The following is a 115,343-nucleotide window of genomic DNA, read 5'->3' as shown; positions in this document are numbered from 1 at the left end:
CCTTGAACATTCTACCAGATGGCAAGCCGTACACCGTTAGGTTACCACTATATCCACCAGACATAAATGCGTAGAACTCATCCTGCTCACCAGGTGCAACATACATTTTTTCGGCTGCACTTGCGTTTAGTGCTCCATTAGAAGAATTTTGACCATTGTTGTTGCCGCAACTAGTGAGAAGCGTAAATGCTCCAATAATCGATAGTATATGAATTTTATATTTTTTCATCTGTTCTATATTTAAGGTTACTTGTTTTTTATTAATTGGCTGTTGGTAAAATCACTTTATCTACTACGTGCACGATACCATTTCCAGCTTTAACTGTGGCTATGATTTTGGCACCACCTACATACACATCGTCGCCTTTTACCTCCACGGTTGCGTTAGTGTCATCTGCTTGACCCAATTTTTTGAAATTCTTCAAAAAATCCTTGTCATAGTTTCCAGCAGTTACGTGGTGCTTTAGGATAGTAGCCAGTTTTTGCCTGTTCTCTGGTTTCAGAAGGTCTTCAACTGTGCCAGCCGGCAATGCTTCAAAGGCTTCGTTAGTAGGTGCAAATACCATAAGCGGTCCTGCATTGACCAACGCATTTTCAAGGTCTGCGGCTTGAACGGCTGCCACAAGTGTGGTGTGGTCTGGCGAGTTCATTGCTATTTGCAGTACGTTGGGTTTTGACACATCTCCTTCGATAAATGCCTGCCCTTGTTCTTTTGAGGTTGCGGTTGACCTAGCTTCAGTATCTGAAACTTTGGTATCACTTGATTCATTCTTACAACTAAATAGTGTTAGTGTAAGGGCAAACAATCCTATTAAAAATTTTAAATTGCTTGGTTTCATAGTTTACTTATTTTAAGGTTCTGAAATATTCTAAGATGTCACGAGCTTGCTCTTTGGTCATATTTTGGTTTGCCATAGCAGCACCGTTAAATTCAACTAAAAGGTCTTTTGCACATCTATCTTCAGCCACCATTAGTTGAGGGTCTAAAATCATATTCATAATCCACTCTGGACTTCTTCTTTCCATAATACCTGATGGTGATGGGCCAATAAAACGCTTTCCTATTTTATGGCAAGCTGTACAATTGGTTTTAAACAAAGCGGCACCTCTTTCTACCATTGCATTGTCGATGGTGGCAGGTAACTCTAGGTTTTTAATTTCCCCCACACCCTTATTGTCCAAGGTAATTCTCTTGGAAGCTGGTACTTCATCAGATGTTGGTTCCTCAACTTTAATAGATTCCACTTTAGGCTTTTGCCCTATTTGGATTCTTTCTTCTTTTTTTTCTTCTTTCCCTCCACAGCTTATGAGGATACCAACTGTGAAAAGGAATGCGAATTTGCCTATTGTTCTCATTTTTTTGGGTTTAATTGTTTAAATCAGTTGACATTATTTTTAGTAATGGCCAGAAGGTCTTTCCTTTTGACACTACAAATTTAAATGAGATACTAAGGGTAAAAGATGACTTTTGTCATATTTCGGACAATTTTATCTTTTTTATATTTGCAGTATAAAATTTGATGTATGTTTTCAAAAGCTTGTGAATATGGTATCCGTTCTTTAATATTTATTGCAATGAAATCGAACGAGGGGAAACGGGTCAATATTTCTGCTATTTCAAAACAGATAGATGGGCCAGAAGCTTTTACGGCAAAAGTGTTGCAACAACTTGTGAAGGGCAATATTATAAATTCGATTAAAGGGCCTTATGGCGGGTTTGAAATATCCCAAAAAAGTATAGCAGAAACAACGCTTGCAGATGTCGTAGCCATTATAGACGGAACCAAAATTTATAGTGGTTGTGGGTTGGGACTTAATGAATGCAATGAAGAAAAGCCCTGCCCGCTACATTTTCAATTTGCAGAAGTAAGAGACGGTCTTAAAGAAATGCTGGAAAATACTACGCTCAAAACTTTGGCTTTTGATCTTGAAGCTGGGACATCATTCTTAAAACATTAAAAATTCAAATTATAATTTAATAAATAACAATAGTATGGAAACACTTAAAAAGAAAGAGATAGGGCAATTTGTAGCCGAAGATTTTAGAACAGCTGCAGTTTTTTCTGAATACGGAATCGATTTTTGCTGTCGTGGAAACAGACCTCTGGACGAAGTTTGTGAAAAAAATAATATTGCTTTGGAAGATATTCTGGAAAAACTGGAAATCTCATCCACACAAGTACAAAATAATACGCAGGCATTTAATACGTGGCCATTGGACTTACTGGCAACCTATATTGAAAAGACCCATCATAAATATGTAGAAAGCAAGATACCAGTACTATTGCAATTTTTAACCAAACTTTGCAAGGTTCACGGCGAAAGCCATCCAGAGCTTATTGAAATTAACCGCTTATTTGAAGCCGTTGCGGGCGAGTTGGCACAACATATGAAAAAAGAAGAATTGGTGCTTTTTCCACGTATTAAAAAGATGGTTGAAAGTATTGACAAAAATAAACCATTGGAACCTGCTCATTTTGGTACTGTACAAAACCCAATTTCAATGATGGAACACGAGCACGACAATGCCGGGCAGATTTTTAGGGACATTTCAAAACTGAGCGATGGATACACACCACCAAAAGATGCTTGTAATACCTACAAAGTTGCATTTTCTATGCTTGATGAGTTTGAAAAAGACCTTCATCTACATATTCACCTTGAAAACAATATTTTGTTTCCAAAAGCATTAAAAATGGAACAAAAGCTGATGTCAAGTAATCAAAGTTGTGCCCTCTAAGAGGTTTAAAACATCATACATATTCTATAAAAGCAGATGGTAAAAACGATTGAAAACAGGGAAGATATTTCGTTGCTGGTGCATAGTTTTTATGCGAAGGTGCGGAAGGATTCCCTGTTAGGTCCAATTTTTAACAGCCATATACCTGAAGACAATTGGCCTGAACACCTTGAAAAGTTAACCGACTTTTGGGAAACCAATCTTTTTGGTATTGCAAAATTTAAGGGAAGTCCTACCCAAAAACACGTGAATGTGGATCGTAACCTAAACCATACCGTAGACCAAAACCATTTTGGGCAATGGCTCAATTTGTGGTTTGAGACTATAGACATTCTTTTTGAAGGGCAACTGGCACAAAATGCGAAAGAAGCTGCCAGAAGGATGGCGCACGGGCAGTATATGGCTATCTGGAACCACCGATAATACATTTAAAATTTATAATTTATGATGAAAACAGCAGCTATTTATGACAATCTAGAATTCAATGAAAAGAGACCGCTTGTACAGGTATTGTTTGAAACCACTTTTACCAAGGAAATACGTATTGCAATGTATAAAGGGAATGAGATGAAAGAGCACAAAACATCGTTCCCCATAGTAGTTGAAATTGTGGACGGTAGCGTCAACTTTGGAGTGGAAGGAAAGGTATTAAATTTAAACAAAGGGCAACTCATCGCATTGAACGGTGGTGTACCTCACAGCCTAAAAGCACTCGAAGAGAGTATTGTACGCTTAACACTTACAAAAAGTGATGAAGCTAATAGGGTAGCGGATGTTGCGGAAAAATAATATAGTTAAGAATAATCTATAACATTTTAAAAGCCCTATCGCAAATTTGCGATAGGGCTTTGTTTTTATAACAAAGCTCTAAATGCTAAAAATTAAAATCAAATTAATTCTGTTTCTGAATCGTTGGCTTCATTAACTTCAATAGGAAATCCTTTAATGGGGTGTCCTATTTCAGCAAGACTCATTTCGAGCGATATCAAAGCATTGTGCGAAATGCAGTCCAAAATCAAATAGCCGTTAGGGACATCCAAGTGAGCGTTGGAAATTCCTTCTATGCTCGCCGCTTTCTTCATTACGGCATCGGCACAATCTTTACATTTTAAAATATGAGATTTAAATTCAATTTTCAAAATCTTTAATCTTTAGGGCAAAATTAGAAGGTTTTTATCCTATGAATTATGACATAAGTCAGTTTGGTCTTTTTTAAATATGGCGTTTGCACAACCTTCGTATTTTAAACTTCGTCAAACGAATGTTGTGTTCATAGCAGACTTAAAATTTTCTGATTCTTCCAGTTATCTCATCCATAGTAATGGTAAATACAATTGGTATTTCGTCATTCTCTATTTTACTTGAGAATTCACTTAAAAAATTCAAATCCCTTAGTTCCTTACGTATAATTAATTCTTTTACCCCTAAAGAGAATTGATGAAGTAAGGCTTTTGCTGTACTTCCCGAGCTTTCCTCATACGTGCCTTTAATAAGGACTGATTTCCACTCATTAACAGATTCAATATCTGTGACAGAAAGAGAAACCGAATGGTTTTTACGCATAGCATTAATCTTGTGCCCGATAGCTGAATAACAGATGATTTTCTTCTGCTCTGCATTATAGAAATAAGTAATTGGTACTACAATAGGTGTGTTTTGATGAATATATCCCAATGAACCAATGAAATTATTACTGAGTAGTAGCAAATTTTCGGTTTTGTCTAATGTCCTTGTCATATCATTGAATTTAATTCAACATAAAATTAAACCAGCTGTCATCAAAATTTTATGACTTATGTCAGCAAATCGATATTTCCTGATAAAATTTTAGCGTCTTAGCAGATGGACCATCCTATCAAATTCTCGTGATAACTAAATGTTGTGAAAATTAAAAATGAAAAGTATTTAGATGAAAGAAAAGATTCAAGATTTTTAAAAAAGAGAAGTGATGGCATCAAAATAATTTAGACTGACTTAAATCATCTTTTTTACGCAATGGGTCTCATAATTTTGTAACAACATTTAAAACCAGATACTATGAAAACAATTTTAATTCCCATAGATTTTAGCAGCACCAGTAGTAAAGCTTTAGAAATAGGTGCAAGCATAGCAAAAAAAATTTCTGCCAAGATTGTGCTTACACATATGGCGGGAATAGAAGAAGGTGTTTTAACAAGGACGACCAACTTTGAGGAAACATTATACCATACCAAGCTCGCAGAAAAACAATATATTGAGTTATTGAAGCAACCTTATTTAAAAGGTATACTTGTAGAACCAGTACTGCAAAAAACATTAAATTTTTCAAGTATCAATAATTTTGCAAAGGATATAGATGCATCTCTTATTGTGATGGGGTCTCACGGCAGTAGTGGCCTAAATGAAATTTTTAAAGGAAGTAATGCAGAAAAGGTGGTGCGAAGTTCAGAAATCCCTTTGCTCGTAGTAAAAGAAAATGAACTTGCTTTTGCGCCCGAAAGATTAATTTTTGCGAGCAATTTTGACGAAGAGGCCTGTTATGCCTATTCTAAAATCGTCGAGATAGCTGGACTATTATCTGTTCAAATAGAATTGTTATACGTTAACTTACCTGGAAAAGAGTTTATTAGCACTATAGAAATGGACGAAAAACTACTACGTTTCTTTAACAAGGTAAACCATCCAGACCCAGTGAATGCTATTAAAACAGTAAATCGTGTTGCAGATTACAGCGTAGAGGAAGGTGTTTTCAATTTTGCATCATTATCAGGTGCAGATATCATCGCCATTCCCACACACGGTCGTAAAGGATTGTCCCATTTATTGAACGGTAGTATAGGTGAAGACATTGCGAACCACTCAATGCTTCCGGTTCTTACTGTAAAGATTTAAAAAATGATAGATCATAACCCTTTGCAGGAATTTCATAAGCTGTTCTGCAAAGCCAATGACCATAGCAACGGTTCCGAAGTAAATGCAATGCTTCTTACCACAATAGGACAAGATCGTTTCCCCCATTCTCGGATGGTATTACTTAAGAAATACGATTGGGACGGGTTAACATTTTTTACAAATTACGACAGTAAAAAAGGACGTGACATTGCGTATAATAATCGAGTTCATTTGTTGTTTCAATGGCAGCATATTTCGATTGAAATCCATATCGAAGGACTCGCAGAGAAATTACCAGAAGCTATTTCGCAGAATTATTTTAGTGTACGTCCAAGAGAAAGTAAGCTAGGTGCCCACGCCTCGAAACAGAGTCAAACAATAGCATCAAGAAAATTACTTGATGATGCTTTTGCGAAAGTGGACAAAGCATTTCAAAACAAAGAAGTACCAAAACCTAACAATTGGGGTGGTTATTTGGTAAAACCCTCGAAAATTAGTTTTATAAATATCAGTAATTGTGTGGTTGAAAATCAAACCTACGCATTCAACAAAAATTATAATTGGTCTTTAAAGACCCATTATTTTATAAAAGAAAAATAACTATGAATATGAAGTATGTTACCGCCCAAGAAGCAGTAAAAAAAGTTACATCTGGAAATCGTGTCTTTTTTCAAGGCGCAGCAATGACCCCTAATTTTTTAATTGAAGCACTTTGCGACAGACACCAAGAACTTAAAGATGTAGAAATATGTCAAGTACACACCGAAGGCAATGCACGATACACTCAAGAACCCTATAATAAATCATTTAAAGTAAACAGTTTTTTTGTAGGTAGTAATGTGAGACAGTCCGTGAATAAAGGTAATGGCGACTACGTTCCTATTTTTTTGAGCGAAATCCATCATTTGTTCAGGCAAGAAATCCTACCACTCGATGTGGCTTTTATCCAAGTTTCAGAACCGGATACACACGGGTTTTGTTCTTTGGGAACATCTGTTGATATTACATTGCCAGCGATTGAAACTGCCAAAACAATAATTGCCCAAGTCAATCCAAAGGTACCCAGAACACACGGCGACGGTATTATTCATTCCTCAAAAATTGACATTGCGGTACACTATGACCGACCAATGAAAAACACGGATAGCGAAGCACTTACGGCAATAGAAAAACAGATAGGCGAGAACGTAGCAAATCTCATTGAAGATGGTGCAACCTTGCAAATGGGAATAGGCAATATTCCAAATGCTGTATTAAATAATTTGGGCAACCACAAAGGCTTAGGAATACATACCGAAATGTTTTCTGATGGTATATTACCCTTGGTAGAAAAAGGTATCATTACAGGCGAACACAAGGTTATCAAACAAGGAAAAATTGTGACCTGTTTTGCGGTGGGAAGCCAAAAATTATATGATTTTGTAAATGACAATCCATTGATACATTTCAAGGAAGCCGCCTATACCAATGATACGGCCATCATTAGACAGAACCCTAATGTGACTGCTATAAATAGTGCGATTGAAATAGATTTAACAGGTCAAGTATGCGCAGATACCATTGGCGGAAAGCAGTATAGCGGCGTTGGTGGGCAGATGGATTTTATACGTGGTGCATCACTTTCCAAAAGCGGTAAACCTATTTTTGCTATGACTTCCACAACTGCAAAAGGAATTTCAAAAATAACACCGTTTCTCAATCAAGGTGCTGGTGTAACTACAACAAGAGCGCACGTACATTATGTAATAACAGAATATGGTGTTGCAAACCTCTTTGGAAAAAATCTGAAACAACGCGCCAAAGCATTGATTGAAATTGCTCATCCCGATTTTAGGAAAAACCTTTCAGAAGCAGCATTTGAAAGATTTGGAAGTTTAACCTATTAGAATAATTAAATGCCTTCTACTATATTGTAGAGGGCTTTTTTATCTTCAATTTTTATACGCTTTCCAGTCGTAGAAACGAGACCTTCTTTTTTAAACTTGGTAAGTGTTCGTATCAATAGTTCAGTAGCGGTTCCCACCACGTCGGCAATATCGGCCCTGGTAAGTTGAAGGTACAAATAGCCTTCATTATCAACCCCAAAATTATCTTCAAGATACATCAGTACTTCGGCAAGACGCTGGCGCACGCTTTTTTGTGCCATATTTACAATTACGTCATCTGCAAATTTCAATTCTTGCGCCATATGTTTTAGCACCGCATTTGTAAAAACAGGATTAGTTTGTAGCGGTTCTTCTATATGCGTTTTTGGGATAAAGCAAACTTCCATATCTTCAAGAGCCGTGGCACTTAAATTAGTAGCTTCTGAAGAAATCACAGAACGGTGACCCAAAACCTCGCCTTTAGTGGCAAGTTTTACGATTTGGTCGCGACCATTATCGCTCATTTTAGACAATTTAGAAATTCCATTACGTACACAAAATACACCTCTAAGCCGTTCACCTTCACTAAAGATAACTTCACCTTTTTTGATGACTTTTGTTTCTTTATTGTCAGCCATTTGCTTCAACTCTTCCTTTTTAAGAGCTTTAAAGCTGTTCATCTGCCTAATAATACAATTCTCGCAACGCGAATTTTTGTGGTCATTCATATTGTTGCAAATTTAACAGAAAATAGCCCAAAATAACGATGATTAGTCTATTATCTAATCCTAATGACCACAATCACAATAATGACGAGGAAAACAAGCTGTGTGAAAAGCACATCAACTATCTTTTTAGTAAAACCCTTTTTTAGTTCAAATTAAAAGCTATTTTGTAGGTATTTTTATGTGAAATGAGCAAAATAATTGATTTTTTAAAAATACTTAAACCTGACACCAAGTTCCACGAGGTTCGAGATGGCTATCATAGTTTTTGTAAAAAAATAGAAGATACACCAGTTGACCTATTAGTATCAAAAACTGAAACACTGCACACTTGGGCAAATAAGCAAGGGGCAATCTATCACTTTAACCAAGGATTGGATAGTCTGTGTGAACGCAACATTGTTTATGCAAAGTCATATTTCAATGAATTGTTAAGTCTCAAGGGTACCTCTCACTTAGAGCCACTTGATAGATTACTTTCTGGTATTTTCAAAAAGGATTATAAAAGGGCTTCGAGCGAAATTTTAAGACTTATTAATAGTGATAATGAAGACCATAAATCCAAAGGTATAACCACAGTTGGTTTTCTTGATTTAAGTAGCAAGGAATGTGATGATTTTAAGGCCACGATTGAGACTGAACTATCGAATCTTATTGAAGATAGTACAACAAATAAAATATTGGCCAATGTGTTGTTTGCTTATAGAAACAATCGCAAAGAATTACCAAATGCAGATAAACACATCGAGACTTTAATGCAGATTGATTCGGATGATGTGAGGTATCAGCTTTATCAATTATTGCTTTACGAATTGAAAATAGAAGAAGAGTCTGATTTTTTCAAAAATGTTCTTTTTAAACTTACAAATCTTAATACCGAATATGTAGGACTTTACAATAGCCTTAGTTACCAATTAAGTAGGCTTACAACCAGTCACTACGATACTGTAAAGCAATTTTTAAATATTTGGGTCGAGACCAGTCCTGAAAATGCCTCAAAAATCAAACTTTTCAACAGTGTTTTCAATGAGATTTATGATGCTAAAAAACAACAATTTGATGAGCTAATTACGGAATGGCTGAATAATAATAACATCAATTTTCAAGTAGCCGTTTTTAATGTGCTAAGAGAGCTTAGCTACAGAAACGCCCATCACATACAGCTGAGTTCAAGATTACTTAAAACCTATTCCTACATTGATATTGAATTCATTGTCCATAAAATCATAGGCTTTATATATGAGAAAGATATGTTGACCACATTGCTGTATTCCATTTTGGAGACAAAATATACTGAAAAAGAGGTTGTACAGCTTGTTGGTTCAAGGTTGGTAAATGATGTGATTTTCAATTATTATTCGGCAATAGAATTTTTAAAAGAAAAGAAAAAGGATGCTGTCAAACCGTTAAAGAAGATTATAGATGAGATTGTATTTCACGGCGAAAAATTTTATGAAGCGTATTCAGATTTAGATATCCTAAAAGAATTCCAGCCTTCGGAAATGCGTCTTAATCATATGAATAAGATACAGAGTAAAAAATTCAGAAAGGACTATGAAGAAAACGAAGCGAATGATACTGGCTTTTTAAGTATGTTAACCACTTTGCATTTTAGAAGCGGCAAAACATCCTTTGGGAAGTTTGAAGGCGAATATTCCGGCCATATGGAACCCAAGTTAATTTCACATAGCGCAGAAATGCCCAGAGGCGAGTTTATAGACCCTTTGGGACAAAAATTAATACGCCTTGAAGGTAGAGCATTTGTTAGAAGAAAATGAGATTTATACTTAGTGAATACATAACGTTACTTAAAGAAGATGGGGAACTCGATACCCTCATCACAGACCTTTTGATGGCTATGAAAATCACACCGATTTCAAAACCACAAAAAGGTAGGCAACACGGTGTGGATATAGCTGCTGTGGGCATAGATCCAGAGGATGGTAAAAAAAAGGTGTTTTTGTTTGTTGTAAAACAAAAGAATCTGACCCGAAGTAGTTGGAATAAAGAAGTAAACTCTGTAAGGCCAAGTCTGGATGAAGTAATTGACGTTTACATCCCAACGATGTTAGATAAGCGTTACAAAAAATTACCCATAAAAATAGTAGTAGCCACTAATGGCGAAATGGTTCAAAATGTACAGATTAACTGGAAAAATTATGTAGATAACAACTCTAAGAAAAAACGTAAGTACGCATTTTGGGGAACGGGCACCTTGGTAGATTTGTTAGATACTTATCTCGCCACAGAAAAATTATTTCCTGTAGAATATCAGTCATTACTAAGAAAGACCTTAGCTTTTATTGACCTTCCAGACTATAACTTGTCTCATTATTATGAATTGCTCGAAAAGATTCTTAGCGTTGGCGAAAAGCAACGCCAGAAAATTTTAAAACGACAAAGGCTTGTTAGGTTGTGCTTGGGGATTGTATTTAAGTGGTCTCAGGATATTGATAATTTAAAACCTGCCCTTATTGCAAGTGAAAGAACACTTTTGCTTAGTTGGGATTGGATAGCGCGTAACCATCATTTTGAAAAAAACTATGTTCAGCAAGAATTCTATTTTTTGTATGAATTGAAGCGAAGAATTGGAATAGAATTTTACAACAAAGTGCATAAGCACTATAAGGTAAGACATAGTTTATACCGCTATTCTAAAAATTACATTGAGTACAGTTTAAATTCTTGGGAACAGTTAGGCATATTAGCGAGTATAGGATTGACTGAAATACAGCATTTTAAATTTGCAGCAGCAACCAGTCCGCCAGAAATCACTAATAAGATTTACCGAAGTGCTTTGGCTATAGCTGATTCTTTGGGTTCGTTTGTTTTAAATAATCCACCGCTCAATTATCCGAAGTATGACGAACATAGTATAGAAATCGCAATGGCACTACAATTGCTATGTCAGACTGGAAAAGTGGATATTGCCACGAGATGGATTAGAAATTTAGCCGTGGCATTTCATAACAATTATATGGTAGATAAAGACTTTCCTTTATTCAGAACTAATTTTGATAAGCTGGTAGATATTCATAATGGTGACGATACCGTAGAGATAACATCCTCGACCATTATTACACTTTTAGTAGAGTATGCGATTGTTTTACAATCAGAAGAATTATATCATCAATTGAGGGAACTTGTAAAAGAGCAATTCCCTAAAGTTAATCTGCAAATTTGGTTTGCAACAGAAGACATTGAGGAATTTATTGCTTCTAAATGCTATAGCCAAAATGAAGGTACTTTAAAACATTCAATTGTCATTTATGAAAACATTGAGACCTACAAAAAAGAAGTTTTTGAAGAGATGGATTTATATATAAAAGAGGATAACTTTCAATTCTTTAAAGCTGGTTTCCATATTATAGGACACCTTGCAAGCAGACATTACAGAGCCCAACCGTTCCCAATATTTTGGCGACGCGCCATAAAGCTCACTATGGAAGAAGGAAAGAAAGTGATAAAAACATAAATTTTACCTTCCCAAATCCGGCCTGTCCTCGTAAAAATCCTTAAAGGTTTTATCTGTTTGGTAATCATCAATAAGTACTTTATAAACAGTATATACCAATAATATCTGCCCACCACAAGTGGCATAAAATACCCAGCTAAATGGAAAGTCCATAGCTGTAAAAATCACGACTGTTAAAAGAAGTAAGGTCGTGATACCCAATAATGTCATTGCTGAAATCTTCATAAGATTAAAATACAAAAAATAATAAATGATCCATATTAAGAATATGCTAAAATAAATAACGGCAAACTGACAAAAGTCATCAGCAATCCATTATCAAACCCTTATGTTGCATCCTTAACCATAGTAATTTATTAGTATGAACGACAAGCCAAAACCTATTAAACGTCATAAAGCATTACAGCCATTGAGTAGGCAACATCATTTTGGACTCTTGTTTTCTTGGAAAATAAGAAAAGGTTTTGCTCAAAACACTTCTATAGAACGTATGCAGAACTTTCGGGATTGGTTTTTTAAAACTGAAATTCTTCCACATTTTGAGGCTGAAGAAAAGCACATATTCCCTATTCTTGATAAAAACCACCCTCTGATATTACGGGCCTTAAAAGAGCACCGACGTATTAAACGACTGTTCACAGATACCGAAAATGTAGAGAAAAGTTTATCCTTGCTGGAAGAAGAACTTCAAGCGCACATACGATTTGAAGAGCGCATACTGTTTAATGAAATTCAAGAAATCGCTACTACAAAGCAACTTAAAAAGATTGATGAGTTACATCTTGAAGTTGCCGATAAACCAGAATACCACGACCCTTTTTGGGTTTAAAAATGCAAAACTGACAAAAGTCATCTTTTTCGTGAACCATTCTCACAACCTTTGCCACAGGTATAGAGTAAATTATGGAAAATTGTTATCACTGTGGCGACGCTTGCCGTGATACAACAATTGAGCATCAGGAAAAATTCTTTTGTTGCAACGGTTGTAAGACGGTGTTTGACATTCTCAACGAGAATGATCTTACCTATTATTACGACTTACAAACAACACCAGGAAAAACACCTTTGGTTATTGAAGGCCGCTTCGATTTTCTGGACAATCAACATATTATTCACCAGTTATTGGAATTTGACGAACAGGACACTCAGATTGTTTCGTTCGTTATCCCACACATCCATTGCAGTTCTTGCATCTGGGTGCTTGAAAATCTCAACAAGTTACATTCAGCAGTAAAAAATGCGCAAGTCAATTTTCCGCAGAAGTCAGTTCGAATCACATATAACTCTTCAGAAGTCAATCTGAAAGAATTGGTGCTTCTATTATGTAAAATAGGCTATGAGCCCAATATCTCGCTCGAAGATTTCAACAAGAAAGAAAGGAAAATTGACCGAAGCCTTATTTACAAATTGGGCGTGGCAGGATTCGCCTTCGGTAATATAATGTTCCTGTCCTTTCCAGAATATTTTGAAGTAGATGAGTTTTGGCTTGAACAATTTAAGTATCTTTTTCGCTGGCTGATGTTTGCCTTTGCCGTACCTGTAGTATTCTATTCTGGACGCGATTACTTTGTATCGGCATACAAGGGTCTGCGCTCTCACATTTTAAATATTAATGTTCCCATTGCGATTGGTATTGCAGTGCTTTTTCTACGTTCTACTTTAGATATAGTAATGGATTGGGGAACAGGCTTTTTTGATAGCCTTGCAGGATTGGTGTTCTTTCTGTTACTCGGCAAATTCTTTCAGCAAAAAACGTATGCATTTCTTTCTTTTGAAAGAGATTACAAATCCTATTTTCCTATTGCAATAACACAATTGTCAAAACAGGAAGAAATACAGACGCCCGTTTATGAACTCAAACCTGGCAACCGCATCTTAATCCGAAACAATGAACTCATTCCCACAGATGGTATTTTAATCAAAGGAAGCGCACTTATCGATTATAGTTTTGTAACTGGCGAGGCAGCACCTGTGGCAAAACAATCTGGCGATAAAATCTACGCTGGTGGGCGTCAACAGGCAGGTATCATTGAAGTCGAAGTGACCAAAGAAGTTGAGCAATCTTACTTAACACAGTTGTGGAACAATGAAGTTTTCAGTAAAAACAAAGCCACCACCTTTGAAAACCTGACCGACCAGATAAGCCGAAGGTTTACTCTTTCTATTTTAAGCATTGCTGCAATAGCAACCGGTATTTGGCTATTTATAGATGCGTCAATCGCTTTTAATGTCTTTACCGCCGTACTTATTGTGGCGTGCCCTTGCGCCATAGCACTGGCGGCACCATTTACGTTGGGTAATATGTTGCGCATCTTTGGGAAGCGAAAGTTATATCTAAAAGAAAGTAGCGTCATTGAACAGATGGCAAACATTGATACCGTGGTTTTTGACAAAACAGGAACGCTCACCACGCACAACAAAAACTTAATTACCTACCAAGGCATATCACTTACTGAAGATGAGCAAAAAGTGTTGACCAGCACTTTGCGTGCATCCAATCATCCGTTGAGCAGAGCACTTTATGAATTGTTGCAGATTAACGATATCTGTACGCTGGATGATTTTACGGAAGAAACGGGTAAAGGGATTGAAGGAATTTACGGAAAAACGAGCGTAAAGGTAGGAAGCTTTGCTTTTGTAGGAAATAAAAATCAACAACCTGAAACGACTGACACACAGGTTCACATAAGCACAAACGATGATTACAAAGGTTGTTACGTGTTTAACAATACCTATCGTGAGGGGATGCAAAAACTCTTTTCTGAATTGAGTAAAACGGCAAACTTAATCGTGCTATCTGGCGATAATGATGGCGAGAAGAAATTTCTAAAAACACAGTTGCCGCAATCGGCACAGTTAAAATTCAATCAAAAACCAGATGACAAGCTCAACTTTATTAAAAGGCTGCAACAGCAAGGTAAAAAAGTGATGATGGTAGGCGATGGACTTAATGATGCGGGTGCGCTGGCACAGAGCAATGTGGGTATCGCTGTTTCAGAAGATGTAAATGTATTCTCGCCTGCGTGCGACGGCATTATCGATGCCAGTAAATTAAAAGCTTTATCTGAATTTATGACGCTTTCGCAAAAGTCAGTTCGCATCATTAAATACGCTTTTGTGTTCTCATTATTCTATAATCTCATTGGGCTGGGATTTGCAGTGACAGGAAATCTCGCACCTGTGGTTGCCGCTATTTTAATGCCTTTAAGCTCAATTAGTATTGTGGTGTTTACCACCATTTGTACATATATCATCGGAAGAAATCTGAAAACTAAAATTGAATTAAAATGAAACAGGAAATCAATCAGATAGCACAGTTATTTTTTCAGTTAAAAAAGAAATACGAACTGAGCCAATGTTCAAATTGTCTCGTGATGCAGGATTACTTAATAAGTGAATATAAACGCCTTCAACTAAAATTGCAATCGCTCGAAAGGCTTTGTGCCAACACTGATTTTGATAAAGAGAGTACACTTGCCGAGGCACATAGAACGGCAGGGGTTTTAGGATTGTATTTAATGGTTTGAGAGCTTATGAAAATAATTTTTCTCAACTGACAAAAGTCATCTTTTATGCAAGTTCATCCAAGTAATTTTACACCATAATTCAGGTAGGTATGAGTATTATTTATGTTTTAATCACTGTGAGTGTGATTGTTGCTATCATTTTCTTTATTGCGTTTGTGTATTCGGTAAAGAAAGGGCAGTATGATGATACCTATACGCCATCTGTTAGAATGCTTTTTGAAGATGAATTGGTTAAACCTAAAAAAGAGCAGGAAAAAAGCGATAACAAAGAAATCATTCAAACCAGTAACCAATAAATTATGCAAACAGAACAATTCTACTACGACAATAAAATCGTAAAAAAGTTTGTAAATGCCACCATTTTTTGGGGTATTATCGGGATGAGCGTAGGACTACTGCTCGCCTTTATGTTTTTATTTCCTAACGTAACAGACGGTATTTCGTGGTTAAGCTTTGGTCGTTTGCGACCCTTGCACACCAACGCTGTAATATTTGCCTTTGTGGGCAACGCTATTTTTGCAGGTGTTTATTATTCTACGCAACGATTGCTTAAAGCACGTATGTGGAAAGATTGGTTGAGCAACCTGAATTTTTGGGGCTGGCAAGCCATTATCGTAGGCGCTGCAATCACATTGCCCTTAGGCTACACTACTTCAAAAGAATATGCCGAGCTGGAATGGCCTTTTGATATTGCCATAGCACTTATTTGGGTGGCTTTTGGTGCCAATTTGATAGGTACAATACTCAAGCGAAGACAGCGCCATTTATATGTTGCGATTTGGTTTTATTTAGGAACTTTTGTAACGGTTGCTGTGTTACATATTGTGAATAGTATTGAAATTCCTGTTTCAGCATTAAAAAGTTATTCAGTGTATGCAGGTGTACAGGATGCCTTGGTACAATGGTGGTATGGACATAATGCCGTAGCGTTTTTCTTGACAACACCATTCCTCGGATTGATGTATTATTTTGTACCCAAAGCGGCCAATAGACCGGTGTATTCTTATCGACTGTCCATCGTACACTTTTGGTCGCTTATTTTTATTTATATCTGGGCTGGACCGCACCACTTATTATATTCTTCGTTGCCAGATTGGGCACAGAATTTAGGGGTTGCATTTTCCATAATGCTACTCGCACCTTCTTGGGGCGGAATGATAAACGGACTGTTGACTTTACGTGGCGCGTGGGATAAAGTACGTACAGACCCTGTTCTTAAATTTATGGTCGTGGCGATTACCTGCTACGGTATGGCCACTTTTGAAGGACCTATGCTGTCGCTTAAAAACGTAAACGCCATTGCGCACTTTAGCGATTGGATTATTGCACACGTACACGTTGGTGCATTGGGCTGGAACGGATTTTTGACCTTTGGTATGATTTATTATCTCGTGCCAAAATTGTTCAAAACCAAATTATGGTCAACAAAACTTGCCAACGCCCATTTCTGGGTAGGAACGCTGGGTATTATTATGTATGCGCTGCCTATGTATGTAGCTGGATTTGTACAGGCTTCTATGTGGAAACAGTTCAATCCAGATGGAACGTTGACCTACGGAAATTTCTTGGAAACATTAAACGAAATCATACCTATGTATTGGATGCGTGCCATAGGTGGTAGTTTGTTTATCTTGGGTTCATTCATAATGCTTTATAATGTAATTATGACGGTACGTCAAGGCAGCAAAGTAACAGATGAACTTGCCGAAGCTGCACCGTTACAACGCGTAACCAAAAAACGTACTGCTATGGAAGGCTACCATACTTGGTTAGAAAGACGACCCGTAAAATTAACAATTTTCGCTACGATAGCCATTTTAATAGGTGGTATCGTTCAGATTGTTCCTTCATTGATGGTGGATGAGTACGTTCCAGTAATTTCAACCGTAAAACCATATACACCTTTAGAATTAGAAGGACGTGATATTTACATCCGTGAAGGTTGTGTATCCTGTCATTCACAGATGGTGAGACCCTTCCGAAGTGAAGTGGAACGCTATGGCGAATATTCAAAATCTGGGGAATATGTATATGACCACCCTTTCCTATGGGGAAGTAAACGAACAGGTCCGGATTTAATGCGGGTGGGTCAAAAATATAGTGATAACTGGCACTTAAATCATTTTTATGACCCACAGAGCACAAGTTCCGGTTCAATAATGCCATCGTATAAATGGCTTATTAATAACGAACTTGATAAATCACAGACTGAAGATAAAATGGAAGCAATGGTTTCTTTGGGTGTGCCTTACACAATGGAAGAGATAGAACGGGCACAACAATGGATGGACGAACAAGGAACTCAAATCGAAAAGAACTTATATACAGATCCTGATTTTGTAAGCTCTTACGAGGCCAACAAGAAATATGCTGAAGAAAACGGAGAAGAGTTTGTTGAGATGCGTGACCGTGAAGTAGTAGCTCTTATAGCATACCTACAACGTCTGGGTACAGATATCAAGATTAAAACAAAAGAAGAAGTAACCACAAACCAAAACCAATAGTTATGTTGAAATATATAAAAGGCAACTTGGAAAATATAGATGGTGTAGAAATTTACCCAATGATTTCCCTACTCATTTTCTTCATCTTTTTTGTAGTGCTTTTCTGGTGGGTATTTACCGCCAAGAAAGCGCACATCGCAGAAGTGAGCAACATACCGTTAGAATTAGATAATAACGAAAACGAAGAAACCCTATGAAGACAGCAGCAATATTAAGAATACTGGGATTCTCAATCTGTGGGTATTTTTTCCTGAATTGGATTGGCACTACGGGCGAAGCATCGATTTTTATAGAGCAACCTTGGCTATGGGCATTTTTAGGGTTTATAATATTAGCCTACACCGCAGCCGAAATTTGTGTCGCTGCGCTTGAAAACGTTCTCTATAGAACTTTAAAGCCTGAAGCACAAGCAAAGTATGATGAGAAAAGAGCTGTAGAAAAGGCAAATCAATTCAAGTGGTTTAAAGACACGTATAAGAAACTGTTAGGTAGCAAGCCTATTGAACAGGAAGGCGAAATAGTATTAGATCATAATTATGATGGCATCCGCGAATTGGATAATAAACTACCGCCGTGGTGGGTATATGGCTTTTATGCAACCATCATTTTTGCTATTGTATATATGGCGCGCTACCACATTTTTGATGGAATAAATCAAGATGAGGAATATCAGATAGCTGTTGCTGAAGCAAAGATAGAAATCGAAGAATACAAAAAAACAGCAAAGGATTTGGTAGATTTTAATACCGTGGAATTATTGACAGATGCAGGCGACCTAAAAGCGGGCGAGACCATATTTACAGGAAACTGTGTTGCCTGTCATAAAGCAAGTGGTGGCGGTGGTATCGGGCCGAATTTAACGGATGACCATTGGATTTTAGGTGGTGGAATTAAAAATGTCTTCAAGACCATTTCTGAAGGTGGACGTGCTGGAAAAGGAATGATTGCTTGGAAATCTGAACTGAAACCTTCCGAAATGGCACAGGTTGCAAGTTATATTTTAAGTCTACACGGTACCAACCCAGCCGATGCTAAAGAACCCGAAGGCGAAATATGGATGGACCCACTTGCACCTATTGAAGAAGTGGACGTAAAAGTAATAGATAGTACAAAAGTACAAGTGATTATAGAAGACCAGCCCGTAACTGGCGATGTAGTTAATGATAGTATAAATTGATTTTGAAACCTTAAAATGTAGAAAGATGATGACCGAAGTAGCACAAAATCTAAAGGTAAGCGACCGTCCCGTTATTAAAAAAATACTTGATGAAAACGGAACGAAAATAATGGCCATAGGTTTAAGGCGTGGTGTGGAACTTGCAGAGCACGTTGCGCCTTGCAAAGCAAAATTACTTGTGGTACAAGGCGAAATAGATTTTAATACAGAAATGGAAAGTAAACGTTTTGCTCGTTTCGAAAGTTATGATATCCCAATGAATGTGAAACATAGCGTTGTGGCTTGGGATGACGCTATATTCCTATTGTTCTTGAATGAAAAGAAATGAAAGATATAGAAACAAGGAATGATATAGAATTATTGGTCAATAGCTTCTATGATAAAGTAAAAGCAGATAAAACTATAGGCTACATCTTTAATGATGTTGCTGCGGTAGATTGGATTCTACATCTGCCTAAAATGTACAGCTTCTGGGAAACCGTATTGCTGGGCAAGATGAGCTTTAAGGGAAATCCGATGGTAAAACATATCCAATTGAGCAAAAAGACAGAAATGAGTAAAAAACAGTTTGACCATTGGTTAAAATTGTGGAATACAATTATAGATGAGCATTTTGAAGGCATCACAGCCACAGAAGCGAAGCAACGAGGTAAGAATATAGCTGGATTGATGCTTCATAAAATTGAGAGTTACGCAAACTAATGGCAGAACAGGGTAAAGATAATTTTAGAGATACCATAGGTACGCTCAATGAAGAAGGAAAGCGAGCGTGGGTATTTCCAAAAATGCCTGTGGGCAAATGGTACGAGTATCGCAAGTATGTGAGTTACGTGCTTCTCATTTTTCTGTTTGCTGCACCCTTCGTAAAAATTAACGGTCATCAGTTTTTGCTCTTTAATGTATTGGAACGAAGGTTCAATATTTTTGGTCTACCGTTCTGGCCACAGGATTTCTACATTTTTGTGATGGTTATGTTGGTTGGCGTGTTATTCGTCATCCTGTTTACCGTCGCCTTTGGACGTTTATTTTGTGGTTGGGTATGCCCGCAGACCATTTTTATGGAAATGGTGTTCCGCCGGATAGAATACTGGATAGATGGCGACCGTGGCAAACAAATGCGACTGGCTAAAATGCCGTGGAACAGGGAAAAGATTCTCAAACGCTCTTTAAAGTGGTTTGTCTTTTTTGTGATTTCGTTTTTGATTGCCAACGTGTTTTTGGCATACTTAATAGGTAGTGACCGCCTGATACGCTATATCACAGATGGCCCGATGGAACATATGAGCACGCTAATTTCGCTTATCATTTTTACAGGTGTATTCTACTTTGTGTTTGCGTGGTTTAGAGAACAAGTTTGCATCATTGTCTGTCCTTACGGAAGATTGCAAGGCGTGCTGCTGGATAATAAAAGTATTGTGGTTGCTTATGACCATAAGCGTGGTGAAAAAGAAAAGGGTCGTGCAAAGTTCAATAAAAAAGAAGACCGAGTAGCCTCGGGTAAAGGTGATTGTATCGATTGTTTTCAATGTGTACACGTTTGTCCTACAGGAATTGATATACGCAACGGAACACAAATGGAATGTGTGAATTGCACCGCCTGTATCGATGCCTGTAACAACATAATGGAAGCCGTGGACCTGCCCAAAGGTTTGATACGCTATGCCAGCGAAGAAAATATAGAAAAGAAGACCAAGTTTGAATTCACACCACGCCTTAAAGGCTACACCGTGGTTCTTGGAATTCTAACAGCTGTATTAGTAGGAATGCTATTTCTGCGCAACGATGTGGAAGCAGATATTCTACGATTGCCAGGTCAGTTATATGAACGAAAAGCAGATAATATAATCAGCAATGTGTACACCTATAAACTGGTCAATAAAACCAATAATGACATTGAGGATGTACGTTTTAAACTTTTATCCCACAATGGCAAGATTAAAATAGTGAGCCACGAAACCTTTACCGTGCCAGCAGGCGATTTTGCCGAAGGCACACTTTTTATTGAGGTAAATGCGAGTGCTTTGAGCGGCGATAAGGATAAAGTGGTCATAGGCGTATTTAGCGGTGAAGAACAGATAGAAACGACTCGAACAGCTTTTCTCGGACCAAGAAGTTACTAATAAGGTTGAAGCCTGGGTTGAATGAAACTCGGAATTCAATAGCAAATATAAGATATGAAAAACCAACACAAAAGCGACTGCTGCAACGGCTGTCAAAATGGAAAACCAGGTGGCAACCTAACGTGTCAAGCAAAACTAATGGTCGAGAAAATGAAGAAGATGGATGTACAACAAGTTTTAAAAAATAAAAATTAAAGGTTATGAAAATAAATTGGGGAACGGGATTGGTCATCGGGATGGCGCTTTTTATAGGCTTTATCTTATTTCTGGTGTACCGTATGACGACGGATAATAACTTGGAACACGATTTGGTTACAGAAGGCTATTACCAAAAAGAAATGGAATTGCAGGACAATATTTATGCACAACAAAACACCGCTGCTATGGAAAAACAGATTACTGGAATTAAAAATGATATGGGTTATTTACTTCAATTTCCTGAAGAATTTGAGCCACAAAAAATAAAAGGAAAAGTGTTCCTATACAGACCGTCTAACAAGCAACTGGATTTTGAACTTCCACTGGAACTCACAGATCCTAATTTGCTCATACCTGACAATCGCTTGCTGGACGGTCGCTGGAACATTACCATAGATTGGGAATACGAAGGGAAGAAATACCGCTTCAAAAAAGAAATAACCTATTAACGATGTTAATCACCGCACTCATATTCGGATTATTAGGCAGTTTCCATTGTGTAGGAATGTGTGGCCCTATTGCCTTTCTACTTCCGGTAGATAGGAATAATCCAGTAAAGCGAGTGTTGCAAATATTTAGCTATCACGTTGGGCGACTACTTACGTATGGAACCATTGGGGTGCTTTTTGGCTTTTTGGGAAGACGGTTGGATTTGTTTGGCTTTCAACAACATATATCCATTGTGATAGGTGTGTTGATGATTTTGGCAATCATATTACCTTCAAAAGTATTCAGTAAATACAATGGTTCTCGATTTATGTACAAATGGGTCGGGAAAGTAAAAAGTGCTTTGGGTGCAGAGCTCAAGCGAAAATCAATGGATAGTTTTTTTACCATTGGTTTTTTAAACGGTTTCTTGCCCTGTGGATTGGTCTATATGGCAGTTTTTGGTAGCGTAGCAGTTGGTGGCGCGTGGGAAGGTGGTTTGTATATGGTGTTTTTTGGGTTAGGAACGATTCCCTTGATGACGACTGCGACCTATTTGGGCAATTTTTTAAATACCACGTTCAAACAACGTATTTTAAAGGCAATACCTGTGTTTGTAATTATCGTTGGTGTGCTTTTTATATTAAGAGGACTTGGGTTGGGAATACCCTACGTGTCACCTTCAAATATGGTAGCCATTGAAAAAGTATCGAACAACCATTTGTGTCATTAAAACAAAGAATAACCAAAAAAACTATAAAATTATGAACTCACTCTTCTTGCCACTTGTGAATTGGGGATTAGGCACAATAATAATTGGCGTATTTGCAGTTGTATGTATTGTACTTGTTGCAGTTATTTATAACCTTACCCGTAGCAATCAAAATATCAAAAACGAAAGTAACGAAGATCCTGAAAATGATACTATCATAAATAGATAACGATGAGAACAACACAGATTTTACTTCAAGATATAGGTCGTTGGACAGACGGCTGGGTGGCTTATAGCCTTTATGGCATTGTAGTGATAGCCATTGCGGTATTTTTAATTTATAAAATAAGAAAGGCAAAGGACCGTAAACGCCGCAATGAGCGCATTCGTAATGAGGATATTGAAAAAAGAAAATAGAAAACCCGCAAGAACAACTATATTCAAGCGGGCTTTCCGAACAATGAATTTTTTGTATTTTAAACAGTCATTGAGAATAATTTAGTTTCTGGCTTCTTACGCTGTAAACGTAAATCGAAAGGTAAGCATACATTTCGAACATAAGGTTTGCCCGATTCAGTGACTTTTAACTTGTTTTCTGAAATTTCAATCAATCCGTCCAATTGCATTTCTGAAAGTTTTAAGAGGATGTCCCCAATTTCTGAAATTTGCATTGATTCAACGTTCCAAGATGTTTCAAAATTACACATCAAATTTAGAATATGCTGGCGTATGACAAGGTCTTCATCATTTAGTATATGACCACGCATTACAGGCAGATTATTGTTGCGCAAGCAGTCATAATATTCTTTTAAAGTTTTTACATTCTGTGCAAAACCATACCAACTGTCACCAATGGCAGAAACACCCAGGCCAATCATAACATCAGTCTTCGAGGACGTATAGCCCATAAAATTACGGTGGATATTACCATTTTGTTGGGCGCTATATAAGTCATCGGTTTTAAGTGCAAAATGATCCATCCCGATTTCAACATAGCCTGCCTGCAACAAAATTTTTTTTCCTATTTCATATTGTAACCGTTTCTGTTTTGGCGATGGTAAATGCTCTTCGCTATAACCACGCTGACCATTTCCTTTTATCCAAGGCACGTGTGCATAGCTGTAAAACGCAATGCGGTCTGGCATCAATTCTATGGTCTTGTTGACGGTATTAATCACATCGTCCTGCGTTTGAAATGGAAGCCCAAATATAATATCGTGGCCTACCGATGTAAATCCGGTTGCACGTGCATCTATCGTAGCACGTTCTACATTTTCAAAAGGCTGAATACGATTGATGGCCTTTTGCACAGTCTCGTTATAATCCTGCACCCCATAACAGACTCTTTTAAATCCATTGCGATTGAACATTTTGAGGTGTTCCCGTGTGGTATTATTGGGATGGCCTTCAAAACTAAATTCAACTTCTTCAGCCATATCTGCAATCTTGAAAATGCCGATTAAGAGGTCTTCAAGATTTTCGGCAGAAAAGAACGTTGGTGTACCACCGCCAAGATGCAATTGCTGTATTAACGGTTTATGACCAATAATTTCCGCATACATTGTTAATTCTTTCAGTAATGCTTGGATATACGGTTTTTCAACCAAATGATTCTTTGTGATGCGCTTGGTGCATCCACAAAAGGTACACATACTCTCACAAAATGGCAGGTGTATGTACAAGCTGATACTTGGTCGTTTTCCGCTTTCGCGAAAGCGTAATCCCTGTGTCAAACTCTCTTTCCAGCCCGAAACCGAAAAGCTATCCCTATCCCAATAAGGAACTGTGGGATAGCTGGTATATCGTGGGCCTGGAACGTTGTATTTTGAAACTAAATAGGCGTCACGTTTCATATAAAAAGGCTCGTTAGGATTACAAGACCGTTAATGATTGTGCTGGCCATTAAAAGTTTAAATATCATAGATGGCTTTTGTACCGTCAATATCGCTGCGTTATGCATTGTACAAATGCTAACACATACAAGAACAAGCGCCATATTTAATAATCCGTGACCAAAATTGAGTATTTGGAAAATTGCGATAGACCCCAGACACGTAGATAACACTATACCTAATGCCGAATATCCCATTACATTGTCTGTAAAATCTTTTTCTAATCTTGCTAAACCTGTCATACCTGTTATTTTAATATTACAGGACAAAATTAGCTTTGATGTACAGGGTATTTTATGACTTTTGTCAGTTTAGGAAAACTATATCTTAATCTAAAAATTTACGACACTATCCAAAGCATCATCAGCATCCTTGTGGATGAAGTTGGCTTGGTATTTTATTGTAGTAGTGACCGATGAATGTCTGTAGAGTTTTTGAAGCATTTTAATCGGAATCTTGTCTTCTGAAATATGACCAAAGCTATGTCGAGCGATATGCATAGTTACCTTTTTGGTAACTTTTGCTTTCTTAGCAACCCCTATTAAATATTTATTGAATTTTTTAGTAGCTGTTTTCGTTTTGGCATACACATCTTGTGCATCCTTGAAATCTGCCTTTTTCATTTCTGGAAAGACAAAATCGTCATTGTTCTGCTTCTCAGGTTTGTAATATTCTAAAATCGGGAAGACCTTTTCTGGTATTTTGAGAGATAATAATTTGGAATTTTTATTCATACGGTAGTGAAGTCTATCGTCATAAATATCTGACCATTTGATTTTAAGCAAATCGGCAGCTCTGATACCTGCAAAATAGAAACTGAATAACCATACGTTCCGTGCGTGAGTTTCATTTTCAGTAAGATTTTTAGCAGATTCAAATGACTTTATGTCTTTCTTGGTCAATCCTATTTTTTCAGTTTCAGGAAATTTAATCCTAATCTTACCAGCGCCAAATGGATAAAATTTTCTGTCAACAATGCCCATTTTTATAGCCCTGTTGTAAATTGTTCTTATAACAACGAGATTGTTGACGACTGACCTTTCCGAGAGATTTAATTTTTTTAAATAAATCCTGAATTTTCTCAAAAAGGATTCGTCTATTTCTTGAAAGGTCAACTGCTTTGACTTATTAAAGTTTATGACGTGGTTTACGCGAGCCTTATCTGTAGACAGTTGGGAGAGTTTTTTGTTAGATTCAAGTTCGGAAAGAAAATCGTTTGCAACTTCATAAAAAGTACTCGATTTTGACTCTGAATAGAGCTCTTCTTTTATTTGATTTGCAGAGAAATCTTTCTTATCGGACTGTAAATCTATTAGTGTTTTGTTGGCCTCTAATAGCTTGGTGGAAATTAAATTATTTAATCTGTCAGCATTAGTATGGGATTTTCTAACACGTAAGTTCTTCTCATCCCAATCTTTTAAATCAATGTAATGACCAACATAGTGATATGTTGAGCGACGGTTCTTGGTTATACGGATTGCCAAAGGATAAAGTCCTTCTTTATTTGGTTTCTTTCTTATAACTATTTTTGCATTTGAGGCCATACCGCTTAATTTTAGATTATAAAGATAATCATTTTTGGTACAACATAGGTACAACATTTATTGATTTTAGACCATATCAAATGAAATCATTAAAAATTAAATATTTATTAATCAGTTGATTATAAGTGTATTTAGCAAAATTTAATATCAAATACGTTGGATTCAAAATCCAGTTCTTTCGGGAGTGTGGGTTCGATTCCCACCTTGAGTACTAAATAATCCCAGTTTTTAAACTGGGATTATTTTATTTTAAAATATTGATAGTGGCTACTGTTCTAAAGCCAATGCGGTTCGAGCCAGATTTAAAACGGGTGCCCAATCGTTCAGAAACCCTAAAACTAGCACAATAGGATTCATAGATTGAAAAAGGATCTGCCCTTCATCACAACTGCTTTTTGATAAACATTCCTAGGACTTTATTGTGATTTAGCACCATTAGGATGGTGCACAAGATGTGCCTAAACCATATTAATAATGAGTATTAAACGGGACTGTGGTTATTGCCCAACATATTGTAAATACCGATGCTATTTGGTTCATAAAATTTTAGGAGATAAAATTCCAACAGGCTCATTGGTCTTATTTTTTCATCTTTCATTTTTTAATTTAAAGGTAATTGTACAAAAACAGAAAAATAACTAAGGTTCAATAGCGTTTCAAAAATGGATCACTTCTCAAGTACGAGTTTTGAATCAGAATTCAAAATACTATCAGAGGTGTGATTAGCATTCAGTTTTACCATGTGTTTATAGGTAATAGAATTAAATAGGTATTAGATAATTTTAGGATAAAAGGGTTGAATCCAACTCGTGTGGATATCATAATTGAAAATAATTTTTGAATTGTAGGGTTTATAAAGATTTTAAAAATTATCGTTTTTTTGGCTTGAAACAAATTAATTAGCGATTCTAATTATTTCAGCTTAACTTTAATAATTAAAATTCAAACCCTAAAAATGACTTTAAAAGAATTGGCTAAAATCTCTGATGTTTCAATATCTACTGTTTCAAAAGCATTAAATGATAGTCCTGAAATTGGTGAAAAAACCAAGCGACGTATTACAGAATTAGCCAAACTATACCATTATCAACCCAATAATATCGCAGTTAATCTTAAAACAGGTCGTACAAGAACGGTTGGTGTAGTTGTGCCTAGTATTCAGAATAATTTCTTTGCGAAAGTCATTATTGGTATTGAAGAAGTACTAAATAGCCATAATTATAACATCATTATTTCAATTAGTAAGGAGTCTCAAGAAAAAGAGGCTTCAATGATAAACACTTTGTCCAATGGCGTTGTGGATGGATTTATTGTAGCTGTTGCGGAAGAAACACAAGTCAAACAAGACACGCAACATTTTCAGAATTTATTAGAGAAGAAAAAACCAATCGTATTTTTTGATAGAGTTCTTAAAAATAATCAGTTTGACAAGGTTTTGGTAGATGATAAAACGGTCGTTTCTAACCTAACCAAACAGCTCATGGGAGAGAAAAGAAAGGGTATAGTCTTAGTGTCTTCCATATTCAACTTAAGTGTCGGCAAATCTCGTAAAGAGGGATATCTTGACGCCATAGGTCAATCGCAAAAGGCAATGGTAATAGAATCTGAAGTCGAAAATTTATTTAGCGAAATAAGTACTTTGTTAAGTTCAAAAAAAGTTGATGCTATTATTGCGTTGGATGAAGATGCAGCATTATTGTCTTTAAAGGTTGCTAATAATCTCAAAATGAAATTCCCTAAAGATATAAGTATCGTTGGTTTTGCTAGCGACAAACTTGCCGAAAATGTGAGTCCGCGATTAACTACTGTCAATCAACACGGTATAGATATCGGAAAAACTGCTGCTCATATTCTCATAGATAAACTTAAGGATAATACTTTAAAGCCTAAACGTGTCGTTATCAATTCTACTTTGGATCATAGAGAAACATCTTAGGTTTTCTTTCTAAGAAATAGTTTTTAGTCGTAACTTTGGCTTATCCCAAATAAATTTATCATGTTAGAGAATTTTTGGTTCAATGTACAATACGGCATTAATCATGTCTTGGACTTCAATGCCTACGACCACCTATTATTTCTTGTGGTATTATCAGTTCCATATGTGTTTAAAGACTGGAAACGCGTACTTCTATTAGTTACTGTTTTCACAATTGGCCATACCATTTCACTTGTGTTATCTGCTTATGACGTTGTTAGAGTCAATGCTTCCTTGGTCGAATTTCTCATTCCGCTTACCATTTTAATAACCGCTATTTACAATGTATTTACAGCTGGTAAAAAGGAAAAAAATACCAAAATTGGATTGTTGTTTTTTACAGCATTGTTCTTTGGTCTTATTCATGGATTGGGTTTTGCAAGAGAATTTATAATGTTCGCGGGTGCATCAGACAGCAAGCTTTTGCTTTTAGTTGAGTTTGCCTTGGGAATAGAAATTGCGCAGATCATCATTGTATTTGTGGTGCTATTTATAGGTTTCTTGTTCCAAACACTATTCAGATTTTCAAGAAGAGACTGGGTTATGGTATTGTCTGCTGTAGTTATAGGCTTGGTCATCCCAATGCTTATTCATAGCGAAATGTTAAGGTAGCCACCAAAGTTTGGTAAAACTTTAACTTGTAGCTAATTGATTATAAAATACTATCCAATTATCTTCGTTACTATCATTATATTAGTGCCTTACTATTTCTAAATGTCAAAGAAAAAACAATTACGTTACGATAAAGCTTATTTAAGAATTGCACAAGAATGGGGAAAACTATCCCATTGTAAAAGAAAACAGGTTGGCGCGCTTATTGTTAAGGATAGAATGATAATTTCAGATGGTTACAATGGTACACCAACTGGTTTTGAAAATTATTGCGAAGATGACGAGGGTTACACTAAATGGTATGTGCTTCATGCTGAGGCCAATGCCATTTTAAAAGTAGCATCCTCAACGCAATCTTGTAAAGGGGCAACTCTGTACATTACTTTATCACCATGTAAGGAATGTAGTAAACTAATACATCAAGCAGGTATTGTAAGAGTCGTTTATTCCAAAGATTATAAAGATGCCTCAGGAATAGATTTTTTAAAAAAAGCAGGCATAAAAATTGACCTTATTGAAGATTTAGACGCTTAATGGCAACAAAAAACAAGTACATACCATTAATTATTGGAGTTGCAATTGCAGCTGGAGTTGTCATTGGCGGAAAAATGAATTTCACTGATACTTCGGACAATCTTTTTACTACCAATAGCAAAAAGGATAAAATCAACAGGCTCATAGATTACATCGATTACGAATATGTGGACGATGTCAATACTGACAGTATTGTCGATGTAACAGTTAACGGGATTTTAGATAATCTAGATCCTCATAGTACTTATATCCCAAAGGCAGACCTAGAACGTATTACAGAAAATATGAAGGGCGATTTTGTCGGAATTGGCATTAACTTCTACCCATATAAAGATACCATAGCTGTAATTAGACCAACTGAAGGCGGACCAAGTGAGCGCGCTGGAATTTTGAGTGGTGACCGAATATTAATGGCAGATGGAGATACGCTTTACGGAAATGAGGTGAGCAATAATGATATTACCAGCAAACTTAAAGGGGACGAAAAGAGCAAGGTAAAGCTTACTGTTTATAGAAGAGGAGAAGACGACTTATTAGAATTTGAAATAAAACGTCAATCCATACCAATAAAAAGTGTGGATGCCTCTTATATGCTAACGGATGATTTGGGATATATAAAAATTAACCGTTTTGCTGAATCTACTTTCAAAGAATTTAAAGACGCTCTGGACGAATTGCAAGAACTTGGAGCTACAAAATTAGCCTTAGATCTACGCGATAATCCTGGTGGATTTCTTGGTATTGCAGAACAAATAGCTGATGAATTTTTAGAAGATGATAAACTCATTTTGTTCACTAGAGACAAAAAAGGTCGTGAGGAGAAAACGTTCGCCACTAGAAGAGGTGATTTTGAAGATGGTGAAATTTTTATTCTAATTAATGAAAACTCTGCTTCGGCGAGTGAAGTTATTGCAGGGGCACTTCAAGATAATGACAAAGGAATTATTGTTGGGAGACGTTCTTATGGCAAAGGTCTTGTACAGCGTGAAATGGCATTAGGTGATGGCAGTGCGGTTCGTCTAACTGTGTCTCGTTATTATACACCAACAGGCAGATCCATCCAAAGGCCATACGACAACGGAAATAGTACAGCCTATCATAATGATTATTACAAAAGGCTGAGAACAGGCGAGTTATCAGATTCGGAAAATATAGTGGTTGATGATTCCTTAAAATTTACAACACCAAAAGGTAAAATTGTATATGGTGGTGGAGGGATAATTCCTGATGTATTTGTACCAGTCGATAAACTTATTGAAAATGAAACCATCAATTATTTAAGACGGCGAGGTCATTTTGGGTTTTTTGTGTTTGAAGAACTTGATAAAGATAGAAGCATTTACCAAAGTATTTCAAAATATGATTTTATTAATAATTTTGAAGTAAGCGACGATATTGTCGTCCGGTTTCAGGATTATGTGAATGCTAGAGAGCGTGTCAACATTACTTTTGTGGCTTATAATGATGAAATTAGACGACTTATTAAAGCTACCTTAGCACGCCAATTATTTGATGACAATGCCTTTGAGGAAATCATTAATAAGGAAGATATTATGGTGCAGGAAGTGGTTCTATTAAGTCAAGAACAATCCGATTTTAAGCAGTAACTTTATCGTGAACTTTAGTGTGCTTGCCATCATTCCAAACTGTTAAAATATCAGTGGCAACATGGGCGCCACTGCCACAAGCTATAGCATATTGACTCCGCCATCCTGCCAAGGTGCCAGCAACGTACAAATTTTTATCCACCAAATGGTCAACATTTTTAAGCCAGATTCTGTTTTTTTCTAACGCAGCTCTTGGATGTGGTTCAATATAATCTTCTAAACCATTTATTGTTATTAAACTTGTATATCCCACTGCAATTACAACCATATTTGAAGAATATGTGTTTTTGTTTGTTGTTATGCGATAGTCTTTACCTTCTTTCTCAATAGATTTTACTTTCTCTTTTTCAATTTGGTGCACGTGAGGGTATAAATCATTAAGTTGAGTCCTTCCTTTTGCTAAAATATCAGTACCAAGGGTTCCAGAATCCAATCCTAAAACATTATTAAATAATGCATTCTGGAGGTGTGACGTTTTTTGATGTGCGATAATCCCAATGTTTTTGTCATTTACATAAGCGCGTTCTTTCGCAGACCCTAAAACCAATGCGCAAGACAATCCAGCGGCTCCACCACCAATTATTAAAACATCAAAATCCATTAGCGACGCTTTTGTAGTTTTTCGATTTTCTTAGAAATTCTTAAAATCTGAAGTAGAATAACAGCACAAGCCGCTGAAAGAATGGTCAGTAGGGCTGTAAAGCTTCTGCCTTCAAGTAGAGCATCAAAATTTAATTGTGTCGCATTAAAAATAATTAGTGCTGCTGCGACTACAGATAAAATTATAGTGAAGATTTTCATAATAAAATATTTTAAATAAACAGTGCCTTTATGTTGGTGGCGAACAATTTAACGGCAATTGCTAACAAAACTACACCAAAAACTTTTCTTATAATGTTAATTCCATTGGCACCTAAGACTTTTTCAATTCGGTGAGAAGTTTTGAGTACAATATAAATTACCACAACATTACTTATAATAGCAACGATAATATTTTCTGTGGCAAATTCAGCACGAAGCGATAGTAATGTAGTTAAACTTCCTGGACCAGCAATAAGTGGAAATGCTAAAGGAAAAACCGATGCTGTCATGCCACCCATTCCATCATCTTTGTAAAGTGTAACTCCCAAAATCATTTCTAAAGCTATAAAAAAGAGAATAAATGCACCTGCTACCGCAAAAGAATTCACGTCAATGCCTATGAGGTTGAGCAAACTTTTTCCTAAAAACAAAAAGACGACCATAATTACTCCAGCAATAATAGATGCCTTTTCACTTTGAATATGTCCTGCCTTTTTACGTAAATCTATAATAATTGGTATGTTGCCTACGATATCGATGACCGCAAAAAGTACCATAAATGCTGTAAATATTTCCTTGAAATTGAGTTGCATAACGTTGATTATCATAATTTTTGCAAAGGTGCGATTTAATTGAGGATTTTCAGTATTAAATTAGTAATAACTTTGTAAGTGAAAAGAGTCTAATTCATGCTTGGGTTATTCTGTTTTAACCTATCCTAAACTTAAGTTGCATTTACCACTTAAAAAGCTATTTTTGCGTCATGTTTCAACTCGGAAAAACTTTAATATCAGAAGACATTATCGAAAAGGATTTTGTCTGTAACCTATCTGCTTGTAAGGGAGCTTGTTGTGTAGATGGCGATGCTGGTGCACCTTTAGAAAAAGCCGAAGTAGACATCTTAAAAAAGATCTACCCAAAAGTTAAACCATTTTTAAGAAAAGAAGGTGTTGAAGCTATTGAACAGCGAGGTACATCTGTAACCACCGCCTTTGGCGATTTGGAAACACCACTTATTAACGGTGCAGATTGTGCCTACGTCATTTATGACAATAAAAAAACAGCACTCTGTGGTATTGAGGAAGCTTACAATCAAGGTGAGATTGATTGGAAAAAACCAGTGTCTTGTCACTTATACCCAATTAGGGTAAAGGATTACAGCGAATTTTCAGCTGTAAATTACGATAAGTGGGAGATATGCGATGATGCTTGCACGCTCGGAAAAGAGCTTCAAGTACCAGTTTACAAATTTGTGAAAGAAGCTTTGATTAGAAAATTCGGTGAGGATTGGTATATTGAATTGGAAAAGGTGGCGGAAAATATTAAGCATTCTTAGTCTAAGCCGAGGTAATTTTCAAACTATACATTTTTTACAACCAATTATACATAAAGTGCAGTTATTGAAGTTTTTAAAGCTTATATTAAAGCATTAATTTTTAAAATCTTCTTGTCATGACAACTTTTAAATACACAAAAATCCTCGCGTTTACACTTTGTTTCTTTTTAACGCATGGTGCATTTGCGCAATTTGGTAAAGCCAATAAGGTGGAACTACCGGACACCTATGAATTTGATTACCACTATCAACTTAAAATGACCCATAAAAAAGACGATTTTACTTTAGATTATTATCTAAAACAAGATGCTCAATATTTTGGTTTTGATGCGCAAGCAATGGCCAAAGGTAAAGATGACGCTAAAATGTTTATGGTTATGGACACTAAACTAGATGTCTCAGCAATGTTTATGGAAATGATGGGTAAAAAAGTGGTGCAGAAAAACAATATAAAGGCATCAGATTTTATGGGAAAAGAAGAGGATATGTCTGATTATAATTTCAAAGAAATTGATTCTAAAACGATACTTGGTTATGAGTGTGAAGGTTATGTAAGTGAAAATGATAAACAAAAGATTACTTTTTATATCACAAATGATGTTCCTGTAAGTTTCAACCAGATATTTGGTTCTAACATAAAAAATATGCCCAAAGGATTTAATCCTGCAATAATGAAAAAATATGCAGAGGGTGGGTTGATGATGGAAATGATTTACGAGGATAAAAAGAAGTCAAAAAACAACATGACCATGGAATGTACAAAGGTTGAAGCTGCGGATTTGTCCATCGATACGACCAAGTACGGCTCAATGATGGGTGCATTTATTGGCAACTAGGATTTTGTTGGGATACGCAAAGTTACGTTGGTACCAATAGGTTCGTCTTTACTGTATAAGTCCATAATCAAAAGACTGTATGTGTTGGAAAAACCTTTTGAGAAATTGGCCAGACGCGCTTTAGTGAGTTCTATGCCAACAGACTTTCGTTTTAGTTTTTTGTTAGCCTTTATTCTGCTTGATGCAATACGACCTATGCCATTATCTATAATCTCTATAGTGATGTAATCATTAGAATTTTTAAATACGTTAAGGGTGATTTTTTTGTCCTCAGGCTTGGCAGAAAGTCCGTGCCAAAGGGCATTTTCTAAAAATGGTTGAAGAATTAACGACGGAACTTTAACCACTTCTGTATTAATGGTGTTGTCTATGTTCACTTCAAATTCAATTTCATTAGAAAAGCGTATGTTTTCAATATTCATGTAGAGTTGCATAGTTTCCAATTCATCGCTCAGCGATGTCTCTTTTTCTTTTGAAGCAATTAAAATCTTTCGGATTAGTTTTGAAAATTTATTCAAATAGTAAACTGCATTTTCCTTTTCGTTATTAATAATATAAAGCTTAATGGAATTAAGCGAGTTAAAGATAAAATGAGGATTCATTTGGCTTCGCATCATATCCTGCTCTAGCAATAAGATTTGTTTCTCGTGACGCAATGCTCTTGTGCGGTTGATGATGATAAATGAGGCAATAAATATGACCAAAGCAAATAAGGAATACAATAAGATTTTTCTATTGCGCTCTAACCTCATGTTTACAGCTTCATTTTCTAAAGCCAAGGCCTCAATTTGATTATTCTTGATTTCATTCTCATAAGAGATAACGATATCATTAACATATTGAAGGTTTTGTTCTGTAAGAATAGTGCTCTCTATAGCTACGGCTTCCTGGTACTGCTGTAAGGCAGTTTTATAATCATTCTTTTGTTCACTTACTTGGGCTAAAAGTTTTTTAGATTCTGCAATTGAAGAATTGAGATTATATGCCTCAGCTACTTCTAATGCTTTTTTAAGATTTCTTTCTGCAGCCGACCATCTATTCAAGCCAATCTCCAACTGTCCAAGATTGATATAAGATGAAGAAATATAAAACTGATCACCTAATTTTAAGGCTTTTTCTAATGCTCGTTTTATAATTGGTTCAGCTTTGGCAAACTGTTCTTTTTTAATGTAAATACCACCAATACTATTTTCGCAAATTACTCTTCCTATTTCAGAATCTATAGCATTATTGTAGTCTAAAGATGTCTCGTAATTAGCAAGTGCTGCGTCCAAATTGCCTTTGGCCTCTTCTGCATAACCAATGTTGTGATAGTTTATGGCCAATCCAAGTTTGTTGCTAGATTGACTTTCAATTTTAAGCGATTTATTGAATTGTGTAATGGCCAAATCGTATTGTTGCAAAGCGAGATAAATATTACCAATGCTATTTTGTGAAACGGCGATGTTATACGTAACGATTTCAGATGGATCTGAAACGGAATAGGCAATATCCAAAGCTTCTGTATGGTAATCTAATGCTGGTTTAATAATATCCATTCTTCGGTATGCCACACCAATCATGTTCAAGCTTATAATTCTCAGTTCGTCATTATCAGCTTGGTCGGCATAAGAATTTGCTTTTTGATGCAGCTCAATAGATTTTTCGTAGTTAGATATATTTCTTTGAATAACACCAAGCGCATTTAAGGCATAACTAGCACCTTCTTTATAAGCGTTTTTTTTAGAAGCGTCCAAAAAGACCTTCATTTTTAAGCTATCTCTTTTAAAGGCGTTTAATGTGGAATCTATTAAATTATAAGATATAGGCTGGTCCCTACTAATTTTTTCGGCCAAGACTTTAAAATCAGAAGATTGCGCGTTTATTTCTGAAGAAAAATAACAAAGTATCAAATATAAATACAGTGTAGATAATTTGATGATGGATTTTAAATTTAAGCAACGCATGGACTAAAGTTTTTCAAGAAAATCAGATTTTCTTTGTCTTGCGACCGGGATTTTGTGATTACTGTCCATGATAACATAGCCTTCGTTTTTAACAAAAGCCTTTATTTTATTTAAATTGATAATGAAGGAATTATGAATTCTAAAAAAATAATGTTCAGGCAAAATGGCATCTATTTCTTTCAGCTTTTTGGTTACCAAAAGATTCTTTTGGCCTTGTAAGTGCAAAGTGCTATAGTTACCGTCCGATTCTACATAAATGATGTCGTCCACGTCGAGAAAAACTAATTTACCGTCTGTGTTTACCGTAATGCGTCTCTTGTCAAATTTTGAATTAAAATTAGACAACATGCTCTCAAACTTCGCTGCATTTAGAGTACGGTCACTATGTTTTTTGATTTTTGCAATGGTGTCTTTTAGATCGTCGGAATCTATAGGTTTTAACAAATAGTCCACGGCTTCATGCTTCAAGGCTTTAATAGCGTATTCATCATACGCCGTTGTGATTATAACGGCAAAATCGATGGTATCTAATTTTTCCAAAAACTGAAATCCGCCAATAGTAGGCATTTGCACATCTAAAAATAGGCAGTCTGGTGTATTGGTTGCTAGATAATCGAGCGCTTTTTCAGGATTTGTAAAAGAGGCTACAACCTCAATCTCATCGCTAAAATTACCTAACTCCCAAATAAGACCTTGGACGGCCTTAGGTTCATCATCTACAATTACAGCTCTTAACATGTTCTTAGATTAATACTATAAATATATATAATATTCTCTATGGCATAATACCTAATATGTGTAACATGTAGCATTTATTGTATAAAATGCATAAAATAGATTTTAGTATTTAGTTACTCACAACTAATTATTTAACCTGGACCAGTTATACATTTTTTTTTACCAATTATACATCGAGCCACTAAGTTTGCCGTTTTAATTAAGATATTTGATAAACAAAACTAACCGAATGATAAACAAATTAGGGGTTTGTTTACCGGTTGTAATGCTATTGATCATTTAAAGTAGGAAAGAAAATTTCTTTCAGCTTTATATTAAAGTGTTAATTAGTTAACTAACAATTTTTAAAATTGTTTTTAATCGATTTAAGTTAGTTATTAGGGAAAAAAGAGCGCTAAAGAGCGCTCTTTTTTATGGATGTATTTTGAAATTTTAGTAAACAAAACTCTATAACGTTTACGGTTGCTTAGGATTAATTTAATAAGACTAATACTACAAAAAAATATTGATTGCAAATACTATAAACCTTTGAAATACAGATATATAGGTTGATTTAGGATTGTTTTATAGGTTTTATAGGTGTTACGGCCGTTTGTTAAAAACTTGTTGACAATGTTTATTATTTTGTCTTTTATTTTCATTTTCAATTAACAATCTTTGTTCAGGGTTAAGCGAGAAATGATTTTTATGGAATTCGATTCAGAAATAAATCATAATCATCAATTTTTAAAAAATTACATCCCTTTTTGTTCCTTTTAAGGGAAAAATTATAACACGTTTTACGGAATATAATTGAATTCAAGGATGGTATAGATACCATTCTAATGGCTATCTAGGCTTTAAATTAAAACAATAAAATTATGGAAACCAAACAACTAGAGATCACGGAAATTATTAAGAGAGATTATGAAACAAGTCCATTTGTTTTAAGAAAAATTTCTAATGCTGTTGAAAAAGCAATGATGTCTGTTGGTAATGGTACTAAAGAAGATGCCAATACAATTGCCGTAAAAGTGATGCAAGAGCTATTGGATAGAAAAGGAAAGGATTACAGATATGTGCCAACCGTAGAAGAAGTACAGGATTTGGTTGAGGTTAAGTTAATGGATAGTCAGTTTTTGGATGTCGCAAAAGCTTATATTCTTTACAGAGACGAGCAGGCCAGAAACAGAAAGACGAATATTTTCGAAAAGCGTATCAACTTAAAGCCTTACGAATATCCTGCGCTTAACGAATATGTTGATGCGATTAGACATTCATACTGGATCCATTCAGAATTCAACTTTACGAGTGATATTCAGGATTTTAAAACGAGGCTTACTGTAGTTGAGCAAAATGCTATTAAAAATACTATGTTGGCCATTTCTCAAATTGAAGTTGCTGTTAAATCATTTTGGGGAGACATTTATCACAAAATGCCAAAACCGGAAATTGGATCTGTTGGTGCAACATTTGCTGAAAGTGAAGTACGCCACCATGATGCATACTCGCACCTTTTGGAAATCCTAGGTCTTAATAGCGAATTTAAGAGATTGAAGAAAAATCCAGTAATAATGCGACGCGTACATTATTTGGAAACCGCATTGAAAAATGCAAAAAGTGAAGATAACAAGGAATATGCGGAATCTATTTTACTGTTCTCTCTCTTTATTGAACACGTATCATTGTTCTCCCAATTTTTGATCATCATGGCTTTCAACAAACATAAAAATATGTTGAAAGGTATCTCAAACGTTGTTGAAGCCACTTCAAAAGAAGAGCAGATTCACGGTGACTTTGGAATTGATGTTATTAGAATTATAAAAGAAGAAAACCCAACTTGGTTCGGTGAAGAACATAACACAATTGTAAAGGTAATGTGCCAAGAAGCTTTTGAATCTGAAAGTAGAATTATTGACTGGATTTTTGAAGCTGGTGAATTGGATTTTCTTCCAAAGAATGTAATCAACGAATTTATAAAGAACAGATTTAACCAATCATTAGAAAGTATTGGTATTGATAAAGTATTTGAAGTAGATAATACTTTATTAGAAGAGACCGAATGGTTTGATGATGAGATAATTGGCACCAAGCATGGCGATTTCTTCGTGAAACGCTCAATCAACTATAGCAAAAGAACTAAAAGTATAACCAGCGACGACTTATTTTAATTAACCATGAACGACAACACTAAACTAGACATTGAGAACAACGTAGCAAACCCTCAAACTACCACAACCTCACCACAAGACGAATTAATCAAAGCAAGAAAAGAAGCCATTAAGGAGGCCAAAAAAGAACCGGAAATTAAATGGTTAACCAACCATAGCCGTCAATTTTTATCCTCTGGTTACCTTACAGAAGACACAACACCTGAGGAAAGAATCAGGGAAATTGCCAATAGAGCAGAAGAGATTTTAAAGATTGATGGATTTGCAGATAAGTTCTATGGCTATATGGCAGAAGGCTTTTATTCTTTAGCTTCACCAGTATGGTCTAACTTTGGCAAGAAACGTGGTTTGCCTATTAGTTGTTTCGGGTCACATATTTCTGATGATATGGGAGATATACTTTACACGCAGTCAGAAGTTGGGATGATGTCTAAACTTGGTGGTGGTACGTCGGGTTATTTCGGGAAATTGCGTCATAGAGGTGCACCGGTAAAAAATAACGGAGAATCTTCTGGCGCAGTACACATTATGCAGTTGTTCGAGAAAATGGTTGATGTTGTTAGCCAAGGTTCTGTAAGACGCGGTCGGTTTTCGCCATACCTTCCTATAGACCACAATGATATCAATGAATTTTTAGAAATTGGTACTGAAGGTAACCCAATACAAGAGCTAACGCACGGCGTTACTGTAGGTAACGATTGGATGCAGAAAATGATCGATGGTGATTCTGAAAAGAGAGCCATTTGGGCAAAAGTATTACAAAGAAGAGGTGAAATAGGTTATCCATATATTTTCTTTAGAGATAACGCCAACAACAATGCACCAGAAGTGTATCAAGAAAAAAAGCACGAAATCTACGCAAGTAACCTGTGTTCAGAGATTATGTTGCCAACTAACGACAGATGGTCTTTTGTATGTGTTTTGTCTTCTATTAACTTATTGCACTACGATAAGTGGAAAAACACAGATGCAGTTGAAACCATGATTTATTTCTTGGATGCTGTATTGGAAGAGTTTGTAACAAAATTAGAGGTATACAGAGATTCACCAGACCGTGACGATAGACAAACGTTCTTGTTCATGGAGAAGGCTTATAACTTCGCAAAGGAAAACAGAGCTTTAGGTATGGGAGCTTTAGGATGGCACTCTTTATTACAATCTAAAATGTTGCCGTTTGATAGTGCGGAAGCCTTTAATCTTAACAGTGAAATCTTTAAAACCATTAGAGAAAAATCGATTAAGGCGTCAGAAGAATTGGCAGAGCTATTTGGTGAACCAGAAGTATTAAAAGGATATGGCAGACGTAACACAACATTGAATGCTGTAGCACCAACCACATCTTCTGCATTTATCTTAGGGCAGGTATCACAAGGGATAGAGCCAATATGGTCCAATAGCTATGTAAAGGATATTGCTAAAATTAAGACAACTATTAAGAATCCTTTCTTAAAAGCTTTATTGAAAGAAAAGGGTATGGATACGGTTGAAGTTTGGAAAAGCATCCGTGACTACGATGGTTCAGTACAACATTTAGAAGGATTAACAGAGCTTGAAAAAGATGTCTTTAAAACCTATTCTGAAATTGACCAGATGACGATCATCTATCAAGCAGCAAACAGACAAAACCATATTGACCAAGGTCAATCTTTGAATATTATGGTACATCCAGATATGCCAGTTAAGGACATTAACAAACTATATGTTACAGCCTGGCAATTAGGAGTAAAATCACTCTATTACCAACACAGTATGAACGCAGCACAAAAATTCAAGCAAAAGAAGGAATGTGCTAGTTGTGAAGGGTAACCAAATTCCTGCGAAGGCAGTAATCCTAAATAAGAATATTAAAAAAAAGCATCTCAGAAATGAGATGCTTTTTAGTTGGCCGTCATTCTGAACTTGTTTCAGAATCTTCTAATTCGATTATGCGTGATGTGATGCTGAAATCAATTCAGCATGACGGAAACATATGATAAATTTAATCCTCAACCAAAGTATCAGTTCCTAAATAATTATCATCTTTATTATAATACCAAGCTCTAACTTTTGGCATGACAATGCTGTTTACTACAGCTTCTTCGGAAAGTAAAATATATTCGCCAGTATCTTTTTGCTCCTTGCCGTTTTCATCTGTTTTAAAAAACTGGTAGATTTCCATTGCATAGGTTGTTGGGTCAAAATAGAAGTACCAAACATCACTACCAACAGATTCGTCATAGGTCACTTTTATGACCAAATAATTCTTCCCTTTAAAAGTCTTCTTTTCAACTTTGTTACTCAGATTGGTGCCTGCGTCTGTTAACTTCATTGGCAAACCATAGAGATACGTATAGTAGTTTTTGTAAAGTGTAGCTCTGTCGCAAGACATATTTTTTAATTCGGCTTTTGTGCTATCAACTACCTTTCCATTATATCTCATTTCGCATTTACCTTTATTTATGGTATATGTTGTGGTTATAGTGTCCCTCTTTGCAGTGACACTAAAATATTCTTTTGGTAAATTGATTTTGATATTACTTGTACGCTTAGCTGCGTTTGGTGTTGTCATAACTACGGTAAATTCGCCATTATAATCTTTCCAGTTGTTATTTGGGTCGTGGTAGTTGATGGATTTTTCTAAAATGTCTTTTGCTGTAGGGTTTTGAGCAAAGCTTGACAATGTGCAGCAAATTATAAAAGTGGAAATTAGTGATTTCATTCGTTTTTATTTTTCCACAAATTACGAAATAAAAAAAGCACCCAATGCCGAACTGTACGGGAGGGTGCTTTTGTAACTTTACCTTTATTAGATCAATGGATTAATTTGCTGCCATAAGCGCAAAAAACTTATCAATATTTGGTAAAAGTATGATGCGTGTTCTTCTGTTTTTAGAACGGTTTTCACTTGAGTCATTATCTACCAATGGTTGGTAGCTACTGCGTCCAGATGCAATTAATTTTTCTGGTGCAACATTATATTGGTCTTGAAGTTTTCTAACAACAGATGTAGCTCTTAAAACACTTAAGTCCCAATTATCAGCAATCTTTTCAGTACTAATGGTTCTTGAGTCCGTATGACCTTCTACCATAACATCAATGCTTTCTTCTGAGTTAATAACATCTGCCAATTTCTGAAGAATATTGTTTGCTTTATTACTGATTCTATAACTTCCAGTGTTAAACAACATTTTGTCCGATATTGAAATCATAACCACAGTTTCGTTAATATTCACTGCTATATCTTCATCTTCGTCAATATTTTCGTCCATCGCCTTTCTAAGATTGTACTGTACGGCAAGGTTCATAGAATCCTTAAGCGTTTCTGCATTGGCTAATTGAGCTGCATCAACGTTCTTCAAAGTTTCGCGCATTTTACGCTTAGTAGCGTTGGACATAACAGATCCATCACTATTAACATCAATTTTTATATCATTTTCAATCTTCAGACCTTCTACGTCCTCATTCAAGGAATTTAATTTAGAATTGTATTCATCCACACGGTCTTGAATTTTAGCAAATTTTGCTTCAAGTTCTTCATTCTCTACACGTGTTTTAGTAAGTTGGCTTTTTAGTTCACCATTTTGCTGTTCTAATGCTACGTATTTCTTTTTTGAAACACATGCAGTCATTAAAATGGTTGTGACTAATACTATTGAGATTTTCTTCATAATGTTTTAATTAATTAACTTTCTTAAAAATATATATACGGAACAGAATCAGTTTTTAGATGTTAATTAGACGTTAAATAGTTAAATTTCAAAGATGAATGAAAAATTAAGAGAAGTTGCTCAGGTATTTTTTAAACTGGGTTGCTTTGCTTTTGGTGGCCCAGCCGCGCATATTGCAATGATGGAAGATGAAATCATTGAAAAAAGAAAATGGATGACAAGAGACTATTTCTTGGATTTAATTGGGACTACTAATTTAATTCCTGGCCCAAATTCTACAGAAATGACCATGCACTGTGGTTATGAACGGGCTGGCAAACCCGGTCTGTTTGTAGCTGGTATTGCTTTTATACTACCTGCAACCATAATTACCGCGTTGCTTGCTTATTTATATGTTAGGTATGGTGAATTACCAAAAGTAGAACCATTTATTTATGGTATAAAACCAGCGGTATTAGCTATTATAGCTAGTGCCATATTAAAGTTGGGAAAAAAAGCTGTTAAGAGTACAGAGCTAGTAGTAATAGGTATATTAGTTCTGTCTGTAAGCTTATTGGGAGTTAATGAAATTGTTGCCTTACTGTCTGCAGGAGTGTTAGGGACGGTCTATTTCTATCTCAAATCTAAAACGAATTCAAATTTAAGTATCATCTCTCCATTTTTTCTGCTTCTCGGCATTAATTCATCGATTGTAAAAATATCTACGGTTAAGCTTTTTTTGATTTTTTTGAAAGTTGGAGCCATATTGTACGGAAGTGGTTATGTACTATTTGCTTATTTGGACGCGGAGCTGGTAACTCGTGGATTACTAACCAGGTCAGAGTTGATAGACGCTATTGCAATTGGTCAATTTACACCAGGCCCAGTGTTATCTACATCAACATTTATTGGATATCAGCTTTCGGGATTTTCAGGAGCTCTGGTAGCGACGGCTGGTATTTTTTTACCTTCGTTTTTATTTGTTTTATTATTGAATCCATATATACCGAGAATGCGTAACTCTCAAATCTTAAGGTATTTTTTAGATTCGGTCAACGTTGCTGCTGTAGCTGTTATGTTAGCGGTCCTTTTTGTAATGGCAAAAGAAACATTAATAGAATGGCAAAGTATTACGATCGCTGTTATTGCTGCCTATATCACTTTTAAAACAAAGATTACTACCATATGGACAATTGTAATAGGTGCATTGTTAGGATATGCGTTATTGACTTTATTCTAAACGTCGAATAAAAAAAGCCTTAATTTTCATTAAGGCTTTAATTGTTGGGATACTTTAATTATTTTTTATCACCGGAATCAACCGTAGTTTCATCAGTAACAGTTATAGTTGCTGGTTCAACAGAACTGTCAAATGAATCATGATACTCTTCCAATAAATTCATTGTGGCATTTAGAAGATCTTTAGTCTCTAACAATAATCCAAAATAAAGCGTAGTATTCTTTGGACTTGATTCTTCATTGCGTGTTCTTTCAACCTGTCTAGCGATTTTATCTGTAACTAGATCCAATATTTCTATTTTGCGATTAATGATTAGCCCTATTTGAGCAAAAGAACGTGAATCAAAGGCCGATTTGGTATCACTAAAAAGCATTTCCATAGCATCATCGACTTCTTTAAGTTCTTTTATCTGGCTAAACTTAAGTTTTTTATGATTGTTGTTGATGTGTTTATGACTAACCTTAGAAATATATTCTAAAGATTGAGTCATATCTTGTAAATATCCTAAGATGTTAATGTAAAAACTACTTGCTCTTAAACTTGTTTCATCAAGATTCTTAATAAAATAGAAAATATTATCACGTAAACTATCTACTTCTTTTGATAGTTTATCTATTTGTTTTTTATTCTTTTTTAACAGAGCTAAGTCTTGCTTCGCTAAACCGTTAACAGCATTTGTGTATATCTTGTTTCCGCGTTTTACAACATTAGAAATGTTTCCGGCACTTTCTACAATAACTCCTTGTACAGATCTACTTCCGGTTTCTCTAAGGCTATCTTCTTCAACCAATTTATTAGAACTTTCTTTATGTGCTTTGTAGTTTCTGTATAATAAAAATACGGTTATCAGCAAAAGAATCGGAATCATTACAGATGGATTCCAATTGATTAAAAACACAACGGTTCCTGCTGCTAAGAAAGCACCAATTGCAGTACCAAACCATCCACCGATTACATTTAAAACACCGGCTACTCTATATACGGCACTTTCTCTTCCCCATGCTCTATCAGCTAGAGATGTACCCATGGCCACCATAAAAGTCACGTAGGTTGTAGATAAAGGTAATTTCATAGATGTTGCAATAGCTATTAACACACCGGCTACCATTAAATTAACCGAAGCTCTAATCATATCAAACGCGGGAGCATCAATACTTTGATCCTTTGTAATCATCACATTTGGTTTTTCAAAACTTTTACCAACGCTTATTCGAAATGCTTTAGGCACTAAAGCACTATAATAAGTAGATAAATTAGTTGTGAACTTTACCACAGATCTCGAAAGCGCATTTGGCTCAAACTTCTCGTGAGTTTCACCTTGGCGTGATAAACTAATCTCAGTCTCAGCAACTGTTTTTGCTTTTTTAGAGAACCAAAGCGTTAATACCATAATAGCTCCCGATATAAAAAGTAATAAAGGTTCTGCAGGCACCTTTTCTTCTAATACAGACATTGACATTGTCACGTCCATACCGCCAGCTACCCAAGCTTCGTATGAATGATAGGCTGCCATTGGAACACCGATAAAGTTCACTAAATCATTTCCTGAAAAAGCTAGAGCCAATCCAAAAGTACCAACTCCAATCACGAATAATAAAACAGTTTTTTTAGTCAGTTTTTCGAATATGAATGAAAATAAGGTCCAAAAAACAAGACTTCCGATAATAATATAAATCTCATTACCCTCTACAACACTTTTCATTTCTGAGTAGTAAGGAGTACCTTTTAAACCTTTTAAAAAGATAAAATATGTAATGGCTGTTAAAGCAACACCACCGAATAAAACTCCAAAATTCTTTACTTTTTTCTCATAATTAAAGGTAAATATAAGTCTTGACACCCATTGAACAAGAGCACCTACTGAGAATGCGATTAGAACAGATAGTAAAATTCCACTGATAATGGTAAGCGCAGTATCAGTAGCAATGTATTTACCAAGATCAGCCAAAGTCTCAGAATCTGAATGCGTAATTTTAATGACTGACATTACCACTGCAGCACCAAGTAAATTAAATACAATAGAAACTGTTGTCGAGGTAGGAAGACCGAGAGTATTAAAGAAATCTAATAACAGAATATCTGTTATCATCACGGCCATAAAAATGAGCATAATTTCTCCAAACTCAAATTGTGCAGGGACAAAAATGCCTTTTCTGGCAACCTCCATCATTCCGCTTGAGAAAACGGCTCCAATAAAAATACCTAAACTGGCTACGATCATAATTGTTCTTAAAGAAATAGCTTTAGAACCAATAGCGGAATTCAGGAAATTAATTGCATCATTACTTACACCAACTATGATATCAAAGACAGCAAGTGTAGTTATGGCAATTAGCATTAATAAGTAAATATTATCCATAATTATTTAATTCAAATAGTTTGCAAATATGCTTATACAATTTAAGTGTAACGTTATCTAATTGTTATTTTTTATAGCTTAAAAATGAATATCAAAACCAAGTCTAAATCTTATACTGTCATCATTCCCATTAAGTGTGGTATAACTGATATCTGATTGTACTTTTAATTTATGCCCAACAATGTATTTTGAAGCGCCTAAAGTATATTGATTAGTAGGAAGAGCGTTGGTTACTCTTTCAAAATCTAAAGTTGTAAATCGAGCGGCTATTTCATAATTATTTTTAAACAAGTAACCTGCCTGTAAATTTAACGCATCTCCTGTTAAAACAATATCTCCAGTTGGAGTAATACCATCTAATTCGGTGGCGATTTCGTCATCGGCAGTTCGCTTAGCATATTCTCCCATGAACGAAAAACCGTTATACTTGAACATTGCATCAGCAAATATAGTGGTTTGATCTGTTTCATAGATAGAACCGTCAGCTCTTATCATGTAATCACCAGCAAAACCTCGTTCTCTAACGGCATCTTCATTAAAATTATAGGTAAAACCAACCATTAATTTAGGCGTTTCTTCACGCTTTAAATCAGACTGAACATAATCTCCACCAGATTTAAATGTGCCGAACGGCAAAAACTCTAAACGAGCAGTATATTGTAGACCTCCTTCATTGCCCTCTGTCACATTACGACCTTCACCTTGGGAAATTGAGAATTTTTCACGCATCAAAAACTCACCGCCAAGGTTTGTTTTGTGGCGTAATTGAATACCTAGATCACGATCTATATTAAAACGACTGTTGAGTAAAGATCGATCTATTAATTGAAGATTTCCAGATGACACCACACGCTCAACATTGCCAGGTAATTTTGTCTGGCCTGCCCACAGTTCCCAATTTCCTGAAAAATTCCATTTGAGGACGGCATCAAGTATATAACGCGGTGTATTTCTGTTAAACTGGTTGGCTCCAGAAATATCTCTATTGGATAGACCCAGTTCTATTTTATATTTAAGTTTTGGGCTATAAGCAAAGCCGTCAAACTTTAAACGAGCTCTTCGAACAATAAAGTTGTGTTCTGGGCTACCGTATTGATTTCCATCGTGATCCCATGCGGAAATAGATCGTACTTGAAAACGAGGGGCAAATTTTACACTAAAAGAACTGTCTTTGGCCACAAAGTTAATTAACCCTTTGCCAAAGGAAGTGTCACTGATTTCTTGAGCATTGATTGGAGTAAGTGCTATTAGAGCAATAGCTACTAGCGCAATTTTAAATTTCATATTAAGGTATTAGTTTTTGTCGCTGCAAATAACCAACTTTAATGTTAACTGAATGTTTCCTAACTATTAATTTTTCAAAAAGTACAAAAAAAAGACTGCTTTTAAAAAAAGCAGTCTCATTAGGACTCATAAGTATTGGTCGACAAAAACTAATAAAATATGAAATACTAATTGTCTCGAATTAAGACACTCCAAATATGGGAACTATAGGTAATTATAATGTAAAGCCAATATTATTTAATTATTAAGAAATAGAAATATTGGTCTTCCAATGTAGAAATGTTACACGTATCTCTAAAATTCCAATGTTAAATTAATGTTATGTAAATGTTGTTTTAATGTAAAATATGTGCTATATTTGATACTATAACAATAATAAATCCCAAATAGGTATGAAAAAGATAGTCGTAATATTAGTAATGCTATGTGTAGGTTTTACTTATGCTCAAGATAAGCAACAGCCTAAACTAGAAAAGAAAGGTGAAATCACTATAGCAACTTATTTTCATGATAACGGTGAAATAGAGCAGGTTGGTACTTTTAATGCGGATGGTAAATTACATGGAGAGTGGACAAGTTTTGACTTCGAAGGGAAAAAAGTAGCAGTTGGTAATTACGAACAAGGGAAAAAAGTAGGTAAGTGGTTCTTTTGGACTGACAACTCATTGAAAGAAGTGGACTATATTGATTCTAAAATTGTTAGTGTGAACAGTTGGGATAACAAAACAAAAGTTGCTATAAACGATAAATAAATTTAATACCGAATAAATATTAAAAGGGCTTCCAAATTTGGAAGCCCTTTTTTATGCTTTTCTATAATAGAAATAAGTTAAAACTTAAATGAATAACCCAAAGAAATCTCAGTGCCAGGTTCTCTTAATGAGAAAGTCTGATTTTCTGCACCGAAAGATTCATACTCGCTTAATCTTGTGCTATTAAGGATATTGTTCACCTTTAAATCTATCGAAGATTTTTTGTCTTCTCCAAATGATTTATTCAAAGTAAAGTTTAAACTATTAAAAGGAGTTGTATAAACATCTGGAACTGGTCCGATACCAACAACTTCCAAAGTTTTTCCTTGGACATTGTAAAACAAACCTGTTTGTAAGCCAATTTCAGAATAATTGTAATCAAAACCTACATTAATCAGGTATGGTGATTGACCTTGTAAATCTCTTTCACGGTCAATAGTTTCTCCATCTCTTGCGTTATCTTGCCTACTTTGAAATTCATCGTCAGACATAGTCAATTCGGATTTTATATATGAGAAATTAGCATTGAACTTTAAGTTGTTTAAACCTTCCGAAATAAAACCTAAGCGCTGTCTAAGTTCAAATTCCAGACCGTAAACGCTGGCATTACCTAAATTACCAACAGTTAATTGCGTAGTCGCCTGCTGAAAGAAGGTTTGCTCAATAGGATCTGTAAAATCTTTAAAGAAACCACTGATGGCGAACATCTGTCCATTGTCTCCAAAACGCTCATATCTTAAATCAAAATTATTCACGTAAGTCGGTACTAAATCAATATTACCAATAAATAATCTGTTGGTGATTGGATCAAAAATCTGAGATACCGAAGCTTCTTTAAATGATGGTCTTGCGGTAGTTCTCGAATATGAACCTCTCAGGTTAGACTTTTCGTTAAGCGCATAAATGACATTGGCAGATGGAAAAAAGTCATACTCATCCAAAATTAAATCTCTATCAAAGAAAATAGTATTGTTGTCTCTAGTACCAGTGTAATAAGAATTGAATAATTCTCCTCGGATACCGAGCACAGTTTTAAGATTTTCAGTTAAATTAAATTCAGCCGAAAAATAAGTTGCTGCGATATGTTGTTCACCTTCATAAGCATCAATAGGATTAAAGGTGTCAATTGAAATCAAATACGTCCCAGTCTCACTTGTTGGATTCCAAATATTATCAGAATCCAATAAATTATCAACATCACCATCTGCAATAAACGATTGATCACCTCTAATATTAAATGTATAATCATCAGTGCTAAAATCCCTAAACTTGTAAGTATATGCACCACCAAACTTTAATTTGGCAGGTTGTCCAAATAGGTCAATACTTTTATCTAAATCTGCCTTACCATTCCAAGTTTCTTCTAAAAGATTTCTCCATAGCTGGATTGGGAATGTAGCTGCCGAAGGTGATAAAAAAGAGTCACCATCATCTGCTTGTTGCAATGGAGTGATACGATGACCTTTATCCATTACTTTAGAAAAAGTAGGTGATAATTTCCACTCTAAATTAAACGCTTTATCATCGTCTATACTATTTATTCTGTGCTGTCCACTAATAAGCAGATTAGTGATAGAACGCTCAGTGTAGGTTATAGAATTTTTTGTCAATGGTTCTAGTGCACCACCAGTACCGTCCTGTGATATTATTTGGTTAAAGAAGCCTGCTGTAGATTCGCCATTTTGAATATGGAGCAAATTCACCTTAAACTTAGACAAATCAGTTTTATATGTTAAACCGACAAGACCATTTAAAATCACATTATTAATACCTTCTGAACCTCTAGAGTCTAAAGCTGCAAGCAATTGATTATCGGACAGATCTTGGGGGTTTTTTATGTAACCACCATCAATTCTATTTTTGTAAAAAGTAGTTTCATTTTTATAGGAAAATGAAGCTTGATAACCAAGTCTGTCTTCACCAATATCGTATTGATTACCTAAGGTAAAGCCAAAATCAAAATTCATTCCGCTTGTTTGCTGTTTAGCAGCTAATTCTTTTTGAAAGCGGTCTGTAAGAGTGGTTAAGAGAAGTCTATCTTCTGAAGTTCCAGGAATTGGTTGATAACGGTTAATTGGCAAATCGCGCGTACCATCATCAAATCCGAGAAAATCCGTGTCACTTCCTTCTGAAGTTAAATAATTGTCATTAAAGTGCATATCTGGATTATATCCTGTGCCTAATGACAACGTGTATTCGCCACGACTAGGAAAATCTTTTGTGACAATATCAACAATACCACCAGTAAAATCCGCAGGATATTCTGCAGAAGCAGACTTGAGTACAATCACATTATCCAAAATGTTTGTTGGAAATAAATCCATTTGAATTGTATTTCTATCGGGATCTAATCCAGGAATATCAATTCCATTTAAGATAGATTTGGTATAACGGTCACCCAATCCACGAACATAAACATATTTACCTCCCTGTATAGATACACCCGGAACCGATTTTACAGCACTTGCCACATTGCTGGCACCAGAACTTTTAATCGCTTGAGCAGATAGACCGTCTAAAACGACAACAGATTTTCGTTGAAGGTTTAAAACAGAGCTTTCTGTATTACGTTTAGTTGAAGTGGTAATAACAACAGTTTCTAATGAGTTGGTTTCTAAAGTGACATCTAAATTAACAATCTCATCGTCCTTAATTATTACATCTGTAATTTCCTTAGTGTTATAACCAACAAATGAGAAAACTAAAGTGTAAGTACCTTCCTCTAACTCTAATTCATACTTTCCGTCAAAATCTGATGTGGTACCTTTAGTCGTGCCTTTTACCAATATATTGGCGAAAGCCATTGGTTCGTTAAAATCCCCATCGATAACATTACCGGTAACTTTACCTTGAGAAAAGGCAAAACTTGTAAACAGAATGAAAACAAAAATTAAAGCTATTTGTATATGTTTCATATAGATATTTATATAATCCAACGCCTAATAAATAAGCGTTGGATTTAGTAATTGAAAAAAGTGTTTTTTAGAAACCTAATCCACCAGCAGTATTGGCATACGTCCAGCTAAGGTTTGAGGTATTTGCTCCAACAGTTTGATTACCCATAGTAACGGCCGTAGCAGTAGATCCAAAGTCTGATACAGTTACCGTTTCAGCTTTGTTGGCAAAAATATCTTGAACGTTTGCAACACCATCAGGTAAAACAATATGGAAAGTTCCAAAAGTTAATAAACCGTTATTGTAGTTGGTCGCAACTCCGTCATTATCCAACTCAATATCCGATGAATCTTTAAATCCAAAAGCATAGATATTAGAAGTATTCCCTTGGGCGTTACTTCTGTAGTCAGCATATTCCCCGTTAGCAGTAACAGTGTTACCTATAATAGTTGCATTTTGTAGAGTAAACTGACCTGAACCTGTGCCTTCTGGGCCATCAATCTCAAAAGCATGGTCAGAATTGTCTCCTAATACCACAACAGCATTGTCAATTGTGCCAGAATAAGCCTGATCGATATCCAAAGCATCATCACCTTGTGCCCAAACCAAAAGGTTCGATGCATTTACAGTACCACCAAAGAATTCGATACCGTCGTCTACGTTGGCAACGACCTCGATGTTATCAATTGTAGTTCCAGCACCAACACCACCAAGCGTCAATCCATTGATTTCGTTACCTTCACCAATTAGAGCACCACCATGACGGATAGAAATGTAACGCAGGTTACCAGAACTATCTGCAGGTTCATTGCCTCCATAAAGTCCAAATGTATCATCTGCAGGAATACCCTCAATTTGAGACTCTAATATGTCACCAGAAAAAGATGCTGGAGCATTACCAAGGACAATCAATCCTCCCCAACGACCAGTGTCGTTCTCGTCCAAATTAGTTCCGGCAGTTTGTCCGCAAGTAATATTGTCTTCTGTGGTTGTAAATACAATTGGTTGGTCTGCTGTACCCTGAGCGTTAATTGTACCATCTCTGGCAATAATTAGTGCAGATGCTAAAGAACCTGTTCCAGGAGAGCCTTTTATTATCGTTCCTGGATTAATAGTTAATGTTACACCAGCGCCAACAACAACTTTTTGATTCAGTTGGTAGATGTTATCTGCCGTCCATGTTGTACTTGCTGTTATAGCACCAGTCACAGGAACTACAGGGCAAGTCTCGGTTCCGCCATCGCCACCACCATTATTTATAATTGTAGTCTCTTCGATAATAATAGGAGTGTCATCATCTTTAAAACAACTAGTAAAAACTAGAGTTGAAGCTATTAAGGCGGTTAAAATTACTTTTTTCATGAGTTAAAATTTAGATACAGTTATATTTCATATTATGTGGTGCAAAGAAACATACATTACTCAACCTTGGCGTTAATCAAAAATTAAGCATTTGTGATAAAAAGGTTAGCTTAAGGTTAGCTTAGCGTTAACTGATTTTATACTAATGAAACAATTACTTAACATTGAAAATAGAACCAATACACACTGTTTTTATAATGAATTACCTTTCAATTTATATATCTTGCATGAAAGAAATATTACACTATGAACTGGGAGCAATTACTATCCTTAAAACGATACGGAGACTCTAATAAAAGACTTAGAAAAGAACAAGATGAAACCCGATTGGGTTTTGAGGTAGATTACGACCGAATCATTTTTTCGTCAGAATTTAGAGGACTTCAAGACAAAACTCAAGTTGTGCCATTATCCAAAACAGATTTTGTGCACACGCGATTAACGCACAGCTTAGAAGTAAGCGTTGTTGGCAGATCTTTAGGTCGTAAGGTAGGTATGTTGTTGTTAGAAAAACACCCACATTTAGTCAACGTTCATGGATACAAAATGAATGATTTTGGAGCTATTGTTGCTGCTGCAGCTTTGGCTCATGATATTGGTAACCCACCTTTTGGGCATTCTGGTGAAAAAGCGATAGGAGCTTATTTCAAAAATGGAAATGGTTCAGACTTCCAAAAGCAACTTTCAGCAAAAGAATATCAAGATTTGTGTGATTTTGAAGGCAATGCCAATGGATTTAAAATTTTGACTGAAAGCCGTCTGGGAAGGGAAGGAGGACTCCGATTGAGCTACGCTACCTTGGGAGCATTTATGAAATATCCAAAAGAGTCATTGCCCAAAAAACCAACTAAACATATTGCGGATAAAAAATATGGGTTTTTTCAAAGCGAAAAATCGATGTTCAAAGATGTTGCTGCAGAATTAGGACTAATGAAGCGAGACGTAAACAATGAGAGCTATCAAAGGCACCCTTTAGCATATTTAGTTGAAGCAGCAGATGATATTTGTTATACAATTATAGATTTTGAAGATGGCATAAATCTCGGTCTAATTGAAGAGGACTATGCATTGGAGTATCTTATAAATTTGGTAAGAGATCGAATTATCACCAAAAATTATAATGCTCTCCATACCACTGAAGATAGAGTGAGTTATTTACGGGCTTTGGCTATAAGTACATTAATTGATGAGGCTGTGTCGTTATTCATGAAGCATGAAGACGCTATATTATCTGGTACTTTTGAGACGGCATTATTAGATGTGAGCCAATATAAAGCTCAGATTAAGGATATTATTAAGTTAAGCGTTAAAAACGTATATCAATCCAAAGAAGTCATAAATAAAGAAATTGCAGGTTATGAGATTTTAAACCAACTTTTAAATGCTTTGGGAAATATGGCATTTAATTATTACGATGGTAATGTCTCTAATTATGATAAATTGTTGCGCAATAGCTTACCACAAACCGTATTGATTACCGAAGATCACCTATATACAAATCTGATGTCTGTTTGCCTCTATGTGTCTAAATTGTCCGACACAAATGCGATGCTATTACATCAAAAATTGAAAGGAAATATATTATAAGAATGTATTTCATCGAATAAATTTGTTATTTAACGATATTTTGTTTTTATTTACTTTAGAATCAGCCCTCAACTAAATTACCTACTTATGAGAAATAATATACTTGGAGGCTTAGTCATTTTCATGGTTGTGGTGACTTGCCTATTAATGATCGATGACATTACCAATCCACAGAACTCATCTAAAAATTACGAAGCAGCTGAGGTTAATAGTTCTGAAACAGAGTCAGAATTAGCCATTGTTGAGCGTGAAGAGTAAATGCTCTAATTGTTTTCTAATAGAATCTGTATCTAACTTCTGTAATTTTAGAAGCTGGCCAACAGTGCCATGCTCTACAAATTCATCTTCAATGCCAAGAGTGATAACTTTTTGCTTATAGTTATTATCGTTGGCAAATCTTATAATAGAATTGCCAAATCCACCAATTACCGCTCCATCTTCAATAGTCACAATAGCTTTATAAGTTTTGAGGATTTGATGCAATAGCTTTTCATCTAAAGGTTTCACAAATTGCATATCGTAATGTCCTATATCGTCTTTTTGTTTTAAGGTTGAAATAGCTTCTGAAATGTTATGCGATAAAGTTCCAATGGAAAGTACAGCAATATGTTTTCCTTTTTTTAAGCATATTCCTTTCCCAATTTTAATCTTCTCAAAAGGTTGTTTCCATTCCAAAATATGACCTCTGCCGCGAGGATACCTAATAGCTATGGGAAAATCAATTCCTAATTGCACCGTATACATGATATTGCGAAGTGCGATAGCATCACGCGGTGCAAATATCACCAGATTTGGAATACAATTCAAATAAGCTAAATCAAAAACACCATGGTGGGTCGCGCCATCCTCTCCAACCAAACCAGCTCTATCCAAACAAAAAATAACAGGTAAATTTTGAAGTGCCACATCATGTATCACTTGATCATAAGCTCGTTGTAAAAAGGTTGAATAAATATTGCAAAATGGAATCAATCCTTGGGTGGCCATACCAGCTGCTAATGTAACGGCATGTTGTTCTGCAATACCAACGTCAAAGGCCCTGTCCGGTATTTCTTCCATCATATATTTAAGTGAGCTACCCGTAGGCATGGCTGGTGTGATACCGATTATTTTTTCGTTTTGATGGGCTAACTCCAGAATAGTCTCACCAAATACATCTTGATATTTTGGAGCTTCCTCAACTTTTGATTTTAATGGTAAGTCACCTGTCTTGGCGTCAAATTTTCCAGGTGCATGGTATTTTACCTGGTCATGTTCCGCTTGTTTTAATCCTTTACCCTTAGTTGTAATGACATGAAGAAATTTTGGGCCTTTTACATTTTTTAATCGCTCTAATTCTGAAATTAAAAGCGGGAGATTGTGTCCGTCTATTGGCCCGGAATAATTAAAATTTAAAGCTTCAAAAATATTATCTTGTTTCTGAGTTCCTTTTTTTACGTTAGTAAGATATTGCTTTAAAGCACCAACACTTGGATCAATCCCAATGGCATTATCATTCAGTATAACGAGTAAATTAGAATCCGTGACTCCTGCGTGGTTGAGACCTTCAAAAGCCATTCCGCTAGCAATCGAAGCATCACCAATAACTGCTATATGTTGTTTGTTCTCACCTTTTAATTTTGAGGCAATTGCCATACCCAAAGCTGCCGAAATTGAAGTAGATGAATGCCCAACTCCAAAAGAATCATATGCACTCTCACTTCGTTTAGGGAAACCGCTAATACCGTTTAATTGTCTGTTGGTTTCAAAAACCTCTTTCCTGCCAGTTAAAATTTTGTGACCATAAGCTTGGTGACCAACGTCCCATATCAATAAATCTTCAGGTGTATTGAAAACATAGTGTAGTGCTATAGTTAACTCAACCACACCAAGACTAGCACCCAAATGGCCTTCTTTGGTGGCAACGATATTTATAATAAATTTACGAAGCTCTTTTGCGAGCTGAGGTAAATCTTCTGATTTTAGTTGGCGAAGATCTTTTGGGAGATTGATATGTTTCAGAAAATTACTCATAGAATTACAAATGTACCATAAGCAAATGTATTTTTAATTCAATTAGAATCGTATTTTTACATCTATGATCAACCCATTTGACGATACTTATTTTATGAAAAAAGCGCTTCAGGAAGCGGAGGTTGCTTTCGAAAAAGGAGAGATTCCCGTTGGTGCAATTATTGTGGTCGAAGATATAATTATTGCCAGAACACACAACTTAACGGAATTACTGAATGATGTTACAGCTCATGCAGAAATGCAAGCTATAACATCAGCAGCCAATTTTTTGGGAGGCAAATACCTGACTAATTGCACACTCTATGTGACTCTTGAGCCTTGCCAAATGTGTGCTGGAGCATTATACTGGAGCCAGATTTCAAAAATAGTTTACGGAGCCTCTGACGAGCAACGTGGTTTTGAAACAATGGGAACAAAACTGCATCCCAAAACTAAAGTGGTCCGTGGTATTTTAGCCGAGCAAGCTTCAATATTGATGAAACGGTTTTTTATTGAAAAACGAAATTTGAATTAAAAAATAACACAGTGAATAAGATATACGTAATTATGATCGTGCTACTTGCATTAAACTGTAAGTCAACAGATAATCAGGACAATTTGAAAAACGAGGACATAGTTTTAATTAGCAAGGGTAACTTGCACGGGTCTGGCTCAGAAGGGATAGAAAAACAAAGCAGAATAATTGAGACTGAATCTGAGTGGAACGATTTGGTGTCCAAAATGAATTCTGTAAATAAAGTCTCCAATTCCTTTTCTGAAACAGATATTAACTTTTCAATACATTCGGTAATTACAGTTTTTGATGAGGTAAAAAGTACCGGAGGTCATAGTTTAGAATTGGATATTCAAAATACTTCTGATAAAATTATTATTGAGGTAATTAGGAAGGCTCCTGAGGGAATGGCTACAGCCGTGATCACCCAACCATATTATTTGGCGAAAATTCCAAAAATTAACAAAACGATAGAATTTAAATAAAGGCAAAAAAAAACGCCCAACCAAAGGTTGAGCGTTGAAACTTTAATAAAGTATGTCTTAAAGAACGCTTACATTTGCAGCAACCATTCCTTTTCTTCCTTCTTCTTCTGTGTACTCTACTTGATCACCTTCGCGTAATTCTACGCCATTAAGGTTTGATACGTGTACGAAGATGTCTTTTCCTGTTTCTTCGTTGGTAATGAATCCAAATCCTTTTGAATCATTAAAAAATTTAACTGTTCCAGTCATTATAATATAAATAAAAATTAAAGTGCAAAGATATAATTTATATCTGTGTTAATGTTAACAAACCGTTGTTTTTTAAGATATTGAATTTTAATGGGTTAAAAATTTTTATTTATTGAGAACACGATGCCTTATATACAAAGGGTTCACAGAGAATATAGATTAAGGGTAGAATAAAATATTATGATTTATTGTTTTTTTTGGTTCTCACGCATTTTATCCAAATTTTCTTTTGTTAGCATATAATCCTTAAGATTTTTTCCCTTCCAACGGTAATAAGAAAATAACGGAAAAACGACTAAGAACAATCCAACAACTCCAAAGCCAATTAGTTTTTCAGAAAAATCTACTTTTAGAATAAAACCACAGATGATGCTACTAATTGATGCAATTAGCGCGATAAAAGTTATAATTTTTAAGAGTTTCAATTATTAAAGATTTGAATTAAGATGTAAAATTAATCAATTCAATTCGGTAAGCTGTCAACAGTTTAGATTTAGAGACAAAACCATAATATTTACCATCTTTAATTACTGGCAGATTCCATGCATTTGATTCCTGAAATTTATGCATAACATCCAGCATTGAGTCTTTTTCATAAATGATATATGCTGGAGCTTGATGCATAAAGGTTTCAACCGTTGTGGATTCATATAAAGATTGGTCAAACATTACGGTTCTAATATCATCCAATAATATAATGCCAACAAAACTACCGTCAGTATCGGTTACAGGAAATAAATTTCGACTAGATTGGGATACACCTTTGTTAAGCATATCACCCAAAGTCATTTCGGGATATAGCTGGACAAAATCTTGCTCAATGACTGAGTCGAGTTTCATTAAAATCAATACATTTTTGTCTTTATCCTGTGTCAGTAACGCTCCTTTTTCGATCAGTTCCTTAGTGTAAATCGTGTGGTCCAATCCGTTTTTGTTAATTATAAAAGACATTGAAGCTGTAATCATCAAAGGAACGAATAACTCATAACCTCCCGTGATTTCAGCAATGAGGAAAATAGCAGTAAGTGGTGCATGAAGTACACCTGCAATTAATCCTGCCATGCCAACTAAAGTAAAATTGGCTTCAGATACGTTGAAACCTAGTCCACAATTATTAATGACTTTGGCGACTACGTTTCCAAGGGCACTTCCCATTACTAACGTCGGAATTATAATTCCGCCAGTTCCACCCGCTGCAAATGTCGTTGTCATGGCAATGGCCTTGAAGATGGTAATCCCAAATAATAACCCAATAACAATCCAAATATTATCTAGATACTCATCAAAGGGAGTATTGCCCAAAGCTTCAATATCGTTCCCGATCATTAAATTGTTAATAAAACCGAATCCTTCACCATAGAGTGGTGGAATAAAATAGAGCATTATGCCAATGGCAAGACCTCCAATGATTAATTTGTGTCGTGCAGATTTTAATCTATTAAAGAGTGATGTTATCCCAAAATATATTTTTGAAAAGTATATGGAAGCAATTCCGGTACCAATGCCAAGAATTATATAAAACAAGGTGTCCTTAATCAGAAATTTTTCTGAAACTGTAAAGTTGAAAAGTACACTGTCTCCCAAGAAGAAATAGGAGGTTATTACAGATGAGACAGACGCTATTAATAATGGTAAAAGCGAAGCGAAGGTTAGATCTAAGCTAAAAACTTCAATGGCAAAAATGATGGCTGCGATGGGTGACTTAAAAATAGATGCAATAGCACCTGCGGCTGCACAGGCAATTAGTAAGCTTCTTGTTTTTTTATCGATATGAAGCATTCTGCTCAGATTTGAACTTAATGCTGAAGCTGATGCAATTGCAGGACCTAGTAAACCTACCGAACCTCCAAAGCCTACAGTCAGTGGTGCTGTAATAAGCGGATAATAAATCTTGGTTTTATTGATGACTCCATCGCGTTTTGATAATGCATAAAGAATCGATGGAATAGCATGTTCACTCGGTTTTTTGGAGATATACTTTACAAATAAGTAAACTAAAAAGAGCCCGATAATGGGCAATATAAAATAAATGCTGTTTTTACTAAGTATGATTCCTTTTTCAAGAATTGCTTCAATAGAAAAAGTAATATTTTTAATTGTGACAGAAATAATTCCTGCCAACAAACCAATGATTAGGCTTAAAAGAAAAACAAAGTTTTTTTCAGAGATATACTTGTATCTCAAATTCAGCAAACGCTTATAGAGTTTAGTTTTGGTTGACATATAGTAGACCTATCTAGACTTAAAACCAGACAGGTCTAAAGTTATGATTTTAAATTAAGTTTTAAACTCAATTCTTCTAGTTGTTCCTTATCGATTGGAGCAGGAGCGTCAATCATCACATCTCTACCAGAGTTGTTTTTTGGGAAAGCAATAAAATCCCTAATAGTTTCCTGTCCACCTAAAATAGCAACCAGTCTGTCTAATCCAAATGCAATTCCTCCATGTGGTGGCGCGCCATATTCAAAAGCATCCATTAAAAACCCAAATTGCGCTCTAGCTTCTTCTTCCGAAAAACCGAGATGTTTCAACATTATGGCTTGCGTGGCTTTGTCGTGAATTCTAATTGAGCCTCCACCAATTTCGTTTCCGTTCAATACTAAATCATAAGCATTGGCCTTAACTTCGCCAGGTTTGGTGTCTAGTAGTTCCAGTTGTCCTGGTTTTGGCGAGGTAAATGGATGGTGCATCGCGTGGTAGCGCTCTGTATCTTCATCCCATTCCAAGAGGGGAAAATCCATTACCCATAGCGGTGCAAATTGATTAGGCTTGCGTAATCCTAATCGCTCTGCCAATTCCATACGCAGGGCACTTAACTGTGCTCTCGTTTTATTGGTTTCTCCAGAAAGTACTAATATTAAATCACCAGCTTTAGCACCAGTTTTTTCAGCCCATTTTGACAAATCCTCTTGGTCGTAAAACTTATCGACTGAAGATTTATAAGTACCATCCTCATTACAACGACAATAGACCATACCTAACGCACCAACTTGTGGTCGTTTTACCCAATCTATAAGTTTGTCAATTTCTTTTCTGGTGTAAATGTTTCCATTAGGAACTGCAATTCCGACAACCAATTCAGCTGAATTGAAAACATTAAAATCTTTATGTTGTGCAACTTCATTAAGTTCTCCAAATTCCATCCCGAATCTTATATCTGGTTTGTCGTTTCCATACAAACGCATCGCATCATCATAAAGCATTCTTGGGAACTTTTCAACTTCAACACCATTGATTTCTTTCAGCAAATGACGTGTCAATCCTTCAAAAGTATTAAGAATATCTTCTTGCTCTACAAAGGCCATTTCGCAGTCGATTTGTGTAAATTCTGGTTGTCTGTCTGCGCGTAGATCTTCATCACGGAAACATTTGACAATTTGAAAATACTTATCCATGCCACCAACCATCAACAACTGTTTAAAAGTTTGAGGTGATTGTGGTAGAGCGTAAAACTGACCTTCATTCATACGAGATGGAACGACGAAATCACGTGCGCCTTCTGGTGTGGATTTAATTAAGTAGGGTGTTTCAACCTCAATAAAATCTTCGTTTGAAAGGTAATTTCTAACGGCTTGCGTCACTTTGTGCCTAAACATTAAACTGTTTTTAACCGGATTACGACGAATATCTAAGTAGCGATATTTCATACGCAAATCCTCACCACCATCGGTTTTATCTTCGATAGTAAAAGGTGGCACTTTGGATGTATTTAAAATAGTTAATTCTGAAACTAAAACTTCAATATCGCCTGTTGGAATATTTGGGTTTTTAGAAGCGCGTTCCTGAACTTTACCTTTTACCTGTATCACAAATTCCCTTCCAAGTTTTTGGGCTTTTTCCATCAATTCTATTGAAGACTGCTCTTCATCAAAATAAAGTTGAGTAATGCCATAGCGGTCACGTAGATCGACATATACCATAAAACCTTTATCTCGGATCCCTTGAACCCATCCTGAAAGTATAATTTCTGTATTGCTGTGGGATGCTCTTAGCTCACCACAATTGTGACTTCTGTACATATAATAATCTTAATCGTGCAAATTTAAAATTAATTAATGATATAACGTTATGTGCCCGATTCAAAAAGAATTCAAGGATTATCATATATTTAAAAAAACTCTTAATTTCTGTTAAATATTAAATATTATTCAGATATTTGAGTGTAATATTAACTAATTCTAATCAAATGAAGAACAAACATGTTTTTATTAAATTGCTAATGTTTTCGTTTTTTATGGTGCCTTCGATGTTTTTTGGACAAGAAGTCACAGGAAAAATGACAGATCAAGCAACTGGTGTTCCCATAATTGGAGGAACCATAATTGAAAAAGGTACATCTAACGGGACAACAACCGACTTCGACGGTAATTATAGTCTAGCCGTAGATAATTTTCCAGCAACTCTGGTGTATTCCTATCTGGGTTACAAAACGGTCGAAATAAATGTTAATTCTGCTTCTACTGTCAATGTAGAGATGGAAGAATCGGCGGCATTATTAGACGAGGTAGTTGTTACTGGACTAGCTTCATCTACCAAAAGATCCAATGCGGCAAATGCAGTTGCGTCGGTATCTGCTGAAAAGTTGACAGGTGTTACGGTACAGTCTGGATTGGATGGTGCTCTTTCTGGAAAATTTACAGGTGCAGAAATTAAAGCTAATTCTGGTGCTCCTGGTGGAGGTATTTCAATGCGATTAAGGGGTGTAACTTCGGTATTTGGTGATCAACAACCTTTATTTATTGTAGATGGAGTTTATGTAGATAATCAATCCATTGGTTTAGGAAATAATATTGTTAGTGAAGCTGCTGGTGGTGGAAACCCATCAACTAACCAAGATGATGCGTCCAATCGTATTGCTGATATAGATCCTGAAGATATAGAAAGTGTTGAAATATTAAAAGGTGCTTCGGCCGCAGCTATTTATGGATCTCGTGCTGCTGGTGGTGTTGTTCTTATAACCACTAAGCGTGGTAAATCTGGACTGCCACAGACTTCATTCTCTCAAGTCGTAGGATTAAGAAGTCCTACACAGTTGTTAGGGATAAGAGATTATACGCAAGCTCAAATAACTGCCCTTGGAGGTCCTGATAATCCTGTTTTAAATGATTATGAGGCTGAATTGTTCGATAATACTGTAATCTCATCGACCACACGTTTTTCAACATCTGGTGGAGGCGAAATGAATGATTACTTCTTTGGTGCAACCCATAGAAACGAACCTGGTTTAGTAGATAATACTGGTTATAAGAAAAGTTCTGTAAGACTGAACATAGGTCAACGTTTTAACGATTGGTTGGATATATATGTTACCACAAACTATATTAACTCGCAATCAGATAGAGGGTTCTTTAACAATGGTAATGCTAATAGAACTGTAGGTTATGCTTTGGCATTTACCTATCCATGGGAAGATTTATTTCCAGTAGATGGGGTTTATCCTCAAGGTGGTGCAGGCTCTAATGTTTTAGAGACAGTTGCTCTTACAACAAATAGAGAAGAGGTTAATCGTTTTATAGGTAGTGCAAAAACTAACGTTAAACTATTTACAAATGATAACAATAGATTAAAATTGGTATTAGAAGGTGGTTTTGACCAATATACCCTAAGATCTACTAGTATTTTTCCAAGTGCATTAACCTATTTTAGAGACCCAACATCTTTAGGTGGTGTTTCAATTTCTGGTACTACAGTGAACACAAATTACAATATATCCGCATTTTTAGTACATGATTTAAATTTGGATAATGGATTGAGTTTTACTACGCAATTAGGTAGCTTTTTACAAGATTTTGACAGAAATACAGTTTTAACTATCGGAACTGGGCTTAACGGTTCGCAAACAAGTTTAAGTCAAGCATCTAATATCTCAACCAATCAAACTATAATTCCACAGAGAGATAAAGGTTTCTTCGTGCAGGAAGAGATTAATTATCAAGATAAAATTATAGGAACAGTGGGTATTCGAGGGGATAAATCTACCAATAATGGTGAGGCTAATCGATTCTATTACTATCCAAAAGCCAACTTAGCAATTAACCTAAGTAAGTTTGATTTTTGGAATATCGAAACGGTTAATTATTTTAAGCCAAGAATTGCATATGGTGAGGCTGGACGCTTTTCACAATTTAATCAACGTTTTGCCACTATGAATGCCCAATTTATAGACGGTGAATCTGGTTTAAGCCCTGGTGATCTTAGAGGAAACTCAAATATAGGTCCAGAAAGACAATCAGAGTTGGAATTTGGTTTTGATTTAGGCGTATTGGACAATAAGTTTGTTTTGGAAGTATCATTTTATGACAAGCAAGTAAAAGAGCTATTACTTAATTCTCAAATTCCGACATCTTCCGGTTTTACTGCGGCTCCTGTAAACGCAGGTACCTTACAGAACAGAGGTCTTGAATTGGGTCTGAATGCCAATATTTTGGAAAAAGAAGATTTTTCATGGAATGCCGACTTTAAATGGTGGAAAAACAAATCTGAAATTACGGAGCTCGATATACCTTCATTTACTACAGGTGGCTTCGCGGCTTCTTTGGGTACGTTCTTAATTCAAGAAGGAAAAAGTGCAACACAAATTGTAGGTACTTATGACCCAGATAACTTTACCGCTGAAGAAATCGCAAGACGAGATCCGGAAGGCGATGGTTTCTTTGTGTATGGAAATGCCGAGCCAGATTTTCAGATGTCTTGGTACAATGAAATAAAATACAAAAATTTTGACTTTACATTCTTATGGCACTGGAAAAAAGGTGGTGATAATATTAACCTATCAACACTCTTATATGACTTGGCTGGTACTACTTGGGATTTTAATGATACAGATTTAGACCCAAGTGGTGAATTGACGAATGGTGAATTTAGAGGAAGCCAAGCTTTTGTGAATCCCGATCCATATATTGAAGATGCTGGTTACATTAAACTTAGAGAAATTGGTTTATTTTATACTTTGCCAAATGGTCTAATAAAATATGCTAATAAGATTAAAGTAGGTGTTTCTGGTAGGAACTTAATTAACATTTTTGATTACAACAGTTATGATCCTGAGGTTTCCAACTTTGGTAACAATGTGTTGGCAAATAACGTTGAGGTAACTCCTTACCCACAGTCAAAGTTCATTAACTTTCATTTTAATGTAAATTTCTAAAAAAAAAATTATGAAAAAAACAGCAATAAAATTATGCTTCTTATTTGCCGTACTGCTTTTTGCAGGTTGCGAATTAGAAGATATTGAAAATCCAAACGCTCCTACAGTGGGCAGTTTCGAAGAAGGATCGACAGCTGAAGATGTTAGATTACTTGCGGTTGGTTTGGAAGCCGTTATGAGAAATGATCTTGCTTTTCATTATGATACTGTAAGTATCTTGGGAAGAGAATATTATGATCTCACAGGCGTAGATCCACGTTATACGGGCGAATTATTAAAAGGGCCATTGGATAACAACGGATTTTTAACTACTAGAGCATTTGCTGCCTGGTATAAAGTGGTGAAATCGGCAAACATTCTGATTAAATCCGTCGAAAATTCTGCCGCAGGATATACAGATGCGGAAAAGAATAGCTACTATGGTTATGCCAAAACATTAAAGGCTTATGCGCTTTTAATGGTAGCTAATCGTCAATTTGACAATGGGATTAGAATAGATGTAGACGATCCTGACAATCTTGGACCTTTTGTGTCTTATGAAGAGGCATTGACTGCAATCATGGCACTATTAAATGAAGCTAATACAGATTTAGCAAACGCTTCAGATGATTTTGTTTTCCCAATAAGTAGTGGTTTTTCTAATTTCGATACACCAGCTACTTTTAGCGAATTCAATAGAGCTTTAGCAGCTAGAGTTGCTTTATATCAAGGTAACGATGGATTGGTTTTATCATTATTAAATGATTCTTTTCTTGATATAGACGGTGATTTGTACAATGGGCCTGCTCACGTTTTTGGCCTTACGGGTAATGATATTGTCAATACACAATTCCATGTACCTTTTCAATCTGGTCAAGAATTTATGATACACCCTACCTGGATTGCAGATGCAGAAGCAGGTGATACTAGAGTAGATGAAAAAGCAATACAATTCGATGAGCCAACTTCTTTCGATATGCTTACTGCCCAGTATCAAATAGCTGTTTACGATAGTAATGTAGATCCAGTTTATTTGATTAGAAATGAAGAGTTGATACTTATTTATGCTGAAGCAAACATAGGTTCTAATAACTCTGAAACGGTTGCGGCAATTAATAGAGTACGTAATGCAGCCGGTTTACCAGATTATTCTGGAGATGAAAACGATCCTGATGCACTTCTCGACGAGGTTTTGATGCAGAGAAGATATTCGCTTCTTGCGGAAGGTCATCGTTGGATTGATTTGAGAAGATTAAATATGCTTAATCCAACTAATATTCCTTTAGATAGACAAGGAGATAATGTAATCAATCAGTTCCCGACTCCATTTGCGGAACTTCAGAATTAAATTGATTTTCAATTAAATTCATAGTAAAAGCCTCAACTTTTGTTGAGGCTTTTATTTTGTTTATACTTCATCGCTTATTATTTGTCTAATGACATTCTTCTATTTTCAATAAGCTCAGTTTCTTCCGTTGTTGAAATGGTTGCATCATTTGAGCTAAACTTTCGCCTCGCCCACATCTTCAATCTCATACTTAAATAGAATAAGATAGGAACAACGATTAACGTCAAGAAGGTAGCAATTAACAACCCGTAAATAACGGTCCAAGCTAAAGGTCCCCAGAACACTACGTTATCACCTCCCATGTAAATATTTGGATTGAATTCAGAGAATAACGTAAAGAAGTTAATATTTAAACCTATAGCCAATGGGATTAGCCCTAGAATGGTTGTAATTGCTGTAAGAATTACAGGTCTCAAACGCGCCTTTCCGGCCTTTACAATACAATTAAAAAGATCTTCTCTCGATAAATATTCATCGTCCTCCAGGCCTAATTCATTTTTCTTCCTATCTATAAGGAGTTGTGCATAATCTAATAATACAACACCATTATTTACAACAATTCCAGCTAGTGAAATAATTCCTACCATGGTCATCATTATAACAAATGCACTTCCAGTAATTACAAGTCCGCCAAATACACCTATTAAACTCAAGAATATCGCCAACATAATTATAGTTGGTTTTGAAATAGAATTAAACTGAAATATTAAAATGAAGAAAATTAATCCCAAACCTGTAAAAAATGCACCCATTAAAAATGCCATTTGCTTGTTTTGTTCTTCAATCTGGCCTGTATAATCTATTTTAATATCAGATGGCAAGCCCTCAAAACTTTTCATTTCATTTTGAATTTGCGTTACTATCGCTCCCGCATCCGTATAACCTGGTGCCAAGGCAGAATAAACGGTAACAACTCGTTTAGTGTCCTTATGTTTAATAGCGCTAAAACCTGAGTTGTTCTTTTGGCTTGCTACAGCAGATAGAGGTACTTCTTTTATCTGGCCTGTATTATCTCTAAAAGTGATATTTTGGTTGAATAGAGCACTTGTATTATATCTTAAATCTTCGTCAAAACGTACATAGATATCAAAATCATCACCATCTTCTTTATAGATGCCGGCTTTAGACCCAAAAATAGAATTTCTTAATTGGTCACCAATTTGCCTTGCAGAGATACCTAACTCACCAGCCTTTTCTCTGTCGATTTCAACTTGCATTGTTGGCTTGTCCTTATTGACATCTATTTTTAGCTCATCGATTCCTGCAATATTTCTTGAATTGATGAAGTTACGCATCTGTTCGGCAGTTGCAATCAATTCATTGTAGTCCTTGCCCTCTAATTCTATATTTATTGGTGCACCTGCAGGTGGTCCGTTTGCGTCTTTCTCAACTGAAATTAATACTCCAGGATAAATCCCAACTAAAGCTTCCTGTACTTTTTGACGTAGTAATTCACTGTCTTCTCCTCGACGGTATTTATACTCTCGCATCGACGCAGTAATCTTTGCTTTATGTGGCATTTCTGCAGCAGAACCACCATCGGTTTGTGGGTTTCCCGCACCTTCACCAACCTGTGAAACTGCACTTTCTACCAAGAAGTTACGACCGTCATCCATATATTGATCTTGGTTAATGACGTCGTATACACGCTCTTCGATCTGTTTGGTGATGGCATTAGTTTTTTCGATTGCTGTTCCTTCAGGATATTCTATATATACAATAATCTGATTGGGTTTGTTATCTGGGAAAAACTCGATTTTGGTACGTTGCATTCCTACGGAAATTCCAAAAGCAATAAATGCGGCAATTAATAAAAGGAACGTACCACCACTTAATAAATAAGGTCGCTTTTTTGAAAGGGCTCCAGTTAGCATCTTTTCATACCAGTTTTCAAGTTTCACCAATGATTTATTCTGAAAATTATTCGCCCATTTTCTAATGAAAAAACGATAGGCCCAAAGCATAATCGCCGTGAAAATCATTAATGTTCCCAACCCACGATATTGACCACCAAAAATTAGAATGAGCAATCCAATACCTGCAACAATTGATGTTGTTCTAATGATTTGTCTCAACGGCATTTCCTTATCTTCGATTTTCATAAATCGAGATACTAAGACTGAGTTGAAGAAAATCGCTACGAACAGAGATGAGCCCAAAACTACAGATAGCGTAATAGGTAAGATTTTCATAAATTCACCCATAATCCCAGGCCAAAAAGCTAATGGTACAAAGGCAGCTACTGTTGTCATGGTTGAAATAATAATAGGAAAAGCTATTTCACCAATACCTTTTTTTGCCGCTTCAATTCTACTCATGCCTTCATCTTCCATCAAGCGATAAACATTTTCGACTACCACAATACCATTATCTACCAACATTCCCAGTCCCATAATCAATCCAAACAGTACCATTGTATTTAAACTGTAACCAATGAGGTTTAATATCATTAAGGACATGAACATGGACATAGGAATCGCAAACCCAACAAATAGTGCGTTCTTAAATCCGAGGAAAAACATTAATACAGTTACCACCAGAATAACTCCAAAGATGATGTTGTTGACCAAATCATCTACTTGACCAATGGTCACAGAAGATTGGTCGTTGGTGATAGAAACCTCTAAATCTTGAGGAAATTCGTTATCAATGGCATTTTGAACAATCACTTGAATTTGTTCTGCGGCTGCCACCATATTTTTTCCTGCTCGCTTTTTTACATCGAGCATAACGACTGGCTTACCAGATTTTCTTGCAAAAGTGGTTTTATCTTCTTCGTGAAATGATACTTCTGCTACATCTTTTAGATAGATGGCATTACCGTTTTCGGATTTTACGACAAAATTTTCAAGTTCTGATGGTTCTTCAATTTCACCAATCACTCTAATAGTCCTTCTTTGGCCACTCGCCTTTATATTTCCAGCAGATTGCGTTAAATTCCCTTGACTTATGGCACCTAAAATATCATTAAAGGTGACTTTAGCGGCCATCATTTTATAAATGTCTACTTCAACTTCTACCTCTTTTTCTTGTGCACCTCGTATATCTGCCTTTTTTATTTCAGAAAGGTCCTCTATTTCATCTTGAAGATACTCTGCATAATCCTTTAATTTCTCCACAGGATAATCTCCAGAAATGTTGATGTTAAGAATCGGCATTTCTTCAGAAAGACTTAACTCAAAAACATCAGGTTCTACCTTTGCTCCGTTAAAGGTTGGCCAATCTTCGCCTGAAGTTTCAGAATCAATTTCATCTTTTACTTTTTGTTTGGCTTGTTCTACGGTTATATTTTCATCAAATTCAACAATCAACATAGAATAGTCCTCTTGGGATGTTGAGGTTATTTCTACGACGTTACTGACCGTTTTCAGTTTGTCTTCTAATGGATCTGTTACGAGCTTTTCTATATCCTCTGCTGTGTTTCCAGGATAAACTGTACTTACGTAAATTTTGGTTTCGTTTACTTCTGGGAAATTCTCACGTGGCATACTAAAGAAAGCCGAAACTCCCAAAAAGAAGAATACAGCAATAAGCACATACATCGTGGTTTTATTGTTAATTGCCCACGAGGACAGACCAAATTCTTTTTCTGTGTTCTTCTTATTCGTTTTCATTACCATCTACTTTATAATTAATCACTTCAACAGACTGCCCATCACGCACACTTCGCGCACCTTCTTTAATAATTTCTGCACCAGCTTCGAGTCCGTTTAAAACTTCAATGACATCGCCTTGTTGGCGACCAGTTTCTACAATTACACGTTTTGCCTTACCAATACCATCCGCACCTTTATCACTTACTACATACACATATTGTTCTCCTTCTGCATTTTCTGAAATCACACTTTGCGGTATTAAAAGTGCATTTTCATTAGTGTAATCATTAATCTTTAATCGTGCCGTAAGATTTGGTTTTATAGACTTGTTCTCATTTGGGATTGCAATTTCAACTTTGAATGTTCGGTTGGCTGGATTAATAAAATTACTAGCTTGACGTACTTTTGTGTCTATTGTTTTGCCCAAAACTGGTAAATCTACTTTTACACTTTTTCCTACTGTAACATTGGCAACGTAGCGCTCTGGTACTTCGGTTTCGATGTACATGTCATCTAAATTTACAATACGCATTAACGGTGTTTGTCCTGCTGCAACTACACTTCCTTGCTCCGTAATTACATCATCGATGGTTCCAGAAAACGGTGCTCTGACAGTTGTTTTTGCTATTTGTCTATTTAGTTGGTTAACGGCTTCTTGTTGCGATTCGTAAGTGGATTTAGCTTGTAAATACTGAATTTCACTTCCGATATTTTGATCCCAAAGACGTTTTTGTCGCTCAAATGTAGTCTTTGCCAAGTCGGCTTGAATTTGCAATTGAGCTACTTGTTGGCTCAACCCACCATCATCAATTTTAGCTAGTAGCTGGCCTTTTCTAACTTTCTGACCTTCTTTCACGTAGACATTAGTTAGGATACCATTAAACTCTGGAGTAATGGTTAGAAGGTTTTTTGTGGTCACGTTTCCTTGAAGTTCTAAAACATGATTAAACACTTCTGAATTGGCTTTAAATGTTGTAATCAATGGCACATTTTTAGTGGTATCCATTGTTTTTATTTTAGCATCCAAAAGCTTTATTTGATCATTTAGAGCTTGTTGCTCGTTAACAAGTTCACCTCGTTTTTCTCTCATGGTTTTTAAATCGCCATTTTCAAGAACACCTTCTACTGAATTCTTTTTATCGCCAGAACATGAAGTAAAAATTAAAGCAATGATTGTGAGTTGATATATGTATTTCATTTTGGTTGAATTTTATTAATTATTGATTGGTGTGTTTAGTACGGTTTCAAGTTCGGCTTTAGAGTTGATAACATCTAGCATCGATTGAAGCAATTCTTGTTGTGCTGTATATAGTTGGGTTTGTGCTTGCCTGAGTTCAAAACTTGAGCCTATTCCTTCAAAGAATTTGGTTTGGTTTTTGTTTTCAATGCGCTCAGCCAATTCAAGATTTTCCGTCTTATTCACATAATCTTCAACTGCGAATTGATAATTACTTTTTGCGGAGGCGATTTGAAGTTTTATACGCTGCTCTGTTTCTGTAAGTTCGGTTTGGGCTTTTTCAAGGTTAATTTCTGCACGTTGAGTGGCTGCACTCCGCATACCTGAACTGAAAATAGGAATACTGAGATTAAGTCCAAAGAGAGATGAGCCAAACCATTCTTGATCTTTGTCAAAAAAAGAAAACTCATCTTCAAAGGCAGAATAGCCTCCGTTTAAAAAAGCATTGAGCGTTGGTAATGCTTTACTTTTTTCTAGTTTAACCATTAATTCTTTTGCCTTGGTATCATTTGCAGCGATACGATAATCAATAGTGTTTTCTGGGTTGTTTTCTACACTTAATAACGATAGTGCAATGTGTTCTCTAGTTAATGTTTCAAGATTATCGGTTAATACCAATTTATTATATACGTCTAATCCTAAGGTGATATTTAGCATTTGGTATGCCAAGGTTTTTAATCTTTCGGTATTATTCAAATTACTTTTTACACCAGACAATGTGATTTGCAATTGCTCTACGCTTTCTTCTTCTCCAAGGCCATTTTCGTAGATTTTGTAAGTTTCAAAAAGGTTTTTTTCTAAAACTTCGATATTTCTATTTAAAATCTCAATGCTTTCTTCTGCCAATAATACGTTTCCGTAAGCATCGATAACCGCTTTTCTGATTTCCAGATCGGTTTTGATTTTAGCATTCTTTGAAATTTCTAGAAATACTTTGGCGGACTGAAGACCCACTATATAAGAGCCATCAAAAACTTTTTGGTTTAAAGTAGCGAAGGCATTGACACTTTGTTTAGTGCCAAAGACTACCTCTTGAAATTCACCTGGTTCGCCCCCAAAAAATTGAGCAGGAATTACCTGTACTTGTTGTTTCAAAAAGTTTTGATAATCTACTGAGGCACTTAGTTGTGGTAATCCACTAGCGGTAGTTTCCCACTTTTGCTTTTTAGCAGCTTCTATATCACGTGCTGCGTTGATGACAGTACGATTGTTCTTAAGAGCAAAATCTATTGCTTCCTGCAAACTATATCTATTTGGTATGTTCTCTTGCGAAAAACCTAGAGAAGCAATGATTAAACTTGTGATTAATATGAGTGATTGTCTCATTATATGTTTAGTTTTGATTGGTTTTTAATAATCTGATTAATGTTTCAAGCCCTTTCGGGGTACAGATACCTCTTAAATGGTATTCTAAATAATATTCCATTAAAGTATTCATAGAAAATTTTTTAAGAGGGAACAGATCCTGATCTTTTAGGTTGACCATACCGTTAAAGTATATCCTCGAAATAAAATCAACATCGATATTATCTCTATACAAACCTTGACTCAATCCTCTTTTTAGATTTTCCGTAACGCAACCTTGCATCACCTCAAATTGTTTGGACTTTAAACTCGTAAAAATTTTAGGATAATATTTTTGAAGCTGGTATTGTGGTGATGATTTTTCGTTCTTTAAGTGTTCCATCACAAATTGTTTTATATCAAAAATTTCTTCAATGGGATTTTTTTCTAATGCACAAATACAATCAATGCCATAAGATATGGTCTCGAACATGTGCAATGTAGTTGCTTCAACAAGCTTAGTTTTGTTAGGGAAATGAACATAAATAGTTTTTTTTGATATACCCATTTCTTTAGCTATATCGTCCATGGTCACACTTTTAAAACCAAGGTTGATAAAAAGGTCAGCCGATTTATGTATTATTTTTTCTCTCATAACAGGGTGCAAATGTAAGGTGGGAAACTTTAAAAACAAAAAAAGTTTCCTAAGTTTTATAGATTATTTAACATTGGTTCATCTCGTTTGTAATGTTTTTTTTAAAACAATTAAATTATTTTTGTCCAATGCAGGCAATTGAAAAGTATCAAGAATCCTTTATGAAATATTTAGAGGATTTTACCGTAGATAGAGAACCTCAAAATCTTTATCATCCAATAAATTATATTTTACGACTCGGTGGCAAACGTTTGAGACCAGTTTTGACGTTAATGACGGCAGATGTTTTTAGTTCAGACTACAGTAAAGCGTTTAATGCTGCTTTAGCTGTTGAAGTGTTTCATAATTTCTCATTGGTGCACGACGATATAATGGATGCTGCACCGTTGCGACGCGGACAGAAGACAGTACACGAAAAATGGGATACCAACACAGGTATTCTCTCAGGCGATGCAATGCTTATTTTGGCCTATCAATTGTTTGAAAATTATGAGCCACAAACGTTTCAGCAATTAGCAAAATTATTCAGTAAAACAGCTTTGGAAGTTTGTGAGGGGCAACAGTATGATATTGATTTTGAAACGAGGGATGATGTTACCATGGCCCAATATCTTAAAATGATTGAATACAAAACAGCGGTTTTAGTTGGTGCCGCCATGAAAATGGGTGCTATAATTGCTAAAACTTCAGTTGAGAATCAAAATGCCATTTACGATTTTGGCCTGAATTTGGGTATAGCATTTCAGTTGCAAGACGATTATTTAGATGCTTTTGGTAATCCTGAAACATTTGGGAAGCAGACAGGAGGTGATATTCTAGAAAACAAGAAAACCTATCTCTATCTTAAAACAGCGGAGTTGGGTTCTGAAAATGATAAAAAAGAATTGTTTAAAAAAATGAATGATTCAAAGATGTCCAATGAAAATAAGGTTTCTGAAATTAAGGTACTTTTTGATAGTACTGGTGCGAGTGAAGCCACATTAAGAGCTGTAAGAGACTATACGAATGAAGCGTTTAAATTATTGGAACAACTAAATATTACTGATGAAAAGAAGACAATTTTAAAGGAATTTGGTGAACAGTTAATGAACCGACGCGTGTAATGAAATTACCATCCACATTTGAGTCTTTGATTGAGAAAGCCAATGATCTAAACCTTTATAAAAAACTCATAAAACAACTTAACAAAGACCTCCTTTACGCAAATATTGATTTAGAATTTGATGAAGAAACATTGCCTACCAGTCTTAAGTTAGTATTGCATGAAACCATTTATCAGCTCATACAGTCAAAATTTGCGGATTATCTAAACCTTCTTTATATTGTTGATGTTTCTGAATTGAAAATAAAAGCATTGGATGGTTCGGATGCTTTGAAATTATCAGAAGATGTTACCTTTTTAATTTTACAAAGAGAATGGCAGAAGGTTTGGTATAAAGAAAAAAATAGTTTCTCTTAATTTGTTTAGAAATAAAACCGTACAAACGGCATCCAAGGATCGGTATAAATACTTCTATCCTCATCGTACAAAATATCATATCTAATACCAACAGTCACATTTCTACTGGTATAACCAACACCCAAAAAGATGGCGGGATACCAATAATTATCATCTAAATTTGTCGCAAACTGTTCGTCAAAATTTCTACTGACGTGCAATTGTTCAAATTCGGTTGAAAGCTGAATTTCCCTAATAGGATTAAATAAGCCAAGCACGCTACCGCCGAAAACAGTGGAGTTAAAGACATCTCTTTGTGAGCTATATGTAAAATTTAAACCAATACCAGTTGCTACATATGGATTAAATCGATAAATGGCATTTGGTGCTAAAGTTCCGCTAAAAAAACCATCTCCAAAATTTAAACCTATACCACCACCAAACTGTACGTTATCCCAAAAATCGTTCTGCTCAAAATTGTTATTTTGGGAAAATGAAAAAGCCGTAAAAAAACCGACCATTATTAACGTTATAGCTATTTTTTTATAAAAGTGAGAGCTAGATTTTATCATGTTTTCAATTGTGTTATTCTAATTGTTATAAATATAATAAAAGCTAAACTATATTTAACAAAAGTTGTATTTTTGAATAAAATTTGTTGAAACGACAACGTCTCATAAATAATAATGGATAAATATTCCTTTCTCAACGCAGCTCATACAGCATACTTTGCTGATTTATACGAACAATACCAAAAAAATCCAGATTCAGTAGAGCCAAGTTGGCGCGCCTTTTTTCAAGGTTACGATTTTGGCTCGGAAACTTACGGAATGAATGGAGAAGTGGTTGAAGGTGTTTCTACCCAGATGCCAGAACATGTCCAGAAAGAGTTTCAAGTGGTAAAGCTCATTAATGGCTACAGGAGTAGAGGTCATTTATTTACTAAAACCAATCCAGTTAGGGCGAGACGAAAGTATGCTCCAACATTAGAAATAGAAAATTTTGGATTGTCAAAAGATGATTTACAAACACAATTTTCAGCTGGTGAAACTTTAGGACTTGGAACAACGACTTTACAAAACATTGTTGATCATTTAGAAAGTATTTATTGCGATTCTATTGGTGTTGAATATATGTACATAAGAAAGCCTGAAGAAATAGAATGGATTCAGTATAAGCTTAATATTAATGACAATCATCCTAAATTTTCAGAAGACGAAAAGAAGAAAATCCTAAGAAAACTTAACGAAGCTGTATCATTCGAAAACTTTTTACACACTAAATATGTAGGTCAAAAACGTTTTTCTTTAGAAGGTGGTGAAGCCTTGATTCCAGCATTGGATGCATTGATAGAAAAAGCCTCGGAATATGACGTTAAGGAATTTGTAATGGGTATGGCACACCGTGGTAGACTTAGTACTTTGACCAATATTTTTGGTAAGTCTGCCAAAGACATTTTTAGTGAATTTGATGGTAAGGATTACGAACAGGAAGTTTTTGATGGTGATGTTAAATACCATTTAGGCTGGACGAGTGACCGTGTTACAGATACTGGTAAAAAAATAAATTTAAATATTGCACCAAACCCTTCGCATTTAGAAACGGTTGGTCCTGTGGTACAAGGTATTGTTAGAGCTAAACAAGATGACAAATATCCCGATAATCCATCACAGGTGTTGCCAATTATTGTGCATGGAGATGCTGCAATTGCTGGGCAAGGCGTAGTTTATGAAGTCATCCAGATGGCGAAATTGGACGGCTACAAAACCAATGGAACTATTCATATAGTGGTCAACAACCAAATCGGTTTTACCACCAATTATTTAGATGCACGTTCCAGTACTTATTGTACGGATGTTGGTAAAGTAACACTATCACCAGTATTGCACGTTAATGCAGATGATGCAGAAGCAGTTGTGCATGCCACTTTGTTTGCTTTAGACTTTAGAATGAAATTTAAGCGCGATGTATTTATAGACATGCTCGGCTACAGAAAATATGGTCATAATGAAGGTGATGAACCAAAATTCACTCAACCATTATTATATAAAGCAATAGCAAAACATAGTAATCCAAGAGATATTTATGCTGAACGTTTGTTGAAGGAAAATGTCATCGACAAAGGCTTTGTAAAGAAAATTGAAAAAGAATATAAGGATAAGCTTGAAGAAATTCTCGAAGATTCGCGTAAGGTTGAAAAAACTGAAATCACCCCTTTCATGCAAAATGAATGGACTGATTTCAACACGGCAGAAGAGGATAAAATGATGGAACCTGTAGATACAACTTATCCTAAGGACAAGCTTGAAAAAATCACGAAAGCAATTTCCAATTTACCGGAAGACAAAAAATTCATTAGGAAAATTCAACGTCTTATTGAGTCCAGACAAGACATGTTCGACGAAGACCGTTTGGATTGGGCAATGGCAGAACATTTGGCTTACGGTAGTATTTTATTAGAAGGTAATGATGTTCGACTTTCTGGACAGGATGTTGAGCGCGGTACGTTTTCACACCGTCATGCTGTGGTAAAAGTAGAGGATAGTGAGGAAGAAATTATTCTTCATAATCAGATGGCCGACAAGCAAGGGCGTTTCTTTATTTATAATTCACTCTTGTCAGAATATGGAGTAGTTGGGTTTGATTACGGTTACGCTATGGCTAGTCCGATAACGTTAACGATTTGGGAAGCACAGTTTGGAGATTTTAGCAATGGCGCCCAAATTATGTTGGACCAATATATTTCTGCGGCAGAGGATAAGTGGAAGCTTCAAAATGGCCTAGTAATGTTATTACCTCATGGTTATGAAGGTCAAGGAGCAGAACATTCTTCGGCACGTATGGAGCGTTATTTACAATTGTGTGCAAAGGACAATATGTTTGTAGCAGATTGTACCACACCTGCAAATATGTTTCATTTGTTACGACGACAGATGAAAGCCGATTACAGAAAACCATTGATTGTTTTTACGCCTAAGAGTTTGTTGCGTCATCCAAAGGTGGTTTCAACCGTGGATGAATTTGCCACTGGAAGTTTCCAAATGGTGATTGATGATAAAGCCGTAAATGCAGATAAGGTAAAGACATTAGTATTTCTCACAGGTAAATTCTATTATGATTTGCTTGAGAAAAGAGAAGAATTGGAACGGGACGATATAGCTTTTGTAAGAATAGAGCAACTGTTCCCTTTACCTGTAGATGATATGCGAAAAATAATTAAAAAATATAAAAACGCAGATGACATCGTTTGGGCACAAGAAGAACCTAGAAATATGGGAGCTTACAGTCATATTCTAATGAATTTTGAAGAATCCAAAGATTTTAGATTTGCAAGTAGAAGGCCGTACGGTGCACCTGCTGCAGGTAGTTCTATGCGCTCAAAAATACGTCACAATCAAGTCATTGATTATGTCTTTGATAAGAACAAAGACAACAAGAGAAAATATATAAACTAACAAAGTTAAATTATAGCTTACTAAAACGATAAAGCATGATTTTAGAAATGAAAGTACCTTCGCCAGGCGAGTCTATTACAGAAGTAGAAATTGCCGAGTGGTTAGTGCAAGATGGAGATTACGTAGAAAAGGACCAGGCGATAGCCGAAGTTGATAGCGACAAGGCAACTTTAGAATTACCAGCAGAGGCGAGCGGAACAATAACGCTTAAAGCTGAAGAAGGTGATGCAGTTGCTGTTGGAGCGGTAGTATGTTTAATAGATACAAGTGCAGAGCCAGATGCAGATGCAACCACAACCTATGATGGTGGTGATGAAGGCAGCAATGAAAAAAATGTCGAGAAAGAACTAAGAGAAGAACAAAACGAGACCAAAGATACGGGTGCAAAAGCACCTAACCCTGCTGATGGTAAAAAGGCATCTGGCATAGCAAGCCCTGCCGCTAAAAAAGTACTTGCTGAAAAAGGGGTGGATGCTAAAGATGTCCCGGGAAGTGGTAAAGACGGTAGAATTACAAAAAATGATGCTGTAAATGCTGTTCCATCCATGGGTACACCAACTGGTGGCAATAGAGGTACATCACGAAGCAAAATGTCCATGTTACGTCGTAAAGTAGCAGAGCGTTTGGTGGAAGCAAAGAATACAACGGCCATGTTAACTACTTTTAATGAAGTAGATATGTCACCTATTTTTGAATTACGTAAACAATACAAAGAAGACTTTAAGTCAAAACATGGTGTAAGCCTAGGATTTATGAGTTTCTTTACATTGGCAGTTGTGAGAGCATTAAAACAATATCCTGCGGTCAATTCTATGATTGATGGTAAGGAAATGATTACTTATGATTTTGTAGATATTAGTATTGCGGTTTCAGGGCCAAAAGGTCTAATGGTACCGGTAATTAGAAATGCCGAAAACCTATCTTTTAGAGGTGTTGAATCTGAAGTAAAACGTCTTGCCTTAAAAGCTAGAGATGGTAAAATTACGGTAGATGAAATGACAGGTGGTACATTCACCATCTCAAATGGTGGTGTGTTTGGAAGTATGCTGTCTACACCTATTATCAACCCACCTCAAAGTGGAATTTTAGGCATGCATAATATAGTAGAAAGACCTGTAGCAATAGATGGCCATGTAGAAATTAGACCAATCATGTATGTTGCATTGTCTTACGATCACAGAATTATTGATGGTAAAGAATCTGTCGGTTTCTTAGTGGCCGTTAAAGAAGCATTGGAAAATCCAACGGAATTACTGATGGATAATGATGTAAAGAGAGCATTAGAAATGTAATTGTTTCGATTATAAAAATCTAAAAAGCGCAATTTTCTTAAAATTGCGCTTTTTTTGTTCTTCTAAAAAAAGAAGAATTAACTAACTAAAATTAACTAAAAAAATTAACTGCAATATTTGCTGATATAACAATTACAGAACTCACTATAAGTAATATTAAAAACAATTTATCGCTTTTAGTGGCATTGTCTTTCATTCTTTCCATATTCTTGAATTTTTTAAGGTTTTAAAAAAAGCTCTGAACTAAAAATAATTCAGAGCCTTTAAGAACTTCATTTGAGGCTTTGATTAATAGCACTGTAAAATTGCCAATAATTATAAAGCCATACTATACGTAACTTTACGTATTTTTAGATTTTAGGTATAAAAAAAGCCCTGAATTTTCATCCAAGGCTTAAGTAATCCCCTAAGAACTAATTAATAGCTCGTTATTAACCCTAATTAATAACAGTGTAAAGATGTGGAATAACTGAGTGCAATACTATACGTAACTTTACGTATTTTTTTAAAAGTTTGGTTATTGGTCTAGGAACTCAGAGTTTTCTTTGGCCCAAATCAATAAACTATTCTGTTTGCTCTCTAGTTTTAATTTTCTAATTATGTTGCTTTTATGTTTTTCAACCGTTCTTGGTGAAATGGAAAGTGTATCTGCAATCTCTACGCCTGTTTTGTTTTCAGAGATCATCTTCACAATGCGTAATTCGTGATCAGTAAGTGTGTCTAAATGCTTGGGTAGTTCTTTTACTTCAAGAAATTTTAGCAATTCAGGGCTAAAATATTGCTTGCCTTTAATCACAGAATCAATGCAGTTTTCAATCTCTTCTAATGCAAACTCTTTAAGAACATAGCCATAAATACCTAGATTTTTTGCAGCTAGATAGGTTTTTTCATCTTTTTCAAAAGTGATGAGGACAATTTTGGTAGGTAGATTATCAGCTTTGCACTTTTTTGCAATTTCCAAACCGGAATAAAAGGGCATTTTTATATCTAAAATAGCTATATCAGGAACGTGAGCTTTAATCAGCGTGAGTGCCTCTTTACCGTTTTTGGCACTAGCTAAAACGTTATGGTCATTTTCGTTCAAAAAGTCGTGCAAACCTTTGAGGACCAAAGGATGGTCATCTGCAATTATTATAGACGGATTCATTTTGCTATTAATCTAAGAATAAAGATAGCAAGAAAACTGATGTTAAAAAATTCCTACAGTTTTAAATACAGATATTTCTTTTGGTAATCAATTACAGCTTTGCCTTTTTTCAAAATATCCGCACCTATAATGCCATCTACAGGGTCAGCATCATGATTAATTAGACCATTATTAACATGTATAAGATTGAATAATATTAAAGCTACGCGATTCTTTTTCCACTTTCCGATTTTTAGTTTGTTTGAGTTGGAAATCTGCGTTAGCATATCGGAAGCACCTGCGCCAACGGCTTTAATTTCTGAATCTTTTACTTTGAGGTTAAAACGTTCAATTGCTTCAAAACCTACGCAACTATTTGAAGCACCTGTGTCTAAAATAAACCGTCCTTTTATACCATTGATACTTGCCTTAATTTCAAAATGATTGGTTTTTGTGAATTTTAACTTCACTTTAGAATAACCTTTTTCCAGTAGAAAATCTTTTAGTGTTTCCATATTCAGATTTTAGGTAAATATAATAAACCAAGCGCCTTTAAACCATTATTTTTGCAATATGATTATTACAGATACACATACACATTTATATAGTGAGTCCTTTGATGATGACAGAAAGGCAATGATTGAAAGAGCGATAGAGGTAAATGTAAAACGTTTTTTCATTCCAGCAATAGATTCAACATACACTAACGCTATGCTTCAGCTTGAAAAAGACTTTCCCAAAAACATTTTTTTAATGATGGGATTGCACCCAACTCACGTCAAAAAGGAGAGTTATAATAATGAATTGAAACATGTTGAAGATATGCTGGCTTCAAGAAAATTCTATGCTGTTGGCGAGATAGGTATTGATTTATATTGGGACAAGACAACTTTAGATCTACAGGTTAAAGCTTTTAAACATCAAATTCAACTTGCTAAAAAATATAAACTTCCTATTGTCATTCATTGCAGAAATGCTTTTGATGAAATATTTGAAGTTCTTGAAAGTGAAAAATCTGACGATTTGTTCGGGATATTTCATTGTTTTACGGGTACTTTTGAGCACGCACAAAAAGCGATTTCCTATAACATGAAATTAGGTATAGGCGGAGTGGTGACATTCAAGAATGGAAAAATAGACCAATTCATTAATCAAATAGATTTAAAACATGTTGTTTTAGAGACCGACTCGCCATATTTGGCACCAAAACCATATCGTGGAAAACGAAACGAAAGTTCCTATATATATAAGGTATTGGAAAAATTATCCGAACTTTACGAGATTAGTGAAGAAAAAGTGGCTGCAATCACAACTGAAAATTCAAAAAAAATATTCGGCATATAGATGAACAAAAAACCGAACATTCTCTTAATATACACAGGTGGTACCATCGGAATGATAAAAGATGCGGATACAGGTTCCTTAAAGTCTTTCGATTTTGAAAACATTCTAACTAAAATTCCTGAATTAAGGCTATTGGATTGCGACATTGAAACAACGTCTTTTGAAAAACCGATAGATTCGTCCAATATGAATCCAGAATATTGGATTGATATAGCAAAAATCATTGAATCTAATTATGATAATTCAGATGGATTTGTAGTGCTTCATGGTAGTGATACCATGAGCTATTCGGCTTCTGCATTAAGTTTTATGTTAGAAAATCTAAATAAACCTGTCATTTTTACTGGCTCACAACTACCAATAGGAGACTTAAGAACCGATGCCAAAGAGAACTTGATTACATCCATCCAAATGGCTTCGTTGCAAAAAAATAATGTTCCTATTATAAAAGAAGTGGGACTTTATTTTGAGTACAAACTTTATCGTGGCAACCGAACCACAAAAATCAACGCTGAACATTTTGAAGCTTTTGAATCGCTCAACTATCCACATTTGGCAGAATCGGGTGTGCATTTAAACGTTAATAAAGAGGCTCTTTTAAAAAATGATGGTTCAAAAGAACTAATTGTAAGAGTCAATATGGACACCAATATCGGTATTTTAAAATTGTTCCCAGGTATATCTGAACCTATAGTAAAAGCAGTTTTGAATACAGAAGGTTTAAAAGGATTGGTGATAGAAACTTACGGTTCAGGTAACGCCACTACGGCATCATGGTTTATAGACTTATTAAAAACTGCCTTAGATGGTGGGCTTCAAATTGTGAATGTAACCCAATGTGCTGGAGGTAGTGTTGCCATGGGTCAGTATGAGACCAGTTCAAAACTAAAATCCATTGGTGTAATCTCTGGAAAGGATATTACTACTGAAGCTGCCATTGCTAAACTTATGTACCTTTTAGGTGTGCAATTACCTTCAGAAGAATTTAAATCTGTATTTGAATTACCATTAAGAGGAGAAATGTCCTAAAATTAACGGCTTAAATTTTAGAGTTCAAAGTTTTTTTTGTTATTTGGCAGTCTTGTAGTTCTGTAAAAAAAATTAAAAGAGAGGTGGCCGAGTGGTCGAAGGCGCACGCCTGGAAAGTGTGTATACCTCAAAAGGGTATCGAGGGTTCGAATCCCTTCCTCTCTGCTTATATTTTACACAGTTATTACATATTTTTTTTTATCTTTAACACTTTAACTAATAAAATTAAGATTAAGAACAATGAAAAGATTATTTTCTATTCTCGCCATTACTTGTTTAATGGCTATCGGAACTGTTAACGCAAATGCAACAACAGTAGCAACAACGGCAACAACTGTTGCAAGTTTAACACAAGACGATGCGGAGGCACCAGCTGAAGAACTATCGTTTCATCAAGAATTAAAAAAGCGTTTTATTGAAGGTGGCCCAGGATTTATGGGTATTGTATTATTATGTTTAATTCTTGGATTGGCGATTGCAATCGAGAGAATTATCTTTTTAAACCTATCAACAACAAACACTAAAAAATTAACACAAAATGTAGAAGATGCACTAAACTCAGGTGGTATTGAAGCTGCTAAGGAAGTTTGTAGAAATACAAAGGGGCCTGTTGCTTCTATTTATTATCAAGGTTTAGATAGAGCTGACGAGGACATTGATGCCGCAGAAAAAGCTGTTGTAGCTTACGGTGGTGTGCAAATGGGCCAGTTAGAGAAAAATGTTTCTTGGATCTCATTATTTATCGCTTTGGCACCAATGCTTGGTTTCATGGGTACGGTAATTGGTATGATTCAGGCGTTTGATAAAATTGAAGCTGCTGGTGATATGCAACCTTCTTTAGTTGCAGGTGGTATTAAAGTAGCGCTTTTAACAACAGTATTTGGTCTTATCGTTGCAATTATCCTCCAAATTTTTTACAACTATATCATTGCTAAAATTGACAGTATTGTTAATGATATGGAAGACGCATCAATCACATTGATGGATATGTTAGTAAGATATAAAAGAAAATAAAAGAACCACACAATTATGAATTTACACAAAATATTAAAAATAGTTGCTGCCATTATTGGTCTTGTAGGCATCGTATCCTTAGTGAGAATTATCGCTGCAGGAGATGAGACTATAAAGTCCGGTGAAAATGCAGGCCTATTTGAGCCTATGGCAATAACAGCTTATGTTATTTTAGGTTTGACTGTGTTTTTTGTGGTGATTTTCGTTTTGAAAAATCTTTTCACAAATACAGCAACTTTAAAAAGCACTCTGATAGGAGTCGGAGCATTTGCTGCAGTATTAATCATCGCCTATGTTCTATCGGGTGGTGATGGAATGCAATACAAATTACAGGATGGTATGGCAACCGAAAGTCAATCACATTTGGTTGGTGCTGGTTTAATTGCCTTCTATATATTAATTGCAGTTGCAGCTTTAGCTATGATTTTTTCAGGTGCTAAAAAAATAACTAATAAATAATATATAATTATGGCAAAAAGAGCAGCACCAGAAGTAAACGCAGGTTCAATGGCTGACATTGCCTTCTTACTACTTATATTTTTCTTGGTAACAACTACTATAGAGAAGGATAAAGGATTGTTAAGAAGTTTGCCACCTATTGATGACTCTGAAGTTGAGCCACCTATTATTAAAGAAAAGAATATTTTTACGGTTTTAATTAACCGTAACAATCAACTCTTGGTAGAAGACGAAGAGATGAAGTTAACTAATTTAAAAGAGGCAGCAATTGACTTTTTGGATAATGGTGGAGGTACCAATGCGGCAGGCGAATCATGTACTTACTGTAAAGGTGATCGTTCAGAAAGTTCTTCTGACCACCCTGATAAGGCCATTATTTCGATGAAACACGATAGGGAAACGTCTTATGAAAAGTATATTGAGGTACAGAACGAACTCGTTGCAGCCTACAATTACTTGAGAGAACGTGAAGCGCAGCGATTGTTCAATAGGTCGTATCAATCGATGTTGGAGGAAAAAGAGAAGAATCAATTTAGTAAAGATGAAAAGCTAAATGATCAGATTGAAAGAATTAAGGATTTATATCCAATGAAACTTTCTGAAGCAGAACCAGATAAATCTTAAAATTTAAAAGTAACACATATGTCTAAATTTAGAAAAAAAGGAAAAGGAGAATTGCCAGCAATTTCAACGGCATCCTTACCAGATATTGTATTTATGTTGCTTTTCTTTTTTATGGTGGCAACTGTAATGAGAGATAGTTCTTTAATGATTGAAAACGTTTTACCAGCCGCAGATCAAGTTGAGAAACTTAAAAAAGATAGAACAATGTTTATCTATGCAGGTAAGCCTAGTGAATCTTTCAAAAGATTTGGTCAGGAGGCACGAATTCAAATCAATGACGCTTTTGTAGGAGTGGAGGATATACAATCTGCAGTGCTACAGGCTCAATCAGAATTAATTGAGGAATTACAGCCAAAATTTGTTGTAGGACTCAAGGTAGATAAGAAGACAAACGCAGGTTTGGTTTCTGATATCAAACAAGAATTGCGTGAAGCAAATGCATTAAAAATAATGTACATTACAAATACTAAAGTAGAAGAATAATCTCTTTATTTAATTTTATAAATGATTAACGTCCTGAAATATTTCAGGACGTTTTTTTATAGTTTAACTTCAAAGATTTTGTAGCTTTATGTGTATGAAAATTCGAATGTTTATTTTATTTTTTATCAATAGTCTTTGGAGTTTATCTCAGGGTACTAATAAGGATGTTTCAGAATTATACAATGCATACAGAGAAGATCAGTTCTACGCAGGAATTACCTATAACTTGTTAAACAATAAACCCAGCGGTGTTTCGCAAAATGGGTTTTCATCCGGTTTCCATTTTGGATTTATACGTGATATGCCTTTAAACGAAAGACGGAATAAGGCTATCGGTACTGGTATTGGTCTATCAACCAATTCTTACAATCAAAATTTACTTATTGATCAGATGGATAGGGTCACTACTTTTAAAGTTATAGATGAAAGTGAAATAAATGTATCTAAAAATAAATTTACTACTTATGTAGTAGAATTGCCTATAGAATTTAGGTGGAGAACATCCACAGCAACTGAATATAATTTTTGGAGAATATATTCAGGTTTTAAGTTTGGCTATATTGTCTATAATTCTACGAAATTTAAGAGTGACCAAGGAGATATTAAACTGTCAAATTTAGACGCATTTAATACACTCCAGTATGGCTTAACTCTTAGTGCTGGTTATGGCACTTGGAATTTTCATCTATATTATGGTCTTAATGACATTTTTGAGAACGATTCTAAACTAGAAGATAAAAATTTAGATTTAAAGTCTTTTAAAATAGGATTGATGTTCTATATCCTATAGCCAGAATGCCATTAAAATTAGTTGCGGTACGAGTCCTGTGAGGCTACCTATTATCAATTCAAAACTTGTGTGTGCGTTGAGATGTAATCTCGAAGTCGCAATAGCACCCATTATTATCACCAATAAGGCAATTGTGCCATTAATGTTTATTTGATAGTGAATTCCTAACGCAACAGCAAACATAAAAAAGCCCGATACTGCTATCATATGGATGCTAGCTTTCACTTTTAGCATTGCAAAGATCAAACAAATAATAGTAGAAATTAGAATACCTAAAAAGAAATAATAAAGTTCTACGATTTCGTTTATGGTAAGGACCCTTAACAAAATAAGTGCGGTTATAATACAATTTATAAATAAAGGTATTACACGTTCTTTGGTGCTCTTTAGATAAATCGTATCAACTTTGCGAATTGTTCTTAAAAGAAAAAATAGCAGAATTGGTAGTACGATAGTTAATATTGTAATAGAGAAAATTTTGGCCTTTACAATAGGTTCTGGGATAAACCGAGCTGTTTTAGAAAAGTAAAATAAAACACCAAGAATTGGCATAATGAGTGGATGAAAAACAAAAGAAATGCTTTTTAGAATAAAATTTTTCATCCAAACTCTATAAAATCTTTTTTCTAAGCCTTGCAACAGGAATGTCTAATTGTTCTCGGTACTTAGCCACCGTTCTTCTTGCGATAGGATAACCTTTCTCCTTTAGGATTTTTGCCAATGCTTCATCTGTCATCGGTTTTTTCTTATTCTCTTCTTCAATAACCGTTTCAAGAATTTTCTTTATTTCACGAGTTGAGACTTCTTCACCTTGGTCATTGGTCATGGATTCAGAAAAGAATTCCTTTATCAATTTGGTGCCATAAGGCGTATCGACATATTTACTGTTGGCAACTCTGGAAACAGTTGAAACATCCATTTCAATTTCGTCTGCAATATCTTTTAAAATCATTGGGCGAAGTTTGCGCTCATCTCCAGTTAAAAAATATTCTTTTTGATAATTCATTATAGAACTCATTGTCACAAAGAGTGTTTGTTGCCGTTGTCTTACAGCTTCAATAAACCATTTGGCAGCGTCGAGTTTCTGCTTAATAAACATGACGGCATCTTTCTGAGTTTTGGATTTTTCCTTGCTCTCCTTGTATCCTTTGAGCATGTTATTGTACTCCCTAGACACATGCAACTCGGGTGCGTTTCTTCCATTTAAGGTAAGTTCTAATTCGCCATCAACAATTTTAATGGCAAAATCCGGTACAACGTGTTCTACTATTTTGTTATTACCAGCGTACGAACCTCCGGGCTTTGGGTTAAGTCGTTCTATTTCTTCAACAGCACCTTTTAGTTGTTCTTCAGTAATGTTGAATTTCTGCATCAACTTCTTATAATGCTTTTTGGTGAATTGCTCAAAAGCCTTATCAATAATATTTGTAGCTAGCTCAACGTCAGGATGTTGTTCTTTGCGGTGCAACTGAATACTTAGACATTCTTGGAGATTGCGTGCCCCAACACCAGCTGGATCAAGTTGATGTACTTTTTTCAATACTTTTTCAATCTCCTCTTCTGTAGTGAACACATTTTGAGTAAACGCCAAATCGTCCGTAATATCAGAAAGAGACCTTCTTATATAACCACTTTCATCCACACTCCCTACTAAAAAGTAGGCTATTTCCTCTTCTTGTTCAGAAAGTCTAAACGTATTAAGTTGATTGGTTAAATGTTGCGTAAATGAAGTGCCAGCAGCATATGGTACACTTTTGTCGTCGTCATCTGCACTATAGTTATTAGCTCTTGTTCTATAATCTGGGATTTCGTCATCGCTCAAATATTCGTCTACATTAATATCTTCAGCTTCTATAGTCTCATTGTCGTTGTAATCTTCGGTATTGTCAAACTCATCAAAACTATCTTCTTTGGCCTCTGCTTCCTTGCCCGTATCCAATGCAGGGTTTTCTTCTAACTCTTGCTTTAAACGTTGTTCAAATGCCTGTGTTGGCAGCTGAATCAATTTCATGAGCTGAATCTGCTGTGGTGAGAGCTTTTGCGAAAGCTTAAATTGTAAAAATTGTTTTAAAGCCATTTAGTTTTTCTAATGATATAAAAATAACAAAAACCTATCAGCTTTTTGAAGCTTAACAGTTTTATGTCCAAATTAAAACTCTGCATTTTGAGGTGTTCTAGGATAAGGAATCACATCTCTAATATTGCCCATACCTGTTGTAAACATAACTAATCGCTCAAAGCCCAATCCAAAGCCAGAATGCACTGCTGTACCATATTTGCGCAAATCTAGATACCACCATAATTCTTCTTCAGGAATATCCAAAGCTTTCATTTTTTCTTTTAATACCTCTAAACGTTCTTCCCTTTGAGAACCTCCAACCATTTCACCTATACCTGGAAAAAGAATATCCATAGCTCTTACGGTTTTGCCATCTTCATTCAAGCGCATATAAAATGCTTTGATATTTGCTGGATAATCGAACAATATCACTGGACATTTAAAATGCTTTTCGACCAGGAAGCGTTCATGTTCAGATTGTAAATCTGCTCCCCATTCTTTAATTATATAGTTGAATTTTTTCTTTTTGTTAGGTTTACTATTTCTTAAAATATCAATCGCTTCTGTATAGCTAACACGTTTGAAATTATTATCAACAACAAATTTGATTTTTTCGATCAAGCTCATTTCGCTACGCTCATTTTGAGGTTTTGTTTTTTCTTCATCCAAAAGACGTTTTTCTAAAAACTCTAAATCCTCCTTATTGTTTTCGAGCACATAGCTTAAAACAGACTTCATGAAATCTTCGGCCAGATCCATATTTCCTGCTAAATCCATGAATGCAACCTCAGGTTCAATCATCCAGAACTCTGCCAAATGACGTGAGGTATTTGAATTTTCTGCCCTAAATGTTGGGCCAAATGTATATACTTTACCAAGCGACATCGCATAGGTTTCAGCTTCTAATTGTCCAGATACTGTTAGGTTGGTTTCCTTTCCGAAGAAATCTTCTTTATAATTTATAGTGCCGTCTTCATTTAAAGGTGGTTTTTTTGGGTCTAATGCACTTACTCGAAACATTTCGCCAGCACCTTCGGCATCACTACCTGTAATAATAGGTGTGTGCATATGATAGAAACCATTGTCATTAAAATATTTATGAACAGCGAAAGACAGTGAAGAACGCAAACGCATTACAGCGCTAAAGGTGTTCGTTCTAGTACGTAAATGAGCGTTTTCCCTTAAAAATTCGAATGAGTGTTTTTTTGGCTGAATTGGATATGTTTCAGGATCAGAATCACCAAGAATTTCTAAAGTTTTTACTTGAATTTCAACAGACTGTCCTTTGCCTTGGCTCTCAACTAATTCGCCAGTAACGCGTATTGCAGCACCGGTTGTGATACGCTTTAAAGTCGCTTCTTCAAAATTTTCGAAATCCAAGACACATTGAATATTATTAATCGTAGAGCCATCGTTGAGTGCTATAAAACGGTTAGCTCTAAAGGTTCTTACCCAACCTTTTATTGTAACATCCTGCAATGTGGCATCCTGTGAAAGTAACTCTGCTACGGTTTTCGTCATCATAAATCTATTATTTGAATACTGAGATAATTGTAATTGTTATTTTTTTAAAGGGTCAACATCTTCATCTTCTGAAGGGATAATGTCTATCGTTGGTTTTTTTAGTGTTTCCTTGTTAGCAATATTACGTTCAAGTGAAAGCAAAAGTGAAGGCAATAATAACAAATTTGACAACATTGCAAACAATAATGTCACAGAAACCAGTGCTCCTAGAGCAACCGTACCACCAAAACTCGAGATGGTAAATACAGAAAACCCAAAGAATAATACAATTGATGTATAAAACATGCTCACTCCGGTTTCTCGCAATGCAGCGTAAACTGATTTTTTGATCCTCCAATTATTGGCCTGCAATTCCTGTCTGTATTTTGCTAAAAAATGGATTGTATCATCAACTGAAATTCCAAATGCAATACTAAACACCAATATAGTCGAAGGCTTTATTGGCACTCCTACGTAACCCATAAGCCCTGCAGTAATTAACAATGGCAATAAATTTGGGATTAGAGAAACTATGATCATCCTAAACGAACGGAACATATATGCCATAAATAAGGCAATTAGTAAAATCGCTAAACTCAATGAAATCACTAAATTCCGTACCAAATATTTAGTCCCTTTTTGAAACACCAGAGCTTTACCAGTCATTGTTACATCGTAACGCTCTTCGGGAAATACTTTGTCTATCTTAGTTTGAAGATTTTCTTCAATACGCTCCATTTTATCCGTTCCAATATCCTTCATAAAAGTTGTGATACGCGCATATTGGCCAGTGCTATCCACAAAATTAGTAAGCAAATCCACATCGGACGATGAGTTTTTAGCATACGAAAGTATAAAGCTGTTTTCTTGGCTTGTTGGTAATTGATAATATTTTGGGTTTCCGTTGTAGTAAGCCTGTTTACTATATTTTACTAAACTTACGACTGAAATCGGTCGGGATAATTCTGGTGTTTCTAATATAAGTTCTTCCAATTCACTCATACGTTTGAGCGTACTGAGTTTCATAACGCCTTTTTTACGTTTGGTATCTACCATGATTTCTACGGGCATAATACCGTTGAATTCACTTTCAAAAAACCTAATATCTTTAAAAAACTCTGTGTTTTTTGGCATGTCCTCAATAAGACTTCCGGAAATTTTAATTTGGTGAATACCAATTAAACTTCCAATAAGAAGCAGAACTGCGGATATGTATATGGCAATTCTTTTATGTTTTACCATTTTCTCCATCCAATCGACAAAGCCGCCAATCCAACGTTTATTTAAATGCTCTAAATGACGCTCTTTGGGGTAAGGTGCAAAGGTGTAAATAATAGGAATTATAAAAAGGCATAAAATAAAAATTGATATAATGCTCAATGAGGCAACAATACCAAACTCTTTAAGTAACGTGCTTTCGGTAAAGATAAAAGTTGCAAAACCAGAAGCCGTGGTCACATTGGTCATGAGCGTTGCATTACCAACTTTAGTGATAACACGTTGCAGTGATTTTACCTTATTGCCATGAAGTTTAACCTCGCGTTGGTATTTGTTGATAAGGAAAATACAGTTAGGGATACCGATCACAATTATCAAAGGCGGAATTAATGCAGTCAATACTGTAATCTCGTACTTTAGAAAACCAATGATTCCAAAAGTCCACATCACGCCAACACATACTACAACCAAGGAAATAAAAGTGGCTCTAAACGACCTAAAAAATAAAAAGAAAATCAATGATGTAACCAAAAGTGCACCTGCAATAAAAATCGGAATTTCATCAACAATATTTTGGGCATTCAATGTTCTTATATAAGGCATGCCTGAAACACGAACGTCCATGCCTGTTTCAGTTTCAAAATCTGAAATTTTTGTTTCCAGATCATTAATGATAAAGTCTTTTCTGGCAGCCGTATTTACGATGTCTTTCTTAAGGTAAATAGCTGTACGGATGGTTTTGGTTTCCGAGTTGAACAGAAAATTATCGTAAAATGGATATTGCTTAAACAGTTCATTTTGAAGTTGATTGATTTCTTCAATTGATGTTATCGAATCTTTGATAAAAGGTTCAAGATCAAACTTTTCTTGATCACTGTTTTTAACTAATTTTTGAAGGTCTTTTATAGAGATGACCGTTTCAATTTCATCATAACTTTTAAACGATTCTGCGAGTGAATTCCATGCATTCAATTTTTCAACAGAGAATAAGCTAGAATCTTTGACACCTAAAACAATTAGATTGCCCTCTTCACCAAAAATGTTTAAAAAATTGTTGTAAGTAATATTAACCTCGTGATCGTCTGGCAAGAGATTGGCTTCAGAGTAGGTGAAGCGCATATGTTTCCATTGCGTACTAAACAAGAAAGTTGCCGCGACGATGGCAATAAGAATAAATATCTTATTACGCAAAATCAATCGCGCAAGTGCAGCCCAGAATCCTTTGGTTAAGAGTTTAAACATGTATTTGTAGTCATCCCTTTTGCTCGTAAACTAAAGGATTTTTATTAAATATGGTGTTTTGATGAAACAAAATAATAGTCCATTCGCAACAAGTGCAAAATGAGCCGCAAAGGTAGAAAAAAGCTAAGGATTTGTGTGAGGATTAATGGGAATATATACTTAAACAAAATAGACGTTAAATTTCAATAATTGAAGTTATCTTAAAAAGAAAGAAAATGAAGAAAATTAGCCCTAAGAAAAGTTTGTTGGGCTAATTAACAGCTTATTTATGTTTAATTAAGCTCAAAAAGAAACTTCATAAGCTTTATAACTTAGGTTTTCTCTTTCTTCTGAAAGATCAATGACGTTAATAACAAAGTTTAATTTAATAGTGCCTTTTGTAGTATGTGATGTATTGCCACGAATGTATTTGCTTATTTTCCCTTTGCCAGAGACACCTAAAACATATTTGTATTGCTCTTTAGGCAGTTTTTTGGAAACCTTAAACGTTTTAAATAAGATACTATCAGTTGATGGATGGGTTAAAATTGACATCTCATTTTTAGAGGAATCTAAGAGCAGATGAATATTATATTCTTTTTCTATTTGAGCATAAGATTGATTATTATAGCTAAAATCGCTATAAGAACGAGTGTTTTTTTCATAATCATGATATGATAAATTATTTACTTAAAACTAAGAACTCGCCAAAGACGAGTGCTTAGTTTGGTTTTAATAAAAGAATTCTTACGATAAGCTGACTAATTCTGTTTTATAAATTACCCATTCACCATCAATTTCCTCTATGTAAATTTTGCTTTTTTGACCGCATAATTTGCCGCATCTATAGTTAACGGTAAAATATCCTCTTTTCAAATTTGTTTCAAAAGTTATATTTGATATATCTATAAATCCACCAAAGTAATATTTATCTTCTAATTTTTTCTTCTCTTTGTTGTACTGATTATTTGATATCAGTTTGTAACTTTTAGTATTTGAAAGGAATGCATCAAAATTAAATTTATATCTCCGTTCATTTTTGTTACTTAAAGTTTTCCCTTTTAAAACTGTTGGTGCTTTAATGGAATCATTAATAACTACTAACATTTTCCTTTGATCCACACCGGATTTTTTAGTTATATCTTTTCCTTTTTTTAAAGAATTTATTTGCTCTGGATTTGGGAAAGTTACTTTTCTGTAATCTTGAACACTGTTTTTGATAAGTTCTTGGAAAATATCGTTAAAGACTAAATTTTGCCTTTCTATTCGATTATCATCTGAGCAATTAGATAGAGCTATAAAGAGAAAGAGGACTAATTTTTTTTTATTCATCACAAATTAAATTATGGTTGTCATTTAAAGGTATATTAGCTAAAGTATTATAATTTGTTAATTCTTCAGTAGTAACAATTTGTGGGTTTGATGCTAAACCAATTGCAGATAAACCTTTCCAACCAAATTTCTTATAATGATCTTCATTATACTGATTTCCATCAATATTTCTTACTGCACTTGTTATATTTCCGACATGAAAATTTGCCATGAAAGTGTTTTTTCATAATCATGATATGATAAATTATTCAAATAAAGCTAAGCGCTCGCCAAAGACGATTGCTTGAGTTGGTATTAACTTATAAAAAAGTATAATATCTAATAAATCCCATATTTAATTTTCAATTTACCATCAGTTGCATTTAAAGGTTCAAATTTAAATTTCATATTTAATCCGCCGTAATAATCCTCCTTAATTTCTAAATCCAAATCTCCCTTTATTTTTTTGTTAATACCTCCAAAAGAAATTAAAACAGTGTCATTTACAAAACCATTAACTTTAAGTATCGAGGTAGTATATGAACTTTTTTTTGCTGCGTATAAAGTTTCCTCGTACTCATGTGAAAAATCAGTTATAACAATTTCACTCTCTTTCTGATGGCATGAAAAAAGTGTGATAATAAAAAAGTAATAGATAAAAAAAGCTTTAGCTTTCATATTAATTTGAATATTTTGAAGCGATGTATTTTACAAAGAAATATTAAAAGTAAACTTAAAAGCAATATTATCTTCTAATTCAGGTAGATGGTAACCGCCATAACGGTAAGCGAAACTAAGACCAAAACCAAAGAGCAATTTGTTGATTTCAAAACCAGATTCTGAGTACAGATGTTTAAGCGTGCCAAATTGAATGCCTTGATGCCTATCAATACTATTCATGTCACCCACTGCATACCTCGAAATTAAGACCAATTGAGGTTTGAACCGATCCGAGATTTTAAAGGCCGGGAAATAATGTTTGAGCTGTAAGGTTGAAAACTTATCGCTAAAAAATTCATTAAAATACATGGTTTCAAAACTGTTTAAACCTGCTACAGAAAACCGTTGTAAAATTGTTTCTTTATTGATGTTGTTTGGATAAGCGTGATATAAATGCGTCAGAGGTGTATCACCTCCAGCCAATCCAGCCACCAATGTTATGTTGGTTATAGCATCATTTTTATGATTAAATTCTTGAACGGTCCTAAAATCAATTTTAGAAAAATTGAAATCACTTCCAAATACTGACTTAAAACCTTGGGTAAGTTGCAAGGTGAATTTTGGATAACCATCTTTAACAGTTACGACTTCATCATCAACAATGTCAAATTCACTAAAAGGACTCCATTGCAAGCTTAATTTGGCTGTGCTTAAATCGAATGTATTAAAACCGCGACCATCCAATAAATAAGTATAGTTATATGTAGGGTTAATTTTGTTAAGTGACAGCTCAGTTTCAGATAATAAATGATTGCTCATACGATGCTCTATGGCAACTGATTTTTTGATATAGCGATGAAACAAATCAATGTTAAGCAAGCGCGGTTCAAAAAAGGTAAAAAAGCGTTTATCAGTCAAGAAAGTAGAGCTGCCAGTTTCTGAGAGGTCATCCGTATAACCAAGATTTAGCCAAGTGTTAGTGCGTTCGTGCAACCTAAAACCACCACTTAATCTATATTTAAATCTGTGGTCCTTAAAACCATATACAACATAAGGATTGAGACGAAACCACTCTGAAAATCTATCATTGGTAATGCCACCGAGACCTGTTCTAAAACCTTCATATTGATTAAACTTTACCAGATAACGTAAGTCCAGATTAAAATAGTTAAATGGTAAATAACCATTGCCAATATTTTTGAGATAAGCACTACGTTTTATGGAATCTTGTGCTGTTTTTATTGAGTCTTTGTCGACAAAGGTAATCTGAGCAAAACTTGTTGTTGCATAGATAAAAATAAAAACAACAAATAGTCGCTTAAGCATAGAGTAGTTAAAGTTTTATTATAAAAAAACATCCCAAATAATTTGGGATGTAAAGTATTGTGAAATGATGATTTAAACTGTCATGATCTCTTTTTCCTTATTCTCCAAAATAGAGTCAATACGTTTAACGTAAGTATCTGTAAGTTCTTGTACGTCTATTTCGGCATTGTTCTGCAAGTCTTCAGAAACATCAGCATTTTTAATATCGTTCATGGCATCTTTACGCGCACTTCTTACGCCTACTTTAGCATCTTCAGCCTCAGCTTTGGCTTGTTTTGCAAGGTTAGTTCTGCGTTCTTCTGTTAATGGTGGGACGTTTATTATAATCATGTCACCATTGTTCATTGGGTTAAAACCTAAGTTGGCATTCATGATACCACGTTCAATTTCTTGAAGCATGCTTTTTTCCCAAGGTTGTACAGATATGGTTCGGCCGTCTGATGTATTTACGTTCGCTACTTGATTAAGTGGTGTTTGGGAACCATAATAATCTACCATTACACTACCCAACATAGCAGGACTGGCCTTGCCAGCTCTAATATTTACCAATTGTTTTTCTAAATGCTTTAATGCGGCATCCATAGCCTCTTTTGCCGTGTCTATTATAAATTTAATGTCTTCGTTCATTGTATTAAAATTTTAATTGAAAGTTATCAAAATTTAAGCCAAAACTTAAAGATTCACTTCTGTCCCAATTGCTTCACCCGAAATCACCTTAAGTAAATTTCCTTTTTTATTCATATCAAAAACAATAATTGGTAGCTTATTCTCTTGACTCAATGTAAATGCCGTAGTATCCATTACTTTAAGACCTTTACGCAAAACATCATCGAAAGTAATATGATCAAACTTAACCGCTGTACTATCTTTTTCTGGGTCGGTATTGTAGATTCCATCTACTCGAGTTCCTTTTAAAATCACATCTGCTTCAATCTCTATAGCACGTAGAACAGCAGCTGAATCTGTTGTAAAATATGGATTACCAGTTCCTCCTCCAAAAATAACCACGCGACCTTTATTAAGATGGCTCATCGCTTTTCTTCTTATAAAAGGCTCAGCAACTTCATTAATTTTTATAGCGGTTTGCAAGCGTGTTTTTACATTGGCATCCTCAAGAGCGTTTTGTAATGCTAAGCCATTAATTACGGTTGCTAACATTCCCATATGATCACCCTGAACTCGGTCCATACCATTCATGGCTCCTGCAACACCTCTAAAAATGTTGCCACCACCAATAACAATCGCGACTTCAACGCCTAACTCTGTAATTTCTTTAATATCTTTAGCATATTCTGCCAAACGATCTGGGTCTATTCCATACTGACGATTTCCCATTAAGGCTTCACCAGATAATTTTAGCAGGATTCTTTTATATTTCATAGTTGTTTTGAAAGTTGAACAAAGCTACGTAAATATTAGCATCTGTAAAAGTGAAAAAAATGCCAAATATAGTTATATGTATTTTTATTTTTTTAAAGTAAAAAACCACTATTCAACTAGAATAGTGGTTTTTATATAAGCGTTACATTTTGAAGAGGATTGGGTTATCCTACAGTTGCACGTTTAAAACCTACAACTTCAACATCTCCATAAGTTTTAACGTACTCAGCAACAGTTTGCTTTTCGTCTTTAATAAACTTCTGATCCAATAGTGCCTTTTCTTGGTCTAACGTTGTGTTGTCAGAAATAAAGCGCTCCATTTTACCTGGTAAAATTCTATCCCAAATTTGTTCTGGTTTACCTTCTGCTTTAAGCTCTTCTTTCATAGCTTTTTCAGCTTCAGCAATTACTTCAGGAGATAATTGAGCCATAGAAATATATTGAGGTACATTTTTCAATGTTTTGCCCAAACGTCCTAATTCGATATTATCTTTTTCGATTACTGCAATACGAGCTTCAGTTTCTGAGGCAACAAATGCTGGATCAAAATCTTTATAAGATAATGTAGTTGCTCCCATTGAAGCTACTTGCATTGCAACATCTTTAACCAATGTTTCAACATTATCTACTTTTGCAGATAAACCTACTAAAGCGGCTATTTTATTAATGTGAACGTACTGTCCTACGTATGGTGCTTCTAATCTTTCAAAAGCAGTGATATCAAGTTTTTCACCGATAACACCAGTTTGCTCAGTTAATTTTTCAGCAACTGTCATTCCTCCGAAATCAGCAGCTAAAAATTCTTCTTTTGTATTGTGATTTAATGCGATATCGGCTAAATCATTTGCCAATGCGACAAAGTTTTCGTTTTTACCAACGAAATCAGTTTCACAACCTAATACAATAGCTACACCAGATGTGTTGTCGTCATTAATTTTAGCAACAGCAGCACCTTCAGAAGAATCTCTATCGGCTCTTTTTTCTGCTACCTTCTGTCCTTTTTTACGTAAAACTTCAATGGCTTTATCAAAATCACCACCAGCTTCTACTAAAGCTTTTTTACAGTCCATCATACCAGCACCAGTAGCTTGTCTTAATTTGTTAACTTCTGCTGCAGTAACTTTTACAGTATTTTCCATAATTTTTCTATTTAAAAAAAAGTCGTATAATTAATTTTCTATAGAGAAAAGAATTAAACGACTTTTAAATGTATTCTAAATGTTATTTATTCTTCTTCTTCAGATGTTGCTACAGCTGCTTTTTTAGCTGCTGGTTTAGCTTTAGCTTCAGCTTTTTTATCATCTGACTTTTTGTTGTCTTTCTTCTTTGTTTCAGATTTTTTAGCTGTTTTTGCTTCTTTGTCTGCTTTTTCAGCTTTTCTTTCGTTTAATCCGTCTGCTACAGCAGATGTTACGATAGATAAAATTTTATCAATAGATTTTGAAGCATCATCGTTTGACGGTATTAGATAATCTACCTCACGTGGATCGGAGTTAGTATCTACCATTGCAAAGATTGGAATATTCAATTTTTGAGCTTCTTTAATGGCGATGTGCTCACGCATTATATCTACTACAAATAAAGCACCTGGCAAACGTGTCATATCAGAGATAGATCCTAAGTTCTTTTCTAACTTAGCACGCAAACGATCTACTTGTAAACGCTCTTTCTTAGATAAAGAATTGAATGTGCCATCCTTCTTCATTCTGTCAATAGAGGCCATTTTTTTAACAGCTTTTCTAATTGTGACGAAGTTAGTTAGCATTCCACCTGGCCAACGCTCAGTAATATAAGGTTGGTTTACAGCACCTGCTTTTTCTGCAACGATGTCTTTAGCTTGTTTCTTTGTTGCAACAAATAAAATTTTCTTTCCTGATGCAGCAATTTTGCTTAATGCTTCAGAAGTTTCCTTAATTTTAGCTGCTGTTTTGTAAAGGTTAATGATATGGATACCGTTACGTTCCATATAAATGTAAGGAGCCATATTTGGGTTCCACTTACGTGTGAGGTGACCGAAGTGTACACCTGCATCGAGTAGTTCTTTTACTTCTACTTTTTCCATGTTTTAATAGTTTACGTTCTGTTAAATTAGCAATGATTAAGTGGTTGCTTTTGCTCGCCTTAACCATTTAGATGCTAAACTTTTAATTCTGAACTCATTTCAGAATCTTTTCAATAAAATAAGATAATTCAGAACTTGATCACTCAAGTTCTGAATTAAATGTTGTTGGATATTAACGTTTAGAGAACTGGAATTTCTTACGCGCTTTCTTCTGTCCGAATTTCTTACGCTCTACCATTCTTGGATCTCTAGTCAATAGACCTTCTGGCTTTAATATCGTTCTGTTTTCAGGATCTAACTCGCACATTGCACGAGAAAGGCCTAAACGTATTGCTTCTGCCTGGCCGGTGATACCACCTCCATATACGTTAACAGTAATATCAAAGTTGCCATCATTGTTAGTCAAGGCTAAAGGTTGGTTTACTTTATACTGAAGTGTTCCAGTAGTAAAGTATTCCGCCATGTCTTTTTTGTTCACCGTGATGTTGCCTTTTCCTTTGGCAACGTACACACGAGCAACAGCCGTCTTTCTACGGCCAATTTTGTGAATTACTTCCATTAGTTAATTTCGTTTAATTTCATTGTCTTTGGTTTTTGAGCTGCGTGAGCGTGCTCTGTACCAGAAACAACAGTTAAATTTCTAAAAAGAGCTGCACCTAATTTATTTTTAGGTAACATTCCTTTTACTGACTTTTCTACTAATCTGGTTGGGTCTTTCTCAAACATTTCAGTAGCAGTCAGACTTTTTTGTCCACCTGGATAACCTGTGTGACGGATATAACTTTTATCTGTCCATTTGTTACCAGTTAAGTTGATTTTTTCTGCATTAACAACTATTACATTGTCACCGCAATCAACGTGTGGCGTAAAATTAGGTTTGTGCTTACCTCTTAAAAGTATTGCTACTCTTGAAGCTAGGCGACCTAAAGTTTGTCCTTCAGCATCAACTAAAACCCACTCCTTATTAACGGTAGCTTTGTTAGCAGAAACTGTTTTGTAGCTTAATGTGTCCACACTAATTTGATTTAATATTACGCTTCACAGCGTAAAAGATTATACATTCCTCTTCCGAAAAAGAGTTTGCAAATTTACGATAAACTATTTGATTACCAAACGTTGTGTAATATATTTTTGGTCTAGAAATCAGTAGTTTTAAAAAGTATTATCCTCTTTAATTTTTTGTAGCACGTTCCAAACGGTCATTAATAGATTTACCTAGTCCGTAATCAGGAAATTTTTCAGCAATAATAAGATCTAAATCTTGTTTATCTAATTGATGCATTGCATCGTAAAGATTGGTTGCTGCTTCTTCTAAGTTGCCGTTTTCAGAAAGTATAATTTGGGAAAAGATATGTCTATCGATTATTTTGTTTTGAAAAGCTAAAACTCCTGTTTTTTGTTTCTTATAATTCTGAAGCGTTTCCGAGATATCTTCGGATAAAATTAACTTGCACTTAGGTGCATAATGTTTTGACAACATGCCAGGAGCGTCAGGTTGATTGTTTTTTCTATTTTTTATTTGAATCTTACCTAACACGTTTTCAATAGCTTCAACAGAGGTTGAGCCTAATCTGTAAATAATTGGTTCATCATTTTCAAAGCCTACAATTGTAGATTCTATACCGCTCCTACAGGCACCACCATCTAAAACCATTTTAATTTTACCACCAAAATAATCCTCAACATGTTGTGCTGTTGTTGGGCTGATACTGCTAAACGGGTTCGCACTTGGAGCAGCTAAAGGAAAGTCTAGTTGGTCTAATAATTCTAGTGTTACAGGATGGTTTGGGATTCTTATTGCAACGGTATCTTTTCCAGCGGTAATTAACTCCGGAATCGTATTTTTCTTTTTTAATACCATCGTTAATGGTCCTGGCCAAAACGCCTCAGCTAGATTATTGGCCTTTTCGGAAATATCTTCAGCAATTGTAGATAAATAATTTACCGAAGAAATGTGAACAATCAGCGGATTGAAAAACGGACGTTGCTTTGTTTCAAAAATTGCTTTAATGGCTTTTTCTGAATAAATATTCCCAGCAAGACCATATACGGTCTCAGTGGGAATTGCTACAATTTCTTCTTCATTTAAAAGTGAAACAGCTTTAGAAATATCTTTTGAAATAATGCTCATTATATAAATGATAATTGCAAAATTACTTCAAAATCATTTAGCTTTAAGAATTCAGTCGTTTATTTTTCTTTTCCTGTTTCTGATTGTAAAGAGCAACACCAAGAATTACCATTTCTATTCCTAAAATGGCAAGTTTGGCTTTTTTACTTTTTGTAAATACGGTTGAAAGTCCTAATAGTTTTGTAATGATCATATTTTTATTTTATCAATTAATTATTAGGCGTTATCTCTTGGTTGATGAATCTCTCTGCGCTCTTTCTGTTGATGATTAATATCTCTACCATCAACTTCTTTCTTATTTATTGCAGTTTCGGCAATACTTGTTTCGTTATTTTCTTCTTTGTCGTTTTTTTTATCGTTTGTTCCCATGATATTTTAAATTTTGGTTTCACTTACAATTTAGGGCTAATCACTAATAATGTTTTGCTTAAAACAAAAAATGGTTGACTTATTTAAAAATCAACCATTATATATTTTAATGATTTTTGAAATCAATGCGCTTCCAACCAATTGTCACCAATATCCAAATCTACATCTAAAGGAACTGATAATTTATAAGCATTTTCCATTTCAGATTTTATAAGCTTTTTCATGTCTTCGAGTTCTGGTTTGTATATGTCAAAAACCAATTCATCATGGACCTGCAGCAGCATTTTAGATTTATAGTTACTGGATTTAAGTTTGTTAAAAATATTAATCATTGCGATTTTAATAATATCCGCAGCACTACCTTGTATTGGTGCGTTTACGGCATTTCGCTCAGCGGCACCACGTACCACAGCGTTTCTGGAATTAATATCTTTCAAATAGCGGCGACGACCCAAAACCGTTTGTACATAACCATTATCACGGGCAAAATCTACTTGCTCATGGATGAAGTTTCGTAGTTTTGGATAGGTTTGGTAGTATGTGTCAATGAGTTCCTTGGATTCTCCACGAGACAAGTCCGTTTGGTTACTTAGACCAAATGCCGAAACACCATAAATTATTCCAAAGTTTACAGTCTTTGCATTGCTACGTTGTTCACGAGTAACCTCAATAATAGGAACATTAAAAACTTTTGAAGCTGTTGAAGCGTGAATATCCTCACCATTTTGAAATGCTTCTATCATGGTTTCTTCTTCGCTTAATGCGGCAATGATTCTCAATTCAATTTGAGAATAATCCGCAGCTAATAATGTATAATCTTCATTTCTTGGCACAAACGCTTTTCTCACTTGACGACCACGCTCCGTTCTTATTGGGATGTTCTGTAAATTTGGATTGTTACTACTTAAACGGCCTGTCGCAGCAACGGTTTGCATATAGTCTGTGTGAACGCGACCTGTGCTTTCTTCAACTTGCAAAGGCAACGCATCAACATAAGTGCTTTTCAATTTTGCAAGTCCACGATAATCCAAAACTTGTTGAATAATCTCGTGGTCTTTGGCTAAATAACTTAACACATCTTCAGCTGTAGAATATTGACCGGTTTTGGTCTTTTTGGGCTTATCGACCAATTTCATTTTTTCAAATAAAATTACGCCTAACTGCTTTGGTGAAGCAATGTTAAATTCTTCTTCAGCAGCTTCGTAAATGCTTTTTTCAAGTTTAGCAATATCATTATTCAATTCTTCAGAAAGTGAGTTCAGAAAGTCTTTATCTAAGTTAATGCCTTCCAATTCCATATCTGCTAATACTCGCAATAATGGAATTTCCATCTCATCAAACAGTTTTTGTGTATTGGCTTCGCCGAGTTCTTTTTCAAAATGCTTTTTAAGTTGAAGAGTGATGTCTGCATCCTCAACCGCATATTCGGTTTGCTTTTCTAAATCCACATCTCGCATTGAAAGTTGATTTTTTCCTTTTTTGCCAATGAGTTCCGTGATGGAAACAGGTGTGTAGTTGAGGTATGTCTCTGCCAAAACATCCATATTGTGACGCATGTCTGGATTAATGAGGTAATGCGCCAACATGGTATCAAAGAGTTTACCTCGGACTTCAATATTGTATTTGGCTAAAACCTTGATGTCATATTTTAAATTCTGACCGATCTTCTCGATGTCTTCACTTTCAAAAAATGGTCTAAGAATTTCGATTAATTCTTGAGCTTCATTTTTATCCTCAGGAAAAGGAACATAAAAACCTTTGCCAGCTTCCCACGAAAAGGCGATTCCGACCAATTCGGCTGTTATTGGATTTAAGCCGGTCGTTTCCGTATCAAAACAAACCGAAGTTTGGTTCATCAAGTTTTTAAGAAATAATTTCGTTGCCATGCCTGACGCTACACTTTGGTAAAAATGTGAGGTGTTGGCTATGGTTTTTCTTTCAAATTCTGAAGCATTCTCTGGGTCTTTGTCACTGACCGTAGCCGAAGTGCCGAATAATGAGAATTGACCTGCACCTGCTGACTTCTTTTCTTTTAATGAAGCCGTCGGTTTTGGCTTTTCGGTTTTTGAAGTTGAATTTGATACCGATTCATCCTGAGGTGCAAACGTCTTTAAAAAATTATCGAGAAGTCTTCTAAATTCCAATTCCTGAAATATTTCTTTTACTTTTTCAACATCTGGATGGTCGAGTTCAAAATCCTTGGCATTGAATTCAACCGGAACATCAAGCATTATTGTAGCCAGTTTTTTTGAGAGTAAGCCAAGTTCTTTATTGGCTTCAATTTTTTCCTTCATTTTGCCTTTCAGCTGGTCAGTGTTTTCTAACAAACCTTCCATGCTGGCAAATTGCTTAATGAACTTTTTAGCTGTTTTTTCACCTACACCAGGCAGGCCTGGAATATTATCAGATGAATCTCCCATCATGCCCAAAAAATCAATGACCTGCATTGGCGTTTCCACCTCAAATTTTTTCTGAACCTCGGGAATTCCCCATGTTTCATAACCACCACCAAAAACTGGTCGGTACATAAAAATATTATCGGTAACCAATTGTGCAAAATCCTTGTCTGGTGTTACCATAAAGGTCTTATAACCTTCTTTCTCAGCTTGTCTGGAAAGTGTTCCAATAACATCATCTGCTTCAAAACCTTCTTTCACCATAATTGGAATATGCATTGCCTCTAGGATGTTGCAAATATGTGGAATTGCAGAAGTAATACCTTCTGGTGTCTCATCTCTATTTGCTTTATATTCCTCAAACATCTCAACACGGTCAACACTCCCTCCTTTATCAAAACAAACTGCTAAATGGTCTGGTCGCTCACGTTTAATGACATCTAGTAATGAGTTCATAAAACCCATAATAGCTGAGGTATCTTGGCCTTTAGAATTGATTCTAGGATTTTTGATAAAAGCGTAGTAACCGCGGAAAATAAGTGCGTAAGCATCGACAAGAAAGAGACGTTTTTGGTCTGACATGAATATTAGTTTTGAAGTTTATAAAACTACGAAACTTAAAATTCGAAATGAAGAAAGTGATTTTAAAATATAGAATAAAAAAAGCCGAAACAGACGTTTCGGCTTTTTATGATTAATAGCACATTAATTTTATTAGCAAAGCTTTACGGTTTTTACTTTAATATGTAAACTCTTACGGTAAGCCTTGATACTTATGATTTCGTTACTTTTCTTGTGGTTTAATTTTAAAACTTTCGCTTTCGTTTCAGCAGATATAGTAGCTTTTTTAGCTTCTGGCTGTTCTGTCTTTACAGTTTCAACTAAGTTAGTGTCATTTGTCGCAACTGTGGCTTCCTGAGCAAAACCTGCTAGAGAGAACGTTAAGAATGCGATAATGATTAAACCTTTTTTCATAATTGAAGCATATTTGTTTTAACTTCGAGTCAAAGAAACGGCGGATATTTAATGTGAATGAAATTTTTAGATGAAACAAGCCGATAATTAGATAAGTGACATCGGTTGGTAAAAAACATCGATGAAATACACAAAATGGATTGTCAGCCCAATAAAACCGTTGTTTTTAAATGTAAATAAGAGATGTAAATGTCTGAAATACATGTACATAACAATACTATCGATGAAATGCTATCAACACTTCAGCCAAACAGTCACAACAAATTATGGACTATATAGAAAATACATATAAAGAACTGTTTTTAAAACAACAGTCCAATCTTATAACGGTTGGGAAAACTAGTTACGATGAAAGAATAAAAATCTTAAACCGACTTAAAAAAGCAATTGAGGTCACTTACAGAAACGACATTCATAAAGCTTTAAAAGATGATTTGGGTAAGCCTAAATTAGAATCAGAGCTCACAGAAATCTATGCCATATTAGGTGATATAAAACACACCAAAACCTGTTTGCACAAATGGATGCGAAATCAAAAAGTGAGTACTCCTGTATCAATGTTGGGTTCAAGTTCATATATAAAATACGAGTCTAAAGGGGTTTGTCTAATAATTTCTCCTTGGAATTTCCCTTTCAACTTAACCTTTGGACCTTTGGTTTCGGCAATAGCGGCAGGAAATACCGCAATCATAAAACCTTCGGAAATGACGCCAAATTCCTCTGCTCTCATGGCAAAAATTGTGTCTGACGTTTTTAAAGATGATGAAGTAGCTCTAGTAGAAGGTGAAGTTGAGACGTCTACGGAACTATTGAAACTACCATTTAACCATATCTTTTTTACGGGTTCTCCCAAAGTTGGTAAAATAGTGATGGAAGCTGCATCAAAACATCTTACTTCAGTGACTTTAGAGCTTGGAGGAAAATCACCCACTGTAATCGACAAAACAGCAAATATCGACAAAGCAGCGAAAAAAATAATGTGGGGAAAATTCCTTAATGCCGGTCAGATTTGTATTTGCCCTGATTATGTGTTGATTGATCAATCGATAAAGTCAGAATTTATTCAAGCTTGTAAAAAATGGTTGCAACATTTCTTTCAAAATAATCCAAAAGACTCAAATTCCTATGGCAGAATTGTAACCGACAACCATTTTGAAAGGTTGAATAGCTATCTTGAAAATGCTCAAAAACTGAATGCTAAATTTGAAGTTGGAGGAAAGAGTGATGCCAGTTCAAAATATATTGAACCTACTATCATTTCAGATTTAAAACCTGAAGCAGCGCTTTTGGAAGAAGAAATTTTTGGCCCAATTTTACCTATTGTCACTTATGAGAGTTTGGATATGGCAATTAGTTATATCAATTCTAAAGAGCGACCGTTGGCTTTATATATTTTTAGCAAGAGTAAATCGAATACAGACAAAATCATAAATAATACAAGAGCAGGTGGAACTTGTATTAATAATACAATTATCCAATATACCAATCATAATTTACCTTTTGGTGGTATTAATAATAGTGGTATCGGTAAAAGTCACGGATTTTATGGATTTGAAGCTTTCAGCAATAAACGTGCAGTAATCAAGCAACATACATTTGGTGTAACAGAATTATTGTTTCCACCTTATACCGATTTTAAAGAGAAGTTGGCTCGGTTGACTATTAAATGGTTTTAAGCTTTGTTGTAAAAATCCACCTTTACATTTTTATTAGTACTATCTTCATAATTCATATAGGTAAAGCCTTCATGAATACAATAGGCACCAACATTACCTGCTTTATCCATGGCAATATAGGCGATTTGAAAGTCTTTATACCTATCGTTTTTAGATACAATTCGTTTAACAGCTTCCTCGCAAGCTTCTTGCGGACTCATACCATTTCGCATTAATTCGACAATCAGAAAACTGCCAACTGTTTTCATAACTTCTTCACCCATTCCTGTGGCAACTGCACCACCAATTTCGTTATCGATAAACAAACCCGAACCGATTATTGGCGAATCCCCAACACGACCTTTCATTTTATAGGATAAACCAGATGTTGTGCATGCTCCAGCAATATCTCCATCTTTATCGATGCAAAGCATTCCTATGGTATCGTGGTTTTCAATGTTGATTATGGGTTTATATTCTGGTGATTTTTTCCATTCTTCCCAGGCTTTTTTTGAATCTTCCGTGAGTAGGTTTTCTTTTTCAAAACCTTGAGAATAGGCAAATTCTTCAGCACCTTCTCCTGCTAACATAACGTGGGGTGTGTCTTCCATTACCTTTTTTGCCAATAAGGCTACATTTGTAATATTCTCAACACAAACTACTGCTCCGCAATCTCCATCGCTATCCATAACACATGCATCTAGTGTCACGTTACCTTCACGGTCGGGCGCACCCCCTTTGCCAACCGTTGTATTTTTGAGATTTTCTTCTTCGACTTCCACTCCTGCAATGGCAGCGTCTAAGGCTTTGGCGCCTTTTGCGAGTTCTTCACCAGCTTTGGCGTTGGCACGTACAAATCCCCAAGTGCAAATGGCTTTTGGAAGTGTGTTTTTAGTTGAAATCATATGATTAGACTTTTCAGTTTTATTTTCTTTACAATTTAAGGCTGAAGCACCAACAGCCAATCCAATGCCTGTTAATGAAGTATTTTTTATGAATTTACGTCGTTTCATCGAAAAGTTGATTGTACGTTTCCGCGAAGGCGGAAATCCTAAATTAATATTCCACTCCTTGTTTATCCAAAACCGTTTTAGTCCTAAACGCATAAAACAACAAATAAATAAAACAGCCTACAGCAATCCAATACGATGATTGAATCGTAAACACATCAGCCAATTTCCCTTGTACAGGCGGAATGATAGCTCCACCGAGAATCATCATAATTAAAAACGCCGAACCTTGAGACGTATATTTTCCGAGACCTGCAATACTCAAGGTAAAGATACAAGGCCACATAATTGAACAGAATAATCCTCCAGATAAAAAGGCGAAGAGTGCAACATTTCCAGATGAAAATAATCCAATAAGCATAGCAATGACACCTAATAAACTGAATACTTTGAGTGTTTGTACGGGATTGTCTTTTGCGATAAAAAATCCAGCAATCTGAACAGCAATGCAGATGGCGAAGAATAGAATTTCTTTACTGGAAAATTCATTGCCAGCGATGTAATTTACGGCAAGAATAACTCCGAATGCTACATAAGGTACCAAAATCAGCAATACTTTTTTCAAACCTTTACTTGGGTTAAAAACGGTTATGGCACCAACCCAACGGCCAATCATCAATCCGCCCCAATACATAGAAATATAAATACCGAGTTGCGAATCGTTCAATACAGGCAAACCTAATAAATTTGAACCTGTTCCATCAACATCTTGTTTTAAGAGTTCGCCCAAATTACTGCCTATGGTCACTTCCACACCAACGTACATAAAAATCGCGAGCATGCCCAACACCAATTGCGGATATTTCATGGCTCCCCAACCTTCAGGATTTTTTGAGGCACTGGAATTCGCCACAAAAACAGCTACAATTACGGCAAAAAGGGCTATAAACAATACAATTAATCGTGTGTTTTCTAAGGATTCCGAAGCAATTTCACCACCAGAATACGTACTGAAAATATAGCCAAAACAACCAATAATAACCACGGTTAAAAGCACCAGTAAATTTCGTGCTTTATTGGCTGGTTCAAAAACTGTTTCCGATTTGAGGGATGGTAATTTTTTTGAGAAGTAAAATAGGGCTGCTGCAACCAAAAACAATGCACCTACACCTAAATAAAGGGTTTGTACGGTTACTAATGAAATTTCGTTATTGGAAATCATAGATGCTAATTCATCTGTACTCCATGAGGCGGAACCGAATATCACCAAGCTTACCACGATGGGTCCAATGGTTGTTCCAAATGAGTTGATGCCTCCAGCTAAATTCAATCGATGTGACCCTGTTTTAGGGTCTCCTAGGGCAATGGCGAAGGGATTGGCTGCGGTTTGTTGCAATGAAAAACCCAATGCGACTATAAAATAAGCTATAAGTACTAAATAAAAAACACTTGTTTGACCCTGTTCAGCACCTGCTGTTGCAGGATACATGACGAATGCACCAATCGCTGATAACAGCAGACCATAAATAATTCCATTTTTGTAGCCCCAATTATTCATAATATCTTTTTTAATAGAACCAGACATTATAAATAGTAGTAGCGCTCCAATGTAATAAGCTCCATAAAACGCAAAATCCACCAATTGTGATTGAAATTGGTCTATGTTAAAATAGGTTTTACAAAAAGGAATAAATACGCCGTTTGATGCTGCTATAAATCCCCAAAAAAAGAAAACCGTGCATAAAGTCGCTAAGGCAGATTTGTTGTTTTGATTACTCATTTTATTAGTTGTTAGTTAGTTTAATTAATCGAAATTTCATCCACAAAAATCCAGCTTCTCCCATCCATTGGGTAACCCAAATGCCATTCGGGTAGCTCGCCTAATTTCTTGGCAATGATTTTTACGTATTTATATTCTGTTTTTGGAATTTTAAATTCTACAGTTTTAATTTCAAGTTCGCTATTACGTTTTGAAGCATCAATCTTTTGGGTTGATAGAGCGGAATAATTTTTACCGTCTTTTGAAACCAGACATTGCACTTCAGTAGGATAAAATATCCATGCGCCTTGGTCTTGTAGAAAGTTAACACTAACAGTAGAGATTTCTTTTTGAGAACCTAAATCCACAGTCGCCACCAAATCGGTATCATGATAACCTTGCCAGCTACCAGTTCTATAATTCTTCGTACTTCTAATCCCATCAATCAGTGCATCATTTCCGCCAGCGGAATACTGATTGGCAAACTCACTTTCTAAAGTAATGCTGAGGTTTGGGTCTATCTTATAAAATGGAGTTGTTAAGATCGGACTTTTTAAATCTCCCTTTTCTGAATACAACTTTACTTTTGCATCTTCTGAAATTTTAAAAGGTTCTTTATAAATTTCGAAATCTGCACCATTAACAGCATAGTAAATTTTTGCATCTTTTTCTGAAGTATTCAAAACCACTTCAGTTTCACCTCTAAAGGTAATATCTCCTTTTTCAATATATGGCGTAGGTAAGATGAGATGTTCGATAATTTCCGTTTTTGGCTCTTGGCCTTCTCGGCTTCCCCAAACTGCTGGATTGTCCGTCATTTTAAATTCCAATGTACCACCAGAAGCAATGTCATCGTGTGTTATAAAAGTAACGTCTAAATCCTTTCCATTTAGTTTTACGTATTCAACATACTTGTTTGTATCACTTACATTTTTGGCGATAATATTAAATTGTTTTCCATTTTCTAAATTAATAGTTGCTTTTTCAAACAAAGGTGTCCCGATAATGTATTCATTACTTCCAGGTGTTACCGAATAAAATCCCATTGAACTCAATACGTACCAAGCACTCATCTGCCCACAGTCTTCATTTCCAGAAACTCCATCAGGATCATTTTTATACAATTCAGTTAAAATCTGATGGACTTTTTCTTGAGTTTTATGTGGTTTATTCACAAAATTATAGAGGTAAGCCATATGATGACTAGGCTCATTTCCATGGGCATATTGCCCAATCAAACCTGTAATATCAGACTGGTCTCTACCCGAAGTTTCTGTCTTTGCCGAAAATAACTCGTCTAATTGTGCTTCCAATTGGTCTTTACCACCAAGCAAATCTATAAATCCTGAAACATCTTGTGGCACATAAAAACTGTACTGCCATGAATTGGCTTCAGTATAGTTAAAGTTGACTTCGTAAGGGTCAAAAGGTGCAAACCAGGTGTTCCTAAAACGACCTCGCATAAATTTCGTCTCTGGGTCAAACACATTTTTGTAATACTGCGCTCGTTGAATGTAGTTTTTATAATCTTCAGTTTTGCCCATATCTTTTGCCATTTGCGCAATGGTCCAATCGTCATAGGCATATTCCAAGGTTTTGGAAACGGATTCGCTTTCCTCGTCCACGGGAATAAAGCCATATTCTTTATAAGCTTCCAGCCCGAATTTATCTCGTGTTGCCGAATGTTTCATCGCCTCAAAAGCTTTGTCAATATCATAATTTCGAATACCCTTTAAATATGCATCTGCCACAACAGGAACAGCGTGATAACCAATCATACAATCCGTGTAATTTCCCGCCAAATCCCACATTGGCATAATGCCACCTTCATCATATTTTGCTAAAAACGTGTTGATGAAATGATTTGTTCTTTCTTGTTCAATAATCGTATAAAGCGGATGTGCAGCTCTGTAAGTGTCCCAAAGTGAGAATACCGTGTAATAATCAAAATCAGCATTATGAATTTCTAGGTCCATACCTCTATAGCGGCCATCCACATCTTGATAGCGATTTGGTGCAAGCATTGTATGGTATAATGCCGTGTAAAAGTTAGTTTTCTTATTCAATTCATCGCTTTCAATGACTATTTTTTCAAGCTGGGTTTCCCAATAGTCTTGAGCTTCTTTTTTAACGGTTTCAAAATCTTTGTTTCCGATTTCAGCTTCTAAATTTTCACGAGCACCTTTCTCGTCAACGGCTGAAATTCCTGTTTTTACAAGAATGGGTTCGTTATTGGGATTTTCAAAAAGTAGTACGGCTTTTTTACTTTCGAACTTATAATTTTTAGAAATAGCTGTGCCATCGTTGTCCTCGTAAACAATGTCTTTAATAGGATGCGAAAACTTAATATGGTAAAATAAACGCTGGTCTTTAGCCCAAGCCGAAGAATGTCTGAGGCCATTGATTTCATAGTCATTCAACTTGTTGATTTTATGGTCCAGAACCTTATCACGATGGTCCAAATCTAAAACCACATATTGATTTTCAACAGATGGAAATTGGTATTTATGAATGCCACTTCGCAAAGAAACCGTCAGTTCCACATCAATATTTGTCGAATCTAAATGCACTTTGTAATAGCCAGGTTCGGCAGTTTCATTCTCGTGAGAAAAGTACGCACGATACCCTTTTTTACCATCTGCACCATTATTAAAATTGGTTTCGTTGGTTGGCATCAACAACACATCACCATAATCGCTAATTCCTGTTCCGCTAAGATGTGTATGCGAAAAACCGTAAATATATTCGTCTGAATAATGATAGCCAGAGCATCCATCCCAACCTTCTAATCGTGTATCTGGACTCAGTTGCATCATCCCAAAAGGCAGCGTTGCACCAGGATACGTGTGGCCGTGACCACCAGTTCCGATGAATGTGTTGACGTAATTTATAAGTGGCTGGTCTTTTTCGGCAGGTGGAATTTCTGTTTTTTCTTCGCAACTAAAAAAGAGAGCGATGACAAGGAAAGCCGAAATAAGTTTAGGATTCTTCAAAAGATTGCTAATTTTAATGCAACTAATATACTAAAATGCATTTCAAGAAAATCGCCTTCATTTTACTTTTATCAAAGTTCATTTTTGGTTGTGTTGAATATGAAGTTGAAACAGCCAACGCATTACTAATTCCTGCGCCTGTAAATCAAGAATTTAGAGATGGTCAGTTTGTGTTATCATCTGAAACCACCATACATTTTGAAGATGAATTTAGTATTGCCGGAAATTTTCTTTCGGAATTTCTAAAACCAGGATTGAAAAGAGCAAAGGGAGTCGAAAACAGAATTAATTTTGTTAAGGATTCCGCCATTTCAAATCCTGAAGGCTATAGGATTGAAGTCAACCCAATACATATAGAAATCAGTGCTGCCACTGCTCAAGGCGCATTTTATGCAGTACAAAGTTTGAGGCAATTATTACCTGCCGAATTTGAAACAGGTAAATTTAAAGGGAAAGACATCGCTATATCAGCAACTATAATAAGGGATTATCCACAATTTCAATATAGAGGCATGCACTTGGATGTGTCTCGCCATATGTTTTCGGTAGAGTTCATTAAAAAATATATCGATGCCTTGGCTATGTTAAAAATGAACACCTTTCACTGGCACCTAACAGACGACCAAGGCTGGCGAATTGAGATTAAAAAATATCCAAAATTACAGGAAATTTCGGCTTATAGAGATGAAACGCTGATAGGTCATTATAGCGATCAACCACATCAATTTGATGGTAAGCGATATGGTGGATTTTACACTCAAGATGAAATTAAGGCTATTGTCGCTTATGCTAAAAAACGCTTTGTAACGGTAATCCCAGAAATTGAAATGCCAGGCCATGCACAAGCTGCTATTGCAGCTTATCCTGAGTTAGGCTGTACAGGTGAGCAAATTGAAGTTGCCACAAAATGGGGCGTTTTTGAGGATATTTATTGTCCGAATGAAAAGACGTTCACTTTTCTGGAAGACGTTTTAGATGAGGTTTTAGAATTGTTTCCAAGTACATACATTCATATTGGCGGCGACGAAGCACCAAAAACACGATGGAAAAATTGTGAGCACTGCCAAGCCTTAATTGAAACAGAAGGCCTAAAAGACGAACACGAATTGCAAAGTTATTTTATTACAAAAATGGAAAGCTTTTTGAATTCTAAAGGCCGACAAATCATCGGTTGGGATGAAATTCTAGAAGGTGGTCTTGCACCAAATGCCACGGTAATGTCTTGGAGAGGAATTAGTGGAGCAGTAGAAGCAGCAAAGGCTGGGCATAATGTTGTCATGACACCAACTTCGCACTGTTATTTCGATTATTACCAATCTGAAAATGAGGATGAACCTTTGGCCATTGGTGGCTTTTTGCCATTGGAAAAAGTGTATGGATTTAATCCCATTCCGGAAGAATTAACAGTAGAAGAATCAAAGTATGTATTGGGAGCCCAAGGCAATGTTTGGACAGAATATATGCCAACCGAAGACCAAGTGGAGTATATGGCTTTCCCAAGAATGCTTGCTATGAGCGAAGTTGTTTGGTCAAAACCCGAAAACAAAAACTACGAGGATTTTGTAGCACGATTAGAAAAGTTTCACAACCGATTGGACGCGTTGGATATCAATTATGCCAATCATTTATATAAGATTGACAGTTATATGGTTTCAAAAAATGATAGTGTTTTTTATGAACTTAAAACCTTAACTAAGGGCAAAACCATTCGTTATACTTTGGATGGTAGTGTGCCTGATTTAAATTCCAAAATTTATAAATCCCAATTACCAATTTTTGAAAGCACAACGATTAAAGCAGCAGTTTTTAAGGAGAATAAACAACTCGGAAAAACATTCACTCAAAGCATTAATTTTCATAAAGCTGTTGGAGCAAAAATCGCTATTGACAAAGCACCGCATAAAGCGTATTCTGGCAGTGGATCAGAAGGGTTGATTAACGGCATTAGGGGTAGTGATTCCCGTTATGGTGATAAAGAATGGTTGGGATTTTGGGGAGAGGATATTGAGATTACGATTGATTTGGGTGAGGAAAAGGAAATCAATTCCATTGAAACACGGTTTTATAACGGAAATGGGCAGTGGATTTATGCGCCTTTAGAAGTCGAAATCGAAGTTGAAGAAGAAATCGAAAAAATTAAGCTTCAAACTAATGATAAGAACATAGTTGAATTCAAACTTAAAAAAGAGCTGAAAGGAAAAACCATAAAATTGAGAATCCCAAACTACGGCACCATCCCAGAAGGAAAACAAGGTGCTGGCAATAAAGCTTGGACATTTATTGATGAGATAATTGTGAATTGATACGTCAGTTCGAGTGCCACGCCAAAAGCGTGGTGTATCGAGAACATTTAGAATTGCTTCTCGATACAATTCCGATAAAATCGAAATCACTCGAAGTGGCGAGACGATTGTCATTCCTGCGAAGGCAGGAATCCACTTTGAAATTGAAAATAATTAGATTCCTGCCTGCGCAGGAATGACAGTAACTATGAAACTAGAAATCTGCGCCAACTCATATCAATCGGCAAAAAATGCTCAACAAGCTGGAGCGCATCGCATAGAATTATGTCAGGAATTGAGTGTTGGAGGAATCACACCATCTTATGGATTATTAAAACAAGTCATAGATAATATAAACATTCCAGTATTAGTATTGATCCGGCCAAGAGGAGGAAACTTTGTGTATTCCAATGATGAATTTGAAATCATGAAGCATGATATTGAGATATGCAAAGAATTAGGTTGCGCCGGAATCGTGTCAGGTGTTTTAAAAGACGATAACAGTATAGATATTAAGAGAACAAAAGAATTGGTTGAACTATCTAAGCCATTGGATTTTACATTTCATCGTGCGTTCGATGAGGTTAAAAACCCAAGAGAAGCTTTAGAGCAACTCATTAGAATGGCAGTTAAAAGAATATTGACTTCTGGTCAGCAATCTACTGCTGAAGAAGGACTGGAATTGCTAAAGGAACTCAACGGAATCGCAAACGGAAGAATCACAATATTAGCAGGAGGAGGTGTAAATTCTGAAAATGCAATTAAATTTAAACAAGCTGGTTTAAAGGAAATTCATGCGTCAGCTTCAACGACAATAGAACAAGAAAATTCCATGTTTTCTAAACATTTAACCGTTTCGGACCCTCAAAAAATAAAAGCCATTTTAGATGCGATATAGTTTTCTATTTTTAATATTGGTTTGTTTTAGTTGTCAGCCTAATCATGATGTTCCTGTTACAATTGAGCTTAATGATAATTGGCAATTCAAAAAAACGACAGATTCGGTATGGCGCTCTGCAACCGTTCCTGGGAATGTGTTTTCAGATTTATTAGATCACGACCTTATTGAAGACCCATTCATTGGCAATAACGAAGAAAAAGTGCAGTGGGTTTCCGAAGCCGATTGGGAATACAAAACCACATTTTCTATTAACGAGGAAACCCTTCAAAAGAAAAATATAGCACTCAATTTTGGAGGTCTCGACACCTATGCTTCGGTGTTTTTGAATGATAGTTTAATTCTTAAAGCTAATAATGCCTTTAGAGCTTGGGACATAGATGTTAAATCGCTTCTTAAAGAAGACAATGAAATTCGAATCCTGTTTGATCATACTTCAAAATATGAAGAAACAGAAAAAGCAAAATTACCGTATGGGCTACCCGAAGGCAATCGCATTTTTACCCGAAAAGCACAGTTTCAGTACGGTTGGGATTGGGGACCGAAACTGAATACTAGCGGAATTTGGAGACCGATTAAATTGGTGGGTTGGAATGATTTTAGAATTGCAGATATCTATGTGAAACAAACCTCATTGAATAGTTCAAACTCTAACCTTTTAGCAGATATCAAAAAAATATCTAGTGTCGAATTAGATAAAAATCTCACATATATTATTTATGTAAACGGTATTAAAAACAAATCTTCAAGTGAAATATTTAAAGGTTACACTTGGGCTACAAATTTTCAAATCAAAAATCCAAAACGCTGGTGGCCACACAATCTTGGTAAACCATATTTATATGACATTAAACTAGTCGTCAAAGAAGGAGATAAAATCCTAGATAGCATATCGGTAAAAAAAGGATTGAGAACTATTGAGCTAATAACTGAAAAAGACAGCATAGGTGAATCCTTTTATTTCAAAGTCAATGATGTGCCAGTGTTTGCCAAAGGTGCGAATTACATTCCGCAACACAGTTTTCAAAATAAGGTCAAGGACGACGATTATGAGAAATTGTTGAGTGATGTCGTGGATGCCAATATGAATATGCTCAGGGTTTGGGGAGGAGGCATTTATGAAAATGATGTGTTTTATGACTTATGTGACGAAAAGGGCATCCTCGTTTGGCAAGATTTTATGTTTGCATGTGCCATGTATCTTGGTGATGATGACTTTTTAGGGAATGTGCAGCAAGA

Annotated in this window: 109 protein-coding genes and 1 tRNA gene (2 of these 110 cut by a window edge); 55 read left to right on the top strand and 55 right to left on the bottom strand. The window is 35.5% G+C overall.

The window, feature by feature from the left end:
• The 3 genes in view from nosZ to HM983_RS05560 are tightly spaced (at most 31 nt apart) and all read right to left on the bottom strand, a layout consistent with a single transcriptional unit that may run on beyond the window.
• Nucleotides 1–229, bottom strand: partial view of a Sec-dependent nitrous-oxide reductase gene (gene nosZ / locus HM983_RS05570; RefSeq protein WP_179344406.1) — the 5' end (the start) only. It extends 1,733 nt beyond the left edge of the window; 229 of the gene's 1,962 nt are visible here — the first part of the coding sequence; its start codon is at nucleotides 227–229; its stop codon lies beyond the left edge, outside the window.
• A 31-nt stretch (nucleotides 230–260) separates the two neighbouring features.
• Nucleotides 261–839: a fasciclin domain-containing protein gene (locus HM983_RS05565; RefSeq protein WP_179344405.1), complete on the bottom strand. Its 579-nt coding sequence runs from the start codon at nucleotides 837–839 to the stop codon at nucleotides 261–263.
• Nucleotides 840–846: 7 nt separating this feature from the next.
• On the bottom strand, nucleotides 847–1,356 hold the full coding sequence (locus HM983_RS05560) for a cytochrome c (protein ID WP_179344404.1): 510 nt from the start codon (nucleotides 1,354–1,356) through the stop codon (nucleotides 847–849).
• 168 nt (nucleotides 1,357–1,524) lie between these two features.
• Between HM983_RS05560 and HM983_RS05555 the strand changes: the two genes are divergently transcribed.
• From HM983_RS05555 to HM983_RS05540, 4 genes are read left to right on the top strand one after another with little or no spacing between them, the layout of a single operon-like run.
• The gene (locus HM983_RS05555; RefSeq protein WP_179344403.1) at nucleotides 1,525–1,959 is read left to right on the top strand and encodes an RrF2 family transcriptional regulator; all 435 of its coding nucleotides are present in this window, start codon (nucleotides 1,525–1,527) and stop codon (nucleotides 1,957–1,959) included.
• Nucleotides 1,960–1,993: 34 nt separating this feature from the next.
• Nucleotides 1,994–2,740 carry an iron-sulfur cluster repair di-iron protein gene (gene ric / locus HM983_RS05550; protein ID WP_179344402.1) on the top strand — a complete coding sequence of 249 codons (747 nt, stop codon included), beginning with the start codon at nucleotides 1,994–1,996 and terminating at the stop codon, nucleotides 2,738–2,740.
• A 36-nt stretch (nucleotides 2,741–2,776) separates the two neighbouring features.
• Nucleotides 2,777–3,163, top strand: coding sequence for a group III truncated hemoglobin (locus HM983_RS05545; protein WP_179344401.1), 387 nt, complete (start codon nucleotides 2,777–2,779; stop codon nucleotides 3,161–3,163).
• A gap of 21 nt (nucleotides 3,164–3,184) precedes the next feature.
• Nucleotides 3,185–3,529, top strand: a complete 345-nt coding sequence (locus HM983_RS05540; protein WP_317166942.1) for an AraC family ligand binding domain-containing protein — start codon at nucleotides 3,185–3,187, stop codon at nucleotides 3,527–3,529.
• Between the two features lie 98 nt (nucleotides 3,530–3,627).
• On the opposite strand, the gene HM983_RS05535 is transcribed toward HM983_RS05540, so the two are convergent.
• Nucleotides 3,628–3,879 carry a hypothetical protein gene (locus HM983_RS05535; RefSeq protein ID WP_179344400.1) on the bottom strand — a complete coding sequence of 84 codons (252 nt, stop codon included), beginning with the start codon at nucleotides 3,877–3,879 and terminating at the stop codon, nucleotides 3,628–3,630.
• 142 nt (nucleotides 3,880–4,021) lie between these two features.
• Complete coding sequence (locus HM983_RS05530) at nucleotides 4,022–4,477, bottom strand: pyridoxamine 5'-phosphate oxidase family protein (protein ID WP_179344399.1); 456 nt, start codon at nucleotides 4,475–4,477, stop codon at nucleotides 4,022–4,024.
• A gap of 300 nt (nucleotides 4,478–4,777) precedes the next feature.
• Here HM983_RS05530 and HM983_RS05525 point away from each other — a divergent pair, with 300 nt between their 5' ends.
• From HM983_RS05525 to HM983_RS05515, 3 genes are read left to right on the top strand one after another with little or no spacing between them, the layout of a single operon-like run.
• Complete coding sequence (locus tag HM983_RS05525; RefSeq protein WP_179344398.1) at nucleotides 4,778–5,611, top strand: universal stress protein; 834 nt, start codon at nucleotides 4,778–4,780, stop codon at nucleotides 5,609–5,611.
• A gap of 3 nt (nucleotides 5,612–5,614) precedes the next feature.
• Nucleotides 5,615–6,211 (top strand): pyridoxamine 5'-phosphate oxidase, encoded by a 597-nt coding sequence (pdxH, locus tag HM983_RS05520; protein WP_179344397.1) that lies wholly within the window; start codon nucleotides 5,615–5,617, stop codon nucleotides 6,209–6,211.
• Between the two features lie 8 nt (nucleotides 6,212–6,219).
• Complete coding sequence (locus HM983_RS05515; RefSeq protein WP_179344396.1) at nucleotides 6,220–7,497, top strand: acetyl-CoA hydrolase/transferase family protein; 1,278 nt, start codon at nucleotides 6,220–6,222, stop codon at nucleotides 7,495–7,497.
• 5 nt (nucleotides 7,498–7,502) lie between these two features.
• Here HM983_RS05515 and HM983_RS05510 read toward each other — a convergent pair whose 3' ends face one another.
• Complete coding sequence (locus HM983_RS05510; RefSeq protein WP_179344395.1) at nucleotides 7,503–8,204, bottom strand: Crp/Fnr family transcriptional regulator; 702 nt, start codon at nucleotides 8,202–8,204, stop codon at nucleotides 7,503–7,505.
• 185 nt (nucleotides 8,205–8,389) lie between these two features.
• Here HM983_RS05510 and HM983_RS05505 point away from each other — a divergent pair, with 185 nt between their 5' ends.
• Nucleotides 8,390–9,979: a hypothetical protein gene (locus HM983_RS05505; protein WP_179344394.1), complete on the top strand. Its 1,590-nt coding sequence runs from the start codon at nucleotides 8,390–8,392 to the stop codon at nucleotides 9,977–9,979.
• The gene (locus HM983_RS05500) at nucleotides 9,976–11,676 is read left to right on the top strand and encodes a hypothetical protein (protein WP_179344393.1); all 1,701 of its coding nucleotides are present in this window, start codon (nucleotides 9,976–9,978) and stop codon (nucleotides 11,674–11,676) included. Before HM983_RS05505 ends, HM983_RS05500 begins: the two co-directional genes overlap by 4 nt.
• A gap of 3 nt (nucleotides 11,677–11,679) precedes the next feature.
• Here the strand turns inward: HM983_RS05500 and HM983_RS05495 are convergent, their stop codons facing one another.
• Nucleotides 11,680–11,901 (bottom strand): hypothetical protein, encoded by a 222-nt coding sequence (locus tag HM983_RS05495; protein WP_179344392.1) that lies wholly within the window; start codon nucleotides 11,899–11,901, stop codon nucleotides 11,680–11,682.
• A 136-nt stretch (nucleotides 11,902–12,037) separates the two neighbouring features.
• Here HM983_RS05495 and HM983_RS05490 point away from each other — a divergent pair, with 136 nt between their 5' ends.
• The 14 genes from HM983_RS05490 (at nucleotide 12,038) to HM983_RS05425 (ending at nucleotide 22,757) form a co-directional block, all read left to right on the top strand.
• On the top strand, nucleotides 12,038–12,505 hold the full coding sequence (locus HM983_RS05490; RefSeq protein WP_179344391.1) for a hemerythrin domain-containing protein: 468 nt from the start codon (nucleotides 12,038–12,040) through the stop codon (nucleotides 12,503–12,505).
• A gap of 74 nt (nucleotides 12,506–12,579) precedes the next feature.
• Nucleotides 12,580–14,967, top strand: coding sequence for a heavy metal translocating P-type ATPase (locus tag HM983_RS05485; RefSeq protein WP_179344390.1), 2,388 nt, complete (start codon nucleotides 12,580–12,582; stop codon nucleotides 14,965–14,967).
• Nucleotides 14,964–15,203 carry a hypothetical protein gene (locus HM983_RS05480; protein WP_179344389.1) on the top strand — a complete coding sequence of 80 codons (240 nt, stop codon included), beginning with the start codon at nucleotides 14,964–14,966 and terminating at the stop codon, nucleotides 15,201–15,203. Before HM983_RS05485 ends, HM983_RS05480 begins: the two co-directional genes overlap by 4 nt.
• An 89-nt stretch (nucleotides 15,204–15,292) precedes the next feature.
• Nucleotides 15,293–15,499 (top strand): cbb3-type cytochrome oxidase assembly protein CcoS, encoded by a 207-nt coding sequence (gene ccoS / locus HM983_RS05475; protein ID WP_179344388.1) that lies wholly within the window; start codon nucleotides 15,293–15,295, stop codon nucleotides 15,497–15,499.
• A 3-nt stretch (nucleotides 15,500–15,502) separates the two neighbouring features.
• A complete protein-coding gene (ccoN, locus tag HM983_RS05470) occupies nucleotides 15,503–17,707 on the top strand; it encodes a cytochrome-c oxidase, cbb3-type subunit I (RefSeq protein ID WP_179344387.1) in 2,205 nt (734 codons plus the stop codon).
• Nucleotides 17,708–17,709: 2 nt separating this feature from the next.
• Complete coding sequence (locus HM983_RS05465; protein ID WP_179344386.1) at nucleotides 17,710–17,904, top strand: CcoQ/FixQ family Cbb3-type cytochrome c oxidase assembly chaperone; 195 nt, start codon at nucleotides 17,710–17,712, stop codon at nucleotides 17,902–17,904.
• Complete coding sequence (locus tag HM983_RS05460; protein WP_179344385.1) at nucleotides 17,901–18,884, top strand: cbb3-type cytochrome c oxidase N-terminal domain-containing protein; 984 nt, start codon at nucleotides 17,901–17,903, stop codon at nucleotides 18,882–18,884. The genes HM983_RS05465 and HM983_RS05460 overlap by 4 nt, the downstream gene beginning before the upstream one ends.
• A gap of 25 nt (nucleotides 18,885–18,909) precedes the next feature.
• Nucleotides 18,910–19,212, top strand: coding sequence for a cupin domain-containing protein (locus HM983_RS05455; protein WP_246277467.1), 303 nt, complete (start codon nucleotides 18,910–18,912; stop codon nucleotides 19,210–19,212).
• Nucleotides 19,209–19,586 carry a group III truncated hemoglobin gene (locus HM983_RS05450; protein WP_179344384.1) on the top strand — a complete coding sequence of 126 codons (378 nt, stop codon included), beginning with the start codon at nucleotides 19,209–19,211 and terminating at the stop codon, nucleotides 19,584–19,586. The genes HM983_RS05455 and HM983_RS05450 overlap by 4 nt, the downstream gene beginning before the upstream one ends.
• A complete protein-coding gene (gene ccoG / locus HM983_RS05445) occupies nucleotides 19,586–21,004 on the top strand; it encodes a cytochrome c oxidase accessory protein CcoG (RefSeq protein WP_179344383.1) in 1,419 nt (472 codons plus the stop codon). Before HM983_RS05450 ends, ccoG begins: the two co-directional genes overlap by 1 nt.
• Before the next feature lie 200 nt (nucleotides 21,005–21,204).
• Complete coding sequence (locus tag HM983_RS05440; RefSeq protein WP_179344382.1) at nucleotides 21,205–21,651, top strand: FixH family protein; 447 nt, start codon at nucleotides 21,205–21,207, stop codon at nucleotides 21,649–21,651.
• A 2-nt stretch (nucleotides 21,652–21,653) separates the two neighbouring features.
• Entirely contained in the window at nucleotides 21,654–22,361 is a 708-nt protein-coding gene (locus HM983_RS05435) for a sulfite exporter TauE/SafE family protein (RefSeq protein ID WP_179344381.1), read from the top strand.
• A gap of 31 nt (nucleotides 22,362–22,392) precedes the next feature.
• Nucleotides 22,393–22,569 carry a hypothetical protein gene (locus HM983_RS05430; protein ID WP_179344380.1) on the top strand — a complete coding sequence of 59 codons (177 nt, stop codon included), beginning with the start codon at nucleotides 22,393–22,395 and terminating at the stop codon, nucleotides 22,567–22,569.
• 2 nt (nucleotides 22,570–22,571) lie between these two features.
• Nucleotides 22,572–22,757, top strand: coding sequence for a hypothetical protein (locus tag HM983_RS05425; RefSeq protein WP_179344379.1), 186 nt, complete (start codon nucleotides 22,572–22,574; stop codon nucleotides 22,755–22,757).
• 59 nt (nucleotides 22,758–22,816) lie between these two features.
• Here the strand turns inward: HM983_RS05425 and hemN are convergent, their stop codons facing one another.
• Both hemN and HM983_RS05415 read right to left on the bottom strand, forming a co-directional pair.
• On the bottom strand, nucleotides 22,817–24,193 hold the full coding sequence (hemN, locus tag HM983_RS05420) for an oxygen-independent coproporphyrinogen III oxidase (RefSeq protein ID WP_179344378.1): 1,377 nt from the start codon (nucleotides 24,191–24,193) through the stop codon (nucleotides 22,817–22,819).
• A gap of 371 nt (nucleotides 24,194–24,564) precedes the next feature.
• Nucleotides 24,565–25,776: a site-specific integrase gene (locus HM983_RS05415; protein ID WP_179344377.1), complete on the bottom strand. Its 1,212-nt coding sequence runs from the start codon at nucleotides 25,774–25,776 to the stop codon at nucleotides 24,565–24,567.
• A gap of 955 nt (nucleotides 25,777–26,731) precedes the next feature.
• Between HM983_RS05415 and HM983_RS05410 the strand changes: the two genes are divergently transcribed.
• From HM983_RS05410 to HM983_RS05395, 4 genes are all read left to right on the top strand, one after another.
• Nucleotides 26,732–27,712, top strand: coding sequence for a LacI family DNA-binding transcriptional regulator (locus HM983_RS05410; RefSeq protein ID WP_179344376.1), 981 nt, complete (start codon nucleotides 26,732–26,734; stop codon nucleotides 27,710–27,712).
• 60 nt (nucleotides 27,713–27,772) lie between these two features.
• Entirely contained in the window at nucleotides 27,773–28,363 is a 591-nt protein-coding gene (locus HM983_RS05405) for a HupE/UreJ family protein (RefSeq protein ID WP_179344375.1), read from the top strand.
• 102 nt (nucleotides 28,364–28,465) lie between these two features.
• Nucleotides 28,466–28,897: a deoxycytidylate deaminase gene (locus HM983_RS05400; protein WP_179344374.1), complete on the top strand. Its 432-nt coding sequence runs from the start codon at nucleotides 28,466–28,468 to the stop codon at nucleotides 28,895–28,897.
• Nucleotides 28,897–30,504: a S41 family peptidase gene (locus HM983_RS05395; RefSeq protein WP_179344373.1), complete on the top strand. Its 1,608-nt coding sequence runs from the start codon at nucleotides 28,897–28,899 to the stop codon at nucleotides 30,502–30,504. The genes HM983_RS05400 and HM983_RS05395 overlap by 1 nt, the downstream gene beginning before the upstream one ends.
• On the opposite strand, the gene HM983_RS05390 is transcribed toward HM983_RS05395, so the two are convergent.
• The 3 genes from HM983_RS05390 to HM983_RS05380 are packed head-to-tail and all read right to left on the bottom strand — an operon-like array spanning nucleotide 30,494 to nucleotide 31,898.
• On the bottom strand, nucleotides 30,494–31,105 hold the full coding sequence (locus HM983_RS05390) for an FAD-dependent oxidoreductase (protein WP_179344372.1): 612 nt from the start codon (nucleotides 31,103–31,105) through the stop codon (nucleotides 30,494–30,496). The genes HM983_RS05395 and HM983_RS05390 overlap by 11 nt on opposite strands.
• The gene (locus tag HM983_RS05385; RefSeq protein ID WP_179344371.1) at nucleotides 31,105–31,305 is read right to left on the bottom strand and encodes a hypothetical protein; all 201 of its coding nucleotides are present in this window, start codon (nucleotides 31,303–31,305) and stop codon (nucleotides 31,105–31,107) included. The genes HM983_RS05390 and HM983_RS05385 overlap by 1 nt, the downstream gene beginning before the upstream one ends.
• Before the next feature lie 11 nt (nucleotides 31,306–31,316).
• Nucleotides 31,317–31,898: a MarC family protein gene (locus HM983_RS05380; protein WP_179344757.1), complete on the bottom strand. Its 582-nt coding sequence runs from the start codon at nucleotides 31,896–31,898 to the stop codon at nucleotides 31,317–31,319.
• A 170-nt stretch (nucleotides 31,899–32,068) separates the two neighbouring features.
• Here HM983_RS05380 and HM983_RS05375 point away from each other — a divergent pair, with 170 nt between their 5' ends.
• Together HM983_RS05375 and HM983_RS05370 are read left to right on the top strand one after the other, a co-directional pair.
• Nucleotides 32,069–32,641, top strand: coding sequence for a DUF3109 family protein (locus HM983_RS05375; RefSeq protein ID WP_179344370.1), 573 nt, complete (start codon nucleotides 32,069–32,071; stop codon nucleotides 32,639–32,641).
• Nucleotides 32,642–32,757: 116 nt separating this feature from the next.
• A complete protein-coding gene (locus HM983_RS05370) occupies nucleotides 32,758–33,477 on the top strand; it encodes a DUF4412 domain-containing protein (RefSeq protein ID WP_179344369.1) in 720 nt (239 codons plus the stop codon).
• Here the strand turns inward: HM983_RS05370 and HM983_RS05365 are convergent.
• A complete protein-coding gene (locus HM983_RS05365; protein ID WP_179344368.1) occupies nucleotides 33,474–35,423 on the bottom strand; it encodes a tetratricopeptide repeat-containing sensor histidine kinase in 1,950 nt (649 codons plus the stop codon). The two genes, HM983_RS05370 and HM983_RS05365, sit on opposite strands and share 4 nt — an antisense overlap.
• Nucleotides 35,424–35,426: 3 nt before the next feature.
• Complete coding sequence (locus HM983_RS05360) at nucleotides 35,427–36,161, bottom strand: LytR/AlgR family response regulator transcription factor (protein ID WP_179344367.1); 735 nt, start codon at nucleotides 36,159–36,161, stop codon at nucleotides 35,427–35,429.
• 860 nt (nucleotides 36,162–37,021) lie between these two features.
• Here HM983_RS05360 and HM983_RS05355 point away from each other — a divergent pair.
• Both HM983_RS05355 and HM983_RS05350 read left to right on the top strand, forming a co-directional pair.
• Complete coding sequence (locus HM983_RS05355) at nucleotides 37,022–38,311, top strand: ribonucleotide-diphosphate reductase subunit beta (RefSeq protein WP_179344366.1); 1,290 nt, start codon at nucleotides 37,022–37,024, stop codon at nucleotides 38,309–38,311.
• 6 nt (nucleotides 38,312–38,317) lie between these two features.
• On the top strand, nucleotides 38,318–40,117 hold the full coding sequence (locus tag HM983_RS05350; protein WP_179344365.1) for a ribonucleoside-diphosphate reductase subunit alpha: 1,800 nt from the start codon (nucleotides 38,318–38,320) through the stop codon (nucleotides 40,115–40,117).
• Nucleotides 40,118–40,289: 172 nt separating this feature from the next.
• Here the strand turns inward: HM983_RS05350 and HM983_RS05345 are convergent, their stop codons facing one another.
• Nucleotides 40,290–41,009 carry a DUF6503 family protein gene (locus HM983_RS05345; protein WP_179344364.1) on the bottom strand — a complete coding sequence of 240 codons (720 nt, stop codon included), beginning with the start codon at nucleotides 41,007–41,009 and terminating at the stop codon, nucleotides 40,290–40,292.
• A gap of 100 nt (nucleotides 41,010–41,109) precedes the next feature.
• Nucleotides 41,110–41,958, bottom strand: coding sequence for an OmpA/MotB family protein (locus HM983_RS05340; protein WP_179344363.1), 849 nt, complete (start codon nucleotides 41,956–41,958; stop codon nucleotides 41,110–41,112).
• Between the two features lie 94 nt (nucleotides 41,959–42,052).
• Between HM983_RS05340 and chrA the strand changes: the two genes are divergently transcribed.
• Nucleotides 42,053–43,177, top strand: coding sequence for a chromate efflux transporter (chrA, locus tag HM983_RS05335; protein ID WP_179344362.1), 1,125 nt, complete (start codon nucleotides 42,053–42,055; stop codon nucleotides 43,175–43,177).
• A gap of 58 nt (nucleotides 43,178–43,235) precedes the next feature.
• On the opposite strand, the gene HM983_RS05330 is transcribed toward chrA, so the two are convergent.
• Complete coding sequence (locus tag HM983_RS05330; protein WP_179344361.1) at nucleotides 43,236–45,536, bottom strand: inorganic phosphate transporter; 2,301 nt, start codon at nucleotides 45,534–45,536, stop codon at nucleotides 43,236–43,238.
• A gap of 78 nt (nucleotides 45,537–45,614) precedes the next feature.
• Nucleotides 45,615–46,820 (bottom strand): porin, encoded by a 1,206-nt coding sequence (locus tag HM983_RS05325; protein ID WP_179344360.1) that lies wholly within the window; start codon nucleotides 46,818–46,820, stop codon nucleotides 45,615–45,617.
• 392 nt (nucleotides 46,821–47,212) lie between these two features.
• Here HM983_RS05325 and HM983_RS05320 point away from each other — a divergent pair, with 392 nt between their 5' ends.
• The gene (locus HM983_RS05320) at nucleotides 47,213–47,572 is read left to right on the top strand and encodes a toxin-antitoxin system YwqK family antitoxin (RefSeq protein ID WP_179344359.1); all 360 of its coding nucleotides are present in this window, start codon (nucleotides 47,213–47,215) and stop codon (nucleotides 47,570–47,572) included.
• A 77-nt stretch (nucleotides 47,573–47,649) separates the two neighbouring features.
• On the opposite strand, the gene HM983_RS05315 is transcribed toward HM983_RS05320, so the two are convergent.
• Together HM983_RS05315 and HM983_RS05310 are read right to left on the bottom strand one after the other, a co-directional pair.
• A complete protein-coding gene (locus HM983_RS05315; RefSeq protein ID WP_179344358.1) occupies nucleotides 47,650–50,487 on the bottom strand; it encodes a TonB-dependent receptor in 2,838 nt (945 codons plus the stop codon).
• A 67-nt stretch (nucleotides 50,488–50,554) separates the two neighbouring features.
• Nucleotides 50,555–51,829 (bottom strand): hypothetical protein, encoded by a 1,275-nt coding sequence (locus tag HM983_RS05310; RefSeq protein ID WP_179344357.1) that lies wholly within the window; start codon nucleotides 51,827–51,829, stop codon nucleotides 50,555–50,557.
• Between the two features lie 246 nt (nucleotides 51,830–52,075).
• Between HM983_RS05310 and HM983_RS05305 the strand changes: the two genes are divergently transcribed.
• The gene (locus HM983_RS05305) at nucleotides 52,076–53,416 is read left to right on the top strand and encodes a deoxyguanosinetriphosphate triphosphohydrolase (protein ID WP_179344356.1); all 1,341 of its coding nucleotides are present in this window, start codon (nucleotides 52,076–52,078) and stop codon (nucleotides 53,414–53,416) included.
• Between the two features lie 87 nt (nucleotides 53,417–53,503).
• Complete coding sequence (locus HM983_RS05300) at nucleotides 53,504–53,674, top strand: hypothetical protein (protein WP_179344355.1); 171 nt, start codon at nucleotides 53,504–53,506, stop codon at nucleotides 53,672–53,674.
• Here the strand turns inward: HM983_RS05300 and HM983_RS05295 are convergent.
• A complete protein-coding gene (locus HM983_RS05295; RefSeq protein ID WP_179344354.1) occupies nucleotides 53,648–55,429 on the bottom strand; it encodes a 1-deoxy-D-xylulose-5-phosphate synthase in 1,782 nt (593 codons plus the stop codon). The two genes, HM983_RS05300 and HM983_RS05295, sit on opposite strands and share 27 nt — an antisense overlap.
• A gap of 64 nt (nucleotides 55,430–55,493) precedes the next feature.
• Here HM983_RS05295 and HM983_RS05290 point away from each other — a divergent pair, with 64 nt between their 5' ends.
• Together HM983_RS05290 and HM983_RS05285 are read left to right on the top strand one after the other, a co-directional pair.
• Complete coding sequence (locus tag HM983_RS05290; protein WP_179344353.1) at nucleotides 55,494–55,943, top strand: nucleoside deaminase; 450 nt, start codon at nucleotides 55,494–55,496, stop codon at nucleotides 55,941–55,943.
• Between the two features lie 11 nt (nucleotides 55,944–55,954).
• Nucleotides 55,955–56,407: a protease complex subunit PrcB family protein gene (locus tag HM983_RS05285; RefSeq protein ID WP_179344352.1), complete on the top strand. Its 453-nt coding sequence runs from the start codon at nucleotides 55,955–55,957 to the stop codon at nucleotides 56,405–56,407.
• 57 nt (nucleotides 56,408–56,464) lie between these two features.
• On the opposite strand, the gene HM983_RS05280 is transcribed toward HM983_RS05285, so the two are convergent.
• From HM983_RS05280 to aspS, 4 genes are all read right to left on the bottom strand, one after another.
• Nucleotides 56,465–56,656, bottom strand: a complete 192-nt coding sequence (locus tag HM983_RS05280) for a cold-shock protein (RefSeq protein WP_179344351.1) — start codon at nucleotides 56,654–56,656, stop codon at nucleotides 56,465–56,467.
• A 185-nt stretch (nucleotides 56,657–56,841) separates the two neighbouring features.
• Nucleotides 56,842–57,081: a hypothetical protein gene (locus HM983_RS05275; protein ID WP_179344350.1), complete on the bottom strand. Its 240-nt coding sequence runs from the start codon at nucleotides 57,079–57,081 to the stop codon at nucleotides 56,842–56,844.
• Nucleotides 57,082–57,097: 16 nt separating this feature from the next.
• Complete coding sequence (locus tag HM983_RS05270; RefSeq protein WP_179344349.1) at nucleotides 57,098–58,879, bottom strand: chloride channel protein; 1,782 nt, start codon at nucleotides 58,877–58,879, stop codon at nucleotides 57,098–57,100.
• Nucleotides 58,880–58,920: 41 nt separating this feature from the next.
• Nucleotides 58,921–60,675: an aspartate--tRNA ligase gene (gene aspS / locus HM983_RS05265; RefSeq protein WP_179344348.1), complete on the bottom strand. Its 1,755-nt coding sequence runs from the start codon at nucleotides 60,673–60,675 to the stop codon at nucleotides 58,921–58,923.
• A gap of 167 nt (nucleotides 60,676–60,842) precedes the next feature.
• On the opposite strand from aspS, the gene HM983_RS05260 reads away from it, so the two are divergent.
• Both HM983_RS05260 and HM983_RS05255 read left to right on the top strand, forming a co-directional pair.
• The gene (locus tag HM983_RS05260; protein WP_179344347.1) at nucleotides 60,843–63,803 is read left to right on the top strand and encodes a SusC/RagA family TonB-linked outer membrane protein; all 2,961 of its coding nucleotides are present in this window, start codon (nucleotides 60,843–60,845) and stop codon (nucleotides 63,801–63,803) included.
• A gap of 10 nt (nucleotides 63,804–63,813) precedes the next feature.
• Nucleotides 63,814–65,130, top strand: a complete 1,317-nt coding sequence (locus HM983_RS05255) for a RagB/SusD family nutrient uptake outer membrane protein (RefSeq protein WP_179344346.1) — start codon at nucleotides 63,814–63,816, stop codon at nucleotides 65,128–65,130.
• 77 nt (nucleotides 65,131–65,207) lie between these two features.
• On the opposite strand, the gene HM983_RS05250 is transcribed toward HM983_RS05255, so the two are convergent.
• The 4 genes from HM983_RS05250 to HM983_RS05235 are packed head-to-tail and all read right to left on the bottom strand — an operon-like array spanning nucleotide 65,208 to nucleotide 71,902.
• Nucleotides 65,208–68,744: an efflux RND transporter permease subunit gene (locus HM983_RS05250; RefSeq protein WP_179344345.1), complete on the bottom strand. Its 3,537-nt coding sequence runs from the start codon at nucleotides 68,742–68,744 to the stop codon at nucleotides 65,208–65,210.
• A complete protein-coding gene (locus HM983_RS05245; RefSeq protein ID WP_179344344.1) occupies nucleotides 68,731–69,924 on the bottom strand; it encodes an efflux RND transporter periplasmic adaptor subunit in 1,194 nt (397 codons plus the stop codon). Before HM983_RS05245 ends, HM983_RS05250 begins: the two co-directional genes overlap by 14 nt.
• Nucleotides 69,925–69,939: 15 nt before the next feature.
• The gene (locus HM983_RS05240; RefSeq protein WP_179344343.1) at nucleotides 69,940–71,289 is read right to left on the bottom strand and encodes a TolC family protein; all 1,350 of its coding nucleotides are present in this window, start codon (nucleotides 71,287–71,289) and stop codon (nucleotides 69,940–69,942) included.
• A gap of 7 nt (nucleotides 71,290–71,296) precedes the next feature.
• Nucleotides 71,297–71,902: a TetR/AcrR family transcriptional regulator gene (locus HM983_RS05235; RefSeq protein WP_179344342.1), complete on the bottom strand. Its 606-nt coding sequence runs from the start codon at nucleotides 71,900–71,902 to the stop codon at nucleotides 71,297–71,299.
• A gap of 128 nt (nucleotides 71,903–72,030) precedes the next feature.
• On the opposite strand from HM983_RS05235, the gene HM983_RS05230 reads away from it, so the two are divergent.
• Together HM983_RS05230 and HM983_RS05225 are read left to right on the top strand one after the other, a co-directional pair.
• The gene (locus HM983_RS05230) at nucleotides 72,031–73,005 is read left to right on the top strand and encodes a polyprenyl synthetase family protein (protein WP_179344341.1); all 975 of its coding nucleotides are present in this window, start codon (nucleotides 72,031–72,033) and stop codon (nucleotides 73,003–73,005) included.
• The gene (locus HM983_RS05225; protein ID WP_179344340.1) at nucleotides 73,005–73,361 is read left to right on the top strand and encodes a hypothetical protein; all 357 of its coding nucleotides are present in this window, start codon (nucleotides 73,005–73,007) and stop codon (nucleotides 73,359–73,361) included. Before HM983_RS05230 ends, HM983_RS05225 begins: the two co-directional genes overlap by 1 nt.
• 5 nt (nucleotides 73,362–73,366) lie before the next feature.
• On the opposite strand, the gene HM983_RS05220 is transcribed toward HM983_RS05225, so the two are convergent.
• The gene (locus HM983_RS05220; protein WP_246277466.1) at nucleotides 73,367–73,912 is read right to left on the bottom strand and encodes an alpha-ketoglutarate decarboxylase; all 546 of its coding nucleotides are present in this window, start codon (nucleotides 73,910–73,912) and stop codon (nucleotides 73,367–73,369) included.
• A gap of 114 nt (nucleotides 73,913–74,026) precedes the next feature.
• Between HM983_RS05220 and HM983_RS05215 the strand changes: the two genes are divergently transcribed.
• Both HM983_RS05215 and odhB read left to right on the top strand, forming a co-directional pair.
• The gene (locus HM983_RS05215; protein ID WP_179344339.1) at nucleotides 74,027–76,795 is read left to right on the top strand and encodes a 2-oxoglutarate dehydrogenase E1 component; all 2,769 of its coding nucleotides are present in this window, start codon (nucleotides 74,027–74,029) and stop codon (nucleotides 76,793–76,795) included.
• A gap of 35 nt (nucleotides 76,796–76,830) precedes the next feature.
• The gene (gene odhB / locus HM983_RS05210) at nucleotides 76,831–78,087 is read left to right on the top strand and encodes a 2-oxoglutarate dehydrogenase complex dihydrolipoyllysine-residue succinyltransferase (protein WP_179344338.1); all 1,257 of its coding nucleotides are present in this window, start codon (nucleotides 76,831–76,833) and stop codon (nucleotides 78,085–78,087) included.
• A 517-nt stretch (nucleotides 78,088–78,604) separates the two neighbouring features.
• On the opposite strand, the gene HM983_RS05205 is transcribed toward odhB, so the two are convergent.
• Together HM983_RS05205 and HM983_RS05200 are read right to left on the bottom strand one after the other, a co-directional pair.
• Complete coding sequence (locus HM983_RS05205; RefSeq protein ID WP_179344337.1) at nucleotides 78,605–79,234, bottom strand: response regulator; 630 nt, start codon at nucleotides 79,232–79,234, stop codon at nucleotides 78,605–78,607.
• Nucleotides 79,235–79,287: 53 nt separating this feature from the next.
• Entirely contained in the window at nucleotides 79,288–79,728 is a 441-nt protein-coding gene (locus HM983_RS05200; RefSeq protein ID WP_179344336.1) for a retropepsin-like aspartic protease, read from the bottom strand.
• A gap of 58 nt (nucleotides 79,729–79,786) precedes the next feature.
• On the opposite strand from HM983_RS05200, the gene HM983_RS05195 reads away from it, so the two are divergent.
• From HM983_RS05195 to HM983_RS05160, 8 genes are all read left to right on the top strand, one after another.
• Nucleotides 79,787–80,557, top strand: coding sequence for a TatD family hydrolase (locus HM983_RS05195; RefSeq protein ID WP_179344335.1), 771 nt, complete (start codon nucleotides 79,787–79,789; stop codon nucleotides 80,555–80,557).
• Nucleotides 80,558–81,586 (top strand): asparaginase, encoded by a 1,029-nt coding sequence (locus tag HM983_RS05190; protein WP_179344334.1) that lies wholly within the window; start codon nucleotides 80,558–80,560, stop codon nucleotides 81,584–81,586.
• A 77-nt stretch (nucleotides 81,587–81,663) separates the two neighbouring features.
• A tRNA-Ser gene (locus HM983_RS05185) sits at nucleotides 81,664–81,751 on the top strand.
• A gap of 75 nt (nucleotides 81,752–81,826) precedes the next feature.
• On the top strand, nucleotides 81,827–82,600 hold the full coding sequence (locus HM983_RS05180; protein ID WP_179344333.1) for a MotA/TolQ/ExbB proton channel family protein: 774 nt from the start codon (nucleotides 81,827–81,829) through the stop codon (nucleotides 82,598–82,600).
• Nucleotides 82,601–82,615: 15 nt separating this feature from the next.
• Complete coding sequence (locus HM983_RS05175) at nucleotides 82,616–83,059, top strand: hypothetical protein (protein WP_179344332.1); 444 nt, start codon at nucleotides 82,616–82,618, stop codon at nucleotides 83,057–83,059.
• 9 nt (nucleotides 83,060–83,068) lie between these two features.
• Nucleotides 83,069–83,683, top strand: coding sequence for an ExbD/TolR family protein (locus tag HM983_RS05170; RefSeq protein ID WP_179344331.1), 615 nt, complete (start codon nucleotides 83,069–83,071; stop codon nucleotides 83,681–83,683).
• Nucleotides 83,684–83,701: 18 nt separating this feature from the next.
• Nucleotides 83,702–84,166 (top strand): ExbD/TolR family protein, encoded by a 465-nt coding sequence (locus tag HM983_RS05165; RefSeq protein ID WP_179344330.1) that lies wholly within the window; start codon nucleotides 83,702–83,704, stop codon nucleotides 84,164–84,166.
• A 106-nt stretch (nucleotides 84,167–84,272) separates the two neighbouring features.
• Entirely contained in the window at nucleotides 84,273–84,956 is a 684-nt protein-coding gene (locus HM983_RS05160; protein WP_246277465.1) for a porin family protein, read from the top strand.
• Here HM983_RS05160 and HM983_RS05155 read toward each other — a convergent pair.
• The 20 genes from HM983_RS05155 to HM983_RS05060 all read right to left on the bottom strand — a co-directional run bounded on the left by HM983_RS05155 (nucleotide 84,951) and on the right by HM983_RS05060 (nucleotide 103,567).
• Nucleotides 84,951–85,559 (bottom strand): hypothetical protein, encoded by a 609-nt coding sequence (locus HM983_RS05155; protein WP_179344329.1) that lies wholly within the window; start codon nucleotides 85,557–85,559, stop codon nucleotides 84,951–84,953. The two genes, HM983_RS05160 and HM983_RS05155, sit on opposite strands and share 6 nt — an antisense overlap.
• A gap of 7 nt (nucleotides 85,560–85,566) precedes the next feature.
• Nucleotides 85,567–87,033: an RNA polymerase factor sigma-54 gene (rpoN, locus tag HM983_RS05150; protein WP_179344328.1), complete on the bottom strand. Its 1,467-nt coding sequence runs from the start codon at nucleotides 87,031–87,033 to the stop codon at nucleotides 85,567–85,569.
• A gap of 72 nt (nucleotides 87,034–87,105) precedes the next feature.
• Complete coding sequence (asnS, locus tag HM983_RS05145; protein ID WP_317166941.1) at nucleotides 87,106–88,539, bottom strand: asparagine--tRNA ligase; 1,434 nt, start codon at nucleotides 88,537–88,539, stop codon at nucleotides 87,106–87,108.
• Between the two features lie 36 nt (nucleotides 88,540–88,575).
• Nucleotides 88,576–90,978 carry an efflux RND transporter permease subunit gene (locus HM983_RS05140; protein ID WP_179344327.1) on the bottom strand — a complete coding sequence of 801 codons (2,403 nt, stop codon included), beginning with the start codon at nucleotides 90,976–90,978 and terminating at the stop codon, nucleotides 88,576–88,578.
• 282 nt (nucleotides 90,979–91,260) lie between these two features.
• On the bottom strand, nucleotides 91,261–91,512 hold the full coding sequence (locus tag HM983_RS05135; RefSeq protein ID WP_179344326.1) for a hypothetical protein: 252 nt from the start codon (nucleotides 91,510–91,512) through the stop codon (nucleotides 91,261–91,263).
• A 192-nt stretch (nucleotides 91,513–91,704) separates the two neighbouring features.
• Nucleotides 91,705–92,289, bottom strand: coding sequence for a hypothetical protein (locus HM983_RS05130; RefSeq protein ID WP_179344325.1), 585 nt, complete (start codon nucleotides 92,287–92,289; stop codon nucleotides 91,705–91,707).
• Entirely contained in the window at nucleotides 92,282–92,500 is a 219-nt protein-coding gene (locus tag HM983_RS05125; protein ID WP_179344324.1) for a hypothetical protein, read from the bottom strand. Before HM983_RS05125 ends, HM983_RS05130 begins: the two co-directional genes overlap by 8 nt.
• Before the next feature lie 107 nt (nucleotides 92,501–92,607).
• Complete coding sequence (locus HM983_RS05120; RefSeq protein WP_179344323.1) at nucleotides 92,608–92,946, bottom strand: hypothetical protein; 339 nt, start codon at nucleotides 92,944–92,946, stop codon at nucleotides 92,608–92,610.
• 30 nt (nucleotides 92,947–92,976) lie between these two features.
• Nucleotides 92,977–94,254, bottom strand: a complete 1,278-nt coding sequence (locus HM983_RS05115) for a DUF5686 family protein (protein WP_179344322.1) — start codon at nucleotides 94,252–94,254, stop codon at nucleotides 92,977–92,979.
• Nucleotides 94,255–94,326: 72 nt separating this feature from the next.
• Entirely contained in the window at nucleotides 94,327–94,881 is a 555-nt protein-coding gene (gene frr / locus HM983_RS05110; protein ID WP_179344321.1) for a ribosome recycling factor, read from the bottom strand.
• Between the two features lie 45 nt (nucleotides 94,882–94,926).
• Nucleotides 94,927–95,634, bottom strand: coding sequence for a UMP kinase (gene pyrH, locus HM983_RS05105; protein WP_179344320.1), 708 nt, complete (start codon nucleotides 95,632–95,634; stop codon nucleotides 94,927–94,929).
• Nucleotides 95,635–95,798: 164 nt separating this feature from the next.
• On the bottom strand, nucleotides 95,799–96,773 hold the full coding sequence (tsf, locus tag HM983_RS05100; RefSeq protein WP_179344319.1) for a translation elongation factor Ts: 975 nt from the start codon (nucleotides 96,771–96,773) through the stop codon (nucleotides 95,799–95,801).
• Between the two features lie 86 nt (nucleotides 96,774–96,859).
• A complete protein-coding gene (gene rpsB / locus HM983_RS05095; protein WP_179344318.1) occupies nucleotides 96,860–97,696 on the bottom strand; it encodes a 30S ribosomal protein S2 in 837 nt (278 codons plus the stop codon).
• Nucleotides 97,697–97,868: 172 nt separating this feature from the next.
• Nucleotides 97,869–98,255 (bottom strand): 30S ribosomal protein S9, encoded by a 387-nt coding sequence (gene rpsI / locus HM983_RS05090; protein ID WP_179344317.1) that lies wholly within the window; start codon nucleotides 98,253–98,255, stop codon nucleotides 97,869–97,871.
• On the bottom strand, nucleotides 98,255–98,710 hold the full coding sequence (gene rplM / locus HM983_RS05085; protein ID WP_179344316.1) for a 50S ribosomal protein L13: 456 nt from the start codon (nucleotides 98,708–98,710) through the stop codon (nucleotides 98,255–98,257). The genes rpsI and rplM overlap by 1 nt, the downstream gene beginning before the upstream one ends.
• Before the next feature lie 157 nt (nucleotides 98,711–98,867).
• Nucleotides 98,868–99,827 (bottom strand): L-threonylcarbamoyladenylate synthase, encoded by a 960-nt coding sequence (locus tag HM983_RS05080; protein WP_179344315.1) that lies wholly within the window; start codon nucleotides 99,825–99,827, stop codon nucleotides 98,868–98,870.
• A 43-nt stretch (nucleotides 99,828–99,870) separates the two neighbouring features.
• Nucleotides 99,871–100,020 carry a hypothetical protein gene (locus HM983_RS05075; RefSeq protein WP_179344314.1) on the bottom strand — a complete coding sequence of 50 codons (150 nt, stop codon included), beginning with the start codon at nucleotides 100,018–100,020 and terminating at the stop codon, nucleotides 99,871–99,873.
• Nucleotides 100,021–100,043: 23 nt separating this feature from the next.
• Nucleotides 100,044–100,196, bottom strand: a complete 153-nt coding sequence (locus tag HM983_RS05070; RefSeq protein ID WP_179344313.1) for a hypothetical protein — start codon at nucleotides 100,194–100,196, stop codon at nucleotides 100,044–100,046.
• A gap of 122 nt (nucleotides 100,197–100,318) precedes the next feature.
• On the bottom strand, nucleotides 100,319–103,174 hold the full coding sequence (gene polA / locus HM983_RS05065; RefSeq protein ID WP_179344312.1) for a DNA polymerase I: 2,856 nt from the start codon (nucleotides 103,172–103,174) through the stop codon (nucleotides 100,319–100,321).
• A gap of 132 nt (nucleotides 103,175–103,306) precedes the next feature.
• A complete protein-coding gene (locus HM983_RS05060; RefSeq protein WP_179344311.1) occupies nucleotides 103,307–103,567 on the bottom strand; it encodes a hypothetical protein in 261 nt (86 codons plus the stop codon).
• Nucleotides 103,568–103,833: 266 nt separating this feature from the next.
• Here HM983_RS05060 and HM983_RS05055 point away from each other — a divergent pair, with 266 nt between their 5' ends.
• On the top strand, nucleotides 103,834–105,243 hold the full coding sequence (locus HM983_RS05055; protein WP_179344310.1) for an aldehyde dehydrogenase family protein: 1,410 nt from the start codon (nucleotides 103,834–103,836) through the stop codon (nucleotides 105,241–105,243).
• Here the strand turns inward: HM983_RS05055 and HM983_RS05050 are convergent.
• Genes HM983_RS05050 through HM983_RS05040 form a run of 3 tightly spaced genes read right to left on the bottom strand, consistent with a single transcriptional unit; the run spans nucleotide 105,240 to nucleotide 110,924 of the window.
• Nucleotides 105,240–106,235, bottom strand: a complete 996-nt coding sequence (locus HM983_RS05050) for an isoaspartyl peptidase/L-asparaginase family protein (protein ID WP_179344309.1) — start codon at nucleotides 106,233–106,235, stop codon at nucleotides 105,240–105,242. The genes HM983_RS05055 and HM983_RS05050 overlap by 4 nt on opposite strands.
• Before the next feature lie 43 nt (nucleotides 106,236–106,278).
• Nucleotides 106,279–107,952, bottom strand: a complete 1,674-nt coding sequence (locus HM983_RS05045; RefSeq protein ID WP_179344308.1) for an MFS transporter — start codon at nucleotides 107,950–107,952, stop codon at nucleotides 106,279–106,281.
• Nucleotides 107,953–107,972: 20 nt separating this feature from the next.
• Nucleotides 107,973–110,924, bottom strand: coding sequence for a GH92 family glycosyl hydrolase (locus HM983_RS05040; protein ID WP_218841820.1), 2,952 nt, complete (start codon nucleotides 110,922–110,924; stop codon nucleotides 107,973–107,975).
• Nucleotides 110,925–110,959: 35 nt separating this feature from the next.
• Between HM983_RS05040 and HM983_RS05035 the strand changes: the two genes are divergently transcribed.
• The 3 genes from HM983_RS05035 to HM983_RS05025 form a co-directional block, all read left to right on the top strand.
• Nucleotides 110,960–113,227, top strand: coding sequence for a beta-N-acetylhexosaminidase (locus HM983_RS05035; RefSeq protein WP_179344307.1), 2,268 nt, complete (start codon nucleotides 110,960–110,962; stop codon nucleotides 113,225–113,227).
• A 187-nt stretch (nucleotides 113,228–113,414) separates the two neighbouring features.
• Nucleotides 113,415–114,104: a copper homeostasis protein CutC gene (locus HM983_RS05030; RefSeq protein ID WP_179344306.1), complete on the top strand. Its 690-nt coding sequence runs from the start codon at nucleotides 113,415–113,417 to the stop codon at nucleotides 114,102–114,104.
• Nucleotides 114,094–115,343: the 5' portion of a beta-mannosidase gene (locus HM983_RS05025; protein WP_179344305.1), read on the top strand. Its footprint extends 1,225 nt past the window's final position; only the first 1,250 of its 2,475 coding nucleotides appear in the window; its start codon is at nucleotides 114,094–114,096; the stop codon falls past the right edge of the window. The genes HM983_RS05030 and HM983_RS05025 overlap by 11 nt, the downstream gene beginning before the upstream one ends.

Source organism: Winogradskyella ursingii (assembly GCF_013403975.1).
GTDB lineage: Bacteria > Bacteroidota > Bacteroidia > Flavobacteriales > Flavobacteriaceae > Winogradskyella > Winogradskyella ursingii.
The sequence above is the reverse complement of the archived record's forward strand: the minus strand, read 5'-3'. Positions and strand labels throughout refer to the sequence as shown.

Excerpts from the sequence above, each read along its gene's own strand:
- HM983_RS05565 (WP_179344405.1), bottom strand. The coding sequence starts at position 839 with ATGAAACCAAGCAATTTAAAATTTTTAATAGGATTGTTTGCCCTTACA.
- HM983_RS05560 (WP_179344404.1), bottom strand. The coding sequence starts at position 1,356 with ATGAGAACAATAGGCAAATTCGCATTCCTTTTCACAGTTGGTATCCTC.
- HM983_RS05555 (WP_179344403.1), top strand. The coding sequence starts at position 1,525 with ATGTTTTCAAAAGCTTGTGAATATGGTATCCGTTCTTTAATATTTATT.
- ric (WP_179344402.1), top strand. The coding sequence starts at position 1,994 with ATGGAAACACTTAAAAAGAAAGAGATAGGGCAATTTGTAGCCGAAGAT.
- HM983_RS05545 (WP_179344401.1), top strand. The coding sequence starts at position 2,777 with ATGGTAAAAACGATTGAAAACAGGGAAGATATTTCGTTGCTGGTGCAT.
- HM983_RS05540 (WP_317166942.1), top strand. The coding sequence starts at position 3,185 with ATGATGAAAACAGCAGCTATTTATGACAATCTAGAATTCAATGAAAAG.
- HM983_RS05530 (WP_179344399.1), bottom strand. The coding sequence starts at position 4,477 with ATGACAAGGACATTAGACAAAACCGAAAATTTGCTACTACTCAGTAAT.
- HM983_RS05525 (WP_179344398.1), top strand. The coding sequence starts at position 4,778 with ATGAAAACAATTTTAATTCCCATAGATTTTAGCAGCACCAGTAGTAAA.
- pdxH (WP_179344397.1), top strand. The coding sequence starts at position 5,615 with ATGATAGATCATAACCCTTTGCAGGAATTTCATAAGCTGTTCTGCAAA.
- HM983_RS05515 (WP_179344396.1), top strand. The coding sequence starts at position 6,220 with ATGAAGTATGTTACCGCCCAAGAAGCAGTAAAAAAAGTTACATCTGGA.
- HM983_RS05510 (WP_179344395.1), bottom strand. The coding sequence starts at position 8,204 with ATGAATGACCACAAAAATTCGCGTTGCGAGAATTGTATTATTAGGCAG.
- HM983_RS05505 (WP_179344394.1), top strand. The coding sequence starts at position 8,390 with ATGAGCAAAATAATTGATTTTTTAAAAATACTTAAACCTGACACCAAG.
- HM983_RS05500 (WP_179344393.1), top strand. The coding sequence starts at position 9,976 with ATGAGATTTATACTTAGTGAATACATAACGTTACTTAAAGAAGATGGG.
- HM983_RS05495 (WP_179344392.1), bottom strand. The coding sequence starts at position 11,901 with ATGAAGATTTCAGCAATGACATTATTGGGTATCACGACCTTACTTCTT.
- HM983_RS05490 (WP_179344391.1), top strand. The coding sequence starts at position 12,038 with ATGAACGACAAGCCAAAACCTATTAAACGTCATAAAGCATTACAGCCA.
- HM983_RS05485 (WP_179344390.1), top strand. The coding sequence starts at position 12,580 with ATGGAAAATTGTTATCACTGTGGCGACGCTTGCCGTGATACAACAATT.
- HM983_RS05480 (WP_179344389.1), top strand. The coding sequence starts at position 14,964 with ATGAAACAGGAAATCAATCAGATAGCACAGTTATTTTTTCAGTTAAAA.
- ccoS (WP_179344388.1), top strand. The coding sequence starts at position 15,293 with ATGAGTATTATTTATGTTTTAATCACTGTGAGTGTGATTGTTGCTATC.
- ccoN (WP_179344387.1), top strand. The coding sequence starts at position 15,503 with ATGCAAACAGAACAATTCTACTACGACAATAAAATCGTAAAAAAGTTT.
- HM983_RS05465 (WP_179344386.1), top strand. The coding sequence starts at position 17,710 with ATGTTGAAATATATAAAAGGCAACTTGGAAAATATAGATGGTGTAGAA.
- HM983_RS05460 (WP_179344385.1), top strand. The coding sequence starts at position 17,901 with ATGAAGACAGCAGCAATATTAAGAATACTGGGATTCTCAATCTGTGGG.
- HM983_RS05455 (WP_246277467.1), top strand. The coding sequence starts at position 18,910 with ATGATGACCGAAGTAGCACAAAATCTAAAGGTAAGCGACCGTCCCGTT.
- HM983_RS05450 (WP_179344384.1), top strand. The coding sequence starts at position 19,209 with ATGAAAGATATAGAAACAAGGAATGATATAGAATTATTGGTCAATAGC.
- ccoG (WP_179344383.1), top strand. The coding sequence starts at position 19,586 with ATGGCAGAACAGGGTAAAGATAATTTTAGAGATACCATAGGTACGCTC.
- HM983_RS05440 (WP_179344382.1), top strand. The coding sequence starts at position 21,205 with ATGAAAATAAATTGGGGAACGGGATTGGTCATCGGGATGGCGCTTTTT.
- HM983_RS05435 (WP_179344381.1), top strand. The coding sequence starts at position 21,654 with ATGTTAATCACCGCACTCATATTCGGATTATTAGGCAGTTTCCATTGT.
- HM983_RS05430 (WP_179344380.1), top strand. The coding sequence starts at position 22,393 with ATGAACTCACTCTTCTTGCCACTTGTGAATTGGGGATTAGGCACAATA.
- HM983_RS05425 (WP_179344379.1), top strand. The coding sequence starts at position 22,572 with ATGAGAACAACACAGATTTTACTTCAAGATATAGGTCGTTGGACAGAC.
- hemN (WP_179344378.1), bottom strand. The coding sequence starts at position 24,193 with ATGAAACGTGACGCCTATTTAGTTTCAAAATACAACGTTCCAGGCCCA.
- HM983_RS05415 (WP_179344377.1), bottom strand. The coding sequence starts at position 25,776 with ATGGCCTCAAATGCAAAAATAGTTATAAGAAAGAAACCAAATAAAGAA.
- HM983_RS05410 (WP_179344376.1), top strand. The coding sequence starts at position 26,732 with ATGACTTTAAAAGAATTGGCTAAAATCTCTGATGTTTCAATATCTACT.
- HM983_RS05405 (WP_179344375.1), top strand. The coding sequence starts at position 27,773 with ATGTTAGAGAATTTTTGGTTCAATGTACAATACGGCATTAATCATGTC.
- HM983_RS05400 (WP_179344374.1), top strand. The coding sequence starts at position 28,466 with ATGTCAAAGAAAAAACAATTACGTTACGATAAAGCTTATTTAAGAATT.
- HM983_RS05395 (WP_179344373.1), top strand. The coding sequence starts at position 28,897 with ATGGCAACAAAAAACAAGTACATACCATTAATTATTGGAGTTGCAATT.
- HM983_RS05390 (WP_179344372.1), bottom strand. The coding sequence starts at position 31,105 with ATGGATTTTGATGTTTTAATAATTGGTGGTGGAGCCGCTGGATTGTCT.
- HM983_RS05385 (WP_179344371.1), bottom strand. The coding sequence starts at position 31,305 with ATGAAAATCTTCACTATAATTTTATCTGTAGTCGCAGCAGCACTAATT.
- HM983_RS05380 (WP_179344757.1), bottom strand. The coding sequence starts at position 31,898 with ATGCAACTCAATTTCAAGGAAATATTTACAGCATTTATGGTACTTTTT.
- HM983_RS05375 (WP_179344370.1), top strand. The coding sequence starts at position 32,069 with ATGTTTCAACTCGGAAAAACTTTAATATCAGAAGACATTATCGAAAAG.
- HM983_RS05370 (WP_179344369.1), top strand. The coding sequence starts at position 32,758 with ATGACAACTTTTAAATACACAAAAATCCTCGCGTTTACACTTTGTTTC.
- HM983_RS05365 (WP_179344368.1), bottom strand. The coding sequence starts at position 35,423 with ATGCGTTGCTTAAATTTAAAATCCATCATCAAATTATCTACACTGTAT.
- HM983_RS05360 (WP_179344367.1), bottom strand. The coding sequence starts at position 36,161 with ATGTTAAGAGCTGTAATTGTAGATGATGAACCTAAGGCCGTCCAAGGT.
- HM983_RS05355 (WP_179344366.1), top strand. The coding sequence starts at position 37,022 with ATGGAAACCAAACAACTAGAGATCACGGAAATTATTAAGAGAGATTAT.
- HM983_RS05350 (WP_179344365.1), top strand. The coding sequence starts at position 38,318 with ATGAACGACAACACTAAACTAGACATTGAGAACAACGTAGCAAACCCT.
- HM983_RS05345 (WP_179344364.1), bottom strand. The coding sequence starts at position 41,009 with ATGAAATCACTAATTTCCACTTTTATAATTTGCTGCACATTGTCAAGC.
- HM983_RS05340 (WP_179344363.1), bottom strand. The coding sequence starts at position 41,958 with ATGAAGAAAATCTCAATAGTATTAGTCACAACCATTTTAATGACTGCA.
- chrA (WP_179344362.1), top strand. The coding sequence starts at position 42,053 with ATGAATGAAAAATTAAGAGAAGTTGCTCAGGTATTTTTTAAACTGGGT.
- HM983_RS05330 (WP_179344361.1), bottom strand. The coding sequence starts at position 45,536 with ATGGATAATATTTACTTATTAATGCTAATTGCCATAACTACACTTGCT.
- HM983_RS05325 (WP_179344360.1), bottom strand. The coding sequence starts at position 46,820 with ATGAAATTTAAAATTGCGCTAGTAGCTATTGCTCTAATAGCACTTACT.
- HM983_RS05320 (WP_179344359.1), top strand. The coding sequence starts at position 47,213 with ATGAAAAAGATAGTCGTAATATTAGTAATGCTATGTGTAGGTTTTACT.
- HM983_RS05315 (WP_179344358.1), bottom strand. The coding sequence starts at position 50,487 with ATGAAACATATACAAATAGCTTTAATTTTTGTTTTCATTCTGTTTACA.
- HM983_RS05310 (WP_179344357.1), bottom strand. The coding sequence starts at position 51,829 with ATGAAAAAAGTAATTTTAACCGCCTTAATAGCTTCAACTCTAGTTTTT.
- HM983_RS05305 (WP_179344356.1), top strand. The coding sequence starts at position 52,076 with ATGAACTGGGAGCAATTACTATCCTTAAAACGATACGGAGACTCTAAT.
- HM983_RS05300 (WP_179344355.1), top strand. The coding sequence starts at position 53,504 with ATGAGAAATAATATACTTGGAGGCTTAGTCATTTTCATGGTTGTGGTG.
- HM983_RS05295 (WP_179344354.1), bottom strand. The coding sequence starts at position 55,429 with ATGAGTAATTTTCTGAAACATATCAATCTCCCAAAAGATCTTCGCCAA.
- HM983_RS05290 (WP_179344353.1), top strand. The coding sequence starts at position 55,494 with ATGATCAACCCATTTGACGATACTTATTTTATGAAAAAAGCGCTTCAG.
- HM983_RS05280 (WP_179344351.1), bottom strand. The coding sequence starts at position 56,656 with ATGACTGGAACAGTTAAATTTTTTAATGATTCAAAAGGATTTGGATTC.
- HM983_RS05270 (WP_179344349.1), bottom strand. The coding sequence starts at position 58,879 with ATGTCAACCAAAACTAAACTCTATAAGCGTTTGCTGAATTTGAGATAC.
- aspS (WP_179344348.1), bottom strand. The coding sequence starts at position 60,675 with ATGTACAGAAGTCACAATTGTGGTGAGCTAAGAGCATCCCACAGCAAT.
- HM983_RS05260 (WP_179344347.1), top strand. The coding sequence starts at position 60,843 with ATGAAGAACAAACATGTTTTTATTAAATTGCTAATGTTTTCGTTTTTT.
- HM983_RS05255 (WP_179344346.1), top strand. The coding sequence starts at position 63,814 with ATGAAAAAAACAGCAATAAAATTATGCTTCTTATTTGCCGTACTGCTT.
- HM983_RS05250 (WP_179344345.1), bottom strand. The coding sequence starts at position 68,744 with ATGAAAACGAATAAGAAGAACACAGAAAAAGAATTTGGTCTGTCCTCG.
- HM983_RS05245 (WP_179344344.1), bottom strand. The coding sequence starts at position 69,924 with ATGAAATACATATATCAACTCACAATCATTGCTTTAATTTTTACTTCA.
- HM983_RS05240 (WP_179344343.1), bottom strand. The coding sequence starts at position 71,289 with ATGAGACAATCACTCATATTAATCACAAGTTTAATCATTGCTTCTCTA.
- HM983_RS05235 (WP_179344342.1), bottom strand. The coding sequence starts at position 71,902 with ATGAGAGAAAAAATAATACATAAATCGGCTGACCTTTTTATCAACCTT.
- HM983_RS05230 (WP_179344341.1), top strand. The coding sequence starts at position 72,031 with ATGCAGGCAATTGAAAAGTATCAAGAATCCTTTATGAAATATTTAGAG.
- HM983_RS05225 (WP_179344340.1), top strand. The coding sequence starts at position 73,005 with ATGAAATTACCATCCACATTTGAGTCTTTGATTGAGAAAGCCAATGAT.
- HM983_RS05220 (WP_246277466.1), bottom strand. The coding sequence starts at position 73,912 with ATGATAAAATCTAGCTCTCACTTTTATAAAAAAATAGCTATAACGTTA.
- HM983_RS05215 (WP_179344339.1), top strand. The coding sequence starts at position 74,027 with ATGGATAAATATTCCTTTCTCAACGCAGCTCATACAGCATACTTTGCT.
- odhB (WP_179344338.1), top strand. The coding sequence starts at position 76,831 with ATGATTTTAGAAATGAAAGTACCTTCGCCAGGCGAGTCTATTACAGAA.
- HM983_RS05205 (WP_179344337.1), bottom strand. The coding sequence starts at position 79,234 with ATGAATCCGTCTATAATAATTGCAGATGACCATCCTTTGGTCCTCAAA.
- HM983_RS05200 (WP_179344336.1), bottom strand. The coding sequence starts at position 79,728 with ATGGAAACACTAAAAGATTTTCTACTGGAAAAAGGTTATTCTAAAGTG.
- HM983_RS05195 (WP_179344335.1), top strand. The coding sequence starts at position 79,787 with ATGATTATTACAGATACACATACACATTTATATAGTGAGTCCTTTGAT.
- HM983_RS05190 (WP_179344334.1), top strand. The coding sequence starts at position 80,558 with ATGAACAAAAAACCGAACATTCTCTTAATATACACAGGTGGTACCATC.
- HM983_RS05180 (WP_179344333.1), top strand. The coding sequence starts at position 81,827 with ATGAAAAGATTATTTTCTATTCTCGCCATTACTTGTTTAATGGCTATC.
- HM983_RS05175 (WP_179344332.1), top strand. The coding sequence starts at position 82,616 with ATGAATTTACACAAAATATTAAAAATAGTTGCTGCCATTATTGGTCTT.
- HM983_RS05170 (WP_179344331.1), top strand. The coding sequence starts at position 83,069 with ATGGCAAAAAGAGCAGCACCAGAAGTAAACGCAGGTTCAATGGCTGAC.
- HM983_RS05165 (WP_179344330.1), top strand. The coding sequence starts at position 83,702 with ATGTCTAAATTTAGAAAAAAAGGAAAAGGAGAATTGCCAGCAATTTCA.
- HM983_RS05160 (WP_246277465.1), top strand. The coding sequence starts at position 84,273 with ATGTTTATTTTATTTTTTATCAATAGTCTTTGGAGTTTATCTCAGGGT.
- HM983_RS05155 (WP_179344329.1), bottom strand. The coding sequence starts at position 85,559 with ATGAAAAATTTTATTCTAAAAAGCATTTCTTTTGTTTTTCATCCACTC.
- rpoN (WP_179344328.1), bottom strand. The coding sequence starts at position 87,033 with ATGGCTTTAAAACAATTTTTACAATTTAAGCTTTCGCAAAAGCTCTCA.
- asnS (WP_317166941.1), bottom strand. The coding sequence starts at position 88,539 with ATGATGACGAAAACCGTAGCAGAGTTACTTTCACAGGATGCCACATTG.
- HM983_RS05140 (WP_179344327.1), bottom strand. The coding sequence starts at position 90,978 with ATGTTTAAACTCTTAACCAAAGGATTCTGGGCTGCACTTGCGCGATTG.
- HM983_RS05135 (WP_179344326.1), bottom strand. The coding sequence starts at position 91,512 with ATGTCAATTTTAACCCATCCATCAACTGATAGTATCTTATTTAAAACG.
- HM983_RS05130 (WP_179344325.1), bottom strand. The coding sequence starts at position 92,289 with ATGAATAAAAAAAAATTAGTCCTCTTTCTCTTTATAGCTCTATCTAAT.
- HM983_RS05125 (WP_179344324.1), bottom strand. The coding sequence starts at position 92,500 with ATGGCAAATTTTCATGTCGGAAATATAACAAGTGCAGTAAGAAATATT.
- HM983_RS05120 (WP_179344323.1), bottom strand. The coding sequence starts at position 92,946 with ATGAAAGCTAAAGCTTTTTTTATCTATTACTTTTTTATTATCACACTT.
- HM983_RS05115 (WP_179344322.1), bottom strand. The coding sequence starts at position 94,254 with ATGCTTAAGCGACTATTTGTTGTTTTTATTTTTATCTATGCAACAACA.
- frr (WP_179344321.1), bottom strand. The coding sequence starts at position 94,881 with ATGAACGAAGACATTAAATTTATAATAGACACGGCAAAAGAGGCTATG.
- pyrH (WP_179344320.1), bottom strand. The coding sequence starts at position 95,634 with ATGAAATATAAAAGAATCCTGCTAAAATTATCTGGTGAAGCCTTAATG.
- tsf (WP_179344319.1), bottom strand. The coding sequence starts at position 96,773 with ATGGAAAATACTGTAAAAGTTACTGCAGCAGAAGTTAACAAATTAAGA.
- rpsB (WP_179344318.1), bottom strand. The coding sequence starts at position 97,696 with ATGGAAAAAGTAGAAGTAAAAGAACTACTCGATGCAGGTGTACACTTC.
- rpsI (WP_179344317.1), bottom strand. The coding sequence starts at position 98,255 with ATGGAAGTAATTCACAAAATTGGCCGTAGAAAGACGGCTGTTGCTCGT.
- HM983_RS05080 (WP_179344315.1), bottom strand. The coding sequence starts at position 99,827 with ATGAGCATTATTTCAAAAGATATTTCTAAAGCTGTTTCACTTTTAAAT.
- HM983_RS05075 (WP_179344314.1), bottom strand. The coding sequence starts at position 100,020 with ATGATCATTACAAAACTATTAGGACTTTCAACCGTATTTACAAAAAGT.
- HM983_RS05070 (WP_179344313.1), bottom strand. The coding sequence starts at position 100,196 with ATGGGAACAAACGATAAAAAAAACGACAAAGAAGAAAATAACGAAACA.
- polA (WP_179344312.1), bottom strand. The coding sequence starts at position 103,174 with ATGTCAGACCAAAAACGTCTCTTTCTTGTCGATGCTTACGCACTTATT.
- HM983_RS05060 (WP_179344311.1), bottom strand. The coding sequence starts at position 103,567 with ATGAAAAAAGGTTTAATCATTATCGCATTCTTAACGTTCTCTCTAGCA.
- HM983_RS05055 (WP_179344310.1), top strand. The coding sequence starts at position 103,834 with ATGGACTATATAGAAAATACATATAAAGAACTGTTTTTAAAACAACAG.
- HM983_RS05050 (WP_179344309.1), bottom strand. The coding sequence starts at position 106,235 with ATGAAACGACGTAAATTCATAAAAAATACTTCATTAACAGGCATTGGA.
- HM983_RS05045 (WP_179344308.1), bottom strand. The coding sequence starts at position 107,952 with ATGAGTAATCAAAACAACAAATCTGCCTTAGCGACTTTATGCACGGTT.
- HM983_RS05035 (WP_179344307.1), top strand. The coding sequence starts at position 110,960 with ATGCATTTCAAGAAAATCGCCTTCATTTTACTTTTATCAAAGTTCATT.
- HM983_RS05030 (WP_179344306.1), top strand. The coding sequence starts at position 113,415 with ATGAAACTAGAAATCTGCGCCAACTCATATCAATCGGCAAAAAATGCT.